The organism is Nocardia rosealba (assembly GCF_020216065.1).
In the GTDB taxonomy this organism is placed as follows: Bacteria; Actinomycetota; Actinomycetes; order Mycobacteriales; family Mycobacteriaceae; genus Nocardia; species Nocardia rosealba.
The window spans coordinates 1-113891 of sequence record NZ_JAIWNA010000006.1 but is presented as its reverse complement, the minus strand read 5'-3'; the positions used below and the strand labels follow the sequence as shown (position 1 = coordinate 113891).

General features: G+C 67.7%; 102 protein-coding genes, 1 tRNA gene and 1 pseudogene (1 of these 104 running past the window's edge). 62 read left to right on the top strand and 42 right to left on the bottom strand.

Annotated features, from left to right (window positions below):
* Positions 1-73: the start of a YqgE/AlgH family protein gene (locus LDL21_RS21750; RefSeq protein ID WP_225281557.1), read on the bottom strand. The gene continues 566 nt to the left of window position 1, outside the view; only the first 73 of its 639 coding nucleotides appear in the window; its start codon is at positions 71-73; its stop codon lies off the left edge, out of view.
* A 105-nt stretch (positions 74-178) separates the two neighbouring features.
* On the opposite strand from LDL21_RS21750, the gene LDL21_RS21745 reads away from it, so the two are divergent.
* Positions 179-940 carry a lysophospholipid acyltransferase family protein gene (locus LDL21_RS21745; protein WP_067643509.1) on the top strand — a complete coding sequence of 254 codons (762 nt, stop codon included), beginning with the start codon at positions 179-181 and terminating at the stop codon, positions 938-940.
* Here LDL21_RS21745 and LDL21_RS21740 read toward each other — a convergent pair.
* Positions 934-1245 (bottom strand): GNAT family N-acetyltransferase, encoded by a 312-nt coding sequence (locus tag LDL21_RS21740; RefSeq protein WP_225281556.1) that lies wholly within the window; start codon positions 1243-1245, stop codon positions 934-936. The genes LDL21_RS21745 and LDL21_RS21740 overlap by 7 nt on opposite strands.
* Before the next feature lie 202 nt (positions 1246-1447).
* Between LDL21_RS21740 and LDL21_RS21735 the strand changes: the two genes are divergently transcribed.
* Positions 1448-2572 carry a glycerate kinase gene (locus tag LDL21_RS21735; protein WP_181699835.1) on the top strand — a complete coding sequence of 375 codons (1125 nt, stop codon included), beginning with the start codon at positions 1448-1450 and terminating at the stop codon, positions 2570-2572.
* Between the two features lie 7 nt (positions 2573-2579).
* On the opposite strand, the gene LDL21_RS21730 is transcribed toward LDL21_RS21735, so the two are convergent.
* Entirely contained in the window at positions 2580-2906 is a 327-nt protein-coding gene (locus LDL21_RS21730; protein WP_067497730.1) for a winged helix-turn-helix transcriptional regulator, read from the bottom strand.
* Between the two features lie 144 nt (positions 2907-3050).
* Here LDL21_RS21730 and LDL21_RS21725 point away from each other — a divergent pair, with 144 nt between their 5' ends.
* Positions 3051-3920: an NAD(P)-dependent oxidoreductase gene (locus LDL21_RS21725; RefSeq protein ID WP_181699837.1), complete on the top strand. Its 870-nt coding sequence runs from the start codon at positions 3051-3053 to the stop codon at positions 3918-3920.
* A 46-nt stretch (positions 3921-3966) separates the two neighbouring features.
* On the opposite strand, the gene LDL21_RS21720 is transcribed toward LDL21_RS21725, so the two are convergent.
* From LDL21_RS21720 to LDL21_RS21710, 3 genes are read right to left on the bottom strand one after another with little or no spacing between them, the layout of a single operon-like run.
* Positions 3967-4203, bottom strand: a complete 237-nt coding sequence (locus LDL21_RS21720) for a helix-turn-helix transcriptional regulator (protein ID WP_067643518.1) — start codon at positions 4201-4203, stop codon at positions 3967-3969.
* Positions 4193-5032 (bottom strand): ABC transporter permease, encoded by an 840-nt coding sequence (locus LDL21_RS21715; protein ID WP_225281555.1) that lies wholly within the window; start codon positions 5030-5032, stop codon positions 4193-4195. Before LDL21_RS21715 ends, LDL21_RS21720 begins: the two co-directional genes overlap by 11 nt.
* Positions 5029-5949, bottom strand: coding sequence for an ABC transporter ATP-binding protein (locus LDL21_RS21710; RefSeq protein ID WP_225281554.1), 921 nt, complete (start codon positions 5947-5949; stop codon positions 5029-5031). Before LDL21_RS21710 ends, LDL21_RS21715 begins: the two co-directional genes overlap by 4 nt.
* A 132-nt stretch (positions 5950-6081) precedes the next feature.
* On the opposite strand from LDL21_RS21710, the gene LDL21_RS21705 reads away from it, so the two are divergent.
* Positions 6082-6528, top strand: coding sequence for a nitroreductase/quinone reductase family protein (locus tag LDL21_RS21705; protein ID WP_225281553.1), 447 nt, complete (start codon positions 6082-6084; stop codon positions 6526-6528).
* On the opposite strand, the gene aroQ is transcribed toward LDL21_RS21705, so the two are convergent.
* Together aroQ and abmR are read right to left on the bottom strand one after the other, a co-directional pair.
* Positions 6525-6977 (bottom strand): type II 3-dehydroquinate dehydratase, encoded by a 453-nt coding sequence (gene aroQ / locus LDL21_RS21700; protein ID WP_225281552.1) that lies wholly within the window; start codon positions 6975-6977, stop codon positions 6525-6527. The genes LDL21_RS21705 and aroQ overlap by 4 nt on opposite strands.
* A gap of 82 nt (positions 6978-7059) precedes the next feature.
* Positions 7060-7626: an ATP-binding transcription factor AbmR gene (abmR, locus tag LDL21_RS21695; RefSeq protein WP_225281551.1), complete on the bottom strand. Its 567-nt coding sequence runs from the start codon at positions 7624-7626 to the stop codon at positions 7060-7062.
* Between the two features lie 479 nt (positions 7627-8105).
* Between abmR and LDL21_RS21690 the strand changes: the two genes are divergently transcribed.
* The gene (locus LDL21_RS21690; RefSeq protein WP_225281550.1) at positions 8106-9692 is read left to right on the top strand and encodes an NTF2-like N-terminal transpeptidase domain-containing protein; all 1587 of its coding nucleotides are present in this window, start codon (positions 8106-8108) and stop codon (positions 9690-9692) included.
* Positions 9693-9717: 25 nt separating this feature from the next.
* A complete protein-coding gene (locus LDL21_RS21685) occupies positions 9718-10074 on the top strand; it encodes a DUF3054 domain-containing protein (RefSeq protein WP_181699852.1) in 357 nt (118 codons plus the stop codon).
* On the opposite strand, the gene LDL21_RS21680 is transcribed toward LDL21_RS21685, so the two are convergent.
* Positions 10071-11153 carry a lysylphosphatidylglycerol synthase transmembrane domain-containing protein gene (locus LDL21_RS21680; RefSeq protein WP_225281549.1) on the bottom strand — a complete coding sequence of 361 codons (1083 nt, stop codon included), beginning with the start codon at positions 11151-11153 and terminating at the stop codon, positions 10071-10073. The two genes, LDL21_RS21685 and LDL21_RS21680, sit on opposite strands and share 4 nt — an antisense overlap.
* Before the next feature lie 4 nt (positions 11154-11157).
* The gene (locus LDL21_RS21675) at positions 11158-12678 is read right to left on the bottom strand and encodes an adenylate/guanylate cyclase domain-containing protein (RefSeq protein ID WP_181699867.1); all 1521 of its coding nucleotides are present in this window, start codon (positions 12676-12678) and stop codon (positions 11158-11160) included.
* 72 nt (positions 12679-12750) lie between these two features.
* On the opposite strand from LDL21_RS21675, the gene LDL21_RS21670 reads away from it, so the two are divergent.
* From LDL21_RS21670 to LDL21_RS21650, 5 genes are all read left to right on the top strand, one after another.
* On the top strand, positions 12751-13989 hold the full coding sequence (locus LDL21_RS21670; protein ID WP_181699855.1) for an AI-2E family transporter: 1239 nt from the start codon (positions 12751-12753) through the stop codon (positions 13987-13989).
* Positions 13970-15151 carry a MacS family sensor histidine kinase gene (macS, locus tag LDL21_RS21665; RefSeq protein ID WP_225281548.1) on the top strand — a complete coding sequence of 394 codons (1182 nt, stop codon included), beginning with the start codon at positions 13970-13972 and terminating at the stop codon, positions 15149-15151. The genes LDL21_RS21670 and macS overlap by 20 nt, the downstream gene beginning before the upstream one ends.
* An 8-nt stretch (positions 15152-15159) precedes the next feature.
* Entirely contained in the window at positions 15160-15810 is a 651-nt protein-coding gene (locus tag LDL21_RS21660; RefSeq protein WP_067643539.1) for a response regulator, read from the top strand.
* 60 nt (positions 15811-15870) lie between these two features.
* Entirely contained in the window at positions 15871-16554 is a 684-nt protein-coding gene (locus LDL21_RS21655) for a DUF1707 SHOCT-like domain-containing protein (protein WP_181699860.1), read from the top strand.
* A gap of 708 nt (positions 16555-17262) precedes the next feature.
* On the top strand, positions 17263-18996 hold the full coding sequence (locus LDL21_RS21650) for a DUF2339 domain-containing protein (RefSeq protein WP_372462216.1): 1734 nt from the start codon (positions 17263-17265) through the stop codon (positions 18994-18996).
* A gap of 1965 nt (positions 18997-20961) precedes the next feature.
* Here the strand turns inward: LDL21_RS21650 and LDL21_RS30255 are convergent.
* From LDL21_RS30255 to trmB, 3 genes and pseudogenes are all read right to left on the bottom strand, one after another.
* Positions 20962-23595, bottom strand: a pseudogene (locus LDL21_RS30255) (MMPL family transporter); the annotation flags it as partial.
* Complete coding sequence (locus LDL21_RS21640; protein WP_225281546.1) at positions 23596-24318, bottom strand: NYN domain-containing protein; 723 nt, start codon at positions 24316-24318, stop codon at positions 23596-23598.
* The gene (trmB, locus tag LDL21_RS21635) at positions 24315-25058 is read right to left on the bottom strand and encodes a tRNA (guanosine(46)-N7)-methyltransferase TrmB (protein WP_225281545.1); all 744 of its coding nucleotides are present in this window, start codon (positions 25056-25058) and stop codon (positions 24315-24317) included. The genes LDL21_RS21640 and trmB overlap by 4 nt, the downstream gene beginning before the upstream one ends.
* A gap of 186 nt (positions 25059-25244) precedes the next feature.
* Between trmB and LDL21_RS21630 the strand changes: the two genes are divergently transcribed.
* The 3 genes from LDL21_RS21630 to LDL21_RS21620 all read left to right on the top strand — a co-directional run bounded on the left by LDL21_RS21630 (position 25245) and on the right by LDL21_RS21620 (position 29841).
* The gene (locus LDL21_RS21630; RefSeq protein WP_225281544.1) at positions 25245-26339 is read left to right on the top strand and encodes a hypothetical protein; all 1095 of its coding nucleotides are present in this window, start codon (positions 25245-25247) and stop codon (positions 26337-26339) included.
* The gene (locus LDL21_RS21625) at positions 26326-27771 is read left to right on the top strand and encodes a hypothetical protein (RefSeq protein WP_225281543.1); all 1446 of its coding nucleotides are present in this window, start codon (positions 26326-26328) and stop codon (positions 27769-27771) included. Before LDL21_RS21630 ends, LDL21_RS21625 begins: the two co-directional genes overlap by 14 nt.
* 240 nt (positions 27772-28011) lie before the next feature.
* Positions 28012-29841: a phosphoenolpyruvate carboxykinase (GTP) gene (locus tag LDL21_RS21620; protein ID WP_225281542.1), complete on the top strand. Its 1830-nt coding sequence runs from the start codon at positions 28012-28014 to the stop codon at positions 29839-29841.
* 52 nt (positions 29842-29893) lie between these two features.
* Here LDL21_RS21620 and LDL21_RS21615 read toward each other — a convergent pair whose 3' ends face one another.
* Entirely contained in the window at positions 29894-30640 is a 747-nt protein-coding gene (locus LDL21_RS21615; RefSeq protein WP_225281541.1) for an HD domain-containing protein, read from the bottom strand.
* A gap of 100 nt (positions 30641-30740) precedes the next feature.
* On the opposite strand from LDL21_RS21615, the gene LDL21_RS21610 reads away from it, so the two are divergent.
* A complete protein-coding gene (locus tag LDL21_RS21610) occupies positions 30741-31691 on the top strand; it encodes a GlxA family transcriptional regulator (protein WP_225281540.1) in 951 nt (316 codons plus the stop codon).
* A 202-nt stretch (positions 31692-31893) separates the two neighbouring features.
* Positions 31894-32073, top strand: a complete 180-nt coding sequence (locus tag LDL21_RS21605) for a hypothetical protein (RefSeq protein ID WP_225281539.1) — start codon at positions 31894-31896, stop codon at positions 32071-32073.
* Here the strand turns inward: LDL21_RS21605 and LDL21_RS21600 are convergent.
* Positions 32070-33515: an aldehyde dehydrogenase gene (locus LDL21_RS21600; protein WP_225281538.1), complete on the bottom strand. Its 1446-nt coding sequence runs from the start codon at positions 33513-33515 to the stop codon at positions 32070-32072. The genes LDL21_RS21605 and LDL21_RS21600 overlap by 4 nt on opposite strands.
* A gap of 211 nt (positions 33516-33726) precedes the next feature.
* Between LDL21_RS21600 and LDL21_RS21595 the strand changes: the two genes are divergently transcribed.
* Positions 33727-34023, top strand: a complete 297-nt coding sequence (locus LDL21_RS21595) for a hypothetical protein (RefSeq protein ID WP_067497182.1) — start codon at positions 33727-33729, stop codon at positions 34021-34023.
* Position 34024: 1 nt separating this feature from the next.
* Here the strand turns inward: LDL21_RS21595 and LDL21_RS21590 are convergent, their stop codons facing one another.
* On the bottom strand, positions 34025-34816 hold the full coding sequence (locus LDL21_RS21590) for a class I SAM-dependent methyltransferase (protein WP_225281537.1): 792 nt from the start codon (positions 34814-34816) through the stop codon (positions 34025-34027).
* 139 nt (positions 34817-34955) lie between these two features.
* Here LDL21_RS21590 and LDL21_RS21585 point away from each other — a divergent pair, with 139 nt between their 5' ends.
* Positions 34956-36128: a glycosyltransferase family 4 protein gene (locus tag LDL21_RS21585; RefSeq protein WP_225281536.1), complete on the top strand. Its 1173-nt coding sequence runs from the start codon at positions 34956-34958 to the stop codon at positions 36126-36128.
* Here the strand turns inward: LDL21_RS21585 and LDL21_RS21580 are convergent.
* Both LDL21_RS21580 and LDL21_RS21575 read right to left on the bottom strand, forming a co-directional pair.
* Positions 36118-36348 (bottom strand): hypothetical protein, encoded by a 231-nt coding sequence (locus tag LDL21_RS21580; protein WP_225281535.1) that lies wholly within the window; start codon positions 36346-36348, stop codon positions 36118-36120. The two genes, LDL21_RS21585 and LDL21_RS21580, sit on opposite strands and share 11 nt — an antisense overlap.
* Before the next feature lie 224 nt (positions 36349-36572).
* Positions 36573-38483 carry an MmpA family trehalose lipid delivery protein gene (locus LDL21_RS21575; protein ID WP_225281534.1) on the bottom strand — a complete coding sequence of 637 codons (1911 nt, stop codon included), beginning with the start codon at positions 38481-38483 and terminating at the stop codon, positions 36573-36575.
* Positions 38484-38737: 254 nt separating this feature from the next.
* Between LDL21_RS21575 and LDL21_RS21570 the strand changes: the two genes are divergently transcribed.
* The gene (locus LDL21_RS21570) at positions 38738-39919 is read left to right on the top strand and encodes a polysaccharide biosynthesis protein (RefSeq protein ID WP_225281717.1); all 1182 of its coding nucleotides are present in this window, start codon (positions 38738-38740) and stop codon (positions 39917-39919) included.
* Positions 39920-39944: 25 nt separating this feature from the next.
* Here LDL21_RS21570 and pgfA read toward each other — a convergent pair whose 3' ends face one another.
* Entirely contained in the window at positions 39945-41135 is a 1191-nt protein-coding gene (gene pgfA / locus LDL21_RS21565; RefSeq protein WP_181698849.1) for a cell envelope lipid trafficking protein PgfA, read from the bottom strand.
* A 109-nt stretch (positions 41136-41244) separates the two neighbouring features.
* On the opposite strand from pgfA, the gene LDL21_RS21560 reads away from it, so the two are divergent.
* Positions 41245-42411 (top strand): acyltransferase family protein, encoded by a 1167-nt coding sequence (locus LDL21_RS21560; protein WP_225281533.1) that lies wholly within the window; start codon positions 41245-41247, stop codon positions 42409-42411.
* A 22-nt stretch (positions 42412-42433) separates the two neighbouring features.
* Here LDL21_RS21560 and LDL21_RS21555 read toward each other — a convergent pair whose 3' ends face one another.
* From LDL21_RS21555 to LDL21_RS21540, 4 genes are all read right to left on the bottom strand, one after another.
* Entirely contained in the window at positions 42434-47047 is a 4614-nt protein-coding gene (locus tag LDL21_RS21555) for an alpha-(1->3)-arabinofuranosyltransferase (RefSeq protein ID WP_225281716.1), read from the bottom strand.
* A 34-nt stretch (positions 47048-47081) separates the two neighbouring features.
* Positions 47082-47252 (bottom strand): DUF2613 domain-containing protein, encoded by a 171-nt coding sequence (locus LDL21_RS21550; RefSeq protein ID WP_181698846.1) that lies wholly within the window; start codon positions 47250-47252, stop codon positions 47082-47084.
* A 67-nt stretch (positions 47253-47319) separates the two neighbouring features.
* On the bottom strand, positions 47320-48438 hold the full coding sequence (locus LDL21_RS21545) for an isochorismate synthase (protein WP_225281532.1): 1119 nt from the start codon (positions 48436-48438) through the stop codon (positions 47320-47322).
* Positions 48439-48495: 57 nt separating this feature from the next.
* Positions 48496-48963 (bottom strand): universal stress protein, encoded by a 468-nt coding sequence (locus tag LDL21_RS21540; RefSeq protein WP_225281531.1) that lies wholly within the window; start codon positions 48961-48963, stop codon positions 48496-48498.
* A gap of 105 nt (positions 48964-49068) precedes the next feature.
* Between LDL21_RS21540 and LDL21_RS21535 the strand changes: the two genes are divergently transcribed.
* From LDL21_RS21535 to LDL21_RS21525, 3 genes are all read left to right on the top strand, one after another.
* Positions 49069-50238, top strand: coding sequence for a glycoside hydrolase family 3 N-terminal domain-containing protein (locus LDL21_RS21535; protein ID WP_181698843.1), 1170 nt, complete (start codon positions 49069-49071; stop codon positions 50236-50238).
* Positions 50239-50323: 85 nt separating this feature from the next.
* The gene (locus LDL21_RS21530; protein ID WP_067497168.1) at positions 50324-50920 is read left to right on the top strand and encodes a TetR/AcrR family transcriptional regulator; all 597 of its coding nucleotides are present in this window, start codon (positions 50324-50326) and stop codon (positions 50918-50920) included.
* Positions 50921-50980: 60 nt separating this feature from the next.
* Positions 50981-52135 carry a DUF5685 family protein gene (locus LDL21_RS21525; RefSeq protein ID WP_225281530.1) on the top strand — a complete coding sequence of 385 codons (1155 nt, stop codon included), beginning with the start codon at positions 50981-50983 and terminating at the stop codon, positions 52133-52135.
* Positions 52136-52142: 7 nt separating this feature from the next.
* Here the strand turns inward: LDL21_RS21525 and LDL21_RS21520 are convergent, their stop codons facing one another.
* Entirely contained in the window at positions 52143-53990 is a 1848-nt protein-coding gene (locus LDL21_RS21520) for a VanW family protein (RefSeq protein ID WP_225281529.1), read from the bottom strand.
* Between the two features lie 306 nt (positions 53991-54296).
* Between LDL21_RS21520 and gnd the strand changes: the two genes are divergently transcribed.
* From gnd to LDL21_RS21500, 4 genes are all read left to right on the top strand, one after another.
* Entirely contained in the window at positions 54297-55322 is a 1026-nt protein-coding gene (gnd, locus tag LDL21_RS21515) for a phosphogluconate dehydrogenase (NAD(+)-dependent, decarboxylating) (RefSeq protein ID WP_181698840.1), read from the top strand.
* A 234-nt stretch (positions 55323-55556) separates the two neighbouring features.
* Positions 55557-56258 (top strand): hypothetical protein, encoded by a 702-nt coding sequence (locus LDL21_RS21510; RefSeq protein ID WP_225281528.1) that lies wholly within the window; start codon positions 55557-55559, stop codon positions 56256-56258.
* A complete protein-coding gene (locus tag LDL21_RS21505; protein WP_372462214.1) occupies positions 56258-57241 on the top strand; it encodes an alpha/beta hydrolase in 984 nt (327 codons plus the stop codon). The genes LDL21_RS21510 and LDL21_RS21505 overlap by 1 nt, the downstream gene beginning before the upstream one ends.
* Positions 57242-57353: 112 nt before the next feature.
* Entirely contained in the window at positions 57354-57584 is a 231-nt protein-coding gene (locus LDL21_RS21500) for a hypothetical protein (RefSeq protein ID WP_225281526.1), read from the top strand.
* A gap of 67 nt (positions 57585-57651) precedes the next feature.
* Here LDL21_RS21500 and LDL21_RS21495 read toward each other — a convergent pair whose 3' ends face one another.
* Positions 57652-58983 carry an acetyl-CoA C-acetyltransferase gene (locus LDL21_RS21495; protein ID WP_181698835.1) on the bottom strand — a complete coding sequence of 444 codons (1332 nt, stop codon included), beginning with the start codon at positions 58981-58983 and terminating at the stop codon, positions 57652-57654.
* Positions 58984-59084: 101 nt separating this feature from the next.
* Between LDL21_RS21495 and LDL21_RS21490 the strand changes: the two genes are divergently transcribed.
* The 6 genes from LDL21_RS21490 to LDL21_RS21465 all read left to right on the top strand — a co-directional run bounded on the left by LDL21_RS21490 (position 59085) and on the right by LDL21_RS21465 (position 64143).
* Complete coding sequence (locus LDL21_RS21490) at positions 59085-60440, top strand: 3-oxoacyl-ACP reductase (RefSeq protein ID WP_181698833.1); 1356 nt, start codon at positions 59085-59087, stop codon at positions 60438-60440.
* Positions 60440-61309, top strand: coding sequence for a MaoC family dehydratase (locus LDL21_RS21485; RefSeq protein WP_225281525.1), 870 nt, complete (start codon positions 60440-60442; stop codon positions 61307-61309). Before LDL21_RS21490 ends, LDL21_RS21485 begins: the two co-directional genes overlap by 1 nt.
* Before the next feature lie 489 nt (positions 61310-61798).
* Entirely contained in the window at positions 61799-62254 is a 456-nt protein-coding gene (locus LDL21_RS21480) for a prolipoprotein diacylglyceryl transferase (protein ID WP_225281524.1), read from the top strand.
* A 111-nt stretch (positions 62255-62365) separates the two neighbouring features.
* A complete protein-coding gene (locus LDL21_RS21475) occupies positions 62366-62782 on the top strand; it encodes a hypothetical protein (RefSeq protein WP_225281523.1) in 417 nt (138 codons plus the stop codon).
* A gap of 140 nt (positions 62783-62922) precedes the next feature.
* Positions 62923-63450 (top strand): hypothetical protein, encoded by a 528-nt coding sequence (locus LDL21_RS21470; RefSeq protein ID WP_225281522.1) that lies wholly within the window; start codon positions 62923-62925, stop codon positions 63448-63450.
* 108 nt (positions 63451-63558) lie between these two features.
* A complete protein-coding gene (locus LDL21_RS21465; protein ID WP_255675295.1) occupies positions 63559-64143 on the top strand; it encodes an HD domain-containing protein in 585 nt (194 codons plus the stop codon).
* A gap of 24 nt (positions 64144-64167) precedes the next feature.
* Here LDL21_RS21465 and LDL21_RS21460 read toward each other — a convergent pair whose 3' ends face one another.
* The gene (locus LDL21_RS21460; protein ID WP_225281520.1) at positions 64168-64752 is read right to left on the bottom strand and encodes a cysteine hydrolase family protein; all 585 of its coding nucleotides are present in this window, start codon (positions 64750-64752) and stop codon (positions 64168-64170) included.
* A 79-nt stretch (positions 64753-64831) separates the two neighbouring features.
* On the opposite strand from LDL21_RS21460, the gene LDL21_RS21455 reads away from it, so the two are divergent.
* The 3 genes from LDL21_RS21455 (at position 64832) to LDL21_RS21450 (ending at position 66418) form a co-directional block, all read left to right on the top strand.
* Positions 64832-65809, top strand: a complete 978-nt coding sequence (locus LDL21_RS21455) for a GlxA family transcriptional regulator (RefSeq protein WP_225281519.1) — start codon at positions 64832-64834, stop codon at positions 65807-65809.
* 30 nt (positions 65810-65839) lie between these two features.
* Positions 65840-65962, top strand: coding sequence for a hypothetical protein (locus tag LDL21_RS29865; protein WP_255495422.1), 123 nt, complete (start codon positions 65840-65842; stop codon positions 65960-65962).
* A 117-nt stretch (positions 65963-66079) separates the two neighbouring features.
* Complete coding sequence (locus tag LDL21_RS21450; protein ID WP_181698815.1) at positions 66080-66418, top strand: hypothetical protein; 339 nt, start codon at positions 66080-66082, stop codon at positions 66416-66418.
* A 258-nt stretch (positions 66419-66676) separates the two neighbouring features.
* On the opposite strand, the gene LDL21_RS21445 is transcribed toward LDL21_RS21450, so the two are convergent.
* The 3 genes from LDL21_RS21445 to LDL21_RS21435 form a co-directional block, all read right to left on the bottom strand.
* Positions 66677-67390, bottom strand: coding sequence for an MmyB family transcriptional regulator (locus tag LDL21_RS21445; protein ID WP_067643721.1), 714 nt, complete (start codon positions 67388-67390; stop codon positions 66677-66679).
* A gap of 118 nt (positions 67391-67508) precedes the next feature.
* Positions 67509-68750, bottom strand: coding sequence for an SGNH/GDSL hydrolase family protein (locus LDL21_RS21440; RefSeq protein WP_225281518.1), 1242 nt, complete (start codon positions 68748-68750; stop codon positions 67509-67511).
* Positions 68751-68776: 26 nt separating this feature from the next.
* Positions 68777-69967, bottom strand: a complete 1191-nt coding sequence (locus LDL21_RS21435) for an MFS transporter (protein WP_225281517.1) — start codon at positions 69965-69967, stop codon at positions 68777-68779.
* Positions 69968-70120: 153 nt separating this feature from the next.
* Between LDL21_RS21435 and LDL21_RS21430 the strand changes: the two genes are divergently transcribed.
* Positions 70121-71035: a LysR family transcriptional regulator gene (locus tag LDL21_RS21430; protein WP_225281516.1), complete on the top strand. Its 915-nt coding sequence runs from the start codon at positions 70121-70123 to the stop codon at positions 71033-71035.
* A 50-nt stretch (positions 71036-71085) separates the two neighbouring features.
* Here the strand turns inward: LDL21_RS21430 and LDL21_RS21425 are convergent, their stop codons facing one another.
* Positions 71086-72921, bottom strand: coding sequence for an acyl-CoA dehydrogenase (locus LDL21_RS21425; RefSeq protein ID WP_225281715.1), 1836 nt, complete (start codon positions 72919-72921; stop codon positions 71086-71088).
* A 233-nt stretch (positions 72922-73154) separates the two neighbouring features.
* On the opposite strand from LDL21_RS21425, the gene LDL21_RS21420 reads away from it, so the two are divergent.
* Positions 73155-73748, top strand: a complete 594-nt coding sequence (locus tag LDL21_RS21420) for an alpha/beta hydrolase family protein (protein ID WP_225281515.1) — start codon at positions 73155-73157, stop codon at positions 73746-73748.
* Positions 73749-73781: 33 nt separating this feature from the next.
* Entirely contained in the window at positions 73782-74246 is a 465-nt protein-coding gene (locus LDL21_RS21415) for a flavodoxin family protein (RefSeq protein WP_225281514.1), read from the top strand.
* Here the strand turns inward: LDL21_RS21415 and LDL21_RS21410 are convergent.
* The 3 genes from LDL21_RS21410 to LDL21_RS21400 form a co-directional block, all read right to left on the bottom strand.
* Positions 74226-74882, bottom strand: a complete 657-nt coding sequence (locus LDL21_RS21410) for a class I SAM-dependent methyltransferase (protein WP_225281513.1) — start codon at positions 74880-74882, stop codon at positions 74226-74228. The two genes, LDL21_RS21415 and LDL21_RS21410, sit on opposite strands and share 21 nt — an antisense overlap.
* Before the next feature lie 134 nt (positions 74883-75016).
* The gene (locus LDL21_RS21405) at positions 75017-76096 is read right to left on the bottom strand and encodes a glycoside hydrolase family 183 protein (protein ID WP_225281714.1); all 1080 of its coding nucleotides are present in this window, start codon (positions 76094-76096) and stop codon (positions 75017-75019) included.
* Between the two features lie 162 nt (positions 76097-76258).
* Positions 76259-77002, bottom strand: coding sequence for a crotonase/enoyl-CoA hydratase family protein (locus LDL21_RS21400; protein ID WP_181698800.1), 744 nt, complete (start codon positions 77000-77002; stop codon positions 76259-76261).
* Between the two features lie 114 nt (positions 77003-77116).
* Between LDL21_RS21400 and LDL21_RS21395 the strand changes: the two genes are divergently transcribed.
* The 4 genes from LDL21_RS21395 (at position 77117) to LDL21_RS21380 (ending at position 80138) form a co-directional block, all read left to right on the top strand.
* Complete coding sequence (locus LDL21_RS21395; RefSeq protein ID WP_067497116.1) at positions 77117-77428, top strand: hypothetical protein; 312 nt, start codon at positions 77117-77119, stop codon at positions 77426-77428.
* 123 nt (positions 77429-77551) lie between these two features.
* Positions 77552-78166 (top strand): NADPH-dependent FMN reductase, encoded by a 615-nt coding sequence (locus LDL21_RS21390; RefSeq protein ID WP_225281512.1) that lies wholly within the window; start codon positions 77552-77554, stop codon positions 78164-78166.
* A gap of 5 nt (positions 78167-78171) precedes the next feature.
* A complete protein-coding gene (locus LDL21_RS21385; protein ID WP_225281511.1) occupies positions 78172-79635 on the top strand; it encodes a DHA2 family efflux MFS transporter permease subunit in 1464 nt (487 codons plus the stop codon).
* Positions 79636-79688: 53 nt separating this feature from the next.
* Complete coding sequence (locus LDL21_RS21380) at positions 79689-80138, top strand: hypothetical protein (protein WP_225281510.1); 450 nt, start codon at positions 79689-79691, stop codon at positions 80136-80138.
* A 20-nt stretch (positions 80139-80158) separates the two neighbouring features.
* Here LDL21_RS21380 and LDL21_RS21375 read toward each other — a convergent pair.
* Positions 80159-80229 (bottom strand) — tRNA-Gly (locus tag LDL21_RS21375).
* Positions 80230-80328: 99 nt separating this feature from the next.
* On the opposite strand from LDL21_RS21375, the gene dcd reads away from it, so the two are divergent.
* Positions 80329-80928 carry a dCTP deaminase gene (gene dcd, locus LDL21_RS21370; RefSeq protein ID WP_067497111.1) on the top strand — a complete coding sequence of 200 codons (600 nt, stop codon included), beginning with the start codon at positions 80329-80331 and terminating at the stop codon, positions 80926-80928.
* Here dcd and LDL21_RS21365 read toward each other — a convergent pair.
* Entirely contained in the window at positions 80847-81353 is a 507-nt protein-coding gene (locus LDL21_RS21365; RefSeq protein ID WP_225281509.1) for a hypothetical protein, read from the bottom strand. The genes dcd and LDL21_RS21365 overlap by 82 nt on opposite strands.
* A 203-nt stretch (positions 81354-81556) precedes the next feature.
* On the opposite strand from LDL21_RS21365, the gene LDL21_RS21360 reads away from it, so the two are divergent.
* From LDL21_RS21360 to LDL21_RS21350, 3 genes are all read left to right on the top strand, one after another.
* The gene (locus tag LDL21_RS21360; RefSeq protein ID WP_225281508.1) at positions 81557-82816 is read left to right on the top strand and encodes an NsdA family TPR-like regulatory protein; all 1260 of its coding nucleotides are present in this window, start codon (positions 81557-81559) and stop codon (positions 82814-82816) included.
* A gap of 24 nt (positions 82817-82840) precedes the next feature.
* Positions 82841-84094, top strand: a complete 1254-nt coding sequence (locus LDL21_RS21355) for a pyridoxal phosphate-dependent aminotransferase (protein WP_067643759.1) — start codon at positions 82841-82843, stop codon at positions 84092-84094.
* Between the two features lie 452 nt (positions 84095-84546).
* The gene (locus tag LDL21_RS21350; protein ID WP_225281507.1) at positions 84547-85821 is read left to right on the top strand and encodes a YibE/F family protein; all 1275 of its coding nucleotides are present in this window, start codon (positions 84547-84549) and stop codon (positions 85819-85821) included.
* 1 nt (position 85822) lies between these two features.
* Here the strand turns inward: LDL21_RS21350 and LDL21_RS21345 are convergent, their stop codons facing one another.
* From LDL21_RS21345 to LDL21_RS21320, 6 genes are all read right to left on the bottom strand, one after another.
* Entirely contained in the window at positions 85823-87160 is a 1338-nt protein-coding gene (locus LDL21_RS21345) for a DUF7159 family protein (protein ID WP_225281506.1), read from the bottom strand.
* A 67-nt stretch (positions 87161-87227) separates the two neighbouring features.
* Positions 87228-88550 carry a UDP-glucose dehydrogenase family protein gene (locus tag LDL21_RS21340; RefSeq protein WP_225281505.1) on the bottom strand — a complete coding sequence of 441 codons (1323 nt, stop codon included), beginning with the start codon at positions 88548-88550 and terminating at the stop codon, positions 87228-87230.
* A 178-nt stretch (positions 88551-88728) separates the two neighbouring features.
* Complete coding sequence (locus LDL21_RS21335) at positions 88729-89427, bottom strand: hypothetical protein (protein WP_225281504.1); 699 nt, start codon at positions 89425-89427, stop codon at positions 88729-88731.
* 700 nt (positions 89428-90127) lie between these two features.
* Positions 90128-90526, bottom strand: a complete 399-nt coding sequence (locus tag LDL21_RS21330; RefSeq protein WP_225281503.1) for a PIN domain nuclease — start codon at positions 90524-90526, stop codon at positions 90128-90130.
* An 11-nt stretch (positions 90527-90537) separates the two neighbouring features.
* Complete coding sequence (locus LDL21_RS21325; protein ID WP_225281502.1) at positions 90538-90738, bottom strand: type II toxin-antitoxin system VapB family antitoxin; 201 nt, start codon at positions 90736-90738, stop codon at positions 90538-90540.
* A 117-nt stretch (positions 90739-90855) separates the two neighbouring features.
* Complete coding sequence (locus tag LDL21_RS21320) at positions 90856-94116, bottom strand: (Fe-S)-binding protein (RefSeq protein WP_225281501.1); 3261 nt, start codon at positions 94114-94116, stop codon at positions 90856-90858.
* 675 nt (positions 94117-94791) lie between these two features.
* On the opposite strand from LDL21_RS21320, the gene LDL21_RS21315 reads away from it, so the two are divergent.
* Genes LDL21_RS21315 through LDL21_RS21295 form a run of 5 tightly spaced genes read left to right on the top strand, consistent with a single transcriptional unit; the run spans position 94792 to position 100625 of the window.
* Entirely contained in the window at positions 94792-95781 is a 990-nt protein-coding gene (locus LDL21_RS21315) for a ParB N-terminal domain-containing protein (protein WP_225281500.1), read from the top strand.
* A 42-nt stretch (positions 95782-95823) separates the two neighbouring features.
* A complete protein-coding gene (locus LDL21_RS21310) occupies positions 95824-96408 on the top strand; it encodes a cysteine hydrolase family protein (protein ID WP_181698778.1) in 585 nt (194 codons plus the stop codon).
* The gene (gene hypE, locus LDL21_RS21305) at positions 96405-97421 is read left to right on the top strand and encodes a hydrogenase expression/formation protein HypE (RefSeq protein ID WP_225281499.1); all 1017 of its coding nucleotides are present in this window, start codon (positions 96405-96407) and stop codon (positions 97419-97421) included. The genes LDL21_RS21310 and hypE overlap by 4 nt, the downstream gene beginning before the upstream one ends.
* A 10-nt stretch (positions 97422-97431) precedes the next feature.
* Positions 97432-99723: a carbamoyltransferase HypF gene (hypF, locus tag LDL21_RS21300; RefSeq protein WP_225281498.1), complete on the top strand. Its 2292-nt coding sequence runs from the start codon at positions 97432-97434 to the stop codon at positions 99721-99723.
* 2 nt (positions 99724-99725) lie between these two features.
* A complete protein-coding gene (locus LDL21_RS21295; protein ID WP_225281497.1) occupies positions 99726-100625 on the top strand; it encodes a bile acid:sodium symporter family protein in 900 nt (299 codons plus the stop codon).
* Here the strand turns inward: LDL21_RS21295 and LDL21_RS21290 are convergent.
* On the bottom strand, positions 100622-101482 hold the full coding sequence (locus LDL21_RS21290; protein ID WP_225281496.1) for a haloalkane dehalogenase: 861 nt from the start codon (positions 101480-101482) through the stop codon (positions 100622-100624). The genes LDL21_RS21295 and LDL21_RS21290 overlap by 4 nt on opposite strands.
* 93 nt (positions 101483-101575) lie before the next feature.
* Between LDL21_RS21290 and LDL21_RS21285 the strand changes: the two genes are divergently transcribed.
* The 10 genes from LDL21_RS21285 (at position 101576) to LDL21_RS21240 (ending at position 113558) form a co-directional block, all read left to right on the top strand.
* Positions 101576-102700 carry a UbiA family prenyltransferase gene (locus LDL21_RS21285; protein WP_225281495.1) on the top strand — a complete coding sequence of 375 codons (1125 nt, stop codon included), beginning with the start codon at positions 101576-101578 and terminating at the stop codon, positions 102698-102700.
* Positions 102697-103788: an aminotransferase class I/II-fold pyridoxal phosphate-dependent enzyme gene (locus LDL21_RS21280; RefSeq protein WP_225281494.1), complete on the top strand. Its 1092-nt coding sequence runs from the start codon at positions 102697-102699 to the stop codon at positions 103786-103788. The genes LDL21_RS21285 and LDL21_RS21280 overlap by 4 nt, the downstream gene beginning before the upstream one ends.
* Positions 103785-106976 (top strand): thiamine pyrophosphate-dependent enzyme, encoded by a 3192-nt coding sequence (locus LDL21_RS21275; RefSeq protein WP_225281493.1) that lies wholly within the window; start codon positions 103785-103787, stop codon positions 106974-106976. Before LDL21_RS21280 ends, LDL21_RS21275 begins: the two co-directional genes overlap by 4 nt.
* A 17-nt stretch (positions 106977-106993) precedes the next feature.
* The gene (locus LDL21_RS21270; RefSeq protein ID WP_225281492.1) at positions 106994-107710 is read left to right on the top strand and encodes a class I SAM-dependent methyltransferase; all 717 of its coding nucleotides are present in this window, start codon (positions 106994-106996) and stop codon (positions 107708-107710) included.
* A complete protein-coding gene (locus LDL21_RS21265) occupies positions 107710-109134 on the top strand; it encodes a cytochrome P450 (RefSeq protein WP_181698769.1) in 1425 nt (474 codons plus the stop codon). The genes LDL21_RS21270 and LDL21_RS21265 overlap by 1 nt, the downstream gene beginning before the upstream one ends.
* Positions 109135-109163: 29 nt before the next feature.
* Positions 109164-109793 carry a class I SAM-dependent methyltransferase gene (locus LDL21_RS21260; RefSeq protein ID WP_181698768.1) on the top strand — a complete coding sequence of 210 codons (630 nt, stop codon included), beginning with the start codon at positions 109164-109166 and terminating at the stop codon, positions 109791-109793.
* 73 nt (positions 109794-109866) lie between these two features.
* On the top strand, positions 109867-110583 hold the full coding sequence (locus LDL21_RS21255) for an ABC transporter ATP-binding protein (protein WP_181698767.1): 717 nt from the start codon (positions 109867-109869) through the stop codon (positions 110581-110583).
* Positions 110580-111743: an ABC transporter substrate-binding protein gene (locus tag LDL21_RS21250; protein WP_225281491.1), complete on the top strand. Its 1164-nt coding sequence runs from the start codon at positions 110580-110582 to the stop codon at positions 111741-111743. The genes LDL21_RS21255 and LDL21_RS21250 overlap by 4 nt, the downstream gene beginning before the upstream one ends.
* Positions 111740-112552, top strand: coding sequence for an ABC transporter permease (locus LDL21_RS21245; RefSeq protein WP_308017156.1), 813 nt, complete (start codon positions 111740-111742; stop codon positions 112550-112552). The genes LDL21_RS21250 and LDL21_RS21245 overlap by 4 nt, the downstream gene beginning before the upstream one ends.
* A 292-nt stretch (positions 112553-112844) precedes the next feature.
* A complete protein-coding gene (locus LDL21_RS21240) occupies positions 112845-113558 on the top strand; it encodes a DUF8020 domain-containing protein (protein WP_225281490.1) in 714 nt (237 codons plus the stop codon).
* The last annotated feature ends 333 nt before the right edge of the window (positions 113559-113891 follow it).

Genomic DNA, 113891 nt, shown 5'->3' with positions numbered 1-113891 from the left:
GCTGTCCGCGCCGTCGGTCGTCGCCGTGCCCGTCGCGAGTCCGGCGTTCGTCCGGGTCGTCTCCGCGTGCCACCGGCCCATCATCGCATTGGATGGGTGTCCCGCGCTTCCCTCGACCCGGGGAGAACCGGAAATATCTCATCCCGACCGGCCCGGCGATGCCCGGTAGGGTCGCGGCATGCACACGCCCGAAGTCCTGCTCGACGACAGCGACGCCGTGTACGACTACTACCTGCGACATCGGCAGAACCGGTGGAAGGCGCTGGCTTCCTACGCGGTGCTCGCCCGGCGATTCCGGCCGAGGATCAGCTACGCCGAGGGCGCCAAGGCGCAGGTCGCCGCGCTGGTGCGCGGCAAGCGGCCGATCATCTACGCCATCAATCACCTGTCCACGAGCGACCCGTACACCGTCGCCGCCGCGGCCTGGCGGTCACCGCTGCGCGCCAAGATCGGCCGGGTACGTGTGCTGGCCAAGGACGAACTGTTCGCCGATCCGGAACAGCGCCGCAAGGTCGACATGATGGGTGGGATCCCGGTGTTCCGGGGCAAGGACCACGGCATTCGCGCGGTGAACGCGGCAGGTCAGCGCATGATGGACGTGTGCGCCCAGCGCCTCGCCGACGGCGATCACCTCGCGGTCTTCCCCGAGGGCACCTGCAACCTCGTCGACCACAAGACGGTGCAGCCGGTCGGCAGCGGTATCGGGCACATCGCCTTCCGCGCCGCCAAACTCGGCGCCCCGCCCGCCCTCGTCGCCATCGGCTTGAGTTACGGGCCGCGCCCCGCCGACGCGATCGAACCCGGCGCCGACGAGGTGGTGTCGTCGAGCTTCTACTTCCGAACGCCCGTGCTCGAGCTACCCGCGCGACCGGGCGATATCGCCCGCCTTGTCAAGGACGAACTGCAAGCCGCCGTCGACGGGGCCGTCGCCAACTACTGAGGCAGCCCGAACATCTCCCTGGCTCCCTGTGGGACCAGGGAGATGTAGCGGGGGTTTTCGGTGATGAAGTGCAGCACCATCGAACACATCGGCAGCACCTCGAACCCTTCCTTGCGACTGGCCGTGAGCGCCGACTCGACCAGCGTGTTCCCCAACCCGCGGCCCTGGAACTCCGGGTAGATCTCGGTGTGGACGAGGGCACGTTCGGCACCGGTGTCCTGGTATTCGATATAGCCGGCGGGGGTACCGTCGGAGATGAGTTCGAACCGCTCCAGCGCGGTATTTTCGCGGACCTCGGTCGCCATGTGTAGAAGCTACAGTGTTTGTTGGAGCGCTGGCGCGCTCGAGTTCGCGGCCCCGCCGGTCCCGCCGCGAACCGCCGCTTCGCGACGTCCCCTCCTCGAGGTCGGGGAGTGCGGGGCCGGGAAGGCGGGGGTGGTGCGTACTCGCGCAGTGGGGTTGTCGAAGACGGTGGCGGGTTCGGAGGTTTGCCCGGAGAATGTCGGGATGAGTGGTCCTCGAGTGGTGCTTGCCCCTGACAAGTTCAAGGGTTCGCTGACCGCGCCCGAGGTGGCGGCCGCGTTGGGGGTGGGAATCAGGCGCCGGGCGCCCGGGGCCGATGTGCGGGCGGTGCCGGTGGCCGACGGTGGGGACGGAATGGTCGAGGCCTTCGCCGCAGCCGGTTGGCAGCGGGTGGAGATCGACGCGCCGGGGCCGACGGGCGAGCCTTCGCGGGCGGTGTACGCGATACGCGACGAGACCGCGGTGGTGGAGCTGGCCGCGGCGGTCGGGTTGGTGAAACTTCCCGGTGGCAGGCTCGCGCCGTTGCGCGCCGACACCTTCGGTCTCGGCGTCGTGGTGGCGCACGCGCTGGACGCGGGGGCGAGCGAGATCGTGCTCGGGCTCGGTGGGAGTGCGTCGACGGATGGCGGGTCTGGGCTGTTGCGCGCGCTCGGCCTGCGCCTGCTCGACGAGAACAACGACGAACTGGACGGCACCGCGATGGATGTCGTCACCCTGCTGAGCCGGGTGGCGGCCGTCGACCGGGCCGGCCTGCATCCCGCTGTCGCGCGAGCGCGGTTCACCCTTGCCTGCGATGTCGACAACCCGCTGCTCGGCCCGGCCGGTGCGGTGGCGGTGTACTCGCCGCAGAAGGGCGCCGACCGGCACATGATGGTGAAACTCGAAGCCGCACTCACCAATTGGGCTGCCATCCTCGGCACCGGCTATGCCGAGATCGGGGGTGCTGGCGCGGCGGGCGGCACCGGTTTCGGTGCGCTTGCCGTCCTCGGCGCCGAGGTGCGCAGCGGCATCGACGTGCTGCTCGAGCTGCTCGAATTCACCGCGCTGGTCAAGGGGGCGGCGCTGGTGGTGACGGGTGAAGGGTCGCTCGATCACCAGAGCATGCACGGCAAGGCGCCCGTGGGGGTCGCGGCAGCGGCCAACGCGGCGCGGGTACCGGTAGTGGCGGCGGTTGGCCGAACGATGCTGTCGCCGGGCGAGATTCGCGCCGCCGGGTTCGCCGCCTGTTATCCGCTCAGCGAACTGGAACCCGACGCGGCGCGGTCGATGCTGACCGCCGGGAAACTACTCGAACGCATCGGCGAGCGCATCGCCCGCGAATACCTGTAGCCGCCGGTCACACCAGCACGGCACGATGCCGGTCGCCCCACGCCTCGAGCGGGGCGAGCGCGTCGCGCAGCGTTTCGCCGAGCGGGGTCAGCGAGTATTCGACGCGCGGCGGGATCTCCGGGAAGATCTCGCGACGCACCACCCCGGCCGCCTCGAGATGGCGCAAGTTCTCGGTGAGCACCTTCTCGCTCACACCGTCGAGCAGCCGCCGGATGTTCCCGAATCGCTGCGGCCCTTCGCCGAGCACCCACATCAGGTGCAGTTTCCATTTGCCACCGACCACGTCGATGGCCAGGCTCATGCCACACACCTGGTGATCTGCGTCACTGCTCATCGTCTGCGCACCCTTCTGACCGTATTTCGAACCTATAGGTAAGCAACCGCACTGCGACGTGCGGTCTTCCCGCGCGCTGCCGCCGCCGACACCATGGAAACCGGCGCCGAACCAATCCGTATCGAAAAAGCGAAGGGCTACACCATGAGTACCCGATCAGTTTCCGTTCTCGGCCTGGGCCCGATGGGTCAGTCCATGGTCAAGGCCTTCCTCGAGGCGGGCGTCGAGGTGACCGTGTGGAACCGCAGCACCGCCAAGGTCGACGCCATGGTCGCCCTCGGCGCCAAGCGGGCCGAGACCGTCGCCGAGGCGCTCGACGCCAACGAGGTGTCGGTGCTCAGCCTCACCCACTACGACGCCATGTACGACGTGCTCGGCCAGGCGGTCGACCACCTGCCCGGCAAGGTGATCGCCAACCTGTCCTCCGATTCGCCGGAAAAGGCGCGGGCGGGTGCGAAGTGGGTGCGTGAGCGCGGCGCCGAGTTCTTCTCGGGTGGCGTGATGTCGGCGGGCGACAATATCGCCCATCCCGCGTCCTACATCTTCTACAGCGGTCCCAAAGCGGTGTTCGACGCGCACGCCGACCTGCTTCGCCCGCTGAGCCCGCAGGAGTACCTCGGCGCCGACGACGGTCTCGCACAGGTCTTCTACCAGGCGCTGCTGGTGATCTTCCACCCCTGGCTGCTCGCCTTCGACCAGGCCACCGCCGTGATCGCGAAGTCCGGTCACGACATCGCCCAGTTCGTTCCGTTCGCGGTCCGCGCCAGCGAGGCCTTCCCGTACTTCATGGAGCAGTTCTCGGTGGCGAACCAGAACGGCGGCTGGGCCGACCTGGCCAGCCTGAAGATGATGGACGCGGGCGCGCAGCACATCATCGACGCCAGCGAGGAAGTCGGTGTCGACGCGGCGTTCTCGCACCTGGCGCAGTCGTTCTGGCGCAAGGCCATCGCGGCCACCGAGGCCGCGGGCAAGCCCGTGTCGACCTATGAGCTGATGCGCGGCGAGAACTCCTGAGGCAGCAGCGAAACCGTCCGACGTGGGGTCGGACGGTTCGCTCGTTCTAGGCCGTTCCGGTGCCGAGCCGGGGGAACGGCTCGGTGGAGAACACCACCTCCACGGCTACCTCGAAATAGGCCGCGATGCGCAGCGCCAGGTGCAGGCTCGGGCTGTATTCGCCGCGTTCGAGGTAGCCGATGGTCTGGTAGTGCACGCCGAGTGCTTCGGCGAGGTCCCGCCGGGAGATGCCACGCTCGGCGCGCAACATCGCGATGCGGTTGTAGATGACCTCAGAAGGCACGCTGCATCGCCTTGTCCCGTCGCGTCGCCATGGTCGCGCCCGACTCGTGCTCGGCCATCCGCCGCAGCACCACCGGGGCGAGAGCCAAGCCGACGACGGCCCAGATGCCGAGTACGCCAACAGTTTCCAGATGACGCCAGGACTGGTCGAGTTCGATGCCGACGGCCTCACCCGGCAGCAGCGCCGAGCGCATGCCGAGGCCGAGCCAGTACATCGGGAACAGCTGGCCGAGCACCTGCAACCAGCCGGGCAGGGCGGTGATCGGGTAGAAGACGCCGGAGATCGCGATCAGGCCCATCAGTGGGATGGTGAGCAGGAAGGCCGTCCTGGTGTCGAGCACGCTGCCGAGTATCGCGCCGATCGGCAGCACGGCCAGCAGGCCGAGCGCGAGCACCCACACGAAGGTCGCCACCGCGCCGGGTCCGCTCAGCGACGAGCCGCCGATGATCGCCATTCCCACACCGAGCACGATAACCACCTGCGCCACCACCGCCCCCGTGGTGCTCACGATTTTGCCGACGAAGTAGCCGACCATGCCCTTGGGCACCGCCTTGGCCCGCAGCAGCGTGCCGTCCTCGCGGTCGAGCACCAACACATTGAGGATGGCGTACATCCCGTTGAACGCGATGATGCTGCCGAGCAGGCCGGGTACCGCCAGCTCGGCGATACCGAGCCCGCTGTCGCCGTAGTCGCGGTCGCGCAGCAGGAACAGCACGCCGAGAGTGATTGCCGGGGTGAGGAATTGACCGATCAGATCGGGTGCGTTGGTGTAGACCTGCCGCAGTTCGATCAGGCCGCGGGCGAAACCGGCGCGCAGAGCGGTGTTCATCGGGTCACCTCCGTGAGTGCGTGGACGGTCTCGCCGGACTCGGCGCGCCGGACCAGGGTCATATAGGTGTCTTCCAGCGAGGCGCGGCGCACCTCGAGGTCGGCGATGTCGGCACCGTGCTGGGTGAACAGCTCGTGCACGAACTTGGTGGACTCGGTGGTGGTGTGCACGAACCGTTGATCGTCGACGGTCCAGCTCACCTGTGCTTCCCCCGCGATCGAGCGGGCGAGCGCGTCGGGTGACCCGTCGGCGATCACCCGCCCACCGGCCAGGATCAGGATGCGGTCGGCCAGCTTCTCCGCCTCGTCGAGATCGTGGGTGGTGAGCAGGACGGTGGTGTTCTCCAGATCGGCCAGCCGGTGCACCAGATCGTGGAAATCGCGACGCGCGGCCGGGTCGAAACCGGCGGTCGGCTCGTCCATGAACAGCAGTTCGGGCCTGCCGACGATGCCGATGGCCACATCGAGCCTGCGCCGCTGCCCACCCGAGAGTGTGGCGATCTTCGCACCCGCCTGCTCGGTGAGTCCGACGAGTTCGATGAGCTCGTCTGTTTCCCAAGGCCGTTGGATATTCGCCGTGGCATAGGGGCGGTAGTAGGTGCCGAGGTGCTGAAGTAGTTCGCGCACACGCCATTTCGCGTGATCGCGCCAGGACTGCAGAACCACCCCCACCCTGGCGCGCCAGTGTTCGTCACCGTGTTCGGGATCGGCCCCCAGCACATCGACCCGACCGGCCGACCTCCTGCGGAACCCCTCGAGGATCTCGATCGTGGTGGTTTTGCCCGCGCCGTTCGGCCCGAGCATGACGAGCACCTCCCCGCGCGCGGCCTGAAATGTCACATCGTGCAGCACGTCCGCCTCGTCGTAGCGCATCCGCAACCGCTGGACGTCGAGAACGACGCCGTTACTCGAAGCCATGATTCCTCCCAGTCATCGACCTTCGATGATATGTAGCATATGTACTACAACTCATCGCGGCAATGCTTTCGTGAAAACGGGCAAATCGGATCTCGATGCTCGCTTCCGGTCGATGGCTGACATGCTTGGCGCATGGAGAACGCGAGTCGCTATCTGGCTCCCTCGGGTATCGAGGCGACCCTGCTCAGGGTCGTCAATCAGCTGCCGCGACTTGGCATCAGCATCATGGGTTCGCGGCTGCTCGCCGTGCGCGGCCGCACCAGCGGCGAATGGCGCACCACCATGGTGAACGTGCTCGCCGACGCCGACGGCACTCGCTATCTGGTCGCGCCGCGCGGCCACACCCAGTGGGTGCGCAATCTGCGCGTCGCGGGCGGGGGCGAATTGCGCCTCGGGCGCAAGACCGAAACCTTCTCGGCCACCGAGGTTCCCGATGCGGAGAAGGTGCCGGTACTGCGCCTCTACCTGAAGAAATTCGGCTGGGAGGTCGGCGCCTTCTTCGAGGGTGTCGGTAAGGACTCGACCGAGGAGGAACTCGCCGCGATCGCGCCCGGATTCCCCGTCTTCCGCCTGGCCTAGACCCGCGTACTCAGGAACTCGATCGCCGCCGCGTAACCCTGGATGCCGAGTCCGGCGATGACGGCGGTGGCGATGGGGGAGACGAAGGAGTGGTGCCGGAATTCCTCGCGGGCGTGCACATTGCTGATGTGCACCTCGACGATCGGGACCTCCGGAATCACCAGGGCATCGCGCAGGGCGACCGAAGTATGGGTGAGGCCACCGGGATTCACGACGATGGCCGACGCGACACCGCGCGCCTGATGGATCCGATCGATCAGGGCGCCTTCGTGATTGGACTGGAACGCCACCACCTCGCGCCCGAACCGGGCCGCCGTGCGCTCGCAGAGGGCGACCACGTCGTCGAGGGTGTCGGAACCGTAGATCTGTGGTTGACGGGTGCCGAGCATGTTCAGGTTCGGCCCGTTCAGCACGAGAATCGGACCGGTGGCCTGCACGGACGTCTCCATGGGTCGAGCCTAACCCGCGGCCCCGGCCTCGGGTCGTCGCACCGTCATCGGGTCGAGTGCTCCCGCAGCCGGGGCCGGGAACTCAGAGGCCGGTAGGACCTTCCGCGCGTAGGTCGTCCACTTTGCGCATGGCTTCGCGCAATTCGGCCAACCAGCTCTCGGCGTGCTTGCCCGCCAGCTTCACCGTCCAGGCCAGCGCGTCGGCGCGGGAACGGGCCACGCCCGCATCGATCAGGGTGTCGAGCACCTGGCGTTCGGGCTGACGCAGGCGCGTCATCACGGGAACGGCCAAGTGGGTGAACAGGATTCGTTCACCGTTCACCCGAACGCCCCAAGCGACGCTTCGCCCGTACCGGCGCTGAGCCTCGTCGGCGATGCGCATGCGCGCCGGGCGGGTCGACTCGCGGAAGCGGGCGAGCGCGCCCTCGCGGGTCGCCGGCGAGGCGGGTGCGTCCGCGTCGCCGGGATCGGGGAGTTCGCCGACGACGACGATCTCGTCGCGGTCGATCTCGAGTTCGGGCGGGCCGGTGAACCAGTCGGCGGGCAATCGTCCGGCGAACCAGTCGGCGGCATCGGCCGCGTCGGGTAGATCGGCCTGTTGCCAGCCGCCGGGACGGCCGAATCCGCGTTCGCGATGGGCGTTGCGCATGATGATCACCTGCTGTCGGAGAGTGCATGTGTTGCAGTGATTACAAGATTACGCCGGAATTCGGGTGCGCGATTGTGCCGTGGGTGAACGCGAATTCGGATGATCGGTGGCGGGCGATTGGTTGTCGGTGGCGATGGGTACCCTCGCTGTGAATCGCCAGACGATGCGAGATACTCACAAGTGTGCGGGCCTGCCGGTACGGTAAGCGCGCCAGTTGTTGCCACTGGCAGGGCGAGGTTCGAAATCATCCCCTCACGGGGTCGGAGTTCGGGCACAATCGAGGTGCTGAGGTCGGATAGCGTCCCGTTTACCGGGGCATCGGAGACGGGTCAACTTCCGGTACGGTTGTTTTGTTACCGGAGTGGCAAGAGTGAAGAGTGGGCGATATGGATGTGTGGGGATCCCGCCGCTTTCGCGTCCGGGGCGCAATGGCGATCGCGGGGGTTGCGACCCTCGCGATGGCGCTGTGCTCGTGTGGCGTGGGTGGGAAGACGAGTGAGTCCGAGACCGTCGTCCAGCGGTTCACCGACCTGCTCGACAAGCAGGACTACACCAAAGCCGCCGATCTGACCTCCTACCCCGCCGCCGCTTCGGCAACCATCAAGCAAATGTTCGAGGGGCTGCAGTCGGGCACTGTCGACTACGAGAAGACCCAGGTCATCGATCTCGACGCCCAGTCGGCCATTTTCAGCATGGACGTGGCCTGGAACTTCGGCGAGAACAAGGACTGGAGCTACACGCTGCAGGGCACCGTCCGCAAGCTCGCCATCGGCTGGCGGATCAGCTGGGACCCTGCCGTGGTGATGCCGCAGTTGACGAACAACCGCACCGTGAAGCTCGTGCGAACCACGGCCAAGCCGCCGCCGCGCGTGGTCGACCTGGCGGGCGAGCCGCTGATGACCGAACAGGTCATCAATGTCATCAAGATCGACCCCGCCCGCACCGGCGACCTCGTCGCCTCCACCAACGCATTGGCCGATGCCATCGAACCCGTCGCCCCGCTCATCACCGGGCCCTACCTGATGGAGCAGCTCGCTGCCTCGCAGGGCAAGCCGGTGGTCGCGGTGAATCTGCGCGAGGGCGATTTCGCCATTCTCGAGCCGAGGATGGCCAAGGTGCCCGGCGTGGTGATGGAGAAGCAGCCCAAGCTGATCTCCGCCGATCGCCGCACCTGGTCGCCGATGCTGGACTCGCTGCGCGAGGTGTGGAAGGCCAGTCTGGAGGCCACGGCCGGCTGGGGCGTGCAGATCTTCGAGGCCGACGGACGGTTCGTCAACCAGGTGGCCGGATACCAGGGCCCCGCCGGTCCCGATATCGCCGCGACCATGGATCAGCGCCTGCAGCGGGCCGCCGAGGACGCGGTGGTCAGCGTCGGCACGCCCGCCTCGGTGGTGGCGATCCAGCCGTCGACCGGTGCCGTCGTCGCGGTGGCGCAGAACAGTTACGCCACCGAGAAGGGGCCCATCGCGTTCACCGGGCTGTTCCCGGCGGGCGGCACCATGGACCTGTTCCGTGCAGTGGCCGCCGCGACCAAGAACAAAGCGCCGCAGGATGTTTCGGTGCAGGAAGCTTCGGAGGCCGCCGCCGCGCTCGGCGTGGGTGTCGACTTCAAGGTGGCCGGGCTCGACGAGGTCACGGGACGGATCGCCGCACCCGGGCGCAGCACCGAACAGGTGCGTCAGGGCGCCGGTTCCGATGCGGTGCTCGCCAGCCCGTTCGGTATGGCGCTCGCCGCCGCCGCTATCGCGCGTGGCGAGGTGGCCGCGCCGATGATCGAGGCAGGCAAGCCGGGCAAGGTCGACAACCCGATCCCCGCCCTGCCCCCGCCCGCCGTCGACCGATTGCGCGCGATGATGCACGAGGGCATCAACAAGCCGGAAACCGCCGCGCTGCGTGGCTTCCGCGACGTCACCGCGTTCGCCGCGACCGGCGGATCCGACGGCTGGCTGCTCGCCACGATGGGGGATCTGGCCTTCGCGGTACACATCGCCGATGTCGACAGCGGAGACGCCACCTCCCGCCTGGCCTCCGTCCTCCTGAAGTCCCTGGCCACCCCCGAAGCTTGAGAAGCGCACAACTAGGCTGCACGGTGTGAAGAGATTCGCGCCCCTCGCTGTCGATGTGCTGCTCGTGATCGTCTTTTGTGCGATCGGGCGGCGTAGTCATGACGAGGATGTGCTTGCCGGGCTGGTGAAGACGGTGTGGCCGTTCGCGGTCGGGCTTCTCATCGGGTGGGGGATCGCCTGGGTCATCGCACGGGGGAGGCGGTTTGATCCGGCGGCGCTGTGGCCGAGTGGGGTGGTGATCTGGGGATCGACGTTCGTCGGTGGGATGGTGTTGCGGGCGGTGAGTGGGCAGGGGACCGCGGTGAGCTTCATGATCGTGGCGGCCTCGGTGCTCGCGCTGTTCCTGCTCGGGTGGCGCGCGGCTGTGCGTGCGCTGCGCTAGATCCGGCGCTGTTTGAACTCGGCCTCGTATTCCTCGTCGTCGGCCTGCTTGGTGCGGAACAGGAACGCGAAAACGATCCAGCCGACGATCGCGACCAGGATGAAACTCACGAACCGGTACACGAACGCGGCGGCGACCGCCTGCGCGGCGGGCAGGCCCGCACCGGCGGTGAGACCGTAGATCAGGGTGGCGTCCACATAGACGATGCCGCCGGGCGCGAACGGAATCGAACCCACCGCCTTGCCCGCGGCGAACGCGATGAGCAGACCGGACAGCTTGGGATCGGCGCCCACCGCGTAACACGCCGCACCGAGACAGGCCACGTCGGCGAACCGGTGCACCAGCGCCCACACCCCGACCAGCGCGCCGTCGCGTTTACCCAGGTCGACCGATTCCAACTGCGCCCGGATCTCGGCCAGCTTGGCGATGCCGTGGCCGGCGGGCTTCTTCCGTAATCGGTTCACCAGCGCGAGCACCTTGCGCAGTATCGCCTCGAGCGTGCCCGGATGCCGGGCCAGATAATTGCCCGCCACCAGCACCACACCGAGCAGAACAAGGGTGGCGATGAGTTTCACGCCGATGCCCTGACCGACCAGGGCAGCGCCTGCGATACCGAGCAGCGCGAGCCCGGCCGCGGCGACCACCCCGGAGAACACCAGCTGCCACGACGCCACGATCGGGCTGGCGCCCCAGCGCCGGGTCTGGCGATAGGTGAAGGCGGTGGAGAACACCTGGCCCGCGGGCAGCGTCAGCGACATGGCGGTGGCGCCGTACACCACCGACACCGACTTGCCCTGGCTCACGTCGACCCCGCCCGCGTGCAGCAGCTGCTTCTGCACCCGCCCGAACCCGCTCATCGACACGGCCTGGGTGAACACGCACAGCAGCACCCAGCCCCAGTGGATCTCGGTGAGCGTGCGCCACGATTCGTGCAGCCGGGGCCACAGGTACACGCCCTCGCCGACCAGCAGCGCGAGCAGGATCGCGCCGAGCACCCATTTCACCCAGCGAAAACGGTTGGGCCGGCGCACGACGGGATGCGCGGCGGGATCGCCTGCTAGGTCGCCGTCGGCCGTCACCATGTCAGCCTAGCGAACGCGACTGTTCTCCCTGGTCCACGCCGGACCTGGCCGCGACCGGCTTCGGCCAGGCCAGGCGGGTTTTTCTGCGTCTGCCACGCAGCTGGACCTCGTCGCCGGTCTCCCAATGGTCTTGCTCGCTTTCCGAGGCGAAGTACAGCGCGCTACCCGAAGCGAGAACGCGGCCGGGGTGCTCTTTGGCCAGTTCGGTGAGTCGCGACGCCTCGTTGACGGGGTCGCCGATCACGGTGTATTCGAAACGATTCGCCGCGCCGATATTGCCCGCGACCGCCAGCCCCGCCGACACGCCGATGCCGACATCGAGGGTGGTCACTTCACGCAGCGCCTCGCGCAGCTCGCGGGCGGCGGCCAGGGCGGCGGTCGGTGCGTCGGGGCGGTCGAGCGGTGCGCCGAAGATGGCGAGGGCGGCGTCGCCGACGAACTTGTTGACGAAGCCGTGGTGGCGATCGATCACGTCGACGACCACCCGGAAGAACTCGTTGAGCAGGCTCACCACCTCGGTGGGCGGACGTTCGGCCGCGGCGGCGGTCGACCCGACCATGTCGACGAAAAGCACCGCGACGAAGCGAGTCTCACCGCCGAGTTCGGTCCCGTAGTCCAGCGCGCGCTGCGCGACTTCCTCACCGACGTGCTGACCGAACAGCTCCTGCAGCTTGCGGCGTTTGGCGGCCTCTTCCATCATCCGGTTGAAACCGACCTGCAGCAGGCCGATCTCGCTGCCGTCGTACACCTCCACCTGCACGTCACGCGCGCCCGCCTGCACCCTGTTGATGGCTTGGGACAGCTGACGAACAGGGTCGGAGATGGACGATCCGGTGAGCATCGACAGCGCGAGCGCCTGCAGGATCACCACGCCGCACAGCAGCAGGATGGAGATGGCCAGCGACTTCGCCGAGAACTTCACGTCCGAGGAGATCTGGGTGACGCACAGCAGCACGATCGCGATGGTCGGGGCGAACGTGCCCATTCCCCAGGTCATCGCCATACGCGTACCGACACCGGGGGTGAGGGTGTGGTCGAAGGTGCCCTCGGTGAGCGCCTCGGCCGCGACCGGCCGCAGAATGCGTTCGCCGAGCATGTAGGTGAAGCCGAACACGATGGTGGCGGCCATACATTCGGTGACGATCACCGCGCCCGCCAGCTCCGGCGATTCGGCGATGATGAGGGCGGCGAGGATGGCGCCGCCGATGATCCACAGGATCAGGTGCACGATCGACTGCCGCAACGGCACGTGCAGCGCCGCCATCTGTTCGCGTCTGCTCGGCGGGCCACCGCGCATCTGCCAGCGCATCACCGGGCGCAACATGATGGCAGCGGCGATGATGCTGAGCACCGCGGCGGCACCGAACACCACGAGCGGGGCAAGCAGACCCGCTTCGCGCACACCACCCTGATGACCCTCGGGGACCGGCAGACCGTACTGGATGAACGCCCAGACCAGCACGGCGCCGAAGGCATTGGCCAGCAGTACTGAGGTCAGATACAGCGGCCAGCGCGTTCGCATGGTCTGTTTGACCGCTTCCAGAGGCGCCGACACGACAACCAATCTAGCGTTGCGACCGATAGGCTCTCTCGGGTGACCGTCCAGAAGCCGGATTCCGGGCCCGCGTCCACGCCGTGGCGTTCCGACGCCGAGGCAGTACATCCGCTGGTCCGTAAAACGGCCGCGTGGTGCTGGCGGCTGCTGATCATCTTCGCGGCGCTGATCGCGCTGGGGATGATCGTGCAGAAGTTCGCGACGGTCGTCATCCCGCTGGCCATCGCGCTGCTGGCGGCCGCGCTGCTCGCGCCACTGGTCGACTGGATGCAGCGGGTGGGGATTCCGCGCGCGATCGGCGTGTCGGTGGCGCTGATCGGGTCGATCGGGTTGCTCGCCGGGATCATGACCTTCGTCGTCGAACAGTTCGTCGACGGTGTGCCCGCGTTGTCCAACGAGGTCACCAACAGCGTGCACAAGGTGCAGGACTGGCTCATCAACGGGCCCGCGCACCTGAGCGACCAGCAGATCCGCAGTGCGGGCGACACCATCGTGCGCACCATCCAGGACAACCGCGAAAGCCTCACCAGCGGTGCGCTCACCACCGCGACGACCATCGGTCACATCCTCACCGGCGCTTTCCTGATCCTGTTCATCCTGATCTTCTTCCTCTACGGCGGCGATCAGATCTGGAACTTCATCACCCGGGTGGTGCCCACACCGCATCGCGAAAAGGTGCGCACCGCAGGCGAACTGGGCTTCGGCACACTCGTCGGTTTCGTGCGGGCCACCGTGGTCGTGGCTGGTGTCGACGCGATCGGCATCGGTGCGGGGCTGGCGATTCTGCACGTTCCGCTGGCGCTGCCGTTGGCGTCGCTGGTGTTCATCAGCGCGTTCATCCCGATCATCGGCGCGGTCGTGGCCGGGTTCGTCGCCGTGTTCATCGCGCTGGTCACCAAGGGTTTCGTCACCGCGCTGATCGTGCTCGGCATCATCATCGCGGTGATGCAGCTGGAAGGGCATGTGCTGCAGCCGTTGCTGCTCGGGCGTGCCGTGAGCATCCACCCGCTGGCGGTGGTGCTGGCGATCACCGCGGGCCTCGTGGTCGGCGGGATCGCGGGCGCGCTGCTGGCCGTGCCGCTGATCGCGGTGGGCAACACCGCGATTCGCTATCTGCTGGCCGACACCCCCGACGAGGCGTACGGCGAGCTCGCCGGTGCCAGGGACGGCGGCCTGTTCGATGCCGAACCCGACAAACCCGAGCCGGGCCGGTTCGACGTGACCGCGCGGTTGCGCAAGGCGACAGACGAGTCCGGCGATGCGGACCCACACAGCTGAGCTGAGCTCGGCCGACGCGGCGACCGCGCCCCTGTGGCGGGCCGCCCAGGCATTCCGGCTGGTCACGTTGCTGTACGCGATCGGTCAGCAGATCGCGTCGGTGCCCTACTACCAGCACCCACGGCTGAGCTGGGTGCTGATCGCGCTGATGGCGATCTGGTCGGGTACCTCGGCATTGATGTTGTCGCAGTGGTACTTCCCCGAGGCGACCAGCCGGATTCGCGGATGGGTCGTCGTCGGCGACCAGGTGGTGACGGTGCTGCTGATCGCCTCCACCCGGCTCGTCGCCGACTACGACTGGTATCACGGGCATCAGACCCTGCCGACCACGCTGTGGATCGCCAACTCGGTGATCTCGATGGCGATTCTGCGTGGACCCGTCGCGGGAGTTGTCGCGGGGCTGGTGATGTCGGCCGTCGTGGTGACCGTGCGTGATCAGTGGGGTCAGGACGTGTGGGGTGATGCGACCGCGCCTGTGCTGGTGTCGGTGGGGTTGGCGCTCGGATTGGCGGCAAATACGGCGCGGCGTGCGCAGGGGCAGCTCGAACGGGCGCTGCGGATCACCGCCGCCGCGCAGGAACGCGAGCGCTTGGCGCGTGAAGTGCACGACGGGGTGCTGCAGGTGCTCGCCTACATCAAGCGGCGCGGCGGCGAGATAGGCGGGGCGGCAAGCGAACTCGCGCAGCGGGCGGGTGAGCAGGAGGTGGCGCTTCGGGTGCTGCTCTCCGAACAGGGTGACCGGGCCGATTCCGGCGCGGCCGAGGTCGACCTGCGGCCGTTGCTCACCGCACGCGCCACACCGAAGGTCTCGGTGGCCACACCCGGCGACCCGGTGCTCGTCGGAAGGCTTGTCGCCCAGGAGATTTCGGCCGCGGTGGCGACGGCTCTGTCGAATGTCGAATTGCATGCCGGTGCGGCGGCGAAAGCCTACGTGCTGTTGGAGGACACCGGTGACATGCTGGTGGTGAGTGTGCGCGACGACGGTGTCGGCATCGCGCCGGGCAGACTGGCCGAAGCCGCTGCCGAAGGGCGGATGGGTGTTTCGCGCTCGATCGTCGGGCGCATCTCGGCGCTCGGTGGCACGGCCGAACTGCTGAGTGAGGACTTCGGCACCGAATGGGAATTCCGGATCCCGCGCCACGCGGCGCACCGAGCGAGCTAGGAGCAGCGATGGGCGACATCAGTGTGATGGTGGTCGACGACCATCCGATGTGGCGCGAGGGCGTGTCGCGCGACCTCACCGAGGCCGGGTTCACCGTGGCCGCCACCGCCGACGGGGTCGGCACCGCCACCCGCCGCGCCGCCGCCGTGCAACCCGACGTGGTGCTGATGGACATGCAGCTCACCGACGGCAACGGGGCGACCGCCACCGCCGAAGTGCTGCGCGTATCACCGCACAGCCGGGTGCTCGTGCTCTCGGCATCGGACGAACGCGACGACGTGCTCGAGGCGATCAAAGCCGGGGCCAGCGGGTATCTGGTGAAAAGCGCGTCGGCCGCCGAACTCATCGACGCGGTGCGCGCCACCGCCGCCGGTCAGCCGGTGTTCACGCCCGGCCTGGCCGGGGTGGTGCTCGGCGAATACCGGCGCATGGCCACCGCACCCGCCGAACCCGACCAACCCCACCGGCCGTCGCTGACCGAACGCGAGACCGAGGTGCTGCGGATGGTCGCCAAGGGGTTGTCCGCCAAGCAGATCGCCGCGCGGCTCAACCTTTCGCACCGCACCGTCGAGAACCATGTGCAGGCCACGCTGCGCAAACTTCAGCTCGCCAACCGGGTGGAACTCACCCGGTACGCCATCGAACAGGGCCTCGAGTAGGACACGGAATTGGGGGTTTGCCCTGATGCGCGGGTCGGTGTTCCTGGCTAGCCTCGAAACATGGGTGGTCCCGATTCCCTCTTCGCTCCCAGCGCCTTCGTCCCCGGCACGCCGACGGCGGGCCCGGTCGGCGATCGTGACCTGCGCGTATCCGATTCCGAACGCGAACACGTCGGCCAGCTGCTACAGCGCGCCGTCGGCCTCGGCATGCTGTCGCTCGGCGAGTTCACCGAGCGGATGGACACCGCGCTCGCGGCCAAGACGCGCGGCGAACTGAACGCCGTCCTCGTCGACCTGCCCGGCATGCGGATCGCGGGCGCACCCCAACCGGCCGCCATGCCGAAACCCCGGCACACCCCCGTACCGGGCGGCACCAACCCGGCCGTCATCCGCAGCAGGCTGTCCAGCGTGCAGCGGCGTGGGCCGTGGCAGGTGCCGCCGAGACTGCACCTCAACGGCCTGATGTCCGGGGTCACCCTCGACTTCACCTCGGCCGTGATGCAGACCCAGGTCGTCGAAATCCAGGTCGACGACTACTGCACGAGCCTCACCCTGCTCGTCCCCGCCGCCGCGACCGTCGACCTCAACGGCCTCACCCTCATCGGCTCCAGCGCCAACAACCGCGTCCGCACCGGCCCACCCATCGGCCCACTGCACCTGGTGGTCCACGGTCGCGTCCGCTTCGGCTCGGTCACCGCCAAGTACCCCCTCATGGTGCAGTGGCGGCGCTTCCTCGGGCAATGATCAGGTAGGAACCACCCCCATCCGGGTGGTTCTACTCATGCCCGGCGACCGTGGTGAGCGGACCATGGGGCTATGAACGCCATCGATCCTGCGCTGGTCGCACGCCTGTCTGACGAACTGACGACCCTCGGGGTGCGGTTGGGCCGTGTCGGGGCGGATCTGGGTGTTCTGCGTGAACAGTTGACCCTGCCTGGGCAGTCGCCGACTTGTGCCGGGCGATCGACTGGTACGCAGGCCGGCGTGGCGTCGGGTGGACGGGAATCCGCCGGGTGGTTGCTCGCGCAGGCTCGTTTGACGGCGGCTCGTGGTGGGCCGTCGAGGGAGAGCGAGGTTCGGCCGGGTTCTGGTACCGGCGATGGTGCCGATCGGGCTGGGCGGGGCGCGGTAGGCCATCCGGCCGGGCAAGGGCACGGAGGGTGGGAGAACGCCGCCGGAGGTCTGCCGGCGCAAGATCCGTCGAGCCCCGGTGGGTTCGCCGTCGGATCCAGCCCGCCTGAATCGGGGGCCGGTGCGATCGTGTCTGCGTCGGCTGGTTCGGCGTCATCCGTATCTGCAGGACAGGGCGCGGGCATACCCGGGTTTGCCTTGCAAGGCAATGTGGCGTCCGGGTCTGCGGTGCCGGGGCATGGGGTGGCTGGTTCCCCGTCGCCCTGGGATTCGGTGGCGCGCGGGGCCGAGGCGGCCGGATTTCCAGCGCCAGGGCTTGCTGTGCGAGGGTCGGCGACGGGTTATGTACCTGGGACGGGGACGCACATCCAGTCGCCGCACGGTGCTTGGACCGGTTGGGGGCCGGGCTTCGGGCAGCGTGGGCCGGTGGGGGCAGGGCGGGCGCCGGCAGAGCCTCAGGTTGCGTGGTGGCAGCGGGAAGGGGTGATTGCTCGGGTGTTGGCGGTGGCTGGGGCCGGGGTCACCTTGATCGGGGTGTTGATGTTGTTGGTGCTGGCCGCTCAGGCAGGGTTCTTCGGGCCGGTGGCGAGAGTTGTTGCGGGTGGGGTGTTTTCGGTGGCGCTGGTCGGTGTGGGCTGCCGGGTGATGGGCCGAGCCGGTGGGCGGGTCGGCGGTTTGGCATTGATTTCCACCGGCATCGCGGGCTTGTACCTGGATGTTGTTGCGGTGACCGGCTTTTATCGTTGGGTGCCGGGTGGGGTCGGGCTCGCGGTGGCGTTGGTTGTGGCACTGGCCGGGCTCGGGTTGGCGATGCGGTGGCAGTCGCAGCCGTTGGCGGTGGGGGTCGTGGTCGGGGCGGCGGTGTTGTCGCCCGCGGTGGCGAGCGAGTTGATGCTGCTCGCGTTTCTCGTGGTGTTGCAGGCGGCCGGGGTGCCGGTGCAGCTGCGGCGGGACTGGCCGGTGCTGCATGTGGCGCGCACCCTGCCGGTGGTGCTGGCCGCGCTCGGGTTGATCGCTGTCAGCAGCTTCGAGGCGGGGATTGCCGGGGAGGAGGCAGCGCAGCGGCAAGGGCTGCTGATGGCGGCGATCGCGTGTGCGGTGGTCGGGATCAGCGGTGCTCTGCTGACGGTGCGGCGTCGCGCCGGGGACATCACCGCCAGTGTGACCATCGCCCTCACCGCACTGCCGGTACTCGCCGCGGCGCCGCTGTTCGACCGAGCGGTTTCCGCATCCATCACCGGTGTCCTGGCCTGCATGCTGCTCGCAGTGGCCGCGACCGCGCTGCGACCGGAAATGGCCGGGCGGCTGAACATCCCACGTCATACGGCGCTGGTCTCGGCGCTCACCGGTGCGGTTGCGCTGCTGCAGACCTGCACCACGGCGACCGGCGACAATCCGCATTTCCTGCCGACCGCGCTGTTCACGGCCGCGCTCGCGTTCCTCGGTGTCGCCGCAGCCGGCCGAAACCGGGTCTGCGCGGGACTCGGTGTTGCCTTCGCCCTGCTCGGCGGACTGGTGCTCTTCGCGATCGCCGACCCGGAAACCCTTGCGGCGCAAAGCCTCGCGATCCGCCATCTCGACGGCGCCACGGTGCTCGCCGCACTACTCGGCCTCGGCACCGCCGCGATGGTCGCCTGGACCGTGCGGCGACTGCCCGGCGGGAACGACGCGCTCATCACCGGAACATGGGTCGCCGTCAGCCTCGCCAGCCTGTACTTCGTCCTGGTCGCGACGGTGTCGACGGGTGTATCCCTCAGCGGCACACAGGGTTTCCTCATCGGCCACAGCATCGCGACCATCATCTGGATGGCAGCTGCGACGACCGCACTCTTCGTCGGCCTACGCAACCTCCGCACCGCCCCTGCCGTCGCCAAAGTGTGCCTGGCCTCCGGCCTCCTTGTGGTCGCGGCGGCCCTCGCCAAACTCTTCCTCTTCGACCTGGCCACCCTCTCCGGCCTCATCCGCGTCGCGGCCTTCCTCGCAGTCGGCACCCTCCTGCTCCTCACCGGCACCCGCTACGCCCAAGCCTTCGCCACCCCCGACCACAAGCCCTGACCCCGTCGAACCCACACCTACCGTGCTCCCAACCACGCGAGATAACCCCGCGCCCTCCTGGTCAGGCGATCACCACGTTCTGGTGGCGGGAGCCACTCGGCCGATGCCGCCACCAGAGCGTGGTGATCAGTCGTCCGGATCTCGCGGAGCTATCGGGCCACTCGGCCCCGGCGGATACTCGCTGGTTCGTCGTCGATCACCACGCTCATGGGCCGAGCGTGGTTCTCACGAACCAGTCGGCGTCGGACCATGAGGATGTGCCGAGGAGACGACTCCGGCCACGGTGATCCCGGAGGGGCCGTGGCCGGAGTTCTTGTCGGAGGGGGCTTACGGAGTCTCGTCGTTGCGGCGGCGGAGGAGTTCGTTGACGCTCACCGTGCGGCCGTCGTCGCCGTGGTGGCGGCCTTCGTCGACCGGAGTGCTGCCGCGGCGGGAGGAACGAAGTTGCGCCATCCAGTTCTCGATCTCCGTGCGGGTGTCCGCCTGGGGGTCGTCCTCGGGAGTTGCCGCCGAGCCGTTTTCCGAGGAGGCGGCACCGTTCGCGTCCGGGGCGGGCGGTGACGACGGTTCTGCCGCATCGGAATTCGGGATCGGAGTGAATCCGGGCGGCGCGACCTGAGGATGCAGAACGTTCGGCGAGCGGCTCGTATCAGATTGTGCCGCAGACTGTTCCCGCGCGGCCGGGTCCTGCGGCGTGCGGCTCTCGGTCGATTGCGCGTTGTCCGGGGAACCTATTTGCGCGGACCGCCGCGCATTGTCGATCGACGCCCACATCGACGACGCACCGGCCGACATCGGCGGCTCCGCTGCCTCGGCGGTCGGCGCATCACCCGGGACACCGTCGGTCCACGGGAGTTGCTGTGGGTCGACGGGAACCGGAGTACCGAAAACGTTCTGGGCAGCCGGGGTCTGCGGTTGCGCGTCGCGTTCGTCGGGCGCGGGGCGGCGCATCGGGAGGTCCGGGAATTCCGGGAGATCGGACGCCGGCTCGGCGGCCTGCTGCGCATCCGCGCGGTGGGCACCGGGAGTCGCGGTCAGGTCGGGTTGGGGCGGAACGAAACCCTGCGGACGTGAGTCCGGTTGGCGTGCAGCATCTTCCGTAGCGGGTCGGCTGATCCGGTCGGCGACGGGTGCCTGCGGTTCCGGTGCATCCTGCGATGCGCGACCCGCGTCCTCGCCGGTTCGCGGGAGCGGAGTGAACCCGTTGAAGGTTCCGCCCGCCGGGAAATCGGAAGGACGCGACACCGGATGCGGTGTCGGCGGGTGCGTGATGCTGGGCGGTGGCGTCACCGGAGGCGGCGTGTTCACGATGCCCGATGGCGGTGTCACGGGAGGCGGCGTGTTCATGATGCCCGATGGCGGTGTCACGGGAGGCGGCGTGTTCACGATGCTCGGCGACGGCGTCACCGGGCGCGGCGTGTCGGTGCTCGGCCGAGCGGGCGTGACGATGCTCGGTCGGGATTCCGGTGTGTCCCCGGGGAATTCACCACCGACAGGCATGCCGGGCGTCGAGATGCGAGGCGTCGTCGGGCTGTATCCCGCAGGTGGCTTGACCCGCTCCGAACCGCGCGGCGTGGGCGCGTTGCCCCGGGAATCGGGCAGGTCGAGACCGCCGATCACACCATCGACGGGGGCTGCCACATCGGCCGGTCCGGAACCGCCGATCACGCCGTCGGCACCGAATTCCGCACGGCCCGAATGGTTCTCCGCAGCTGAATCGACGGGTGTCGAGCTCGGGTAGCTCTGATCGTCTCCGGCAGCCGAGTCGTGGGCGGGCGTGCCGGGACCTGTGCCGAAAGCCTGGTGGTGGGAACGGTTTCCAGCTGCCGGATCCACAGGCGCGACCGCACCATGGTCCGGCCGGATCGCAGTCGACTCCCCGGAAGCGCCTGTATCCCCACGTCCCGATCGGAACGCGGTCGGTTCCCCAGGGGCGCCTGTTTCCCCATGTTCCGATCGGATCGCGGTCGGCTCCCCAGGTGCGGCCGTACCCCCACGGTTCGACCCGTCTTCGGACGATCCGGTAGGCATGCCCGAATCCCCACGGCCAGGGCGATTTTCGCTGCCCGGCTCAGGGGCGGGGGAATCCGGCTTCACCGCAGGCAGCATCTGCGTCGGCTCGTCATCGGCGCCGACAGGCTTCGCCGAACCGGGCTGCACAACCGGCAGCACCCGCGTCGGCTCACCCGAAAGCATCGACGCCCGCGGCCGCGTGGGATCTGGCGACATCGGCTTGCGCGGCCGGGCCGGTTCGGCGGACTCGGTGATCTTGTCGATGCGCTGAGTCGGCGCCTCGGCCTCGATCTCGGCCACCGTGCGCGGACGGCGCGGTGTCTTGGCCAGTTTGGCGTCGGGGACGGAGACCATCTGCATGGTCGGGGGGTCGGTGATCGGGGTGGTTTTCACGAGGTCGACGACCGCGCCCTTGTCCGGGCGCTCGTCGTCGAGAATGGGCTCGCCCAGGCCGACCTTCTCCTGGATCCGCTTCATCCACTTGGGCGCCCACCAGCAGTCGTCGCCCAGCAGCTTCATGATCGCGGGCACGAGCAGCATGCGCAGGATGGTCGCGTCGATGAACAGCGCCGCGATCATGCCGTAGGCGATGTACTGCATCATCACCAGATCGGAGAACGCGAACGCACCGGTGACGACCAGCAGGATGAGCGCGGCGGCGGTGATGATGCGCCCCGTCTGGGCGGTACCGATGCGCACTGCTTCGGTGGTCGACGCACCTTGCGCGCGGGCCTCGACCATGCGCGAGAGCAGGAAGACCTCGTAGTCGGTCGACAAGCCGTAGATGATCGCGATGATCAACACCAGCACCGGCGCACTGATCGGTTGCGGAGTGAAGTTCAGGATGCCGGACCCGTGACCGTCGATGAAGATCCAGGTCAGGATGCCGAGCGTGGACCCGAGACCGAGTGCGCTCATCACGGCGGCCTTGATCGGCAGCACGAGTGAGCCGAAGGTCAGGAACATCAGAATCGTGGTGACAAGCAGCACCAACGCGATCATCAACGGCATGCGATCGAGCAGCGCGTCGATGCTGTCCTTCATGATCGCAGGCTGGCCGCCCACGTACATCTGCACGTTGTCGGGGGTTTCGATCGCCCGCAGGTAGTCGATGGTCTGATTGGCTTCGTCGGAGTCGACGAGCGTCGCCGAAGTCCGGTAGATCGTTTTGTCGGTGGGGGCCGTGGACGGCACCCCGAATGGACCGACCAGCCCGGGAGCCTTGTTCGCGGCCTTCCAGGCGGCGCCGATCGCGTTGGTGTCTTCGCCGACGAACACGATCTCGATCGGATCGGTCTTCTTCATCGGGAACACCTCGTAGAAGTGTTCGAGCGCCAGGCGAGTCTCGTTGTCGGGCGGCAAGTACTTCTCGTTGATGCCGCCGAAGGCCAAGTCCTTCACCGGGATGATGAGCAGCAGCAGACCGATGGTGATCGGGATGGCGATCTTGAGCGGATGCTTCATCACCCACCGGGTGAGGTTGCCCCAGAAGCCGTTCTCGATCTCCTCCGCGGTTTTGTCCTTGCGGAAACGCTTGAGACCGAGCATGTCCACGCGCGGACCGAGAATGGCCAGCATCGCGGGCAGGATGGTGATGGCGGTGAGCGCGGCCAAGGTGACGGTCGCGATGGTGCCATAGGCGATGGACCGCAGAAAGCCCTGCGGGAACAGCAGAATGCCGCCGAGGCTGGCCACGATCATCGTCGCCGAGAACACGACGGTCCGACCGGCCGTCATCACCGAACGCCGTACGGCGGCACGCGTGTCGTAACCCTCGGCCAATTCCTCCCGGAACCGGCTGACTATGAAAAGCCCGTAGTCGATCGCCAGACCGAGACCGATCATCGAGACGACGCCGGTGACGAATGAATTCACCTCGGTGACATGAGTCAACGCCATGATGATGCCGTTGGCGCCGAGGATGGTGAGCCCGCCGATGATCAGCGGAAGCGCGGCCGCGACGATGCCGCCGAAGATAAAGAACAACAGCACGCCGACGGCGGGAATCGCCAGCAATTCCATGCGTTTGGTGTCGTGCGCGATCGTGTCGTTGAGCGTGCCCGCCATGCCCTGCAGACCGGAGACCTCGGTGTCGACGCCAGGAACGTCGAAGGCGTCCTTGGTCGCGCGGTAGCTGCGCAGAGTCTCGGTGTCGTTGTTGCCCTTGAGCCGGATGGCGGTGAAGGCGTGCTTCTTGTCCTTGGACCCGAAGGTCGACGGCACGGTCGGCACCTTGCCGTCGATACGCCAGTACGCACCGACGATACTGTCGATCGAATCCGGGTATTTCGCCGTCAGACCAGCCAGATTTTCGACAATCTTCTGGCTGAATTCCGGGTCGTCGATCGTTTTGCCCTCGGGGGCGTTGTACATGACGACGATGTCGGAATCGTGGTTACGGCCCCACGCGCCATCGGAAATCCGCGCTGCCTGCGAGGATTCCGAGTTCGGATCGTCCAACCCGCTGGAACTGAGGTGGTCTTCCAGCCCGAAGCCGAAACCACCGAGCGCCAACAAGGCGGCCCCGACCACACCGATGACGGCGAATCGGAACCGATAGACCAGATCGCCCCAGCGGGTGAACACTTAAGCGACTCCTTGACCAGGGCGAGATGTGAGTAGCGCAGAAAGCGGCCGGAAGGGCTGCAACCATGCGCCCTCGTCGGGCAGCGAATCGAGGCTCACCCGCGGTAGCGGTTCCCGGAAAACTCCCGGGATGTCCTCGAGGTCGACGAACTCGAGAGTATCGGAAGTGACAGCCCAACTCGCGTGCTCACGGAATCCGAGCACGTGAGCTGGGGTTCCCTTGGCGGCGATGGCTTCCAGTGGTTCGCGGAATGCTTGGCCGTCGGCGGAGGCGACCATGATGCCTGCTAGTCCGCCGTGCCGTGCCCGCATGGCGATGTGGGCGAGCATGTCGGCGTCGACGTCGGAGTCCTCGTCGATCTTCGGCTTGGCGAAGACCGCGAAACCCACGTTGCGCAATGCCTCGACCCAGGGTCGGACCACGTCGGCGGTGCCGGGGGCGATATTGGTGAAGACGGTTGCTTCGGCTTCGATGCGGGTTTTGGAACCCACCGACAGCTCGGCGGTCTTGGCGAGCAGCCAGCGGCCGAGCGCGTCGAAGCGGGGACGATAAGCGGCCGTGGGACGTCCACCGAGGATGGCGCCGAGTCCCATGTCGAGGTTCGGCGCGTCCCAGACGAGCAGGACGCGCCGGACATCGGGCCCGGAACCGCTCAACGCCTCGGCGCCGGCACCTGACTGATCGAGTTCCGGCATCTCGGGGGCGATCTCACTCACGCTCATCTCTCGATCTTCCCCCATATGAACTCGTTGATGACGCTTCCGGCACGCAGGCCTTTGCCCTCGAACTTGGTGACCGGCCGGTCGAAACCGATCGGCGCGGTGTCGCGGTTGGCCGCGCTGTCGCCACCTGTGGTGTCGTTCAGGCCGGTGAGCAGCGGTTCCTGTGAGCCTACTTCGAGAATGTGTTCGGCGTAGTCGGCGTGGTCGGTCGCCACGTGCAGCACACCGCCCGGCTGCAGCCTGCTCGCGATCAGCGCGAAGGTCGGCGCCTGCAGCAGCCGGCGCTTGTGGTGGCGGGCCTTGGGCCACGGGTCGGGGAAGAACACCCGCACACCGGTCAGCGATTCCGGGGCAACCATGTTCTCCAGCACGTCGACGGCGTCACCGCGCAGCAACCGGATATTGCCGATCTCCTCGCGTTCCACCTGCTGCACCAGCTGGGCCAGACCCGGTTTGTACACCTCGATGCCGATGAGGTTGAGGTGCGGCTCGGCCTTGGCCATGGCGGCCGTGGCGGTGCCGGTTCCGCAACCGATCTCGATGACCAGCGGGGCGCTTCGTCCGAACCAGGCGTCGGCGTCGATGGGCTCGTTGGACACGTCCCGGCCGATCACCGGCCACGTACGTTCCCAGGAGGCCTGCTGGTTGGGCGTCAATGCCCCTCGGCGCGAGCGGAAGCTCGTCACGCGGGGGTAGAGCCGGGATCCGGTGGTCGAGCGGCGGCCCGCTTCGTTCGGCATCTCCGAGAGCTTCAAGTGCTCCGGGGCAGTGGACGGCGGCCCGGGAACCGACTCGACAGGGTGGTTGGCGGCGTCGTTCACGTCGTCCATTGTCCAGCATGCGCCGAGTTACGTCGCAGCCGCCTCACGCCGGATCTGACAGAATGCCCTCCGAAAAGGGGGTGCGCGCAAATGCCGACAGGGACCATGACCGCACAGACACGGCCGTCCGACCAGCTCGATCAGCTGATCTCGGACCTCGGCGCAGGTGGGGGAACCGACCCGGTGATCGCCGAGCGGCTCGTCGAGGCAGTACACCGCAGACGCAGGCCGCTGCGGATCCAGGTGGCGGGGCGTGCGCTCAGCGGCCGGACCACCGTCCTCGCGGCGCTGGCACTGCTGTCCGCGCAGGAGACCGACCCGGTCGACCAGCCCGAGCTGCCCGATCCGGTGCTCGACGGTGATCTGGTGGTGTATGTGCTGGCAGGCGCGCCACAGGCGGCCGATCTGCGGGTACTGGAAACGCTGCCGAGGGACCGCAGCATCGTGGTGTTGAACAAGGCCGACGCGATGGGTTCGCGCTGGGGCGACGCCGTGGCCGCCGCCGACCGGTTCGCCCGTGAGCTGCGCTTGCCGGTGGTTCCGGTGGTCGCCTCGCTGGCGGCGCGCACCCGCGCGGGCAGTGTCGACGCGGCTGATCTCAGCGATCTGCGCAGGCTCGCCGTCGGCCCGGATGTGCCGTCGGTGCTGGCCGCCGACCTGTTCATCGGTGCCGGTTCCGATCAGGACGCCCGCAGGCGCCTCATCGAGAACTGGGACCTCTACGGCGTGGACTGCGCGCTCACCGCGCTGCGCGCCGACCCGGATCTCACCTCCGCCGCGCTGATCCAGATCCTGCACTCCGCAGGCGGCATCGACCCGTTGCACCGGCTGGTCCACCGCCGCTACGAGCAGGTCGAAGCCGTGCGCGGGGGCGAACTGCTCGACGAGCTGGTCCGGCTGGCCGCGCGCGCCGTCCCCGGCGACGGCGGGCGCGCCCGCGCGCTGATCGAGCAGTACCTGGCCGGTGACGAGGCCTTGTGGATCGGTCTGTGCGCCGGTCTGGCCTGCCCGCAGGTCGCCCACCTGGCCGCCGGATATCCCTCGCCCGCGCCCGGCGACGCCGACGAGGCGCTCTCGCGCGCCACCCGCTGGCGGGCTGTGGTGTCGAGCGATATGCCGCCCGCCGCCCGCCGCGCCGCGCTGCGCGTCCACAACGGGTACATCAGAGCCTGGGAGCGGATGAGCAGTGCCGGACTCTGACGAGGCCGCACTGCCCGCCGACGTCGACGCCGTCATCGAACGATGGAATCCGCAGGGTAAGGCGCTGCTGCGGGCGATGGCCGGTTCCGGCGCCGCCGCGAGCGTGCTGTTCTACGCCCCCGACGACGCCAACACCACCCTGCTGCGCACCGAACTGGCCCGCTTCGAACCGCGCATCGACCTGATCGACCCGGCCACCCCGACCACCGAACCCGCCCCGGCCCTGATCCTGTTCGACGCGGGCAGCGTGATCGGTGCCGACCTGCTCGCCCTCATCGACCGCCTGCGCGGCGCGGGCGCCCCGATCCTGCTCGCCATGAACGGCTTCCACGCCTACCAGGACTGGCGTGCGATGCGCGAACGCAGCCTCGCCCTGCTCGCCGCCCGCGGCAGCGACGACCTCGACATTCTCGCCCTCTCGGCCCGGCTGGCCGCCGCCGCCCGCGCCGCCGACGACTCCGCCCTGCTCGACCGCTCCGGTCTCGGCGCCCTGCACGCCGCCCTCGCCGCGGCCACCGCGCAGACCCCGGTCGACGGCGCCCGACGCCGTGCCGCCGTGCTCGCCCGCGTGCTCGCCGACACCAGGGCGCGCATCGCCGAGCAGATCGCGGCACTGCGCGCGGGCACCGAGACCGCACGCATCAGGGAGGAGCGGGTCGCCCTGCTCGCCGAGCGCGACGGCGGCCGCCAGACCGGTCTGGCAGCGGTGCGCAGCCAGGTGCAGCTGGCCCGCGTCGACCTGTCGACCGAGGTCGGGGCCATGGTCCGGGCCCTGCACATGCGCTCACGCGCCGAACTCGACCGCTGCGACCGCACCGAACTGCGCGCCTACCCCGAGCGCTTGCAGCAGGCCGCCGGTGAACTGTCGGCCGCGGTCGACGCCGTCATCGACGAGCGCGTACTCGAGACCGCGCGGCGTGTCGGCACCGCCGCACCCGCCCAGCGCCGCTACGACGCGGCGCCCCGAGTGGGTCCGGAACCCACGCCGAGGCACCGTGGTGTCGAAGATCACCTGGTGATCGCGCTCGGCGCGTCGGCCGGTGTCGGTCTAGGCCGGTTGATCGTCGCGCCGCTGTCGCTGGTGCCGACGCTCGATGTGGCGAGCGTGCCGGTGGCGTTGCTGCTCGGTGCCGGTGCGGCGGCATGGGTGGTGCGTGCGCGCGGGCAACTGGCCGAACGCAGTCACATGTCGCAGTGGGTGTCGGAGGCGCTGGTTAATGTGAAAGCCCAGCTCGAGCAGCGTGTCGCGGCAGTCCTGGTGGACGTGGAGGCGGAGCTGGCCGAACATGTCGTCCGCGAATCCACAGCCCGCGCGGTGGCTGTGGACCGGCGTATCGCCGAGCTCGACACGCTCGTCCGGCGCCTCGCCGCCGAGCAGCCTGCACAACTTTCCGCCTGCGAACGCGATATCGAGACACTCGACAAGGTGTGACGAGAACGATTGGTCCACCCGCCGATGGGTACTAGGTTGGGCGAACCCGATTCCTTATCGATCGTCATATCGCGTTAACCTTTAAGCAGGAACCTGGGCGTCCTGCTCCGTGCCAGTCGATGCGCGGCCTCCGTCCGTGTACGGCCCTGTACGCCGTCCATTGGGGTTGTGCGGTGGCTGGTTCGCTGCCGGACGTCTTCCCGCCACGGTGGCGCCCCCGCCCATCTCAGGAGAGTTTTCATGACCTCAGCGACCATTCCTGGTCTTCGTGGATCCGACGGCACCGCGCCGACCGAGCACAGTGAACTGCTCGCCTGGGTACAGGAAGTCGCAGAGCTCACTCAGCCTGACCGCGTTGTCTGGGCCGACGGCTCCGACGCGGAATGGGATCGCCTGACCACGCAGCTGGTCGAAGCGGGCACCTTCAAGAAGCTCGACGAGAAGAAGAAACCGAACTCCTTCCTCGCCCTGTCCGACCCCTCCGATGTGGCCCGCGTGGAATCGCGCACCTACATCTGCTCCAAGACCGAGGCCGACGCGGGCCCGACCAACAACTGGGTCGACCCCGCCGAGATGCGCGCCACCATGACCGAGCTGTACCGCGGCTCGATGAAGGGCCGCACCATGTACGTGGTGCCGTTCTGCATGGGCCCGCTCGGCGCCGAGGACCCCAAGCTGGGCGTGGAGATCACCGACTCCGAGTACGTGGTGGTCTCGATGCGCGTGATGACCCGGATGGGCCAGGCGGCGCTGGACAAGCTCGGCACCGACCGTCCGTTCGTGAAGGCGCTGCATTCGGTCGGCGCTCCGCTGGCCGAGGGCCAGGCCGACGTGCCGTGGCCGTGCAGCGACACCAAGTACATCACCCACTTCCCCGAGGACCGCGAGATCTGGTCCTACGGCTCGGGCTACGGCGGCAACGCCCTGCTCGGCAAGAAGTGCTACTCGCTGCGCATCGCCTCGGCGATGGCCCACGACGAGGGCTGGCTGGCCGAGCACATGCTGATCCTCAAGCTGATCTCGCCCGAGAACAAGGCCTACTACATCGCCGCCGCGTTCCCCAGCGCCTGCGGTAAGACCAACCTGGCGATGATCCAGCCGACCATTCCCGGCTGGCGCGCGGAGACCCTCGGCGACGACATCGCCTGGATGCGTTTCGGCAAGGACGGCCGCCTCTACGCGGTGAACCCGGAGTTCGGTTTCTTCGGCGTGGCGCCGGGCACCAACCACAGCTCCAACCCCAACGCGATGGCAACCATCGACGCGGGCAACACCGTCTACACCAACGTCGCCCAGACCGACGACAACGATGTGTGGTGGGAGGGCCTGGAAGGCGACCCGCAGCACCTCATCGACTGGAAGGGCAACGACTGGACCCCCGAGTCCAGCACGCACGCCGCGCACCCGAACTCGCGCTACTGCACCCCGATGTCGCAGTGCCCGATCCTGGCCCCCGAGTGGGACGACCCGCAGGGCGTGCCGATCTCGGCCATCCTGTTCGGCGGTCGCCGCAAGACCACCGTCCCGCTGGTGACCGAGTCGTTCGGCTGGGAGCACGGCGTGTTCATGGGCGCGACCATGGGCTCGGAGCAGACCGCCGCCGCCGAGGGCCAGGTGGGCACCGTCCGCCGCGACCCGATGGCGATGCTGCCGTTCCTCGGCTACCACGTGGGCGACTACCTCGACCACTGGATCGAGCTGGGCAAGAACGCCGACTCGACCAAGCTGCCGAAGATCTTCTACGTCAACTGGTTCCGTCGTGGCGCCGACGGCCGCTTCCTGTGGCCCGGATTCGGTGAGAACTCCCGCGTGCTGGAGTGGATCGTCGGCCGCATCGAGGGTTCGACCGGTGCGTCGTCCACCCCCGTCGGCCACGTCCCCACGGCCGCCGACCTCGACCTGGACGGCCTCGATGTCGACCCGGCCGACGTCGACGAGGCCCTCGCGGTGAACACCGACGAGTGGCGCCAGGAGATCCCGTCGATCGAGGAATGGTTCGAGTTCATCGGCGACCGCCTCCCCTCGGGTGTCCGCGACGAGTTCGAGGCCCTCAAGCAGCGCCTCGGCTGATCCCCCGAACAACCAACCGCCCGCACCGATCTCCGGTGCGGGCGGTTTCGTTCTATTCGGGGAAAGGCGCGAACCTGACGAACTGGGTGAATCCGGTCGACGTCAGCCAGGCCACCCGCCCTTCGGGGACCGCGGCGGCCTCGGCGGCGAACACCGCGGCGAGGTGCTTCTTCAGCTGGTGACGCGGGTGCCGGGCGAGCAGTTCGCCGACCCATCGGGGATCGAGGTCGGCCAGCCGGTCGCCGAGCACGTCCACCGACGCGCCCGCGGAGACGAAACCACCCGGGTCGCCGAGATCCGCCGCGATGCCAGGGGTGAGATGCGCGGCGATGGCCGCACCGATGATCGCGGCCCGTTCGGCGGAGGCGCCGTGGCGCTGCGCGAGGCCGACCGCGCTCTCCCCGCCGACCACCGCGAAACACCGTCCAGGCGTCGGGGTTTCGAGGGCGATGTCGTGCAGCAGGCAGGAGACGTAGGCGATTTCCTCGTCGTACTCGGCGCCGTCGAGGTCGGCGAGGGCGCGACCGAAGAAGTAGGTGCGGAACGAATGCGCGAGCAATGCGTCCGAAAGCTGTTCGCGCGCAAGCAGTTCCGCCTCTCTGGCGAGCCGGGTGTCCGGGAGGCGCACGTCGTCGACGCGTCCGGTGCCGCGCAGGCCGAGTGCCAGGCGCAGCCGTCCCGGCACGAATTTCGGCACGGTGCGCGCGAGTACGGTCAACAGCCGCCGGCGCTGCGCCGCGGTGAGGTTTCCGCCGGTGCGCTGTGCCCAGGTCCAGTCGACGCCTGCCGGATTCGTCATCAGATCTCCCTTGTCGCTTACGTCAAGCAAAGCCGGACCGGACCGACGGAACGAGTGGCAGACATGCCAGCACTGCCCGGATTCGTGCCAAACTCGTGGAGTGATCTCGGTGGCCGCACTCGCCCTGGACGGCGTGATGACCTACGACCTCGCCTGCGTGGTCCAGATCTTCCGCCACGGACCTGGCCGAACCGGCGAGCCTGCCGGCTTCGACATGCGCACCTGCGGTGTGCGTCCCGGCCCGGTGTGGACGCCGAACGGCTTCGAGCTGCGGGTGGAGCACGGCCTCGAGCTGCTCGCCGACGCCGATCTGATCGTGGTCCCCGGTATCGGCCTGCCGACCATGCCGACCCCGCAACCGGTACTCGACGCCTTGCGCGCGGCCGCCGCCCGCGGCGCCACGATCGCCAGTATCTGTGTCGGCGCCTTCATCCTGGCCGAGGCCGGGCTGCTCGACCGCCGCCCGGCCACCACCCACTGGGGCTACTGCGACGAATTCGCCCAGCTGTACCCGGCCGTGAAACTCGATCCCACCGCCCTTTACGTCGACGACGGCGACATTCTGACCTCGGCGGGCCTGTCCGCCGGATTGGATCTGTGCCTGCACATCGTCCGCCGCGAACTCGGTGCCGCGGCCGCCGCCGACCTCGCCCGCTGGAATGTGGTGCCGCCGCACCGCGAAGGTGGTCAGGCGCAGTACATTCCGCGGCCGATGGCCCGCGTCGCAGCGCACGGTGGTCTGGCGGCCACGCTCGATTGGGCAGCGGCTGATCCCGAGAGCGCGGTGGATGTCTCCGCGCTGGCCGCGCACGCGCTGATGAGCGAACGGACTTTCATCCGCCGCTTCAAGGCCGAGGTCGGCACCACACCGCGTGCCTGGCTCGACGCGCAACGGCTCGGACGGGCCAGGGAACTGCTCGAGCGAACGACGTTCACCGTGGAGACGGTTGCCCAGCGATCGGGCTTCGGAAGTGTGACGGCCCTGCGCGAGCACTTACGGGCGGCCACCGGGCTTACCCCGTCCGCATATCGACGTTCATTGCGTCAGTGACCCACTTTCCCGACGCGGAGTTTCCTTTCGGGCACAAAATAAGACGATTCCCCCGTGTGAATTTCGGGTATCTATTTCGATGACAGAGAGTCGCTGGGGCAAGGGAATCGCCGTCACCTATATTCCCAGTCAGGTTTCTGTGAACGTCGCACCATCCCCCGAGCAAACTCCGTTGAGATCGACGCTGAGAGGTGGTTGACGCATGACCGATCTGGTGACCCGCCCGGAGGACGACACCTGCTCGAGCACGCCACTGCACCGGGTGGCAGGTCGCCTGCAGCGAGTCCTGCCACCCGGATGGCGCGTCGACGTGGTCGACCTGCCCGCCAACGGTGAGGTACGGGCCCAGCCGGTGCTGCGGGTAGCGATGCCGGAGGACTAACCGGTCCAGCCCATCGGCATCAGCACCGACTTCTGCTCGCAGAAGGCGTCCAGGCCCTCGGGCCCGTTCTCGCGGCCGATGCCGGAACTCTTGTACCCACCGAACGGTGCGGTGGGGTCGAAGGCGTACCAGTTGATCGCGTAGGTGCCCGTGCGTACCCGTGCGGCGATCTTCGCGCCGCGTTCGATGTCGGTGGTCCACACCGAGCCTGCCAGGCCGTACACGGAGTCGTTGGCGATGGCGACGGCCTCGTCCTCGGTGTCGTAGGGGATCACCGACAGCACCGGCCCGAAGATCTCCTCCTGGGCGATGGTGCTGGAGTTGTCCACGTCGGCGAAGATCGTCGGCTCGACGAACCAGCCGCGCTCCACCCCCTCGGGCCTGCCGCCGCCGAGGACCAGCCGTGCCCCCTCGGCCTTGCCCTTGGCGATGTAGCCCTCCACACGCTCGCGCTGCCGCTCGCTGATGAGCGGGCCGAACTGCACCGACGGGTCGGTCGGGTCACCGGTCTTCAGGGTGCTCACGTGGGCGACCAGCGCGTCGAGGATCTCTTCGTAGCGGCTGCGGGGTGCGAGGATGCGGGTCTGCGCGACGCAACCCTGGCCGCTGTTCATCAGCCCGGAGAAGGCGAGCACGGGAATGCTCGCGGCGAGGTCGACGTCGTCGAGGATGATGGCGGCCGACTTACCGCCCAATTCCAGCGAAACGGTTTTGAGTTGTTCGCCCGCGACGGCCGCGAGTTTCCGTCCGACGGCGGTACTTCCGGTGAAGGTCACCTTGTCGACGCCGGGATGACCCGCGAGGTATTCGCTCGCCTCGGCTTCGGCGGGCAGTACCGAGATCACGCCGTCCGGCACGCCTGCCTCGGTGAAGATATCGGCGAGGATATTCGCGCTGAGCGGGGTGAGTGGCGACGGTTTGAGCACAATGGTGCACCCGGCGAGCAATGCGGGCGCGAGTTTGTTCACCGCGAGGAACATCGGAACATTCCACGCGGTAATAGCGGCGACGACACCGCGCGGTTCCCTTGACACACGGGTAGTTCCGAACGGGCCGACCCGAGTCTCGTTCCAGGGGAAGGTCTCAGCGAGCGAGACTATCGCGTCGAGCGCCGCCACGGCGGGAATTTGGTTGAATGTCAAGGCGCCTACCGTAGTTGCGCCCATCTCGGCCGTGAGTGCGGCGAGCAATTCCGGGGAACGCTGCTCGATGAGCCGCGCGGCCTTGCCGAGCACCTCGGCTCGTTCCAGTGGATCCTTCTTCGGCCACGGTCCGCTGTCGAAGGCGTCGCGCGCCGCGGCGACCGCGGCGTCGACATCGTCCTTCGTTACCGCGGGCACGCTGCCCACGGTCTCCTCGGTGGCCGGTGAGACCACGGGAATGCGGTCACTACCGGCCGGGGTGGTCCACTTGCCGCCGATGAACAGACTGTCGTAGTGCATGAGAACACGTTACAGTTTCGCGGCCGGATTGTCTGCAACACGTTCTACTTTGCCTGGTCGCGGGCACTCTGAAGTGCACGAATTCCAACCCGTCGGTTCGCTTTTCGGGAAAACGCACTATTGCGTTCTCGTGGTGAAAAGGGGATGCTTTAGCTACTGATCAGCTCGCTCGATTCATCGGACCTTTACAGCGAATTGGGGAGACCGACTCATGGCTGTGCAAGTGATCGGCCGATCGTTGATGACCAGCGACCAGACCGACCATCAAGCGAAGAGTGTGGGCAGTGGAGGATGGGTTGTGTCATTCCTTCCGGGCCGCACACTGACGATCGAGCAGGCAACTGCCGCCATTCAGGCCGCTGAGGCGGTCGCGATGGTCGGAGCGCTCGCCGATCAGGTCGGCCTGACCACGTTGGAGACAGTCGGCCTCGCGATTCAGGAATCCCCCTGGGCCAGTGCGTTACCCGAGCCGGTGCGCCGGACGCGGCGACTGAGCTGGCTGGCCTGAATCACCGTTTCGTCGCCACCACAACGAGATTGCTCACGAGTAGCTCGCGAATCACCGGAATCCGAACCAACCACCACGCCCAGCGCGGGTGATAACGAGGGAAAACGGTTCGCACGTCCGCCGGTGTCGTTGCCGCCCAGCGCAAACCGTCGGCGGCGGTGACAGCGAACAGCGACCTGCCGAATCTGTTCTTGGGTTCACGACCGTGCTTACGGAAATACCTTCGGGCCGCGTACTCGCCGCCGAGGTAATGCCACAGTCCGGTCTCGTGCCCACCGAACGGCCCGTGCCACACCGTGTACGAGTAGACGATGAGCCCGCCGGGCTTGGTCACGCGGACCATCTCGTCGGCCATCGCCCACGGCTCGGGGACATGTTCGGCGACGTTGGAGGAGAAGCACACGTCGAAGGCGTTGTCGCGGAACGGGAGTGCCATGCCCGAGCCGCGCACCGAACCAGCCACCCGCAGGCCGGCGGCGTGCATCTCCGACGGGTCGGGTTCCACCGAGATATAGCGCGCACCGCGTGCGGTGAACTCGTCGGCGAAGTAGCCGGGTCCGCCACCCACGTCGAGCACCACGGTTCCGGTGAGATCGCGGCCGGTGATGTCGGCGTAGAAGTCGTCGATCAGCTCGGCGCTGTCGGTGGCGATGCCGCCGTAGAACCTGGCCGGGTCGGACTGCTCGAACCGGAAGCTCGTCAGCAGGCGCAGGGAGCGGCGCAGCGTGGCGCGACGGGCGAAGCGGGGGGCTCGGCCCGGCTGGTCGGTTCTCGGCAGGGATGCGGTCGGCACGGCAGGAGTTTAGGGGCTCGGCGGCGGCGCATCGCGGCCGTGTGCGGGTTCGGTGGTGATACTGCCGTGTCGCGTGGGCCACACCCGCTAGGGTGGTGGCCGACGTTTGTCCGAAGCCGATCCGATTGCGAGCCCGACCGTGCGTGAAGTCCTCCTGTTGTGCTGGCGTGACACGGGGCACCCACAGGGCGGCGGCAGTGAGCGGTACCTGGAGCAGGTGGGTGCGCAGCTGGCGGCCCGTGGGGTCAAGGTCACCCTGCGTACGGCCGGGTACCCCGGTGCGCCGCGCCGCGAGCGGATCGACGGTATCGACATCAGCCGCGCCGGTGGCCGCTTCACCGTGTACCCGCGCGCGCTGGCCGCCATCCTCGCCGGTCGGCTCGGTGTCGGCCCGCTGCGCGGTGTGCGGCCCGACGTGGTGATCGACACCCAGAACGGCATCCCGTTCTTCGCGGCGGTCACCGGTGTGCCGTCGGTGGTGCTCGTGCACCACGGGCATCGTGAGCAGTGGCCGGTCGCCGGGCGGCTGGTCGGGCGGATCGGCTGGTGGATCGAGTCCAAGCTGTCGCCGCGCGTGCATCGCGACAACCAGTACCTCACGGTGTCGCTGCCCTCGGCCGAGGAGCTGTCGGTGCTCGGGGTCGATCGCGAACGCATCGCCGTCGTCCGCAACGGTGCCGAGCCGGTGCCCGCCGAGGTCGTCCCCGGTGGCGCGAGCACCCGCGCCGCCCACCCACGCATCGCCGTGCTGTCTCGTCTCGTTCCGCACAAGCAGATCGAAGACGCCCTCACCGCCGTCGCCACGCTGCGCGAACGCTTCCCCGAGGTGCACCTGGACGTGATCGGCGACGGCTGGTGGGCGCCGAACCTGCGCGCATGCGCCGAGGAGCTCGGCATCACCGACGCCGTCACCTTCCACGGCCACGTCGACGAACGCCGCAAGCACGAGATCCTGTCCACCGCGTGGGTGCACGTGATGCCCTCCCGCAAAGAGGGCTGGGGCCTGGCCGTCATCGAAGCCGCCCAGCACGGCGTACCCACCATCGGCTACCGCAGCTCCCGGGGCCTCACCGACTCCATCGTCGACGGCGTCACCGGCCTGCTCGTAGACGACGCCCCCGCCCTGGCCCGAGCCGCCGCCGACCTCCTCGCCGACCCGGAAACCCGCGCGATGATGGGCGAAAAGGCCCGCGCCCGCGCCCACGAATTCTCCTGGGAACAAACAGGTTCCGGCGTCTACGAAGTCCTCGCCGCCGCAGCCCGAGGCACCTACACCACCGGCCTCGTAGCCCCGTCAGCTCTCAATCACTGAACAAATCGTCAACGGTCTGCGCCCCGATCGCCCGATCGAGCCATTCACCGAGCTGCGCGCGGTCGTGACACGACACGATCTTGCTTTCCGCCGCAGCTGAAACAGCGATTCCGCGCCGCCGCAGAATTCGAATGATGCTCTCTGAGACGCCCTCTTCGCGCCCCTCTTCGCGAATCCGCTGTGACGTCTCGGAGCGGAAGAACGACAGGTCTACCGACATCAACTTCCTCCAGATTCGGGCGCCTCGCGTACGGCCGAGGCCCAGTTCGACAAGTTCGGCATAGATCTGTGCATCGTCCCGGTCACCAGCGAGCCGCAGCGCAGCGGCCAGCGCTTCCAGTATCGCACCGATCTCAGGACTCGTGGCGTGGGTTATCGCTGACAGGGCCGCCAGAGGTAGGTCTTCGGCAGCCGCTTCGGCAGGGCTCGCCGGATGACGCTCCGTCAGTTGGGGTTTCGGCGGAGGGTGGCTGTGAGGAGCGCGCCGAGGAGGAGGGCGGCCCAGAGGAGGTGGGCGGTGGCGGAGATTCGGCGTTGGGTGGGGGTTGCGGTGTCGGTGGGGGTTGGGTTGGGGACTCGGTAGAGGGCCAGGTCGGGGTCTTCGTAGGTGAGTTGGGTTGTGGTCAGGGTGGATTGGGAGGCGCCGAGGGGGCCGGGGGTGGTGCGTTCTATGAGGATCCAGCCGACGCCGAGGGCCGCCAGGTCGGTGGCGGGGGCGCCTTCGAGTAGGGCGGTTTCGACTGTGCGGGCTCGGTTTCCTTCGCCTGCTACCGCGTAGCCTCGGACGCGGAGTTCGCCTGTTTGGAGGACGTCGTTGGGGAGGATTCGGGGGGCGGGGTCGAGGACGGGAGCTGTTCCGCTGTAAGGGAATCGGCGGAACATGCCTGCGGGGAGGACTGCTACATCGCCCGGCGCGTCGACGTGTTCGACGACCTTTTCCCAGCCTGCGGGGTAGTGGACGGGGCGCATCTCGCCGCCGACGCCCCAGGCCAGGTCGGGGAGAGGGAGAATCAGCAGTCCGATGAAAAGGGTTGCGACAGCGGCAGTTCCGGTTCGTACGCCGTCTTGGCTCGTCGGCGCGAACCTGCGGGCGAAGGTGAGCACGGTGGTGCAGGCTGCCGCCGCACACAACACATACGCCGGCATCGCGAGCGCCACGTATTTCTGGCTGTCGCGCAACAACCCCGCACCGGGCACGTGCACGACCAACCATTCGCCGACCGCGATCCCCCCGCTGGTCGCACCGAGCGCGGGCACGACCACGGCCACCACCGCGATGATCAACAGCGCCCGGTGCCCCCGCGCCCACACCGCCCGCACTCCGAGCGCGACTATCCCGAGCAACAACATCGTGGCGACGAACGCCACCGGCGTTGTCCGGCTGCCCGGAACCGCCTCCGCGTTCCAGATCCCACCGAGCCCGGCCAGGCTCCCCAACGTCCCCAACCACGGCTCCGCCCGCGCCGCGAACGCCGAAACACCCTCGGGATCCGACGGCTCGGCCCCGGCTCCCAATGCGGTCGCCGTCAACCACGGCGCACAGGTGAGCACCCACAGAACGCCCGCGGGCAGCATCTTCCGCCACCCGATCAGCGCCAGTCCGATGATGGCCGCCAGCAACGACCCGGTCGGCGTCAATCCGGCTGCCGCGAACGCCGCGACCAGCGCAGCCCACGCACCGACACGTGCTCCCGCCCGGGAACGGCGGGCCTGAACACCGCTCCGTGCGCGTCCGACAATCGACCCGGACGTACCACTCGCACGTGCCGAGTCGACCTCGCTGAAGCTGCCCGGTGATCCTCTGCCGGCGCCTGTCTCGGCGGTCGACTCTGTACCACGGGCGAGGCTCGCCTCTGTGTGGCCGCGCCCGTACGACCCGACGCCGACTGACGAATCGACGTCCGGCTCGCGCAGACGCGTTGCCGCCAACGCCACCCATGGCAATGCCGCATACCCCGCGAGCAGACTCCAATGCCCTTGGAGAAGGCGTTCGGCGACGAAGGGGTTCCAGAGGGCCAGGGTCGCGGCGACGAGTTGGGGGCCGGTGGTCGCGCCGACGAAGCGGCGGGCGAGGACGGCGGCGCCGTAGCCTGCCGACCACAGGGAAACGATCAGGATGGTTTTGACGAGGATGCCGCCGTCGACGGCAGGAGAGAGGAACGCGAGCAGGGCGTCTTGGGGCACCGCGCGGGGTGCGGCCGCGCCGAGTCCGAGTGCGGAGTCGGTCAGGTAGGAGCGCGGGGTACTCACCGCGTCGCGCAGCAGCAGGTACCCGGAGCCTGCCAGCGGGCCGACGATCACAGCCGTGAGGAGCGCGCAGTACGCGGCAACCCAGAGCCTCGCGCTACCTGTCACATCAGAGCACCCTAGATGCTTGCGGTGAGCGCAGCGGGGCCCGCCCTGATCTGGACCGACCAGGGAGTGCGACAACGCGAAGGGCCCGCCTCGAGCGCGCCGGCGCTCCAGAAGCGAAGCGCAGGGTGAGTCCGCTCGGACTCACATTTCGGGGTACCGCCCACCGCATGGGCGATGAGGTGCGACGATGGGGCGTGTCTTCGGTCCGCCGCCCCCCTGTTGTTGCCGATCTGACCTGGGTCACGGCCGGCGCGATGACCGCCAATGTCGCCGGTTACCTGCTGCAGATGTTGGCCGGTCGCTGGCTCGGTGTGGCCGGCTTCAGCGAGTTCGCGAGTCTGCTCGCGGTCCAGTTGTTGTGCGCGGTGCCCGCCTTGGCGATGCAGAACGTGGTGGCGCGCGAAGTGGTGCGCGGTGCCGGTCTGCGCGCGGTGCGGGCGATGCAGTGGCGGTGTGCGGCGCTGGTCGCGGCGGTCGCGGTGGTGCTGATCCCGGTCGTGGCGACGGTGCTGCACGTCAGTGTGCTGGCCTCGGCCGCTGCCCTCGGCGCCGCGCCCGCCTTGGTGATCCTGTCCGGTGAACAGGGAATCCTCCAGGGCGCCAACCAGTTCCGCGCCCTGGCGACGGTGCTCGCGCTGGCGGGAACCGCTCGCGTGGCACCCGCGCTGATCGCGCTCGCCCTCGGCGGCGGTTCGGCAGGCGCCCTGCTCGCCGCGGCGTGTGGACTCGTCGCCGCCGCGTTCGTCGCGGGCCGCATCGTTCGGTCGGCTACCGCGAGCGATTCAGCAGACCTGTCGATCGGTGGGCGAGCCGCTACCGTCGAACCACACGCGCAGGCGATCGGTGTCCTCCCGGTCCTGCGTGCCGTCCAAGTGCAGGCCGCGCTGATGGCCCTGTCCTCGGCCGACCTGATCGTCGTGCGCATCGTCCTCGACGACGCCGACGCCAGCCGCTACTCCCTCGGCACCATCGCCACCAAGATCGCCTTCTGGCTCCCGCAGGCGGTGGGCGTTGTGCTGTACCCACGCATGGCCCAGCCGACGCACTCGGCCCGCGCCATCCGCGACGCCCTGTCGGTGCTGTCGCTGATCGGCGTCGTCGCGGTTGTCGGCGCTGCCCTCGCCGCCCCGCTCGCGCCCTTGTTCGCGGGTCAGGACTACGCGCCCATCCAGGGCATGCTGTGGATTTTCGCGCTGCACGGCGCCATGCTCGCCGTCCTGCAGGGCGCGCTGCTGTCGGCGATCGCGGTGGAACGCACCGGCCTGGCGATGGTCACCTGGGTGGGTCTGGCCGTGGAGGTCGCCCTGATGCTCGCCTTTGCCGACAGCATCGGCTCGCTCATCGGCATCGCCGTCTGCGTCGCCGCCGTCACCACGACGATCGTCGCCTTGGTCGTGCTGCGCACCGCGCGAAACGACGACGGCCCCGGTCGGTGACCGGGGCCGTCGTGAACCGCTTGCCTCAGGGGCGTTTGTTCGTGTCGATCTGTTCGGTCGGCGAATCGTAGTCACCGCGCGGGAACTGAGTGGTCGGCGCTTCGTCGCCGTCCCAGCGGGTGGCACCGGTATCGGCGGCCGTGGGCGCAGGCGTCGGCCGGGTGCCACGCGGTGAGGCGTGGGCCGGGGCGCTACCACCACGCAGGCCGAGGAACAGCCCGGCCAGCAGCGCGATCACGCCGAGGATGCCGAGCACGATCGGCACGACGCGCCCGAACAGCGACAGCTTGTCGGTGTTCTCCTTGGCGATGGCCAGCTGCGACTCGACGGTCGACTCGTCGAACACGATGTGCGACTTGAGCGCGGTCACCTCGGGCTTGTCGGCCGTGCGCGCGTAGAACAGGTGGATCGATTCGCCACCCTTGACGACGGTGCCGGTCTCCGGCTCGACCCACAGGTCCCGCACGTTGGTGTAGTAGCGGGTCATGGTGACCGGCGCGTCGGCGGGCACGTCGGTGACGCCCCACTTGGCGGCGGGCAGGGTGAGCCGGTTGGTCGGTGACTGCACCACGTCCCAGGTGCTGGTGACCGGCGCGATCATCTGGAACCGGTACACCTTGGTGCTGTTGATCTCGGTCTCTTCGATGAAATTGGCGTCGAAGGACTTTCGCACGTTGATGTCGAAGTACGGGTACGTCTTCTTCTCGGTGCCGATCGGGAAGCGGTAGCCGATGCCGGTGTGCTGCACCGGTTCCATCACGCTGCCGTCCTTGTTGACGGTGACCGCGATGGAGCCGTTGGGCTCTTCGTCGACCGGCATGCCGGTGGTGCGCGAGATGGTGACGCGGTCGATGGCCGCGGTGAGCAGGCCCGTGTCACCCTGCACATCGGTGCGGCGCAGCGTCTGACCCGCCTGCAGCGTCATCTTGTCGGCGTCGGAGGGCTCCTCGACGGTGACGAAACGTTGCGAGATCAGCGGCACGTTCTTGTTGACAACGGCCGGACCGTCACCGGAGGTCAGCGACTTGGAGTCGAGGACGAGACTGTCCTCGCCCGGCTGGTTCTCCGCGATGGTGGTGATCTCGAGGTCGAGCGGAGTCTTGGCCACCTTGCTCACGGTGTAGGTGGGGATCATGAGCGCGGCAACGAGCAATGCCGCGCCCAGACCCACGAGCACGCAGGCGACCGTCCTTCTGGTACCGGCACTCAGTGCCATGCAAACTCTCCTCGTCGTTCGAACACGGATTGAGCCGACACTAACAGCCCATGACGACGGAAGGCGGCGCTGTGCCCGCTAAATCGCCGACACGGCAGACTGGACCCCGATGACGAGCCCGCACGCCCCCGTTCCGCCGCCGCGCACCTTCATCCCCGCCCTGGAAGGAATGCGTGGGATGGCGGCGCTCGGCGTGCTCGTCACCCATGTGGCTTTCCAGACCGCGGCATCCGGAACACCGGTGCTCGGGCCGATTCTGGAGCGCTTCGACATGGCGGTCGCGGTGTTCTTCGCGCTGTCGGGTTTCCTGCTGTGGCGGCCGCACGCGGCGGCCGCGCACGGGGTGGGTGCGGCGCCGTCGACGGGGCGGTACCTGCTGCATCGTTTCGCCAGGATCATGCCCGCGTACTGGGCCGTCGTGGTGTTCGTGCTCGTGCTGCTGCCCGGCGCCGCGCAGACGGCGAACCTGCGGGTATGGGTGTCGAATCTGTTCCTGCTGCAGGTGTTCGTCCCCTTGACACTCACCGACGGCCTCACCCAGATGTGGAGCCTGTCGGTGGAGGTGGCCTTCTACCTGGTGCTTCCGGTACTTGCGTTGGCGTTCGTCCGGCTGCGTGGTCCGTCGGCGCGGTGGCGTGTCCCCGTGCTGTGTGCGCTGGCCGCGGTGAGCCTGACGTGGAACCTGTGGCCGGTGCCGACACCCGACGCCATCCACGCCGACAACTGGCTGCCCGCCTACATCCCGTGGTTCGCGGCGGGCATGCTGCTCGCCGAACTGATCTACCGCTTGCGCACCGATGCCCGCTGGCCGAAGCTGCTGGCGAATCAGCCGCTGATGTGGGGCATCGCGCTGGTCGCGTTCCTGATCTCGGCGACGGAGTTCGGCGGACCGGCCGGTCTGGAACGTGCCGAGCCGTGGCAGTACGCGGTGAAAATGCTGCTCGGGGCGGTCATCGGGTTCGGTCTGCTGGCGCCGCTGGTGCTGCGCCCGGCCGACGCGCCACCGCATCGCTGGCTGGAATCGCGCACGGCGGCGGTGCTCGGCCGGTGGTCCTACGGTGTGTTCCTGTGGCACCTGGTCGTGCTCTCCATGGTGTTCCCGGTGTTCAGCCTGCTGCCGTTCAGCGGCAACTTCCTGTACGTCCTCGTGCTCACCACCGCGCTGACATTGCCGCTGGCGGCCGCCAGCTACGCGCTGATCGAGGAACCCGCGCGCCGACTGGTCCGGCGCTGGGACAAGCGCGCCGCTCGGGCGAAGGAAACCGCCCGCGCCTGAGAGTCCGCCCGGCTGCCTCGGATCAGCGACGGCGCGGAAGCGCGGCGACTCCCACCGCGACGACCGCGACAACCGCGGGTGCTTGCGCCCAGATCGAGCCACCCATGTAGGTAACCCCCGACCGCCACGTGCCGGTCGACAACGCCGCCACCGAGACCAACGTCCCGACACCGGCGACCCAGGGCAGCACCCGACTCGTCACCGCGGGCCGGAAGTGACTGCACGCCACCGCGATAACGGTGCACACCACCCCGAACGGGCCGGAAACCACCGCCACCGCACCGGTGAGCCCGAGTGCGGCCAGGGGGCGGGTACCCCATGTGGTCGGCGCCGGGCTGAGGTCGGGAACCGGTCGCCGACGTGGAATGGCAAGCAGCACAAGCGGAATCAGTAGCAGCAGACCACCGAAGATCGCCAGCCGGTACCACCGGTCGTCCGGGAACGACACGGTGATCTCCCCGCTCGTCCCCGCCGGAACAAGCCAAGCCTGCTGCCACCCGTCGACCACGACGGGCTTCAACAGCTGCCCGTCGGAGGTGTGTGCTTCCCAGCCGACATTGGTGCTCAACGGCAGTACCAGCAAGCCTGCCTTCGTCGGATCGGCTGTCGGCGAAGCGGGGCCTTCGTGGGTCGCATCGCGGGTGGGGGCTGAACCCCGAGCGCCTGATTCGCTGGTTGAGCTGTCGACGTCGGTCGGGCTCGCTGGCGCGTCAGCCGCACTGTTCTCGTCGATCGGCTCGCTGGGCAGGCCGGCAGTGCTGTTCTCTTCGGCCGGGCCGGCGGGATCGCCCCTACTGCTGTTCTCGCCGCCAGGGCTCGATTCGGAAGAATCGCTTGTCCCGCCGAGGACCGGGGCGGCCGCGAGATCGGTGCGCGGCAGCCGAATTCGGTCGACCGTGAACAGTTCCGTCGGCACGACGGTGAGGTCGGGCTTGCCGGGCAGCAATTCGATATCGGCCGCGTCCAATTCGCAGGGACGTGCGGAAACCGGTGCACCCGAACGGAGTTCGTCGGCGGTCGCGGTGACGGTCGTGTGCACTGCGCGCCCGCCGATGGCGATCACCGGCCCGGCCTCGCAGCCGATGGTCACGAGCCGGTCGCCGGGTGCGCGGGCCGGGTAGTCGGGGCCGAGTACTTCCACTTCGGCGAGACCGGCCGGTTGGGTGAGGACGAAGCCGAGCGCGGTGCGATCGAGCACCTCGTTCCACTGCTGAATGCTCACCTCGACCCGATCGGTGACGGTGGGGTGCAGCGAGATCCGTGCCGGTTCGCCGTGTTCGCGTTCGGGCAGTTCGCGCATCTGCGGACCGTTGCCGAGGTTCACCAGCACGGAGGTGGCGGTGGCGGGCAGGCCGCCGAGGGCCGTGGTGATGTCGAGCCCGGTCACCAGCGCGGGCTCCGGAAGTTCCAGCACCAGTGTGGGTTTGGCGCCTGCGAGTCCACGGACGGTGGCTTCCGGCGCGGTCCAGGTGGTTCGGGGGTCGCCGTCGGTGGCGGCGAAGGCGGCGCCGCGCAGGTCGGCCACATCGGCCTTACCGCGCGCGATCGGCCTGGTCGGGTCGGTGAGCAGCGCTTCCAGAGCCGGTCCGGGGCGGGTGCGCACGGTCAGGTCGGTGCTCACCCGCATCGGTTCGGGCACCGAAAGTGTCCGCCCGAAGACGCCGGGTTCCTCGGCGGGCAGGCCGAGTCCCTTGCTGCAGTGCACCCGCAGAGGTCCATCGAAACACGCTGTGCGACCGGGGAATTCCTGTCCGAGGTCCCAGCCGGTCACCGTGGTGCCCGCTGGAACATCGGGAAGCACGACTCGATGCCGGATATCGACGCGTACCGGCGACTCGCGTACCGAATAGTCGTCGAGGGTGAGCTCGCTGATCCCGAATTGCCCGCCGCGGGTGCCGGTTTCGGTGCGCGCGGCGGTGATCATCACCCACTCGGTGCGGCCCGCGGGCAGGGCGACGGTGACCGGCGCACCGGGCTCGGTGATTCGAGCCGACACCGTCCCACGCGATGTGCGCACCTCCACCCACTTCACCGGATCGCCGAGCGCGGCGGCGGTCGTGGTGAACTGCAGCGAACCGCTGGTGATCGGTTTGTCCAGATCCAGCCGGAGCCACTGTCCCAGTGCGGATTCCGCGCCGTTGCTGATCCATGCGGTGCTCGGATCGCCGTCCACGGCGGCGGCGGTGGAACTGCCGGGTGCCGCGCCGCCGATCTGGGTGGCGTCGGCCGCCGAACTCGAGGTGGTCACCTTCGCACCGGACCACTGGCCACGGACGAGTTCGGTGCCGTCGACGGGGTAGTCGGGGACGAGGTTGTGGGTTCGACGCGCGTCGTCCGGAGCGCGGACAGCGGAGTTGTGGTTGTCCACCCGCCCGAAATCCGATTCCCGGTCCATGGGTGTGTCGGTCAGCAGCACCGGTTCGGCCGGGAGTCCGGCGCGCGCGGCATCGGCTTCGAGAAGCACTGGGGCGCTTGCCCCGTCACGACGAACACGCTCGAGCACCTCGGGTCCGCCGCGCACGACGGGCACCGAGTCGAGTCCCACCGTGTAGGCGCCGGGGACAGAGTCGGGCGCGCCGGTGCCGCTGCGCACCTGCGTCGGCGTGCCCGGCGTCGCGGGGTCAACCCGGTAGATCTCGATGGCCGGGTACGACGGCAGCAGGTCGTTGTCGACGACCAGCCCGGCGTCGTCGGCGCGCGGTCCGATGGGCGAACCGAATTCGGCGACCTTGGTGAGCCCCGGCGAACCCTCGATGGCCTGGTGCGCCAACATCGGCCGGGTGGAGCGGGAGGTCTCCGGGTCGAGGTCGTTGCGCAGCACCACGATTCCGATGCCTTGGTTCGCCAAGGTGGTGGCCAGCCCGGTCGACGGTCGACCGTCGGCGATGAGCCGCTGCACCGAGTCCATGGCGCGGATGGTGCCCGGCGGATTCAGCGGCACCGAATCGCGCACGGCCCACGGGGTACTCGCCAGTGCCTGCAGTGGTTCGTCACGGGTCAATCCCCAGATCTGGCTGCCGAAGGGCGCCCCGGGGACGACGAGTGCACGGGTGTCGGCGGCATTGTCGGCCAGCCATCGCGCGGTGTCGGTCCAGTAGGCGGGTACCCGGTCGTAGGCGCCGCGCGGGGCGAGCCTGCCGGTCCACGCCAGCGAGGTCGCGAGGGTGAGCGCGGCCAGGACGAGCGCCGCCACGGCCACGACACGATCGCGCTCGGGATGGGCGAAAGCATTGCGCCACACCGGCATCGGCACCGACGCGGGCAGCGGCACCCGGCCGAGTAGGTGCGCGAGCCCGACCACCAGCGGCAACCGGATCAGCGGCTCGAGCTTGTGCACATTGCGCAGCGGCGCACCACCGGAGTCGAGGAAGATCCGCACCGATTCCGCGAACGGCCCGCCGAGCGTGCCGACATACCCGGCGCAGATCCCCGCCAATCCCACGCAAAGGATCAGCACGAACCGCCCGCGATACGGCATCGACGACCGCGCGAGCCCCGCCATTCCCGCCGCCGCGAGCAGCCCGGTGGCGAGCACCGCGGCGGGCTGGGTCACCAGCACGGCCCCCGCGATCCGCTCGGGCGACACGAACGGCGTCCAACTGTCGGTACCGCGCAGCACCTCGCTCAGCGCCGCCCACTGTGTGGTCACCCCCGACGACTCGATGTAGTCGAGGAACGGCGGACTCACCTTCCCGAGCAGCAGCAGCGGCACCACCCACCAGAACGTGGCGAGCACGAGCAACGGAATCCACGCCCGCGTGAACCGCCACCACCGCCGATTCGGCCGGTAGGAGGCCCACCACAGCGCGGCGGGCAGGAACGCCGCCACCGTCGCGACAGCATTCACCGACCCCATCAACGCGAGCGCGAGCGCACTACCGGCGGGCGAGAGCATTCCGCCGCGCGTGGGTCCAGACGCAACCGACTCGCCTGCGCTCGAGCCGCGACCGGCCCGCTCTCCTCGGCCACGCAGGCGACCGACTTCGCCGGACTCGGCATTCCCGGCCGTGCTCGCCGCGGTGCCGGTGGTGGCAGGCTTGGCCACGCTGTCGTCCGGCGCGTTGTCGCCTGGACTGTCGGACCGCTCGCTGTCGGGCCGCGGACTTTCCCGCGCCGTGTCGACCCTCGTGGACTTACCGCGCAGCGCCACCCCGAGCGCGGCGGGCGCGAGCAGCACCCACGGCGCCAGCATCATCGGCAGCGTTTCCGAGGAGATCGACCCGAGCGTGGTGAGCACCCGTGGCGACAACGCGAACGCGATACCCGCGATCACCCGCGACCCGCGCGCCCCGATACCGAGCGTCTCGCACAGCTTGACGATGCCCCAGAATCCGGCGAGCAGCAGCAGCGCCCACCAGACGCGCTGGGTCACCCACGCGGGCACATGCAGCAGGTGACCTGCGGAGAAGAACGCGCCGTGCGGGAAGAAGTAGCCGTAAGCCTGGTTCTGCACCTGACCCATGGGCGCCTGGCTGCTCCACAGGTGCGCGGCGCGCGCGAGGAAGCCGAGGGGGTTCTGGGCGAGGTCGTATTTGGTGTCGGCGACGGTGAGGCCGGGCGCTTGCGCGAAGGTCAGGACGAAGGCGGCTACGACCGAGCCGACGAACCAGCGCCAGCCCAGTGGCGCCTTGTTCAGGTGCCCCGAGGGGCGCGACGCACGGGCCTGCGCGTCAGCGGCTGCCGTATTCAGGAGCGTTGAGCAGCGAGGAGTCCTTGTCACCGCTGCGGTCGATCGAGGGAGCCGAGTTCTGCTGCACCGCTGCCGTGATGGCGAAGACGGCGATCGCGCTCAGCAGGGCGCCGCCGACCGCGCTGGCAACAGCCGGAACAGCAAACTTCATCGCGCACTCCAATACGTCGACGTCGGGGCCTGTCTGGTGGCCAACCTAGCAGGTGTGCGCCGGTAGGTCAGCGTTCGGGCAGTTCGCAACGCAGGGCGGCGAGCAGAGTGCGGAATTTGGCGGTGGTCTCGGCCAGTTCCTCGGCCGGATCGGAGTCGGCGACGATCCCGCCGCCCGCGCTCGCCCGCAGGACGCGCCGGTCGGCCGACAGTTCCCCGCCCCGGATGGCGACCACCCATTCACCGTCGCCGTTGCTGTCGCACCAACCCACGGCCCCGCCGTAGAAACCGCGCTGTTCGTCGGCGGTGACGGCGTCGAGCGCCGCGGCGAAGGGGGTGCCGTTCACGGCGGGCGTCGGATGCAGCAGCAGCGCCAGCTCGAGCGCGGTGGTCGACGGGTCACGCAACACCCCGCTGATGGGGGTGGCGAGGTGCCAGACCTGTTCGGTGCTCAGCAGTTCGGGCCCGTCAGGGATGTGCAGTTCAGCGCACACGGGCGCCAGCTGCTGCCGGATCCACTCGATGACGAATCCGTGCTCGTCGTTGTTCTTGCTGCTGGACAACAACTTACGGGCCTGCGCCGCGTCGGCTTCGGCATCGGGCAGGCGCGGCAACGTACCCGCGAGCGGATGCAGGCTCACGCGATCACCGTGGCGCGTGACCAGTACCTCGGGCGTGGCACCGAGCAGTGTCTCCGCCGCCCGGCCCGCCACCGACAGGTCGACCGCGTACACATTGGCCGTCGGATGCCTGGTCAGCAGATACCCCGCGAGCACTTCGGGATCGAGCGGCTCATCGGCTTCGACGACGACGCTGCGCGCGGCGACTACCTTGCGTAACTCGTCGGCCGGATCGGCCAGCCGTTCCACCAGCTTCCGAACACGCGCCACATGCTCTGCCGCACTGGGCGATCGGGCGACAACGCGCATCTGCGGCAACGGCGGCAGCGCGGCCGGACGCCATGGTCCGGTCGTGTGCAGGGCCGTCTCGGGCTGCCACAGCGCGGCGGGTTCACGGGGATCGAACGGCAACGCGCCGACGACCAACCCGGGCGACCCGTCGCGGGCCGATCCGCCGTCGCGCCACCCGCGCAGCGCCGCGACCGCCGCCGTGGGATCGGCGAAACTCGCGCGCACTCCCTCGGCGCGCAGCACCGCGTCCGGCCGGGCCAGCAGAAATCGGTTCATAGTGCTTCGACCATAACGCCGGGTACCCACCGCCGAACCGCGAGAGCGACGCAACTCTCAGTGCTCGGGCGGCACCAGGAACACCGGCCGGTGCCCGTGCTTGAGCACCGCCTCGGCCACACTGCTGTGCAGCAGTGCACGTAAGCCGGTGCTACCGCGTGTACCTGCGACGATGATGTCCACATCGAGCTCGTCGGCACAGTCGACGATGGCGTTCCAGATGGTTGTCGTGCACTCCACGGTTCGCGCCTCGGCATCGATACCCGCCTGCTTGGCCAGCCGCACGCCCTCGGCATTGATCTTGCGGGCATCGGTGTAGGCGATGTCCTCGATCTCCTCGTCGGGCACCCATTCCGGTTGCATCACCCCGGCGAGCCCGGAGATGCGGGCGGCCTGGCGGACCATCGGTTCCCAGGCGGTGAGCAGAATGGCGCGTTCGGCGGAGAGGAACCGGCCCGCGTACTGCACGGCGCGCTTGGCATGTTCGGAACCGTCGTAGGCGATGAGCATCCGATCGCACGGCATGACGACCTCCTGCGCAGGGTCTTTCCCCCAGGTTACCCGGCCATTTGCCGCTTGAACCGAACCTGACGGCGCCACCGGTTCCGGTCCGGGTCTACCGTGGAGTGCATGCGGAAATCGCCTGTGGTCGTGTTCGCAGTTGTCGCCGCCGTCGCCACCGCGTGTTCGGGAGGGTCGTCGACCGAGACGACCACCGCCGCGAGCAGCAGCGGCACGGCGCCGTCGTCGGAGGCCGGCGCCCCGGTCGCCACCACCGGAGCCCAAAAACCTTGCGGGGCCGACTATCTCGGTACCTTCTCGCAACGCGAGAAGCTCGCCCAGCTGCTCACCGTCGGCATCACCGGCGCCGACGACGCCACGAATGTGGTGACCACCGAGCAGGTCGGCGGCATCTTCGTCGGTAGCTGGACCGATCCGGGCCTACTCGATCGCGCCCAGCTCGACGCGGTGAAAGCTCTCGCCAAGGCGCCCCTGATGGTGACGATCGACGAGGAGGGCGGGCGTGTCTCGCGCGCGTCGGCCGTGATCGGTGAGGCGCCCTCGGCCCGGGTGGTCGCCCAGACCCAGACACCCGAACAGCACTACCAGAACACGCTCACCCGCTCGAAGGCGTTGAAGGACCTCGGCATCACGGTCGATTTCGCGCCCGACACCGATGTGAGCGCCCAGCCCGACAACAGCGTCATCGGCGACCGCTCCTACAGCGACGACCCGCAGGTGGTCACCGAGTACGCCGACGCCTACATCCGTGCCTCCAACGAGGTGGGCCTCGGTTCGGTCATCAAGCATTTCCCCGGTCACGGCTCCGGTTCCGGCGATTCGCACACGGGCGCGGTGCGCACGCCGCCGTTCGACGAGCTGAAGACCAAGGACCTGGTGCCGTTCCGCAATCTGGTGAACTCCGGCGCCGCCGTGATGGTCGGCCACCTCGACGTGCCGGGCCTCACCGAACCCGACACCCCGGCCAGCATCAGCCCGGCCGTGATGTCGCTGCTGCGCCAGGGCACCGGCTATGGCGCCGCACCGTTCAACGGCCCGATCTTCACGGACGATCTGGGCGGCATGGCCGCCATCACCGACCGCATGACGATCGCCGAAGCCGTCGAGGCCGCGCTCGTCGCCGGGGCCGACAATGCGCTCTGGATCACCACCGATGCGGTGCCGCAGGTACTCGACCGCTTGGAGCTGTCGGTGTCGAGTGGCAAACTGCCCGCTGATCGAGTCGATGCGTCGGTGCTGCGGATGGCCCGCTACAAGGGTGTCGCACTGGGCTGCTGAGCGGCGTGGCGACTGTGCGGCAAATGGGCACGGGTGGAACTTACCTTGCAGTAAGATGGAGTCTCACCCTGCGGTAGGAGAGTGGATGGCAGGCGGGACGAAGCGGCTTCCCCGGGCGGTTCGCGAGCAGCAGATGCTCGATGCCGCCGTCGAGGTATTCGCGCGCAAAGGCTTCCACGACACATCGATGGACGCGATCGCCGCCGAGGCGAAGATCTCCAAACCCATGCTCTACCTGTATTACGGCTCCAAGGACGAGCTTTTCCGCGCGTGCATCCAGCGCGAGGGACTTCGCCTGATCGAGGCCGTCGCGCCCGCGGGCAACCCCAAACTCAAGCCGCACGAGCAGGTGCGAACGGCGCTCGAGGGCTTCCTCGATTTCGTCGACCGCAACCGGCAATCCTGGCAGGTTCTCTACCGGCAGGCAATCGGTCAGCAAGCATTCGCCGCCGAGATCGAGAACGCCCGCGAGCGCGTCATCGAACTCACCGCGAAGCTGCTGGAATCCAGCGCCAGGCACGCCGAGCCCGGCACCAATTTCGAGGTCGTCGCCGCCGCCGTGATCGGTGCGGGGGAGGCCATCGCCGACCGGGTCGCCGGCGGCCGGATCGAGGTGGCCGAGGCGGTCGACCTGCTCGACGATCTGGCCTGGCGCGGCCTCGCGGGTCGCAAACCCGAGTAGCGGTTGCCCCGGCCGTCGCGACCTGCGATCGTGCTTGTCTGGTAGTTCACGAACGACGGGGTGGCAGTGTTCGGAGTGTTGAAGCCGTGTGCGCACGGTGCGGCGAAGTACGGCATCGATCCGGACCAATGGCAGGCGCACATGTGCGGGCTGTGTCTCGGCCTGCGCGACGGTCACGGCCAGCTGGCCCGAGCGGCGACCAATACCGATGCGATCGTGCTCAGCGTGCTCACCGAGGCGCAGGCAGGCACGGGTTCTCGGACGAACGCCGCCCCCTGTCCGTTGCGCGGCATGCGCCGGGCCTCGGTGGTCGCGGCCGACGCACCGGGTGTGCAGCTGGCGGCCACGGCGTCACTCCTGTTGGGCGCGGCCAAGATTCGCGATCACGTCGACGACGGTGACGCGGGAGCGTTCGCGCGCCGCCCGATGCGCAAGATCTCCGATTCGTGGGCGACCCGTGCACAACGCCAGGCCGACGCCATCGGCCTGGATGTGGCCCCGCTGCTGACCGCGATCGCCGCACAGCCTGGACTCGAAGCGCGTGCGGCGGAAGGGTGCCTCGAAGACCTCACCGGTCCCACCCAGCTGTGCGCGGCCACCCTGTTCGGCCACACCGCCACCCTGGCAGGCCGCCCGGAAAACGTTGCGGCCCTGCAGGAAATCGGCCGCCACGTCGGCCGCATCGCTCACCTGGCGGACGCGATCGAAGACCTCGAACGCGACCGCGCGCGTGGCCGCTTCAACCCGCTCGACGCGACCGGCACCGACATGCCGCGCGCCTACGAACTGGTCCGCGAGAGCGAGGCGAGCATCCGCCGGGCGGCGGTCGAGGCCGAACTCGACCAGGTACCGACGGTGCGTTGGGCGCTGCTCGATCCGCTCGCGGCGCTCCTGCGCAACCTGGGCCGCGGGCTCGGGCTCATCACCGGGCACACCTGTCGCGCCTCGGCGAATCACGAGCCCTACCGATTCCCTTCCGCGCCGGAGCAGAAGTCGTCCGGACCCGGCCCGCTGAAGGCGATCGGCCAGGTCTGCGGCGTCTACTGCACCGGTGCGGCGTGCTGCGTCGACCACAACAGTCCTTGCGACGGCAGGCGGAAGAAAGCCTGGCGCAAGAAATGCAAGGACTGTTGCGACGCGTGCGAGTGCTGCGGCAACTGCGGCGAGTGCGGCAAATGCTGCGGCGACGGTTGCTGCTGCGACTGCAACTGCTAGGAAAACCTCACTCGCACTTCACGATCGGGATGGGGTCGTACTTCACGGTCCGCGTGTGCCGCGAGATCTGTTGCCCCGTCTTGCGATCGGTGATCACCCGGGTGTCGGAGATGGTGAATCCGGGCGCGCCTTCGGAGGCGATGCAGTCCTTGCCCTTGGGCAGGGTGATCTCGGTCGGCTCCGTCGGCTTGGACTTCTCGCCGGTGATCGACTCCACATCAACGGTTTTCGTTCCCCACAGCCGCACCGTGATGTCGGACCCGGTGGCGACGGCCTGGATGAACACACCGTGTTCGGAGTTGTTGCGGAAGGCCAGGTCGATCGCGCCGTCGAACACCGTCGCCTCGCGCGCGGCAGGGTAGCGCGAGATGTAGTAGCTGTGCTCGGTGTGCCCGGCGTCTTCCATGCCGGCGAAGTAGGCGGCGTTGTACAGCGTGGTGGCGAACTGGCTGATGCCACCGCCGACCGCCGTGCTCGGCCTGCCCTTGTCGATGATGCCGGACTCGACATACCCTTCCGCGGCGGTGCGCGGACCGGTGAAACCGTTGAGCGAGAACGTATCTCCGGGTTTCACGACGGCACCGTTCACCTTGGCGGCCACGGTACGGATATTCACCCCGGAGGGTCCGCTGAACCCGCCGGTGGTGAATTCGCCGATGGTTTCGTTGATGCCGAGCTTCTCGGCGGCCTCGGTGGTGAGCTTCGGTTCGATGCGCTGATAAACCGCCTCGAACGACCGCTCACCCGGCTGAGTGAGCAGCGCGGGCAGCTTCTCCAGCGTCTTCGCCCAGTCGATCTTTTCGCCGACCACGGCAGGTACGACCGTCGGCTTCCCGGCGCCGACGGTGAACGTGGCGTCCTTGGGTTCGATCTCGGTGGTCACCACCTGCGGGCCGAGCAGCCCGATCACGGCGTCGCTGTCGATCTGCGGGGCGAGCCCGCCCTTGCCGTCGGGTACGAAACTCAGCACGCTCGCGATCTGCTCGGGCGTGAGGGCCACCCGGGTGTCCTTGGCCGCCAACGTGATCGGCGAGGCGACAGCGGGTGTGGCGATATCGCGCAACGCCGCCTGCACCGCTTCGGTTCGCACCTCCACCGGTGCCGCGACGACGGGTAGGTCGAGCAGGCTCACCTCGGCCCAGCGCTCGGTGATGGTGCTGCGCGCGCCGTCGATGTCGAGCACCCGGCCCGGGACCGGCGGCACCGCGACAGGCGCACCGTTCTCGAAGCGAACGGTGCCTTCCACGGTGGGGTTGTCGTGGGTGCGGAACGTGCTCAGCTGCTGATCGAGCGCCGCGTTGTCAACGGTGCTGGACACGGAGACCTCGCGCGTCCCGAACAGTGAGACCAATCGGCCGACCGGGTTCAGCGGCTGACCGCCGACGGCGTCCCAGGTGGCGTCCCAGTCGATGCCGAGACCGGCCGCCGAGGGCACCATGCTGGCCTGCACATCGCCGATGCGCACGGGCAGCGGTTGGTCGGCGCGCGGTCCGAGGACGCTGCGCAGCTTGGCGTCGGCCTCGCCCTGCTCCATCCCGCCGACCTCGACGCCGGCGATGACGACGCCGCGCGGCACCTCGCCCACGTTCAGCGCTAAGTCGGCCAGGTAGGCGGCGGTGCCGACCGCGAACACGGCACCGACGGCGATCCCGATCCGCTTGACCAGCTGCTGGTCGCCCGGCGGGGTCGGCTGGGGCGCCTGTGGGCGGTGGTCACGGGCGATGGTGCTGATGGGCTGGGTGGGCAGGGCGGTGGTGTCGGCATCGAAAGTGCGATTTGCTTCGAGCAGCTTGCGTAGTCCGACCTCGCCCCGCCCTCGGTCCGCCGGTCGTCCGGCGGTCGACTCGCTGGGCACGGAGGTCCTTCCGTTTCATGGGCCCCGTTGGGTTTACCGGGTGCTCGCCAAGGGTAACGGCCCGGCGCGCACTCGGCAGCCCGGCGAAGTGGGGCAGACAACAGGAAGGCCCCGTGTAGTTGCCGGGTCGGGGGTCTGGCAACTACACGGAGCCGATCTGTTTATCGCGGCCCTCACCGGGGCGTTACAGCCCATTTTCGATCGATTTCGACCGGGCGCGCGATGCCGCCGGGCAGCTGGGCTCGGTCGCGCGCGACAATCAGGGGTGAGACTCGCCACCAGGGACCGGACAACGAGGGAGAACTGATGCAGTTGGGAATGATCGGCCTCGGCCGGATGGGCGCCAATATCGTGCGCCGCATCGTGCGTGACGGGCACAGCGCCGTCGGGCACGAGCGCCACCAGGGCCACATCGACGAGCTGGCCGCCGAGCTCGGCGACAGCTTCCGGGGCAGCACCGACCTGAAGGAATTCGTCGGGATGCTCGACGCGCCACGGGTGGTGTGGGTGATGATTCCCGCCGGTGCCACCGGCGCCGCGATCGACGAGCTCGCCGACCTGCTCGAGCCGGGCGACACCATCATCGACGGCGGCAACAGCCGCTACCACGAGGACATCAAGCGATCGAAGGCGCTGGCACCCAAGGGGATCCACTACCTCGATGTCGGTACCTCGGGCGGCGTCTTCGGTCTGGAGCGTGGCTTCTGCCTGATGATCGGCGGCGAGGACGAACAGGTGCGCGCGCTCGAGCCGCTGTTCAAGTCGATCGCGCCCGGCGTCGATGCCGCACCGCGCACCCCCGGCCGCACCGGTGAGCCGACCCCGTCCGAGCAGGGCTGGCTGCACTGCGGCCCGGCGGGCGCGGGTCATTTCGTGAAGATGGTGCACAACGGCATCGAGTACGGCGCGATGAGCGCCTACGCCGAGGGCCTCAACATCCTCAAGCACGCCGACATGGGCGCCGATCACGGCGGCGAGCACTCGGCCGAGGAGACCCCGCTCGAGCACCCGGAGTACTACCAGTACAAGCTCGACATCCCGGAGATCACCGAGGTGTGGCGGCGTGGCTCGGTGGTGGCGTCCTGGCTGCTCGACCTCACCGCGGGCGCGCTGTTCGCCGACCCCAACCTCGATTCCTTCAGCGGCCGGGTGTCCGATTCCGGCGAGGGTCGCTGGACCATCGACGCGGCCATCGACACCGCCGTCCCGGTCCCGGTGTTGTCGGCCGCGCTGTTCCAGCGCTTCTCCTCGCGCGGAGAGGCCGAATACGCCGACAAGATGCTCTCGGCCATGCGCAAGGCGTTCGGCGGCCACATCGAGCTGCCGAAGTAGTCCTCCGCACCCGGCCTCCCGTCACCACGGGAGGCCGGAGCGGGGCACAAACTTCCGGAGATTACCTGGTCAAACCGGCCTTCAAGAGTAAAACAAGGATGTTCCACAAATATTGGAACGTGTTCTTGTTTTCCAGGACAACTGTCCAATTCCACCGTTACCTTGTCGCCAGAGGGGGAGCACCACTCGATGAGGATTCGCCCCACCCGTCCAGGTGGGGCTTTGGAGGAAATCATGTTCCGGACTTCGCGCACCGCCGCGGGAATCGCCACGACCGCGCTGGTCGTCGCCTGCGCGGGCGTAGCCCTCGGCTCCGGCGTCGCCGCCGCCGACACCACCTGCTCGGTGCGTAGCCACGCCGAGAAGCGTGACGCGAGCACCGTCGGCGTCACCCACGTCTACGACAAGATCGCGAGCGCCGAGGAGATCGGCGTGGGCACCACGGTCACCTACAAGGTGGTCGTCGGGACCACCGGTATCGGCAATCCCTACGTCAACACCATCACCGACTTCCCGCCGAGCGGCTTCGGTGCCCCCGTCAAGACCACTGTCACCGCCTATCACGCCATCGGCGGCCAGGTCACCGAGGATGTGACACCCGAACCGAACGCGGGCGGCTGGAAGGTCACCAGCACCGGCTGGTTCGTGAACTCGGGCAACCCCGTGACCCTCACCATCACCTACCCGGTCCCGTCCTCGTTGCAGCCCGGTCAGCAGGTGACCAGCGGTGGTGTCGGAGTCGCGGGCACGGTGGGCGTGAGCAACGAAATGCCCAACCTCACCGCGTGTTTCACCGCACGTGGCGCCAATGCGGGCGAGACGGTGATCGGCAGTCTCGGCGAGAACGGCCTCGGGTCCTCCGAGGGTCAGCTGAGTTCTACCGGTTCGGCGACCGACATCCTTTCCGACGTGCTGCGCAACCTGATCGGCAGCTGATGTTCGCCCGGCTGTGTTCGATCGTGGCAGCGATCTCGGCGTCGATCGTGCTCACGGTCGGCACCGCCGGGGCCGACGTCTCCCGCCTCGACAGCGTCGAGCGGCCCGGCCAGCGGCAGCAGACGCTGCACGTGTACTCCGCGTCGATGGACCAGGTGATCCCGCTGCGGGTCATCACGCCCTTCGACACCAGCGAACCCCGCCCGACCCTGTATCTGCTGAACGGGGCGGGCGGGGGCGAGGACCTGGCGAACTGGTACGACCAGACCGACATCGTCGAGTTCTTCGCCGACAAGAACGTCAACGTCGTCACCCCCGCCGAGGGCGCGTTCTCCTACTACACCGACTGGCAGCGCGACGATCCCAAGCTCGGCCGCAACAAATGGCAGACCTTCCTCACCGAGGAACTACCGCCGATCATCGACACCACCCTCGGCACCACCGGGGTGAATGCCGTTGCGGGCCTGTCCATGTCGGCCACAGCTGCCCTGAACCTGGCCATCGCCGCACCTGATCGCTACCGTGCCGTCGGTGCTTTCAGCGGCTGCGCCACGGTCGAAGATCCGATGAGTCGCGCGTTCATCGATCTGGTGCTGGCCCGAGCGGGTGCCGATCCGGTGAACATGTGGGGCCCGCCGCACGATCCCGCCTGGCGCGCCAACGACGCCTACCTCAACGCGGATCGACTGCGCGGCAAGGCGATCTACTTGTCCAGTGCCTCCGGGCTCCCCGGGCCGGCCGAAACCCTTCCGCCCGGCGCGACTCCCGGCAAAGCTCTCGGCCTGGCCAACCAGATCATGCTCGGCGGCGCCATCGAAGCGGCGGCCAACTTCTGTACTCAGCGGCTGGCCGCTCGCCTCACCGAGTTGAACATCCCCGCGCACACCGTCTTCCGGCCTGCGGGCGCGCACACCTGGCACTACTGGGAACAGGATCTGCACGCTTCCTGGCCGTTGCTCGCCGCCGCCATCGGCGCGGAATAGTCCGTTACACAATAAGTTTCGGCGAGTCAAGCCCCCACAAGTTTCGGAAACGCTCTCGCTGAAACCCCCGATGTGACAGTTAGCTCTGCTCAGTTACCCGAGAGGTTCCCCCATGCACCGTCGAATGATCCGAGTCCTCGTCACCACCGCTGCCGTCGCGGGCATCGCCGCGGGCGCCACCTCCCCGGCCCTCGCCGCCCCCGCGCAGCCTGCGGTCATCGCCGAGTCCGGCTCCGCGGGCACCGGTTCCGCCCTCATCGACTTCCCCCTCGGCATCATGAAGCTCATCATCTGCGGTCCCTGGGGCGCTGCCGAGCCGCACCCGAACCCGATGTGCCGCTGACAAAGGCCCGAAAACAACTGCGGCGGCCCCGGATTCCGGGTGCCGCCGCAGCTGTTTCAGCGTATGACTACCGCTCGATGATCGCGACGACGCCCTGGCCGCCCGCAGCGCAGATGGAGACCAGCGCGCGACCGGAACCCTTCTCCGCCAGCATCTTCGCCGTCGAGGCGACGATGCGGCCGCCGGTCGCGGCGAACGGGTGGCCCGCGGCGAGCGAGGAACCGTTCACGTTGAGCTTGCTGCGGTCGATCGAGCCGAGCGCGCCGTCGAGACCCAGGCGCTCCTTGCAGTAGGCGTCGGACTCCCACGCGGCGAGCGTGCACAGCACCACCGAGGCGAAGGCCTCGTGGATCTCGTAGTAGTCGAAGTCCTGCAGGGTAAGGCCGTTGCGGGCCAGCAGACGCGGCACCGCGTAGGTGGGCGCCATCAGCAGGCCGTCGGGGCCGTGGATGTAGTCCACCGAGGCCACCTCGGAGTCCACCAGGTGCGCGAGCACCGGCAGCTTGCGCTCGGCGGCCCACTCGTCACTGGACAGCAGCACCGCCGACGCGCCGTCGGTGAGCGGCGTGGAGTTGCCCGCGGTCATGGTGGCGTCGCCCAGCTTGGTGCCGAACACCGGCTTCAGCGTGGCCAGCTTCTCGACGGTCGAACCGGGACGCAGGTTGTCGTCGCGGGTCAGGCCGAGGAACGGCGTGATGAGGTCGTCGAAGAAGCCACGGTCGTAGGCGGCGGCCATGTTCTTGTGCGAGAGGTAGGCCAGCTCGTCCTGCGCCTCGCGGGAGACACCGAATTCCTTGGCGGTGATGGCGGCGTGCTCACCCATCGACAGCCCGGTGCGTGGCTCGGCGTTGCGCGGGATCTCGATGCCCAGCATCGAGGGGCGCAGCTGCCCGACCAGCTTGAGCCGGTCCTTGTTGGTCTTGGCGCGGTTGGCATCGAGCATCCACTCGCGCATGTCCTCGCTCACGCCGATCGGCGCGTCGGAGGTGGTGTCGGTACCGCCGCCGATGCCCGCTTCGATGCGGCCCATCGCGATCGCGTCGCCGACGGTCGCCACGGCCTGTAGGCCGGTGCCACAGGCGAGCTGCAGGTCGTGTGCGGGGGTGTAGGGCGAGAGCTTGGAGCCGAGCACGCTCTCACGGATCAGGCTGTGCTCGCCCACGCGCTTGAGCACGGCACCGCCGACGACCATGCCGAGGCGTTCGCCCTGCAGGCCGAAGCGGCTGACCAGCCCGTCGAGGGTGGCGGTGAACATGTCCTGGTTGGACGCGTGCGCGTAGGCCTTGTCGGAGCGCGCGAACGGAATTCGGTTACCGCCAACGATCGCGACCGGGCGCTGCGTCTTCGCGGTTTTGGCGGTACTTGCCTTGGCCGCCGTCGAGCGGGCTTTGCTTGTCACTCGAGTTCTCCATGGTCTCGTCGGGTGATCGGTTGTCATCCAACTTACTCTGGAGTAAGTTCGTTGTCGACACCGTACCCGCGAATGTGAAGGTAGGAACAGTGGCAGCCAAGAGCAAGGGCGCACCCAACCTCTACGGATCCTTCATCCACTCCGCCCCCGGCGCGTTCCTCGCGAGCAAGCTGGGCCTGCCCCAGCCCGCGGAGCTGCGCCGCTACAAGGCAGGCGAGCCCGCGCTTCCGGGCCCGGTGCTGCTCGGCGGCAAGGGTCGCCTCGCCGAGCCGATCCGTGCCCTGCTCACCGATTACACCATCGCCGACTCGCTCGAGTCCGGAACCAAGTACGGCGCGCTGGTCTTCGATGCCACCGGCATCGACTCCATCGAGAAGCTGTCGCAGCTGTTCGAGTTCTTCCAGCCCGCCATGCGCAGCCTCGCCCCGTCGGGCCGCGTCGTGGTGCTCGGCAGCACGCCGGAGCTGGTCGGCTCGGTCGACGAGCAGATCGCCCAGCGCGCGCTCGAGGGCTTCACCCGGTCCGTGGCCAAGGAACTGCTGCGCGGCGCCACCGCCCAGCTCGTCTACGTGCACCCCGAAGCCGGCTCCTCGGCCACGGGTGTCGAGTCGACCCTGCGCTTCCTGCTCTCGGCCAAGTCGGCGTTCGTCGACGGTCAGGTCATCCGCGTCGGCAAGGCCGATTCCGTGGCCCCCGCCAGCTGGGACAAGCCCCTCGCGGGCAAGGTCGCCGTGGTCACCGGTGCCGCGCGCGGTATCGGCGCAACCATCGCCGAGGTGTTCGCCCGTGACGGTGCCACCGTGATCGTCGCCGACATCCCCGCCGCCGGTGAGGCGCTGTCGGAGACCGCCAACAAGGTGGGTGCCACCGCCCTGGCGCTCGACGTCACCGCGCCCGACGCCGCCGAGCGCCTCGCCGAGTTCGCCACCGAGCGTTTCGGCGGCATCGACATCGTCGTCCACAACGCCGGCATCACCCGCGACAAGCTGCTCGCCAATATGGACGAGGGTCGCTGGAGCTCGGTCATCAACGTCAATCTCGCCGCCCCGCACCGCATCACCTCCGGCCTCGTCGCCAAGGGTGTGCTCAAGGAGGGTGGCCGCGTGATCGACGTGTCCTCCATCGCGGGCATCGCGGGCAACCGCGGCCAGACCAACTACGGTGCGTCCAAGGCGGGCGTCATCGGCATGGTCGACGCCGAGGCGCCGCTGCTGTCGGAGAAGGGCATCACCATCAACGCGGTGGCCCCCGGCTTCATCGAAACCGCCATGACCGCCGCCATCCCCGTCGGCACCCGCGAGGCGGGCCGCCTGATGAGCTCGCTGCTGCAGGGCGGCCAGACCGTCGACGTCGCCGAGACCATCGCCTTCTTCGCCAGCCCGGCGTCGAACGCGGTGAGCGGCAACGTGGTTCGCGTCTGCGGGCAGAGCCTGATCGGCGCCTGATGACCCAGACCATCACGCTCACCGAGATCCCGAGCAACGGCGCGCTGTACGCGAAGGCGGCCCTCGGCGCCGTCCCGCTGCCCGCGCCGCTCTCGGGCCGCAAGCCCACACTGCCCGACCGCCGGGTCACCATCGAGGGTGTGCGGGTGGACCCCGACCACCTCGCCGCCTACTGCCACGCCACCGGCCTGCGCTTCGGCGACACCCTGCCGCTCACCTACCCGTTCGTCCTGGCGTTTCCGCTGATGATGGAACTGCTCGTGGCACGGGACTTCCCGTTCACCGCAGTGGGTTCTGTGCACTTCTCGAACGTCATCGAACGCACCCGGGAGATCTCGGCGGCCGAGCCGTTGGACTTCACCGTGCACACCGAGAACCTGCGCGAGCACCCGAAAGGCCTGCTGGTAGACGCGGTTACGGAGATCCGCGTCGGCCGGGAACTGGTGTGGCGTCAGGTGGCGACCATGCTGCACCAGCAGCGCACCTCGCTGTCCGGCGGTCCGAAGTCCGCACCCCCGCCGGAGGAGGTACCCCCGCCGCCGCTGCGCGTGCAGCGTGTCGATCAGAAGATCATCAACCGCTACGCCGCCGCTTCGGGCGACCGCAACCCGATCCACGTCTCCGGAATCGGCGCCAAGGCAATGGGTTTCCCCACCACCATCGCCCACGGCATGTGGTCGGCGGCCACCATCCTCGGCACCATCGAGGGCCGGGTCCCCGAAAAGGCCACGTACACGGTCAAATTCGGTAAGCCGATTCTCCTGCCCTCCTCGGTGAACATCTACGCCGAGAAGGCCGGAACCGGCTGGGACTTGTCGATGCTGCACCCCAAGAAGGGTTTCCCCCACCTCACCGCCACCGTGCGCTGAGTTCTTCATTGCCGGAAGGCCGCGTATCCCATTCGGGATATGCGGCCTTTTCCGTTGCGCACGTGGTTATATGACGGGCAACCAGTAGCTATACAGTGTCAATCAAACCGGTTGCGCGACAATCGTTCTGGCTGATCGTTCTGTTACCGGTCCTGCGTGTGACATCAATCATGGTGTACGCCAGGTATTAGCTGGGTAACAAGATGAGTTCGGCGCCGTGACGAAAGATCGCGAGCGCGTGGTGCTTCGGGCCGAATCCGCCTCGGAGCCGCAACCGACCGCTTGTACTGCAGTGTTCAACTTTTCCAGCTGGCATCGAGTTCTGGATTCCGAACGATCGTTCTGAAACCCTCGCACCGCTCTCCGGTCACCTCTTCCTTGACGGCAAATGTTCAGCATTGCCCTGGCAAGTGCCCCGAAAACAAGTGTCTGCGGAACTGTCCGCCCCCCGTGTTAGAAACTTTCCAGTCGGCAACGCAGTCGGCAATCATGCTTAATACCAAGGGGTTCCACTTCATGAAGAAGATCCGCACGCTCGGTTTCGGCATCGCCCTCGCGGCCGGTATCGCCATGTTCGGCACCGGCGTGGCCTCCGCCGCCGAAGAGCCCGCAACCGGCTCCTCCGAAAGCCTGGCCGCCATCGTCGAGGCCCTGTCGAGCGGTTCGGCTGCTGCGGAGGACCCGACCGATCCGGCCGACATCGCCGAGGAGCCGGCGGAGACTCCGGACACCGGTTCGGCTGACAGCCTGGCCACCATCCTCGAGGCCCTGTCCTCGGGTTCGGCCGGCGCGGAAGAGCCGACCGATCCGGCCGACATCGCCGAGGAGCCGGCGGAGACTCCGGACACCGGTTCTGCTGACAGCCTGGCCACCATCCTCGAGGCCCTGTCCTCGGGCTCGGCCGGTGCCGAAGAGCCGACCGACCCGGACACCACCACCCCCTGATTCATCAGCACGTAGAAAACAAATGCCCCGTCCCCGACGGGGCATTTGCCATACCGGCACAGCATCGGCCGCTGCGTCAGCCGAACCACTCGATCCCGCAGGAGATGCTCGATGCCAGGAATGCCACTCGACCGCCACGGGACGCTCGACACAGAACTCGGCGGCTCGGTCCTGGCCGAGATGACGGAAGAGGACCTTGTCGCCGAACTACACATCAGCACATCAGGGCGAGGCGAATTCCGCGTCTCCCTGCAGTCGACCTGTCAACCATTCATCGTCCCCTCCGACGACACCCTGACACTCGCGGGCCGAATAGTAGACCTGCACGCTGAGCACCAGACCAACCTCGAAGATCTCTGGTACCGCTACTCGAAGTTGCCGAACGGCCAGTGGAACATGGAGTCCCGCTTCGCATACGGCGCCTCCGAATCCAGGAATTCAACGGCCGCCGTCGACAACCCTCACCGAGCACGGTCTTCGTCGGCAGTGCGTTTCCGGCGCTTCTTCGGTCAGTCCGGCAGCTCGTAGGGAAACTCTGGTGTCCGCACCGTGTTTGCCGCGCGCGTTCAGACCACCTCTCGTCGGATATTGCGGGGGCGTGCTCGGATCATTAATCATTCGGAGGATCAGCTGTGTACAAGATGAGGGCATTTGGGTCTGCTGTCGCGGTGGGGCTCGCGTTGACGTTGTTGGGTGCTCAGGCTTCGGCGGTTCCCGGCCTGCCCAGCGGTTCGTCGGAGGCCGTCACACCGACCGCCGAATCGATCAGCGCTGCGTTTCCGCGGTTGGTTCCGCGGAGTGCGGAAAGTGAAATCGGGTACCGGGGTGCGACTTGCTGGCAGACCGATCGCGGATACGTTCCCAGCGCCAATGCGGGTGACCCGGAATTCGGGAACTGGGCGTGGCAGTGGCGGTGTTATGACGGAGGGGATGGCAACGACCCCTTCTATCGGATCTACGCCTACCACTCCTCCGTCGACGTTCAGTCGGTGGTCGCCGGCCTACCGCCGTCATCGATGACAACAGACGTCAATCACGGCCGCGAGTACACGAACCATCAGTACACCGATAACGGAAACAAGATCATCACCACCTTCTCGGGCGACGCCCAACGCGCAACCTTCCTCATGTTCACCGACGGATACGGCACACCGGGCGAGGTCATGAACTGGTGGCGCGATGCCCCGCTGAACTAGAACCCGCTCACCCGGCGGACGCCCGCCGCACAGACGAATTCACCCTTTGCCTGGTTACGCGCTGATCGATATCGGTCAACCTCGGCATCACGCTCGAAAAGGTCGCCGTTGAGCCGCATTCTTCTGCAACATGCTCTGACTGACCCAGGGCTCAGGACGCTGCCCACGCGAGTAGAGGATCTCCTTCGAAACCTCGCGGCTCCACCTCGTCTGGCCGCTCACCTCCGCGCAGTGCACGAGGTGGCGTGTGAGCTGGTCGACTGGGTCGACAGCCACTACCGAGGCTTGTTGTTCGACCGCGATGCTGTGTTGTTCGGCGCGGCAACACATGACATCGGCAAGATTCTTCATCCGGACGAATTATCCGGGCCGGGCTCGGCCCACGAGCAGGCGGGGTATGAACTGCTTGTGGCGCAAGGCTTTGCCGAGGAATCGGCGCGCTTCGCGTGGACCCACGGCTCGTGGACCGCGCCCGAGGTGCGGATGGAGGACCTGCTCGTCAGCCTGGCGGACAAGGTGTGGAAGGCGAAACGCGTTCCTGAACTCGAGGAGTTGGTGGTGCGGCACCTGGCCGTCGCTGAGGGCCAGGAATCTTGGCAGGTATTCATGGCACTCGATGACGAACTCGACCGGATCGCCGCCGGCGCCGACCGGAGACTCGCATTCCAGGCACGCTATCCGGTCAGTGCATGACCTCGCTTCGTGCGATCTGGCGGGTTATGCGGTGGTGAGGTCGGACGGGGTGGGGACTACCACTCCGTAGATATCACCGATGGTGGCGAGGGCGGCGGCGTGGAGTTGGGGGGCGGTGACTTCGGCGAGGGGGCGGGTGGCGCAGGCGTTGGCTACGACGGTGGGTTTGTTGCCGCGGAGGAAGGCGCCTTCGGCGGTGAAGGTGACGCACATGTGGGTCATGAAGCCGGCGATGACGACGGATTCGTTGCCCGCGGCGTCGACCAGGTCGCCGAGTTCGGTGTCGACGAAGGAGTTGGGGAAGGACTTCACCACGACGGCTTCGTCGGCGGTGGGGGCGAGCTTGGGGTGGATCTGACCGATATCTGTGGTGATGTCGTAGGGGCTGCCCTCGCCACTGTTGTGCATCACGTGGATGACGGTGGCGCCTGCTTGCCGGGCCTGGTCGAGCAGGTCGGCGGCAGCGTCGATCGCCTGCTCCCAGCCGGTCAGTTCCATGACACCGCGGGTGTAGGTGTTCTGGTAGTCGACCAGGATCAGGGTCGAGGTGGCGAGGGCGGCGGGGGTTTCGTCGAGGCCGCTGAGCTGGCGCAGGGTTGTGGAGGTCATGGGTTCCACGCTATGGCCGCGCGGAGATGTCTGCAATGTCATGTAACCTGCAGATTCGGACATCGGCAGGAGGTGGATGGTGGGACGACTCATTGTGGTGGTGCTGTTCGAGGGGGTCGACCTGCTGGACGTGACGGGGCCGCCCGAGGTGTTCTCGCTGTTGCAGCGGGAGATGGACGAGCCGACCGGCTACGAAGTGGTGCTGGCCGCCGAGACGCTGGATCCCGTCACGACCTCGGCGGGTGTCCGGGTGCTGCCCGACGTGACGTTCGACGGGTTGACCGGGCGGCGGATCGACACGATCGTCGTGCCGGGCGCGGTCGAGACCGATGAGCGGCGACAAGTCCGCGCAGTGGTGGAACCCGTTGTGGTCGAGGCGGTTTCGATGATGGCAGCCGGTGCCCGCCGGGTGGCTTCGGTGTGTGTGGGGGCGCATGTGCTCGCGGCGGCGGGGTTGCTCGACGGTAAGCGTGCCACCACGCACTGGTCGACCGCGCACCAACTCGCCGCCGAGCATCCGGCGGTACGGGTAGACGCAGATCCGATCTATATCCGCGACGACAATGTGTGGACCGGTGCGGGGCTCACCGCCTGTCTTGACCTCACGCTGGCCCTGGTCGCCGACGATTTCGGTGAGGAACTCGCGCTGCGCGTCGCCCGCCAGCTGGTGATGTTCCTGAAGCGGCCGAGCGGGCAGAGTCAGTTCAGTGTTTCGCTCGAGCCGGTCTCCACCACCCGCCGCATCGACGAGCTGCGGCACTACATCGCGGGCAATATCGCGCGACCACTCACGGTGACCGAGCTGGCCGAACAAGCGCATGTGAGTGAACGCCAGCTCACGCGGATTTTCCGGACCGAGCTCGGGATGACGCCTGCCGCCTATATCGAGGCGGCGCGAGTGGAGGTCGCGCGGCAACGGCTCGAGACGAGCGACGAAACGCTGCAGCGCATCGCGGCCACCTGTGGATTCAATACCGTCGATACGTTGGCGCGCGCTTTCCGTCGAAGGCTCGACACCACCCCTGCGGAGTACCGGAATCGGTTCCGCATCGGGTGATCACTAAGCTGTCGACTTTACGGTGAATTGATGAGTAACAAGGGGTTTCGGGTGTTCGGTATCGCGGAAGAATGGCCGACGTGGCCGGTTACGACAATGCTGTGGGCGATGACGGGTCTGATACGCCTGCTGACCAGCGGTTCGGGCGCCTGAGCAAACCCTCGGCTGCTGTCTTGCCCCCTTTCAGACGTCTGCCGAGCGGTCTGCCGTGGTGTTAGACATCTTGTGCGGCGGAAATTCGCCGCAAATCTGAAAGATGAGGGGTTCACAATGGCAAAGATTCGTGCATTCGGTGTGGCGATGGTCGCGGCGGCGAGCATGTCGATGATGGGCATGGGGGTCGCGGCGGCCGAGGAACCGGCCACCGGATCGTCTGAACTGCTGAGCGGGCTCACCTCGGGCACCGCGGAGACCGAGCCGGTCGCGGAGGAGCCCACCGGCTCGCTCGAGGGCCTGGACCTGGCGGCTCTGCTCGCGCTGCTGAGCAGTGGTTCGGGCGAGGCCGAGACCGTGGCGGAGGAGCCCGCCACCGGTTCTGCCGAAGGGCTGGATCTGGCCGCGCTGCTCGCGCTGCTGAGCAGTGGCACCGCCGAGACGCCTGCCGAGTAACAACCCCGGGCCGGGTGCGAACGCACCGACGGGACCGGCCGTCGGTGACGATGAGTTCTTCTCACGTTCATCCGAATTATGTGCTGCGTAATTCGGCACTGATAAGAAGTGACTATTCGTCTAGAAGGAGAAGCATGTTCGACACCCTGGTCCAGATTCTGCCCCTGCTCGCCGCCTTCGCCTCCGGGTCGGCCGGCTGAGCATCGAGGTAGTTCAACGCGGCGCCCGTCGGATTTCGACGGGCGCCGTTTTGTGTGTTTACCGCGACGGGATCATCCGGTACAGCCACCACGGACGGGTGGGGAAGGCCGGGTCGTAGATGCGAAGCAGGTAGCGCCGTTCGACGCCGGTGGTTCGGTCGCGTACGCGTACGTGTCGGCGGGCGACGTCCTGCGGCCGGATCTCGCTGGCCCACACCGCATCCCAATCGGGTGAGACCGCACAGGCGGTGGTGATCGCGGTGACGCGCTGAGTGGGAGCGAGCGGCGACAGCATGCGGAAGGCATGCACCAGCACCTGGGCTTCGGTGGTCCAGTCGAGCAGCGCCTTCTTGGCGGCCGGATTCAGGAACATCCATTCGAGCAGGTTCACCCCGGCGCCGGTGCCGGGGAAGATGCGCTGGTACTCGGCATTCGCGGCGAGCAGGTCCATGGTGGGGAAGCGCTGGTAGCAGGCCGGGTGAGTGAGACTGCCGAGGTCGGCGAGGTCCTCGGTCGACGGTGCCGTCGGCGCGGCGCCGGTATCGACCGACGGCAGACCGAGCACGAGAATGTGCTTCCGATACCACGGCGGCACATCGAGACTGTCGAAAAGCCGTTGCAGCATCGCGGTATTGGGCACCAGGGCCCCGGTCTCGATCTGCGTCACCAGCAGCGGCGCCATCTGCGCCCGAGCCGCCAGCTCCGCCCGCGCCAACCCCGCCGCCAACCGCCGCTCGCGCAAATACACACTGAGCGCAGAACTTTCAGCCATCCCAACCCCCGAGCCTCACCCCGACGACGGTAAAACCAAGAGTACGCCGCAAAGATCACCCGGAAACAACGAAACGGCCCGGAGCTCGAAAGCTCCGGGCCGTTCGGGAGAGATGAACCTAGAGGGTGTTCAGGTCGATTGCGGCGGCCATTGCTCGGTAACCTGCGGCGTTCGGGTGCTTGTGGTCGCCGGAGTCGAAGGCGGGGTTGAGGCGTTCCGGGTCGGCGGGGTCGGCGACAGCGGTGTTGAAGTCGGCGACGGCGTCGAATTCGCCGCTGGTGCGGATCCATTCGTTCAGTGCGCGCAGCTTCGCGGCGGAGGTGGGGGTGTAGTACTCGGCGCCCTTCATCGGCAGGAGGGTTCCGCCGATGACGCGCAGTCCGGCTCGGTGGGCGCGGGCGATCATGTCGCGGTAGCCCGCGATCAGCTGGTCCACGGTGACGACCGGGTTGGGCTTGTAGGTCGGCAGGTCCACCTCCGAGAAGCCGATATCGTTCAGTCCGCCGAGCATGACGACCGTGCGGGCACCCTCCTGGGCGAGGACGTCACGATCGAAGCGGCGCAATGCACTCTCGCCGTACCAGGGGGAATCGCTGATGATGGTGTTGCCGCCGATGCCCGCGTTGAGGACGGGGCGGGGGGTGCCGGCGGCGGCGAGGCGGTCGGCCAGGGCGTCGGGGTAGCGGTTGTTGCCGTCGTTGTCGGAGCCGAAACCGTCGGTGATCGAGTCACCGAACGCGACGATCGCATCCGCGGAGGCGGCGCCGCTCATCTGCACGTTCGACAGGTAGTACCAGGAGTGCGTTGTCTCGGTGAAGGCGGTGGCGTCGGCGTCGGTGGCGTGGTTGCCTGGCGCGCGGTAGGACGTCGCATAGCCCTGGGCGTGGAAGGTGGCGGGCCCGGTGGGTTCGTCCAGATACAAAGTGACCGTAGCGAATTCGAGGGGCGCCAAATGCAGCTGGGCGGGGTCGCTGGTCAGGTCGGTGCCAGGAGCGATGGTGGCGGTTTCGCTGCCGTGGAAGCGGAGGGGGCGCAGTGTGTCCTGATGTACGCGCGCCCCGGAATCGGTGCGGGCGATCGTGGCCGAGGCGATGCGGAGATCGGTGCGGCCGAAGCGGTTGGAGAGGGTGATCCGGGCGGAATCACCACCGCTGGTGACCCGGACGACCTGCCGGAGTGTGTGCTGGGCGAAACCGTCGAGCGACCAGTTCGGCTCGAAACCGGTGCTCGGCTGCTGCATCGGCACCGACCATGCGGTGTTCGCGGTGTCGGCGGGAGCGGCCTCGGTGCTGGTGCAGGCCGCGGTGAGGGTGGCGGTGATCGCGATGGCGGCGGTCATCATCTTCTTCCAGACGTGCATGGGTTCGTCGATTCTCGGTAGTCGGTCTAGCCGCGGCGCTCGAGCGCACGGGCGAACAGGGTGGTGAGCAGGGCGGCGGCGGCCAGAGCCGCGCCGATCCAGGCGGGCGCGGTCAGGCCGAACCCGGAGTCGATGGCGGCGGCGCCGAGCCAGGAAGCCACCGCGATGCCGATATTGAAGGCGGAGATATTGGCGGCCGAGCCGAGCGCCGATTCGCCGCCCGCCGTGTCCAGTACGCGCATCTGGACGGCGGGGACGATGGCGAACCCGGTCGCTCCGAGCGCGAGAATGCTGACGACCGCGCCGACCGGATGCCCGGCGACTACCGCGAAGATCATCAGCACCACGGTCAGCGCGGCAAGCGCGCCGATCAGCGTAGGCAGCAGGGCGCGATCGGCCAGCCGGCCGCCGACGATATTGCCCGCGAACAGGCCGATGCCGAAAACGACGAGTAGCCATGGGACGGCCCCGTCGGGCAGGCCGGTCACCTCGGTCAGGATCGGTTCGAAGAAGGTGAACGCGGCGAAGACGGCACCGAATCCGAGCGCGGTGATCGACAGCGCCAGCCACACCTGCGGGCGAGCGAAGACAGCCAATTGCTCTGTCAGAGAGATGGATTCGCCGCGTGGCTGGTTCGGGACCAGCATGAGGACGGCGAGCAGCGCGGCCACACCGACGGCGGTCACCGCCCAGAACGTCGACCGCCAGCCGAATGCCTGGCCGAGCGCCGTGCCCAGCGGCACACCGGCGACATTGGCGAGGGTGAGCCCGGTGAACATCGTGGCGATGGCCGCGGCCCGGCGGTCGGGTGCCACCAGACCTGCTGCCACCACGGAGCCGATGCCGAAGAACGCGCCGTGGGTGAGCGCGGCGACGATCCGGCCGGTGAGCAGCAGTTCATAGGTGGGCGCCAGAGCCGAGAGGAGATTGCCCGCGATGAACAGGCCCATGAGTGTCGCGAGCATGGTCTTGCGTGGGACGCGCGAGCCAAGCGCGGTCATCAGCGGCGCGCCCACGGCGACGCCCGCGGCATAGCCGGAGACCAGCAGGCCTGCGGTCGGGACCGAGATGGACAGGTCGTCACCGATCACGCCGAGCAGTCCGACGATGACGAATTCGGTGAGGCCGATTCCGAAGGCGCCCAGCGCAAGCGCGCCGAGGGCGAGGGTGGGCCGGTCGGTCCCCGCCCGGGGCGGGGCGGTCAGTGTGGTGGTCATGTGAGTGTGCAACTCCCTTAGTGGGAAAATTGTTCCGTTAACGCCATTCGTGTCGGTACCCGGACGTACGGTCTCGAATGGAGTGATTTCAGACTGCCGGTCGCGTTCACGTGCATCAACGGCCGTCGCCGACATGGTCGATTAGCGGGAGTTATGGAACGGCAGGAGATCGAGATCTTCCTGGCCCTGTGCGAGGAACTGCACTTCGGGCGGGCCGCCGAACGTCTGTATCTGACGCAGGCACGGGTCAGCCAGACGATCAAGAAGCTCGAAAGGCAGTTCGGCGCGCTACTTTTCGAACGAACCAGCAGGCAGGTGCGGCTCACGCCGGTCGGCCGGATGCTGCGCGACGATCTGATCCCGATCCGGACGCAACTCGACCGCGCCATCGAACGCGCGCAGGCGGCGGCGCGCAGCGTGAAAGGAACACTGCGCGTGGGTTACCTGGGTGGGTTGGCGGCGAGTCTGTTGGTCGACGCCGTCGCGGCCTTTCGCGGGCGCCATCCCGAATGCGAGATCAATGCTCGCGAAGTCCATCTCGGTGACGTGTTCGGCCCGCTGCGCCGCGACGAACTCGACCTGGTCATCAGCCACTCCCCGGTCGGCGAACATGACCTGGTCGCCGGACCGGAGCTGCTCACCGAACCCACCGGCCTGGTGGTTCCGCGCGATCACGCCCTCGCCCGCAGCAGCTCGATCGACAGCACCACCACGGGCACCGAGGTGATCGCCATCGGCGGCCCCGCCGGCGCGTACTGGCACCGCTACCTCGACGAAACCTGGCACATCAGTCCGGCAGGCCCGAACGGCGCCCAAACCTTCGAAGACGTACTGACCGCCGTCGCTTTCGGAGCCGGGGTCCACCCGGCCGGCGCCCACGCCGAGCGGCACTACCCCCGCCGCGGAACGGTATACGTCCCGTTCAGCGACGGACAGGGCCACGTGTGGCGCCCGGTATGGATGCCCGGCGCGGAAACGGCGCGCTTACGAGCCTTCGTGCAGATGCTCCTCGAGACGGTCGAGCAGCGCGGCGCCGAACACTACTTCGCACCGGACCGCACCGAATAGAAAAACGGCCCGGAGCAAAAGCTCCGGGCCGTTCGGTCGAGCTGTCAACCTCAGAAGGCGGCTTCGTCCAGCTCCATGATGTCGTTGTCCAGCGTGGTGAGGATCTGGCGGGTGGCGGTCAGCTCCGGCAGGACGTTGCGGGCGAAGAACTGCGCCGAGGCGACCTTGCCGGTGTAGAACGGCACGTCGGAGCCGGTGGCGCCGCTGTCGAGGGCGGCCAGGGCGATCTCGGCCTGGTTCAGCAGCATCCAGCCGATGAACAGGTCGCCGACGGCCATCAGGAAGCGGACCGAACCCAGGCCGACCTTGTACAGCTCGGACGGCTGCTCCTGGGCACCCATCAGGTGGCCGGTCAGGGTGGCGGCCATGGCCTGCACGTCCTCGAGCGCGGTGGCGAGCAGCTTGCGCTCACCCTTGAGGCGCTCGTTGGCGTTGTCGGCGTCCAGGAACTTCTGGATCTGGCCGGCCACGTGGGCCAGGGCCACACCGCGGTCGCGGGCGATCTTGCGGAAGAAGAAGTCCTGCGCCTGGATGGCGGTGGTGCCCTCGTACAGCGAGTCGATCTTCGCGTCGCGGATGTACTGCTCGATCGGGTAGTCCTGCAGGAAGCCCGAGCCACCGAAGGTCTGCAGCGAATCGGTCAGGTACTGGTAGGCGCGCTCGGAACCGACACCCTTGACGATCGGGAGCAGCAGGTCGTTCACGCGGAACGCGACGTCCTTGTCGGCACCCGAGACGGCCTCGGCGATCTCCGGGTTCTGGTGCGCGGCGGTGTAGAGGTAGATGGCACGCAGGCCCTCGGCGTAGGCCTTCTGCATGGCCAGCGCGCGACGCACGTCCGGGTGGTGGGTGATGGTCACACGCGGCGCGGTCTTGTCGGTCATCTGGGTGAGGTCGGCACCCTGCACGCGGGTCTTGGCGTACTCGAGCGCGTTCAGGTAACCGGTCGACAGGGTCGCGATGGCCTTGGTGCCCACCATCATTCGCGCGTTCTCGATGACGTCGAACATCTGGGCGATGCCGTTGTGCACCTCGCCGACCAGCCAGCCCTTGGCGGGGACGCCGTGGCCACCGAAGGTGAGCTCACAGGTGGCCGAGGCCTTGATGCCCATCTTGTGCTCGACGTTGGTGACGAACACACCGTTGCGGTCGCCGAAGGTCTCGGTCTCGAAGTCGAAGTGGGTCTTCGGGACGTAGAACAGCGACAGGCCCTTGGTGCCCGGACCGGCGCCCTCGGGGCGGGCCAGCACCAGGTGCATGATGTTCTCGAACATGTCGTCGGAGTCGGCCGAGGTGATGAAGCGCTTCACGCCCTCGATGTGCCAGGAGCCGTCCTCCTGCTTGATCGCCTTGGTGCGGCCGGCGCCGACGTCGGAGCCCGCGTCGGGCTCGGTCAGCACCATGGTGGCGCCCCAGTTGCGGTCGGCGATCTTCTTCGCCCATTCCTTCTGCTCATCGGTGCCGTTGTTGTAGAACACCTGAGCGAAGCCCGCGCCTGCGGCGTACATCTGGATCGGCGGGTTGGCGCCGAGCACCATCTCGGCAAGGGCCCAGCCGATGACGGACGGGGCACCGAGGCCACCGAGCTCCTCGCGCAGCGGAACCTTGACCCACTCGCCGTCCTCGAGCGCCTTGTAGGACTTCTTGAAGGACTCGGGGATGGTGACGGTGTGGGTGTTCGGGTCGAAGACCGGCGGGTTGCGGTCCGCGTCGGCGAACGAGTCGGCCAGCGGGCCCTCGGCCAGGCGGCGGACCTCGGAGAGCATTTCCTTGACAGTGTCGGTGTCGAGGTCGCCGAAGGCGCCCGCGTCCAGCACCTTGCCGACGCCGAGAACCTCGAAGAGGTTGAACTCGAGGTCGCGAACGTTTGCCTTGTAGTGGCCCATGTGAGTACTCACTCTCCGTTGAGTTCTGGTGCGGTCGGTTGTGTGCCGTTCCCGCCCGTCAGGTCGTCCACCGGGTAGCTGTCCGGTTTTCCGCATGCTACTCGCGGGTAACTTATCGACCATATTACCGATGGGTAAGGCTCTCGGCAAAGGGGTTCGCCAGCAATGTGACGTGAAAAACATGCGCGCGTGCCGAGACGTTGCTCGCGGCGACCACGGGGCTACCGTGAGGTGTGCGCATCGAGACGTCAGCCGGACCGGCCGAGATCGAGCTGGACGAGGTGGCCGACCCGGCATTTCTGCTGGTGATGACCCATGGATCGGGCGGCGGCGTCGATGCGAAAGACATTCTCACCGTGCGCGATTCGGCCCTCGCCGCCGGTGCCGCGGTAGCCCGTGTGGTGCAGCCGTACCGGGTTGCCGGTCGGCGAGCGCCGGGCAATGCGGTGACCCAGGACCAGGCCTGGGTCGAGATCGTCACGGCGTTGCGCGATCGATTCCCCGGTGTGTCGCTCGTGCAGGGTGGCCGGAGCAACGGTGCGCGGGTGGCGTGCCGCACTGCCGTCGAACTGGGTGCGCGCGGGGTGATCGCCCTGTCTTTCCCGTTGCATCCGCCCGGAAAGCCCGAGAAGTCCCGGCGCGACGAGCTGGTGTCGGTGGGCGACGCGCAGGTGGTCGTCATCAATGGTGGCAGCGACCCGTTCGGGATCCCCGATCCCGCCGATGCCGCCGAGGTGCGCGTCATTCCGAAGCAACCTCACTCGTTCCGCACGGGATTCGACGTGATCGCGGCGACAGTGCAACCGTGGTTCGGCCGGTGGAGTTAGGCTTTCGGCACATCGGACCAGGTAGGGGGAGTAATGAAAGCGCTCATCGTGTGCACGTCCAAGGCGCTCGGCAATACCAGGAAGGTCGCCGACGCCATCGGCTCGGTGCTCGACGCTCGAGTGGTTGATCCGGCCGAGATCACCGCCGACGAGCTGGGTGACTACGACCTGATCGGGTTCGGGTCGGGGGTGTATTGGATGTCGCTCGACGCCCGGCTGCGCACCTTCGTCGACGCGCTGCCCGCCGGACAGAACCGCGACGCCTTCATCTTCGCGACCAGCGGTCTGCCCGAGCTGCGTGTACGTCCGTACCTGCGCAACCTCGGCGATCAGCTCGAAGACAAAGGTTTCGAGCTGGTCGGTGGGTTCTCCTGCCGTGGGCTCGACACGATGGGACCGCTCGCGCTGGTCGGTGGGCTCAACAAGGGGCGGCCGAGCGCGGACGATCTGGCCTCGGCCAGGGCTTTCGCCGAGCAGCTACGCGGTCGGTTCGACTGACTCGGCAACGACAAGGGCGTCGATGGCATCGGCACCCTCGGTGGGGCGGAACACCTCGCGGGCGGTGGTGATGGTGACGCCGGTGCCGTCGAGGTCGGCGCGGATGTCGTCGGGAGCGAACAGGATCGTCGGATCCTGGGGGCCGCCGTAACCGTCGGTGATATTGCGAGTGGCGTGGCCCAGGACCAGCAGCATGCCGCCGGGGGCGAGCATCGACGCGAGTTGGTGGAGGAGCGGGCGGCGCTCCTGCGGTGGCAGGTGGACGAAGACCACCAGGATCAGTTCGAACGGACCGCTGACGCCCGCCGAGTCGAGGTCGGTGATATCGGCGCAGGTCCACTCGACGCGCGAACGAACCGAACGCGACAGGCGCGCGGCGACCGTTCGCCCCTTGTCGATACCCACCTGGGCGAAGTCGACGGCCTGCACCTGCCAGCCGTGAGTGGCCAGCCACAGCGCGTGGCGGCCTTCACCGCAGGCCAGATCGAGGGCGCGCATCGGGGCGGCGGTGCCGTCGGCTTGCAGCGGCAGCCTTCGGTCGAGGCCGTGGACGTATTCGACGACCGTGCTGTTGGGTGGTGCGCCCCAGACCAATTCGCTGCGGGCATAGCGTGCGTCCCACTCCGCCGCGTCCATGCTGTTCCGCCTCCCCGCGAATTCTGGCCAGGCTCAGGTGCGTTCTCGGTTGCGACGCGGCTGGCGGTGTGTCGCTGTCATGTTAGCCCGTGCCCGGTGAGTTACCCATGTGCTTGCTTGTGGTGGTCGAACTGTCAGAGGGGTGTGCGCATCAGGATGACGTTGTACTGGGTGTGGACGGTTGTGAGGAAATAGAGGTCGCGGCCGGTCTGGTACGGGAAGATCTGCGGGGCGTAGGCGGTGGGGAGTTCGCGGGCATCGATGAGGATCTCGGGCGGGCTCCACGGGCCTTCCGGTGACGGTGCGCGGCGCAGCACCACCGAGTTGCCGGGGTCGGTGGTGAGGGAGACGAACTGGCCGAGGTGCTCGTTGTACATCACCGACAGTTCGGCTGCCCCGGCCATGACGGGGGCCGCGGCGTTCGCGTCGCCGCGCTTCCAGCCGCCGCCGTCCCAGTACTCGTAGGCGTCGAGATTCTCGATCTCGCCCTCGGGCACGCGGGCGAGGAAGGCTTCGTTGTCGCGGCCCGGCGGGGTGCCGAATTCGTAGACGTAGCCGCCGTCTTTCAGGAAGGCGTTCATCTGGAACTTGTTGTGGCCGTGGTCGTTCGGCCTGCGCGTATGGGCAAGGTCTGCCCATGTCTCGCCGTTGTCCGACGACGCGGCCAACCCCGAATAGTTCGTGGTCCACTCGCCGGGCGCGTCCCAGCTGCGCACCGACATCAACGACATGTATTGCACGCCGCCGACCGACACGCCCGCCGTGGGGATCCGGCTGATCTCCTCGCCGTCCTTCGGGCTGAAGACGAGTTCGCGGGCCTGGCCGACACCGTCGCGCACCACGCTGTGGAAATGGATGCCCTCGGCCGGGTTGCGGCTGAAACTGCGGGCCAGGAAGTTCGAGCGCCACGCCCACTTGCTGTCGCGCAGCAGGTTCGGCAGGCCGACGCCCGCGGTGTCGCCGAACGCGGTGAGCATCTCGCCGTGCCCGTTGTCCCACATGATGCCCAGGTCGGTGCCGAGGACGTTGTAGGTGTGCGTGGCGTTCGGGCTCGCCATGCCGGTCACCTGGAACACGGCCTGCGCCCGGCCGTGCAGGATCGGCAGGCCGTAGGTGCCGTTGAGGACCGGGATCGGGTTGATCGCGTTCGGGTCGGCCGCGGCGGGCGCCGTCCCGACGAGCAGCAATGCGGTGGCCCCCGCCAATACGGTCATCGCGAGCGAGTTCACGTCAGCCTCCGGGCACACGGGAATAAGCACACCCAGTTGAATCGGGTGTACTTTTTCCGTCGGATTAGTGAACTGAAACTAACAGCCGGAAGCGCGAGAAAGTACTGTGACGCGGCCTAGAGTTGAGGTTGCGTTTATTTGTCCGCGTCAGCGAAAAATCGCCTTACGCAGCAGCAGAGGGATTTGTGCAGCCCGTTCCGCGGCGAAACTGCCGCGTGCGGGCCGGTGCCAGGAGCGGTCGAACAGGCGCTTGGCGGCGGCGACCGCGCGTGGATCGCGGGCCGCGATCCGGTCGGCGAGAGACTCCGCCGCAGCCACCGGATCGTCGGCGATATCGGTGACCAGACCGATCCTTCTGGCGTGATCGGCGTCGACGCGCTCCGCGGTCATGGTGAGCAGCAGAGCCTGATCGATGCCGATGAGCTGCGACAACGACGCGGTGCCCGACATGTCGGGAATGAGGCCGTGCGCGGCTTCCATCACCGAGAACTCGGCAGCCGGGGCGGCGATGCGGAAGTCGGCGGCGAGGGCGAGTTGCAGTCCGCCGCCGAAGCAGCGGCCGTGCACCGCGGCGATCACCGGGACGTCCAGGCGACGCCATGCCCAGCAGGCTTCCTGAAAAGTGTTGGTGCCCCGCCACGGTCGCGGCAGGAATTCGCGCACAATGGCGATCGGGTCGCGGGTCGCGGCGGCGATATCCAGACCGCTACTGAAACTCGGGCCGTTACCTGTCACGATGACCGCGCGAATTTCCTTGTGCCCGGACACCGCATCTGCCGCTGCGACTAGGTCACGCAACATTTCCAGAGTCAGTCCATTGTGTTTCGCCGGACGATTCAGCGTGACATAAGCGCGTGCGTTCTCGAACCGCAGATCGATGTGCTCTCCCATGACCCGATCTTACTCGTGAGTCAGTTCGGGGGTGTGGCCCATCCGCCGCCGTTCGGGCATGATCCAACTCGGCCACGCATCGGCCGATGCGTGTCGACCGGGAGGACACACAGAGTGCGGATCTGTCTGATCGCCGCAGCGCTCATCGCGCTGCCGGCACTGTCGGCCTGCGGCAGCGAAGAGCCTGCGGTAACCCAGGCGGAACTGTCGAAATCCCTGCAGGACAAGGGCCTCAAGGACGTATCGCTCGCCGACTGCGCCGCCCAGGTCTTCCTCGACTCGGGCATGTCCCAAGACGGCCTGCGCGTGATGGTCGCCAACGGCCAGGCCGGCGACCAGGCCAAGGAGCTCAACGAGGAAGACGCGGCCAAAGTGGGTGCGGCCCAAGCGAAGATCGCCGCCGAGTGCGTGAAGCTGGGCGGCTGACAACCCGAGCAAGGCGGGGTGGTTGGTATGGCCCCGATCACACGGGGTTGACCTGAATTTTGGTTGAGGTTGGAGGCTGTGGGCAGCGCCAAGGCTGGTGCGATAGTCCAGAGGAGGGGCCTCATGAGCAACCACGTCGATATCGAAGGGTCGCAGGACGGGGCGGTCCCGGCTCCGTTGCGGGTTGCGGTAGTCATCGGCAGTACACGGGAGGGTCGGTTCGGCACGACCATTGCGGACTGGTTTGTCGGTCGGCTGCGGCGCCACGACACTCTCGAGGTCGAGATCGTCGATACCCGGGAGGTCGCACTGTCGCACTCGTTCGGTGCGGTCACCGATCACCCGTCACGGGCCGAGGCCACCGAAACGCTCACCCGTGCTGACGCTTTCGTGGTGGTGACGCCGGAGTACAACCACAGCTACCCGGGTGCGCTGAAGAATCTGATCGACGAACATCATGTCGAATGGCAGGCCAAGCCGGTGGGATTCGTTTCCTACGGTGGGATCTCCGGTGGGCTGCGGGCGGTGGAACATCTGCGGCCGGTCTTCGCCGAACTGCACGCGGTCACCATTCGCGACACTGTCAGCTTCGCGAATCCGTGGCGTCGATTCGATGACGCGGGTGAGCTGGCCGATTCGTCCGACGCGGTTACCGCCACCAAGGCGATGCTGAAGCAATTGACCTGGTGGGGTGAGGCACTGCGTGCCGCCCGTGCCGCCAACCCGTACGGGGCGTGAGGGCCGTGACCACTACCGCGAAGGCTGCCGCGTCGTCCGTCGTCGCTCGCAACCCGATGACGATCGCCCTGGTGCTGGTGCTCGGCACCATCATGGCCACGCTGGACCAGACCATCGTCAATGTCTCGATCAACACGTTGTCCGCGGAATTCGACGCGGGCCTGAACACCATCCAGTGGGTGGCGACCGGCTATTCGCTCGCGCTCGGTGCCGTGGTGCCCGCCTCGGCGTGGCTGGTCGGCCGGTTCGGCGCCAAACGGCTGTACCTGACCGCGGTCGCCGCGTTCGCGATCGGTTCGGTGCTGGCGGGTCTGGCCTGGAACATGGAGTCGCTCATCGCTTTCCGGGTCGTGCAGGGCGCCAGTGGCGGGCTGCTCATGCCGGTCGCGATGACGATCCTGCTGCGCGCGGCCGGGCCGGATGGGCTCGGCCGGTTGATGAGCACCCTTGGTCTGGCCATTCTGGTCGGTCCGCTGCTCGGTCCCGTGATCGGCGGCTACCTGATCGATGAGGTGTCGTGGCGGTGGATGTTCTTCATCAACCTGCCGATGGGTGTGCTGGTGCTGGTCCTGGCAGCCCGGATCGTGCCCGACGATGTGCCGGAACCGCGGCACGCACTCGACCTACCCGGACTCCTGTTGATGTCGCCCGGCCTGGCCCTGCTGATCTACGGGGTGACCGCGGCCGGTGAGCAGGCCGGATTCGCCACGCCCGCGGTGCTCGTCCCGCTGCTGGCTGGGGCCGTGCTCATCGCCGCCTTCGTCCGCCGGTCCCTGACCATCGAGGATCCGCTGCTGAACCTGCGGGTCCTCGGCAACCGGATCAGCGGCCCTGCTGCGCTGCTGCTCGCGCTGTTCGCAGCCGGCTACTTCGGTTCGATGCTGTTGCTGCCCTTGTATTTCCAAGTGGTCCGTGGCGAATCGGCACTGATGGCAGGCGCCCTGGGTATCCCGTTCGCGCTGGCCTCCGGTCTCACCATGCAGGTGGCGGGCCGATTGATCGATCGGATTCCGCCCGGCCGCTACCTACCGCTGTCGATCACGGTGGCGCTCATCGGTTTCGTGTCGTTCATCGTCCAACTGGACGCGGACGCGCCGTACTGGGCACTCGGCGCGAGCATGCTGCTGATGGGCGCCGGTGGCGGCGGCACCATGATGCCGGTCATGACCACCGCGACCCGGTCGCTGAGCCGCGCCGACCAGCCTGCGGGATCGACGGTGCTGAACATGATCAGCACCACCGCCCTTGCGGTCGGCACCGCGGTCTCCTCGGTGACCCTCGGCGCACTCCTCCCGGTGACCGGCGGCTTGCAAGCCCTGCACGACATGGCTCCGGTCCAGCGCGCCGAGCTCGCTCCCGCCCTGGCCGAAGCGTTCCAGCACACCTACCTGATCGCTCCGGTCATGATCGCGCTCGCATTGATTCCGGCCTTGCTGCTACCGCGCCGATCGGATGGTAGGGGTCGCTGATTTTGCTGGATCAGGGTGTGCAGTAGGCAGATCCGTACGATTACCATGCCGTCATGTCGTCATCGAGCGTCTGGGCGCGCGTCTTCTCCGGGCTCGGGGCCTGTGTCGCTGCTGTTCTGGTGTTGGTCTACTCGTTCCTGCTGATGGTCGAAGGTATGCCCGACGAGGAGGTTTCGGCGGGTAGTCATGCCCTGCTCGTCACCAAGGTGGTCGTCGCGGTTTTCGCGGGTGTGGCGTTGGTCGTCGGTGCCGCGAGTGGGTGGAGGTGGGCGATCTTCGGCGGTTGTTTGTTGTTCGCCGCCGATTTCGCACTCTGGCTCGTTTGGTACTCGGGAGTTTTCAGGCTGCCGAGCTACGAGCACCCCGAGCCCGGCCCGGTCGCGCAGCCACCGGTGTTCTGGCTCGTGCTGATCACCGTCTGGGGCGTGTTCCCTGGCTTGCTCGCGGCGCTCGCGTGGCGAGGGCGGCACAAAAAAGCCTCCCCGCGTCCAGGGCTGGCCTGAGTTCGCGGGGAGGCGGGGAGAGCCGATGACGGGAATCGAACCCGCGCTACCTGCTTGGGAAGCAGGAGTTCTACCATTGAACTACATCGGCAGTTGTGCGATCGCGACTCTATCAGAACTGGCGTGCGGGGATGCAAGTCTTCGGGGGCTCGGTCGGGTGGTGGGGGCGTCACCTGCTTAAACTGGGCCGGTGCTGCTCTCCGATCGTGACATTCGCGCCGAGATCGCCGCTGGGCGGCTCGGGGTCGAGCCGATGCTCGAGTCGATGGTCCAGCCGTCGAGTATCGATGTTCGGCTCGACGGCCTGTTCCGGGTGTTCGACAACAGCCGGTACACCCATATCGATCCGGCCCAGCAGCAGGACGAGCTGACCAGTCTGGTCGAGCCGAAGCCGGGGGAGCCGTTCGTGCTGCATCCGGGGGAGTTCGTGCTCGGGTCGACACTGGAGATGTGCACTTTGCCCGACGACCTGGCCGGGCGGTTGGAGGGCAAGTCGAGTCTGGGCAGGCTCGGGTTGCTCACGCATTCGACGGCGGGGTTCATCGACCCGGGGTTCAGCGGGCACATCACGCTCGAGCTGTCGAATGTGGCGAACCTGCCGATCACCCTGTGGCCGGGGATGAAGATCGGGCAGTTGTGCCTGATCCGGTTGACGAGCCCGGCCGAGCATCCGTACGGGAGTGCGGCGGCCGGGTCGAAGTATCAGGGTCAGCGGGGGCCGACGCCGTCGCGGTCGTACCTGAATTTTCCCCTGTCGCCCGATTCGCTCAACGCGGTCGAGACGCGCTGAGGACCGACTTCCAGAGCGATCCGCAGCACCTTCGTGAGCGGCGGGAACACGTCGCCGGGGCACGGCGGGCGCACCCAGTGACAGCCCTCGCGGCTCCAGCGGCCGAGGCTGGTCGGCAGCATCACGGCGCTGCCGATGCCCGGTACGTCGATATCGAGGCCCGACAGTTCGGCGGCGAGATCGTCGGTGGGTCTGGCATCGGGTGTGGCGAGCACGCTCCAGCGGATCTGACGGGCGAGCACCGGGCCCTCCGTTCGTTGCTCGTGTAGCACCGCGAACACCTTCTCGGCACGCGCGGTCGGCAGATGGACCACACACAGCCGATCGGTGATCGGCAACATCACGAAGCCACCACGCTCGCGCACGGGCAGCCCGAATTCGCGCTGGTAGCAACGCACCCAGTCATCGACAGTCCTGGCTTCCACCCCTCCAGGATCGCCCCTCACGGCGGTCGGTGACCACTGCCCCGCACCGCCCTTTCGCTGCCTCAGGCAACCGATTCGGCGAACATGTGGTGTGTCTCACTGTCGCGCTCGTACTCTGGAAGGTGTTGTCCATCGGATGAGGTGACGTCGTGGTCGGGGAGTGGACGGGTAGAGAGGCCAGAGCTCTTCGCGATGCCAAACGAATGAGCATCCGGGAGTTCGCGGCTCATCTGGGCGTGCACGAACGGCTGGTGTCGAAATGGGAAGCCGGTGGGGCGCGGGTGAAGCCGCGACCGGTGAACCAGGCGGCACTCGATACGTCGCTGGCCCGCTCCGACGAGGTGGTCCGCGCCAGATTCACGGCGCTGCTCGCCCCGGCGGGCGAGACCGACCTGCTCGCCTTCGTCGACGCGGGGGTAAGCAAAAGCGCTGTGCCCGAGTTGATGTCGGAGAGGGAGTTGATCATGGCGGCTGCGCACGAGGCCAGCGAACACGCGGCCGCCGCGGAGAGCACCAATGTCGGACCGACCACGTTGGCCCAGCTCGATGCCGACGTGCGACGGATCGCCACCGAATACGTCTATGCCGCACCGGCTCCCATGATGGTGGAGATGTTGCGGGTGCGGCGGCGGGTGTACCGACTGCTCGACGGACAGCAGAAGCCGGTGGACACCTCGCACCTGTATTTACTGGCGGGCACGCTGTCCGGCTTGCTCGCCAACGCGAGCACCGACCTCGGCTATCTCGATGCCGCGGGCGAACAGATCAGGGCCGCTTGGGCTTACGCCGAACTCAGCGGGCACAACGGGTTACGGGCCTGGACGCGCGGCATGCACGCGCTGATCGAGAACTGGTCGGACCGTCCATGCAACGCCGTCCAATTAGCCCGTGGTGGACAGGAATTCGCACCGGGTGGGCTGGCGCGTGTGCGATTGCTCAATATCGAGGCACGGGTGTGGGCGCGGCTGGGCAACGACTCCGAGACCGACCGATGCCTGCGCGCGGCCGAGTCGGTCGATCCGGACCGGCGCGAGGAGCTGCACGACGAGATCGGCGGGGTGTTCGGCTTCCCGACGGCCAAGGCCGCCTATTACGCGGGCGCCACCTGCATCCAGCTCGGCCGCGCCGAGCAGGCGCTCGCGGCCACCGAACGCGCGATCGCGCTGTACTCGAGCGGGCCGCCGCTGCAGCGCTCCTACGGTGCCGAGTCGCTGGCGCGCGTCGACAATGCGGCCGCGCACCTCATCAACGGGAGTATCGACGGCGCGGCCGACGCCCTGCGTCCGGTGCTCGGCCTCCCGGAGGACCGGCGCATCGCTCAGCTGGGCGAACGGCTGGTCGGTCTGCGCCGCCGAATCGCCGCCCCTAACTACCGCAATGCGGTCGAAGCGCGCGGGCTCGACGAGCGCATCGAGGAGTTCTGCCTGGAAACGGCGGCTCAGGCGGGCAAACCCCGGCTGTGAATGTTGTCGGCAACCATCCCTAACATGGGGTGGGTGAGTCCACAGCATCCGCATGTCGCCCCGCGCGTCCTCGAGCAGTCGAAGAAACTGCAGGACGTGGTCTACGAGATCCGTGGGCCGGTACACGCGCAGGCAGCACGCCTGGAGGCCGAGGGCCATCGCATCCTCAAGCTCAACATCGGCAACCCGGCCCCGTTCGGGTTCGAGGCGCCCGATGTGATCATGCGCGACATGATCGCGGCGCTGCCGTACGCGCAGGGGTACTCCGAGTCCAAGGGGATTCTGTCGGCGCGACGCGCGATCGTCACCCGCTACGAGCTGGTGCCGGGCTTCCCTGAGCTCGACGTGGACGACGTCTACCTGGGCAACGGCGTGTCGGAGCTGATCACCGTCACCATGCAGGCGCTGCTCGACAACGGCGACGAGGTGCTGATCCCGGCGCCGGACTACCCGCTGTGGACCGCCATGACCAGCCTCGCCGGCGGCACCCCGGTGCACTACCTGTGCGACGAGGAGAACGGCTGGCAGCCCGATATCGCCGATATCGAATCGAAGATCACCGACCGCACCAAGGCGCTGCTGGTGATCAACCCGAACAACCCGACGGGCGCGGTGTACTCGGCGGAGGTGCTGCAGCAGATCGTCGACCTGGCGCGCAAGCATCGGTTGCTGCTGCTCGCCGACGAGATCTACGACAAGATCCTCTACGACGACGCCAAGCACATCTCGCTGGCCTCGCTGGCTCCGGACCTGCTGTGCCTGACGTTCAACGGCCTGTCCAAGGCTTATCGGGTGGCCGGGTACCGCTCGGGCTGGCTGGCGATCACCGGGCCCAAGGACCACGCGGCCGGGTTCCTCGAGGGGATCGATCTGCTCGCCTCGTCCCGGCTGTGCCCGAATGTGCCCGCTCAGCACGCTATTCAGGTAGCGCTGGGCGGCCATCAGAGCATCGAGGACCTGATCCTGCCTGGCGGGCGGTTGCTCGAGCAGCGCGATGTGGCGTGGGAGCGGCTGAACATGATCCCCGGCGTGTCGTGTGTGAAGCCGCGTGGCGCGCTGTACGCCTTCCCCCGTCTGGATCCGAATGTGCACGAGATCCACGACGACGGGAAGCTTGTGCTCGATCTGTTGTTACAAGAGAAGATCCTCATGGTGCAGGGCACGGGCTTCAACTGGCCCGCCACCGATCACCTGCGGATCGTGACATTGCCGTGGGCACGGGACTTGGCCGTGGCGATCGAAAGGTTCGGTAACTTCTTGTCCAGTTACCGACAGTGAGTGTCACAGTGTCAGGGGCCTTGACGGGGACGGCATAGGGTTAGACCGGCTGAAACCAACTCGGGGTTGGGAAATCTCGGGATTTTGAAGATGCACTAGCGCAAAAGTCCAAGTTTTGTGTACAGTGGGCATCGGCGCTTCGGCGCCCCGGCCCGGTCGTCTACCCCCCCTGGACGACCGAGAGCCCTAGGTACGAGCGCCTACCCCCCTGGGCGCCTGCCTGACGGGCGGCGGAGACAACCCCCTGCTCTCCGCCGCCCTGTACCTTTCCGCCTCCCCGCGAATTTGGGCCGGATTCACGCGCGGGGTTTCTTTGCGTTGGCGGCCAGACTTGCGTTGTTGGTGCTGGTAGCCCGTGCCCGGTGAGTTACCCATGTTCTTGCGAGATCTGGGGTTGCGTTCTACGGCTGCGTGAGTCGTTCTTGAAAACGGATTCCCTTAAGCTCTCTCGGGTGAGCGATCATCATCACCATCATCACCACGATCATTCGGGGCCCATCGCTATCGGGGCTACCGCGGCCAAGGTTGTTGTCGGGCTGTTGGCGGTTATCGGGGTGGCGGTGTTGATTGCTACCGCGCTGTTGTGGCCGAGTAAGCCCGAGATCGATATTCCCGCGCCGATGGGGACCGTCAGCGGTGGGGCGGTGCAGACCGAGGCGGGGACTGTCGTCATGCAGGAGGTGGGGCTGTGTGGGAGTCCCTCGCACGGGAAGGCGTTTCCCGACAAGCCGGTGCAGCCGCAGGTGGGGTACTCGTGTCAGCGCAGCATCATCGACATCCGGTCGGGGCCCGACAAAGGTAAGAAGACGCTGTTCGAAATCGCGCCGGGGCCGGGGCAGCCCGATCTGCGGGTGGGCGACGAGATCCGGATCGTGCGGGCCGCCGACCCGAGCGGCGGGACCATCTACGGGTTCGAGGACTACTCGCGCGGGTTGCCGCTGACATTGATCGTGATCGCGTTCGTCGCGGTGATCTGCATCGTCGCGCGGTGGCGTGGCTTCCGGGCGCTCGTCGGGTTGTGTTTCGCCTTCGGCGTCGTGGTGATCTTCCTGCTGCCCGCGCTGCTCGACGGAAAACCGGCGATCCCGGTCGCGCTCGTGTCGGGAGCGCTCATCCTCTACGTGGTGCTCTACCTCGCGCACGGACTGAATCTGCGGACCAGTTCGGCCTTGCTCGGCACGCTGGCATCGATGCTCGTGGCGGCGGGGTTGTCGTGGCTGACGTTGAAGGTCACCCACCTCACCGGGCTGTCCGAAGAACAGAACACCAATGTGGCCACCTACATCCAGCACGTCAGCATCACCGGGCTGCTGCTCGCGGGATTCATCATCGGCTCGCTCGGCGTGCTCAACGACGTCACCATCACCCAGGCCTCGGCCGCGTTCGAACTCGCCGCCCTCGACGAAGGGGCCTCGCGGCGCGAGATCTTCACCGCCGCCATGCGCGTGGGACGCGACCACATCGCCAGCACCGTCTACACCCTCGTGCTCGCCTACGCCGGTGGCGCGCTACCGCTGCTGCTGTTGTTCAGCGTGGCAGGGCGATCCATCACCGACGTGCTCACCGGTGACGCCGTCGCCATCGAGATCACCCGATCCGCGGTCGGCGGTATCGCCCTCGCCCTGTCGGTCCCGTTGACCACCGGCATCGCGGTGCTGCTCGCCCGGCCCTTCGGGGCGCAGAAGGCGACCGTCGCGCCGCCACGCGCCCGGCACGCCAGGAACTGAACTACCGCCCGGGCGGCGGCATACCGGGCAGCACCACCGGCGGCAACGTCGGCACGATGATCGGCGGCAGGCCCGGCATCACGGTGAAGGTGTTGGGGCCCTGCGTCGGTGCCGGTTCCTCCGTCGGGGTATTCGGCGGCAGCTGGACGGGCGGAGCCGCCACTGTGCCGTGCACCGCTTCGGTGGTAGACGGCGGCGCCGTGGTCGGTACGGTCGGGCGCGGCGTCGAACTGGCCGGTACTGCCTGCGAACCGTCGCTGGAATTACCGCTCTCGAGCACTTCGGGGCCGTAGCCGAGGCCGATACCGATCGCCGCGACCACCGCCAGCGAACTGACCGTGAGCACCGCGCCGTTCAACTCCCGGCGATTGTGCCCGCGACCGGTCAGGGCGGCGAGCGGGCGCCTGCCACGGGTCGGGGCGGTGAGCCAGGCGGGCGTCACCTCGTCGAGCTGCTCGATGGGTGCGATCGGCGCCGCGACCGGCGCCTGTGCGACCTGCGCGGGCCTGGCCAGCAGCGCGGCACCGCGCGCCAACGCGGTCTCCGGCTCGAGCGGGACCATCACCGGCACCCCGATCGTGCGCTCGAGCACCCGCGCGATCAGCGGAATCCGGGCCCCGCCACCGATCACCAGCACCGCCTGCACCGGGTGCTGGGCCCGGATGATGACATCGCGGGTCATCCGCGCCGACGACTCGATCGCCAGCATCATCAGCGCTTCGAAGTTCTCCTGGGTGAGCAGCACCAGCCCCTGCTCGCTCGGCAACGCCACCGCATTGCTGCTCGACAGCTGCTCCTTGGCCGCCCGGCACAACGCGTCGAGCGCGGCCAGGCCGGCCGGATCGGCGGGGTGGGCGATGCGGCCCGACGCGATCTGCTGCTCGCGGATCAGCGAATCGAGGTAGTCACCGCTGATGTCGCTGATGCGTTCACACTGGCGCACATCACTGGTTCGCGCGTCGACCACGCTCACCGTGAGACCGGAACTGCCCAGGTCGTAGACGGCCAGCGTGGAAACTTCACGCAGGTCGGCGGTGGCGTGCGCGAAATGCACGGCGGCAACGGCTTCGGGAATCAGCTGGTAGTTGGTGAGCTGCCTGCGGGCCATGGCGGCGCGGATGGCACGAGCCTGCGGTTCGCTGCGGAAGGTGACGGTGGTCGCCGCGACCTCGGGGCCCGCGGCGAGGGTGGCGGCGATCGCGTCGGCCGCCGATTCTTCCGCGTGTTGTTCGGGGACCGGAAGGGTATGCACCTGAAAGGAATTCGGTGCGCCACCGGGCTGCGGGCGCGCCAGGCGCACCGTCGCCGCTCCGACGGAAACTCCCAAAACCGCACTCATCAGCTGCCCATCTCGTTGCACGACATGCGGAGCCTGCACAACCTGCCAGCCCCCGCCCGCCGTAACTCTACGGGGTGCCGAGTCCGGCGTACACCCACCCGGCATCACGCCAGGCGTGACGATCCAGACAATTGCGACCATCGATGATCGAGCGGGAACGTACCACCGGTTCCAGATCGGCGGGCGTCAAATCCGTGAATTCATTCCATTCGGTAAGGACCAGAACTACATCGGCGCGATCACACGCCTCGGCGACGGATGTCGCGTAGTTCAGAGTGGGGAAGACGCGACGCGAATTCTCCACCGCTTTCGGGTCGTACACGGTGACCACGGCGCCGTGCAGCTGGATCATCCCGGCCACGTTGAGCGCGGGCGAATCGCGCACGTCATCGGACTCCGGCTTGAACGCCGCGCCGAGGACGGCGACGTTCGCGCCGAGCAGGGAGCCGCCGCAGGCGCGGGCGGCCATGTCGACCACTTTGGTGCGGCGGCGCATATTGATGTTGTCGACCTCGCGCAAGAATGCGACCGCATGATCGGCGCCGAGTTCGCCCGAGCGGGCCATGAAAGCGCGAATGTCCTTCGGTAAGCAGCCGCCGCCGAAACCCAGCCCGGCATTGAGGAATCGACGGCCGATGCGTGCGTCGTAACCGAGCGCATCGGCGAGCATCGTGACATCGGCGCCCGTTGCCTCACAGACTTCGGAAACAGCGTTGATGAACGAAATCTTTGTGGCCAGAAAGGCATTCGCCGAAACTTTCACCAATTCCGCGGTGGCCAAATCGGTGAGCAGGAAAGGGATTTCGGCATCGATGAGATCGGCGTAGATGTCGCGAATGTGTTGTTCGACCCAATCGGCGCGCTCGCGGGTGCGGTCGAGGCCGAGGACGAGGCGGTCGGGACGCAAGGTGTCCTGCACTGCGAAGCCCTCACGCAGGAACTCGGGGTTCCAGGCCACCTCCACGTCGATGTCGGTGAGTGCGCGAGCCCGGATGCCGAGGGCGGCAGCGGTTCCCACCGGGACGGTCGACTTGCCGACGATCATCGCCGGACGTTCCAGCATCGGGACGAGGGTGTCGACCACGGCGTGCACGTACTTCAGGTCGGCGCCGTACTCGCCCTTCTTCTGCGGTGTGCCGACACCGAGGAAGTGGACATCGGCGTGCGCGGCCGCGTCCTCGTAGTCGGTGGTGAACCGCAGCCTGCCCGCCGCGAGGTTGCGTTGCAGCACCTCGTCGAGCCCCGGTTCGTAGAACGGCACCACCCCGTCGGCCAGTTTGGCCACCTTGCCGGGGTCGACATCGACCCCGACCACATCGTGCCCCAGCTCGGCCATACACGCTGCGTGCGTGGCCCCCAGGTACCCCGTTCCGAAGACTGTGCATCGCATACTCTCGTTGGTAAGCGGCGCGCGTGGCTACGCCGCGTCAGCGAGGCAAGGGCGGGCGCAACATCTGGTGTACAGGGGGGAACGTGAGTTCGTCCCGCCGTTGTATGGGGCTTCTACCTGCGGTGATATGTCGCTGCTGTGTGCATGGTTCGGTTCGTGGGCGTGCATCGAGCAGTGGCTAGCTCGGTTTGTGGTGCTCGGCCAGGAGCTTGATGAGGGTCATGACCAAGCCGAGGTTGCGGATCTCGTCCAGTCCGATCAGGGGGATGGACTTTCGAGAGCGGGTGTAGCACCAGAGCATGCCGTCGGCCGCGGTCGCTTTCACAAGGTCGGACCAGGCCCGTGACTTCGAGCCCACCTGCAGCTCGGTGGCGCTGATCGCGATCTTGTGGAAGTCCAGCGTCTTGCCGCGCTGTAGGTCGGCCCAGGCATCGGGGAGCTGGGTGCGGGCGATGCCTGCCTGCACCTCGGGTCCCCACACGCCTTCGAAGACGAACGGGGCGCCGCGCTGGATATCGGTGACGCGTCGACCCTCGAGGCGCGGGGTGGTGACGTGGGCGCCGCGACCGATCGCGAACGCGCGGCGGTCGTCTCCGACGAGCACCCATCTGCTGTCGGTGAGACCGCCGTTGATGGAGCGGTTGTAGTTCCAGACCGAGGTCGAGCGCCAGGCGAAGGCGGTGGGTGGGTGGTCGCCGGTGAAGGCCAGACCGTCCTCGTAGACGTAGAGGCGGGCGTTGTTCAGGCGGGTGAATACCCAGCGTTGATACGGGCCGAAGACCTCACGCAGCGCACCCAGGTTGTGTTGTGCCGCAAGCTCTTCGATCGCGGCTGGTGTTGCTTCGCGGTTTTGTATGCCGCGCAGCTCTGTTCCCACGGATTCCCCCCGGTGTCACCAATGCTGTTGTTCAGCACGATGTTTGATCCTGTGGCACAACCTATCCGGGATCCGGCCGCTCGGCCAGTGGTGTTGCCTCGGTCGGGTGGGTGCTCGGTCGATGTTGCTCGAGGCGGGGTCAGCCGGGCTCGGTGACCGGATGGGGGCCTACCATCGGCGGATGCGCCGCAAAGTGGTGGTGGGTTGTGTGGTCGCCGTGGTGTTGTTCGGGGTGGTGCTGTGGCCGGTGTACGGGCGGCCGCAGACGGATGAGCCGCGGCGTGCGGATGCGATTCTGGTGCTCGGTGGGGCGCATGACGGGCGTGAAGAGGTCGGGTTGCGGTTGGCCGCAGAGGGATTCGCGCCGCGGGTGTTGATATCGGATCCGTATGAGCGCAGTGCGATGGTGAATCGGATCTGCCACGGGGGTTACTCGTTCGAGGTGATCTGTTTCGATCCGAGTCCGCGGACCACACTCGCGAAGGCCGCGCCCTCGCCCGTCTCGGTGCCGACTGGGATCGCGTCATCGTCATCACCTTCACACCCCACGTCTCCCGCGCCCGCTACATCCTCGGCGAATGCTGGCCCGGCGAACTCCTCTTCGTCGACCCACAACCCCACCTATCGCCCGCCCGCTGGGCCTGGGACTATGTCTACCAATCCGCGGGCTACGTCAAGGCCTGGTTCGCCGACTGCTGACTCAACTGGTCGACAGCCGGTGATGCGGCTGACCTGTTACCTCGGCGATCGTCTGATAGTCGTTGTCCACATGCATCACGATCGCTCCGTGGACCTCCGCTGTCGCTGCGATGATCAAGTCGGGGATAGGAATTCGATGTGCACCACGTTCGGCCAGCAGACCTTGCACGGCAAGTGCGCGATCCATTACTTCCTCGGTGACCGGCAGCCATACCAGCGACTTCTGCAGGCCGATCCGTTCGTTGTAATCGGACAACGTTCGCGCCGAATACCCGATCTCGAGGGCGGTGAGATGGCATGCCGCGACAAGTGCTCCCGGCGTGCTTGTGGCAGCGTGGAAATCCGCTGCCGCTGCGGGGTCCCGGAGGACCCACTCGAAGGCGGACTTGTCCGCCAGCATGAACATCGTCCTCAGCGCCAGGCCCCCTGCATTCCCTCCGGTGACAAGTCGGTGCCGGTATCACGCAGATGCTGGAGCATCTTCGCCACGGCACGTCGGTTCGCGACCTCGCGTAGTGCGGCGTTGACCGTCGCCACCTTGGTCTTCGTCCCCAACTCTTCTGCGGCCAGGCTCAAGGCATGGTCGTCGATGTCGATCAAGGTTCGGGACATACAGCAACCTCCAGATATCAAAACTCTCACTTCGATGATATCAGGGCCTGGCAGTGCCCCGTAAACAGCAGTGAGGCGCGGATTCTTGGAATCCGCGCCTCACTGGGTGTTCAGTTGTCAGTTCTTGCGGCCGGGAGCCTTTGCTCCGGACTTGAAGCCGAGGCCGCCGGGCTTGGCGGTCGGCGGGGCCACCGGTGGGGTGCCGTTGCCGTTGGAAGGTGTGGGCTCGGAGGCCGTGTCTTCCTGGGCGGTGGGCTCAGCCGGGGCTTCCGGTTCGGCGGGGGCCGCTGCCGGTTCCGCGGGCTTCGGGGCGCCGGGGGCCTTGGGGCCGGGGCGCTTGAAGCCGGACTTCATGGCGAGGCCCTTGGCGGCGACGGTCGGCTTGGTTTCAGTGGGGGCCGAAACCGATTCGGCAGCAGGGGCTTCGGGAGTCGCTGCGGACTCGGTCGAGGGGTCCGCGGCCGGCTCGGCGGGGGCCGCTGCCGATTCCGCGGGCTTCGGGGCGCCCGGAGCCTTGGGGCCGGGGCGCTTGAAGCCGGACTTCATCGCGAGGCCCTTGGCGGCGACCGTGGGCTTGGTCTCCGTGGCAGCAGCTTCGGCGGGAGCTTCCGCGGCCGGAGCCGCATCAGCAGCCGCATCGGCGGCCGGGGCGGCAGGAGCCTTGGCGCCGGGCGCCTTCGCACCGCCCTTCATGCCGAGTCCGCCACCGGGTGCCTTGGCGCCACCCTTCATACCGAGACCCTTGACCGGGGGAGCGGTGGTCTCGGGGGCCGATTCGGCGGCCGGAGCTTCGGCAGCGGGCGCCTTCGCACCCGGAGCCTTCGCGCCGCCCTTCATACCGAGTCCGCCACCGGGCGCCTTCGCCCCGCCCTTCATACCGAGACCCTTGGCGGGCGCGGCCGGGGCCGACTCCGCTTCGGCGGCAGGGGCCTTCGCGCCGGGCGCCTTGGCGGCACCCTTCATGCCGAGACCGCCACCGGGAGCCTTCGCGGCACCCTTCATACCCAGGCCACCACCGGGGGCCTTGGCAGCGCCCTTCATGCCGAGTCCGCCACCAGCCGGTGCGGCCTTGGGGGCTGCTTCGGCGGGAGCCTCGGCGACCGGCTCGGGCTCGGCTTCGGGCTCCGGCTCGGGTTCGGCCTTCGGCTCCTGGACGACGAGCAGGTTGGCCGACAGCTCGGCGGCATCGATGCGGGTGATCGAGTCGAGCATCAGCTGCGACACGTCGACCACCTCGACGCCCTCACCCTGGCCCTGCTCCTGACGCGCGGTGACGCCGTCGTTGAGCATGACGCGGCAGAACGGGCAACCCGTGGCGATCTTGGTCGGGTTGGTGGACAGCGCCTCGTCGACACGGTCGACGTTGATGCGCTTACCGAGCTGCTCCTCCATCCACATGCGGGCGCCACCGGCACCACAGCACATGGAACGTTCGCCGTGGCGCGGCATCTCGACCAGGGTCGAACCGGAGGCTTCCATCAGCTCACGCGGCGCGTTGTAGATCTTGTTGTGGCGACCCAGGTAGCAGGGGTCGTGGTAGGTGATGTTCTGCGACACCGTGGCCACCGGAACCAGCTTCTTCTGCCGCACCAGGCGGTTCAGCAGCTGGGTGTGGTGCACGACCTCGTAGGTGCCACCGACCTGCGGGTACTCGTTGTTGAGCGCGTTGAAGCAGTGCGCACAGGTGACGACGATCTTCTTCTTGGACTGCTCGACACCCTCGAACACCGAGTTGATGACCTCGATGTTCTGCATCGCGAGCTGCTGGAACAGGAACTCGTTGCCCGCGCGGCGAGCCGAGTCACCGGTGCAGGTCTCCTCGGCGCCGAGCACCATGAACTTGGTGCCCGCGGTGGCGAGGAGCTCGGCGACGGCCTTGGTGGTCTTCTTGGCGCGGTCCTCGTAGGCGCCGGCGCAACCGACCCAGAACAGGTACTCGTAGCCGTCGAAGCTGTCGGCGTCCTTACCGAAGACCGGGATGTCGAAGTCGACTTCCTTGATCCAGTTCAGGCGGTCCTTGGAGTTCTGGCCCCACGGGTTGCCCTTGTTCTCGAGGTTCTTGAACAGACCGGCCAGCTCGGAGGGGAACTCCGACTCGATCAGCACCTGGTAGCGGCGCATGTCGATGATGTGGTCGACGTGCTCGATGTCGACGGGGCACTGCTCCACGCAGGCACCACAGGTGGTGCAGCTCCACAGCACCTCGGGGTCGATCACACCGTGCACGTCCTCGCCGCCGACGAGCGGGCGCTCTGCCTCGGTGCGGGCTTCCTCGGCGATCGCGGCGAGCTTGGCCTCGTCGGGCTTGCCTTCGGCGTCGACCAGACCGATCTCGTCGCCGCCCATGTCCTTGCGGCCGCCGGCCAGCAGGTAGGGCGCCTTGGCGTAACCGTGGTCGCGCAGCGACATGATGAGCAGCTTGGGCGAGAGCGGCTTACCGGTGTTCCAGGCGGGGCACTGCGACTGGCAGCGGCCACACTCGGTGCAGGTGGTGAAGTCCAGCCAGCCCTTCCAGGAGAAGTCCTCCATCTTGCCCGCGCCGAGGATGTCGGTGTCGGGGTCGACGTTCTCGATGGTCAGGACCTTGCCGTCCGACATCATCGGCTTGGCTGCGCCGAGGGCGACGCCGCCGTCGGCCTCACGCTTGAAGTAGATGTTGGGGAACGCGGCGAAACGGTGCCAGGCGACGCCCCAGTTGACGTTGCGGCTCACGACGACGACCCAGACCAGCGCGGCCATCAGCTTGAAGAAGGCGAAAACCGACACCGCTTCCGCGCTGGCGGGCAGCACCGAGGCGATGTGCATGCTGACGAAGTCGCTGCTGGCGTGGGATTCGCCGGTGTAGGCCAGGACGAGGGACTTCGCGCCGAGCATGCTGATGCCCTCGACGAGCACGATGAGCTCGACGAAGTAGGCGGCGAAGAAGTTGGAGCCGGAGAAGCGCGACTGCCGTGCGGGCACGCGGGGGTGGTTCAGCTGACGGATGACGATCAGCACGATCGCACCGATGATGGTGCCGAGGGCGAGCAGTTCGTCGAGCAGGTGGTAGACGAAGGTGTTACCGACCAGCGGCCAGGTGAACGTGGGGCTGAAGATCTGCCCCTGCGCCTGGAAGACCGTGACGAAGCCGAGCATGAAGCCGACCATGACGAGCCAGTGCGCCCAGCCTACGGTCCGGAACTTCACCATGCGCGTGTGCGCGGCGAACTCTTTGATCATGGTGGCGAACCGCGGCACGAACGGAGTGAACCGGTCGGGGGCGGGCTGCCCGAGCATGATCGTCCGAGCCATCTTCCGGATGGCGAGGCCGAACCCGATCCACGCGGGGACACCGACCAGAATGGAGATGATGCCCAACGTCAAAGATATGGGGCTCATGCTGTGGCCTTTCGTTCACGAAGCGACGCGGTGCCGCTCGTCCCAGGTCGCATCATAGTACGGTCCAAGTTACCCGCCAGTAGGGGTAGGGATTCTATGTTACCGGTGGGTAGCTTCGATGTCTTCCCGGAGCTGGGAATCATCCTAACGTTGCAGTTCAGGGGTTGATTTGGCGCCTGGCCGTTGCGGCCTGTTCCGGGATCGCCGCGGGCGGGCCCGCGTGTCGATGGGGCTTGCGCGGCGGCGGGTGCGACAGCCGGGGCCTCGTGCGCCGGGGCCCGATGCTGGGCGGCGATGTGAAACAAGATGGAATTAATCTATCGTCCAGTTTGTTCGGTCCGTGGAAATAATTCCCAGCGAATTCACATTCTCACCTGAGCGGGCTCACGGCTGTGAGTTGCATAGACCATTCTATTCTCGGCGCGCCGGCTGGGCGGATCGTGACTTCGGGGCATGAACATGCTTGTCCAACTGTGGGTTTCACCAGTTGGACACCGTCAGGTCGGTTCGTTACCGGCCGGTCGGGCAGGGCGCCGCACGCCCCTGACCGGCGCGGCGACCCGGGCGAGGGTCTCGGATCGAACACTTGCCCGAATTGGCTCACTGCGATATTTTTTTACGCGGCTCTTGATCTTGATATCGATGCACAGCTTGAAAGACTGGGGGGCTTGATAGGTGAATCGCCCGCTGAAATCCAACCGGGTAAAACAGTCTGTGGAAATCGCCTCGCTCGTCATGGCGGGCTCCCCCAGATTCGAGGGGGAGGACCCCGCTCATATCGAGCGGCTGGTCGAGGCGGAATGGCCTTTGCCGCCCATTCTCGTCCATCGTCCGACGAATAGGATCATCGACGGATTTCACCGGACGAGCGCGGCGCTACGCAAAGGCCTTACGCACATCGACGCGTATATGGTCGAAGGTTCCGAAGAATTGGCGTTCATTCTCGGGGTACAAGAGAATGTGCGGCACGGCCTGCCGTTGTCGCTGGCCGATCGCCGAGCTGCGGCGGAACGCATCATCCTTTCCCATCCGCACTGGTCGAATCGGTCGATCGCCACCGCTGCGGGGCTCTCCGCGAAAACCGTGGCCTCGATCAGAAGCGGTACCGGCGATACGTCGCAAGCGAGTCATCGGCTCGGCAGTGACGGCAGGCTCCGGCCGGTCGACACGAATTCGGCGCGCAAAACGGCCGCCGAACTCCTGCTGGCCCGCCCCGATGCCTCGCTGCGTTCCATCGCACGTGAAGTCGGCCTCTCGCCGTCGACCGTCCGCGACGTCCGTGCCCGGCTGGAAAGCGGCATGGGCCCGCTCGTCCAGCCCGACGACGCCAGGACCCCGGCGCCCGGCGGACCGGCGGAGAACGACCGCCTGGCGCCGACACCGCACAAGAAGCAGGTGGACCTCGACGCCCTGCTCGCCGTGCTCTCCCGCGACCCGGCGCTACGGATGAGCGTCGGCGGGCGCGAATTGCTGCGGTGGCTGCATCAGCACGCGGTGAACGCGGGTGACGCCGAGAAGATCGTCGAATTCGTGCGACCCCATTCCTCCTACCATGTGATCGAACTCGCCAATCAATGCGCGGCCAATTGGGCGAATATTGCCCAGGCCCTGCAAGCCGCTTCCGATAATGCGTACGGTAATTCGCCGGACGCCCGTTCGGCCTGAATTTCCGACCTGTTTCCCATTCTTACGGACCTAAGGATCGGCATGTCCAAAATCGCCGTTGTCACCAGTGGATTGCAATACGACATCGTCGGGAAGAATCCCGATCGGGAAGCCGCTATCGCGGCCGCGACACCCCGCGTGAACGAATTCCTGACCGAAATGCGCAAACGAGGTTGCACGGTGTATCACCTGCAACTCCTCAATCAGCCCGACGACCCGCTGGCCGAGCGTTACGACGGTCGTGTACCTGCTCTGCGCGGAACCCCCGGCGCCGAGGTGATCCGGGAATTCGTCGACCCCGACGATGTGATCCAGGAACGCAGCAAGGACAGCGGCTTCTACGAAACCGACCTGCACGACCGGCTCCAGGCCGCCGGTGTGGAAGCGCTGGTGCTGATCGGTCTGCAGACCCAGATCTGTATCCAGACCACCGCCGCCGACGCCTTCTTCCGCGGCTACATCGTCGCGGTGCCCGGTGACTGCGTGTTCTCGGCGCAGGAGGCCGACCGGGTGCGCGCGCTGGACTGGCTGGAGAGCTACTGCGCCACCGTCGCCGACTCCGCCGAGATCCTGCGGCTCATCGACACCACCGGCGGCATCCCGCGCAAGGAGACCAAGACACCATGACCGTGGCCACGCAGCACATCCAGCTCGACCACGGCACCGGCGCGGTGCTCTCGGGCGAGCTGGTCGACTTCATCGCGCGCACCCTCGGCGATGTGTACGTGGGGGAGATGGAGGACAGTGCGGTCCTGCCCGTGGAGGGTGACCGGATCGCGATGACCACCGACAGTTTCGTGGTGGACCCCCCGTTCTTCGGCAACGGCGACATCGGCAAGATCGCGGTCTGCGGCACCGTCAACGACCTGGCCGTCTCGGGTGCGGTGCCGCGCTATCTCACCCTCGGGCTCATCCTCGAGGCCGGATTGTCCTTCGACCAGCTCGAGCGCGTGCTCACGTCGGTGCGCGAGACCGCCCGCGAGGCGAAGGTGCAGATCGTGTGCGGTGACACGAAGGTGGTGCGGGCGGGCGAGGCCGACCAGCTGTACCTCAACACCAGCGGCGTCGGGTTCTTCCTGCGCGAACCGCTGCGGATGGACGCGGTCCGCCCCGGCGACGCGGTGATCCTGTCGGGTCCGATCGGCAATCACACGGTGCACCTGCTCTCCATCCGGGAGGGTCTCGGCTTCGAGAGCCGGGTGCTCAGCGACTGCGCGCCGCTCAACCTGATGATCGACAGCATGTTCGCGGCGGTGCCGCGCGAGGCGGTGCGGTCGATGCGGGACGTGACGCGAGGTGGGCTCTCGGCGGTGCTGCACGAGTACGCGGGCCGCATGGGCAAGGCCATCACCATCGATGAGCAGTCGCTGCCCATCCAGCACGAGACCGCGATGGCGGCGGACATGCTCGGCATCAATCCGCTCAACTGCGCCAACGAGGGCTGCCTGGCGATATTCGCCGACCCGGCCGCCGCCGCCGACATCGTGGCCGCGCTGCGCGGGCACGAGTACGGCAGGCATGCCACGGTGATCGGCGAGGTGACCGGTCGGGACGGCGCGACCGTCGTGCTGCGCGACACCGCCGGACGCGAATCGACACTGCAACCACTGCGGGGCGCCGAGCTGCCCCGCCTGTGCTGACCGGGCCGCCATGACCGCCACCTGGCAGATCAGGGTCACCGGGGTCGTGCAGGGCGTGGGATACCGCCCGTTCGTCTACAAACTCGCCCGCGAACGGCAGCTCACAGGCTGGGTGCGCAACGACCCCGAGGGCGTGCTCGTCGAGGCGAGCGGCGCCGAGGCCGCGCTGGAATCGTTCTGCGCGGAGCTGGCCGACCGGGCGCCCGAGCTGGCGCGGGTGGACCGGGTGGTGGCGTTGAGCCGGGTGGCGGACGGTCCGGTCGCGTCGAGTTTCGAGATCGTGCACAGCGAGCACACGGGGGAGAAGGTGGCGCTCGTCCCCGCCGACACCCATGTGTGCGCGGACTGTCTTGCCGAGCTGCGCGACCCGGCCGACCGGCGCTATCGCTACCCGTTCATCAACTGCACCAACTGCGGGCCACGGTATTCGATCATCCGCGCGTTGCCCTACGACCGATCGCAGACCACCATGCGCGCGTTCACGATGTGCGCGAATTGTGATGCGGAATACCGGAATCCGATGAGCAGGCGCTTCCACGCGCAACCGAACGCGTGTGCGGACTGCGGGCCGCGGCTGTTCCTCGCCTACCCCGACGGGACGGTGCACGAGGACGCGCTGCGCCGCAGTGTGCGTGAGCTGTCGGACGGTCGGATCGTCGCGGTGAAGAGTGTGGGCGGTTTCCATCTGGCCGTCGATGCGATGAATGCCGCGTCGGTGGCGTTGCTGCGGAAACGCAAGCGGCGCGATTCGAAACCGTTCGCGGTGATGGTGCGGGATCTGGATACCGCGCATCGGATCGTCGAACTGTCGCCTGCCGAGGAGCAGGTGCTGCGTTCGCCTGCTCGGCCGATTCTGTTGGCACGCAAGCGAACCGGCGCGGTACCGGAAAGTGTCGCGCCACGGAACCCGAACCTGGGGGTGATGTTGCCCTCCGCGCCGCATCACCACCTGCTGCTCGACGAGGCCGACACCGATGTGCTCGTGATGACCAGCGGCAATGTGTCGGGATACCCCATCGTGCACCGCAATGCCGATGCGCTGGCGCACCTGTTCGAGATCGCGGACGCGATTCTGTACCACGACCGCGAAATCGAGTCCAGGGTGGACGATTCCGTGGTCCGGGTGTCGATCCATCCGGATCTGGACGGGCCACTGCTGACCTTCCTGCGCCGTGCGCGCGGGTACGCGCCGTACCCGGTGGAGGTGGGTCGTCCGTTGCGACCGCTGGTCGCCTACGGTGCCGAACTCAAGACGACGGTCGCGTTGTCGGCGGGCACGCGGGTGTATCTGAGCCAGCACATCGGTGATCTGAAGAACGACGAGACGTTCGAATCGCACCGCCGAACCGCTGCCCACCTGGCCTCGCTGTACGACCTGCGGCCCGAGGCCGGGGTTTACGACATGCATCCGGACTTCCGGATCAATTTGGGCCACAGCGGTATCGGTGAGACAGGTGAGCCGATCGCGGTGCAGCACCATCACGCGCACATGGCGGCCTGCATGGCGGAGAACAAGCTCGACGGGCCCGCGATCGGCGTGGTGTTCGACGGTGCCGGGTACGGCACGGACGGCACCATCTGGGGCGGTGAGTTCCTGGTCGGTGACTACGGCAAGGTCGAACGGGCAGCGCACCTGCGGCGTGTGGCCCTGATCGGTGGCGATCAGGCTGTGCGCGAACCGATCCGGACGGGTGTCGCTGTCGCTGTCGACGCGTTCGGAGCCATCGATGCTGCGGTGCAAGCCTTTCCGGTGCTCGAGACGCTCGATGACGACCGCAGGCACGTCTACGCGACCATGTGCGCCCGTGGCATCAACTCGCCCGAGGTGACGAGTATGGGCCGGTTGTTCGACGCGGTGGCGGCTCTGCTCGGCGTGTGTTCGCGGGCCGAATACGAGGCGCAGGGCCCGATCGAACTCGAGGGCCTGCTCGATCGCGACCTCACGCTCGTCGACGGGTACGAGTTCGGTTACACCGCTACAGAAGTCGACCACCGGTCGGTGGTCCACGCGATCGCGGCCGACCTGGCCGCCGGGACCGCGCTCGACCAGATCAGCAGGCGGTTCCACAGCGGGGTCGTCGCCATGGTCGTCCGGCAGTGCCTGAACCTGGCCGACACCACCGGCATCCGGCAGGTGGTGCTCTCCGGCGGCGTGTTCCTCAACGAATTCCTGCTGGTCAACTGCATGGTGATGCTCGAACGCGCCGGGCTGGCGGTGTACAGCCACCGGCAGGTTCCACCGAACGACGGTGGGATCGCCCTCGGGCAGTTGCTGGTGGCCGACCGGGCGAAACAGGAGTGATGATGGGTTCTTCGCAATTCGCGGTGGTGCTGCCGATCGCGCTCGTGGTGGTGATGCTCGGCCTCGGACTCACCCTGACACCGGACGACTTCCGGCGGGTGGTCCGCCATCCCAAGGCGGCGGCCGTCGCCCTCGTCTGCCAGCTCGTGGTGCTGCCGCTGATCTGTGTGCTGCTCGTGCTCGGCTTCGGCCTGACTGGAGTGCTCGCGGTCGGCATGATGCTGCTCGTCGCCTCGCCGGGCGGCACCTCGGCCAACCTGTTCAGCCATCTCGCCGGTGGCGACGTGGCGCTCAACATCATGCTCACGGCGATCAATTCGGTGATCGCGGCGTTCACCATGCCGATCGTGATCACCTTGTCGGTGGCGGCGTTCATGGACGGTGACGCCTCGGTCGGATTGCAACCGGCCAAGCTGGTGCAGGTGATCGTCATCGTGCTGGTGCCGGTGGCCCTCGGGATGTGGATCAGGCACGCGAGGCCCGCGTTCGCCGACCGAATGGGTAAACCGGTGAAGCTCGGTTCCATGGCGGTGTTGGTGCTGGCGGTGAGTGTGGCAGTCGGCTCCGAATTCGACACGCTGCGTGCGAATTTCGGCAAGCTCGGCGCGATCACGCTGCTGCTGTCGGTGCTGAGCCTGGCTGTCGGCTACTACGTGCCCCGCTGGTTCGGAGTCGATATCCGGCAGGCCATCGCCTCGTCCATGGAGATCGGGATCCACAACGCGACGCTGGCCATCGCGGTCGCGGTGTCGGCGCTCGGCAGCGAGGCGATGGCGGTGCCCGCCGCCACCTACGGGATCGTGATGGGTGGGCCGGCGGCGGTCGCGGCGTTCCTGCTGGCGCGGCGATCCCGCGCGGAATCGGATGCGCCCGCGCCGGTCGCCGCGACCGCACTGCCCTAGGGGAACCGTTTGGCGATGGCCTCGGCGATCTCGACGGGGGCGTGCTCCTGGATGAACTGACGGGCCTGCGGCAGCTCGACGACCTCCACGTCGGTGAAGGTCGACACCATGCGGGGGATGTGGGCCTTGGGTCGGTACACCATGTCGCGCATGCCCCAGACCAGCAGCGTCGGCTTGTCGGCGAGGACCGCGGGCACGTCGCGGGCGAGCTGAGCCATCAGCGGGCGGGCGTCGACGATCTGCTTGGCGATCACCGCGAGTCCCTTGCGTGCCTGCGGCGACGGCTGCACCAACCGGTAGTGGTCGATCTCGGCCGGGCTCAACGTCTTACCGAGTTCCGACAGCAACACGCGCTCGACGAGGAAGTTCTGCTCGAGAACGCGCCGCTGCATCGGTCCGGTGCGGATGGCCTGGGCGAAGACGCGATTCGCCATCGCCTCGATGGGCCAGAAGATGGTGTTGCCCAGCACGATTCCGCGCAGGCGTTCGGCTCTGGGGATGCTGGCACCCAGGCCGATCGGGCCACCCCAGTCGTGCCCCATCAGCACGTAGTCGTCGAGGCCGAGGTGGTCGATGAGCTCGCCGAGGATGCCGGTGTGCTCGGCGACGGTGTAGCCGAAACCCTCGGGCCGCTCGGACAAGCCGAAGCCGAGATAGTCGACGGCGACGCACCGGTACCTGGTACGCAGCTCGGCGATGACGTGGCGGTAGAGGAAGCTCCAGGCGGGGACGCCGTGGCAGAACAGAATCGTCGGCCCCGATCCCTCATCGATGTAGTGGACACGGCCTGCGGACGAGTCGAACCAGCGTGACTCGAAGGGGTAGAGGTTCTTGTCGGGCACGAAGTCGATCAGCATAGGGAAACCTATACCCCATTTGTGAAACGGCCGGAGTGTGCAACCGGAGAAAGCGTCGGTTGCACACACTGCCGCTCTTTTCGAAACTCGGGTATGGTCGCCCCAGCCGCCTCTTCCGCGGCCGGGCCGCAAACGGGTGACGAGTGGGCTTTGATTGTGACTGGAACAATTCCTGAACCGACGCTTGACGAATTCCTACATAAATCGGCGGAGAAAAGAATCGACTGGGTGAACTCGTCCGACGGGTTCACCACGGGCACGGTGGAACGGGTCGGCCTGTTTCTCTCGTTCGCGCGGCCGCGCACCTGCCTGCCCGGCATGCTCGCGTTTTACCTGGGTTGTGTACTGCTGGACGTGCCGATGGGTATCGACGTTCTGCTCGGCTTCTTCGTCACGTTCCTCTACAGCGCCGTGGCCAACCTGTTCAATGCCTATTCCGATATCGCGGAAGACAATCAGAACATCCCGGCACGGCTGTACCTGCTCGGCCTGTACGGGCGCCGGCGACTGCTGCGGAGCAGCTACGCCGCCGGTGCGGTGATGCTCGTGGCCGCAGCCGTGGTGAGCCCGGCATTCCTGCTGCTCACGGCCCTGTGCCTGCTCATCGCTCATCAGTACTCGTTGGCGCCGCTGCGGATGAAGGCGCGGCCGATGGGTTCGCTCGTGTTCTTCGCGCTCGATGTGGCATTGCCGTTTTTGATGGCGCCCGCCGTCGCGGAGAACGGTCCGGCGATTGCGGGAAATTGGTCCTTCCTCAGCATGGCCGCGTATTTGTTACTCTGGTTCGTTGCCAAGGGATTCGTGAAAAACCTGCCGGATTTCCAGGGTGACCGGGAAGCTGGGTTGTCGACCTCGGCGACCATTTTCGCGACACGGCAGCAGGCGGCTGTCGCTGCTGCCGCCGCCACTGTTCTCGTTTATCTCGGGCCGCTTTTCCTGGTGGTCGCCGGGCAATTCGAAGCGAGGTATTTGTTCGCGTTGGCCTGGTTCCCGGTGGCATGTTTGCAGGGCGCGCGAATGATCCTGCGCGAAGACAATCAATCGGCGAACAATATGCTGCGGTTCGACATGATCGTATCGACCGGATATCTGTCGACCTGGGTATTGCTGGCCGATCCCTCGATTTCCTCGCTGCTGGTCGTCGCCGGATCTCTGGTGGTCATTTTCGCTATGGACGCGCTGAAACTCGATACCCGGAAAAAGGAAGACATCGGGTGACGGCGGAAAGGATGACGGTGGTGCGCGACACGGTATTACTCGACGAATATCGATCCGGTGAGGAGGCCGATACCTCGGCGGCCGCGCTCGACCTGTCCAACAACGCGCTGCCCTTCGCACCCCTGCCGAGCGTGCGCACCGCGATCGCCGACGAGGTGGAACACGCGGCCGCCTACCCTGCCGCCGCGTACGGCGATTTGCGCAGCGCCATCGCCGAATTCGCCGACTGCACACCGGACCAGGTCGTCGTCGGGCCGGGTAGTGTCGGCGTGCTCGCCTATCTGCTGCGCTGGGTCGCCGGCCACGGTGGCCGGGTCGTGTACGCGGTGCCCGCCTTCGACGCCTACGAACGGGTGGTCCTCGGCGCGGGCGGTATCGCGGTGCCGGTGATCGGGACACCGAATCGATGGCAACCCTTGACGGAGATGGTCGACGCGGCGGGCGACGACGCGGCCGCGATCCTGATCTGCTCACCACACAACCCGACCGGTGAACAGGTGACGCCCGAGGAGATCGAGCAGGTACTGGCGCGGGTGCCGGAGCACACGGTCGTCGTGGTGGACGAGGCGTATATCGAATTCGACCGGGACAACGACCGGTCGGCGGCCCTGCGAATGGCCAGGGAACATCCCAATCTGGTTGTGCTTCGCACCTTTTCGAAGGCGTATGGGCTGGCGGGCCTGCGCGTGGGTTACGCCGTCGGACACGGTGACCTGATCGGCGCCTGCCGCTCGATGGCGATGCCGTTCGGGGTGAACCGGCTCGCGGTGGCCGCGGCCGTCGCCTCGCTCGGCGTGGTGAACGAGCTAGAGGCCCAGGTCGATTCGGTGATCGCGGTGCGAACGGAATTCGTCGCGGCCATTCGCGGACACGGCATCGACGTGCCCGATTCGTCCGGCAACTTCGTCTGGGTGCCGACGCCGAATCCGGCAGCACTCGTGGCGCACCTCGCCGAGTCGGGCATCGCGGTGCGCTGCTACCCGGACGCGGGCGTCCGGATCACGGTTCCTGCCAGGGGGCACCTCGCCGACGTCGTCGACGTACTCGCGCGGGGATACAGACGAGTGGAGGCACTGACATGCAGATGAACACCAACCTGGGCGCCGACGTGCTCGGGCGGCCACGATTCGCCGACGCCCTCGTCGACCGGCTGATCGGCCACGACGTGCGCTACCTGTTCGGCATGCCCGCCGAATCGGTGAACTGCCTGGTCGACGCGGTAGGACGGCGGCCGGAAATCGAGCTCATCGCGGTGCGTCACGAGAGTGCCGCCGCCTGGATGGCGGTCGGTTACGCGCAGGGGTCGGGCACCGTCGGAGTGTGCTTCGGCACGGCCGGTCCAGGCGCCACCCACCTGTTGCCCGGCGTGTACGGCGGGCTCTACGACCGGCTGCCGGTGCTGGCCATCTCCGGCCAGGTGGCGCGTGCCGAGATCGGCACGAAATCGTTCCAGGAGATCGACTCGGCGCGACTGTTCCGTGACGGAACGTGGCGGTCCACCGACATCGTCTCGCCCGATCAGCTCGCCGTCTTCGATCAGACAGTGCTGTCGGTGCGGCTCGAACAGACCTCCGCGCACCTGGCCGTGCCGTCCGATGTGCTCAACTCCCCCATCGAGGGGCTCGAGCAACAGAGCCCGTACCGGTTCGGCGCACGGACAGCGCCCGACGTGGACAAGAAGCGCGTCGAAGATCTGGCCGAATACCTTTGCTCCGCACCGGGTGTCATCGTGCTCGGTGCGGGCGGCACGGCGGTCGCGGACTGTGCGCTGCTGCTCGCGGACGCGCTGGGTGTGCCGATCGCAGCCCTGCCCGAAGCGGGGATTCCGGACTGGTCGGTGCCGCCGGTCGAGGAGTCCGACGCCCGGCAGGTGCTGTTGATCGGCAGGCCGACCGCCGGTGTGGCACGGCACTTTCCGTCGCTCGAGCTGCTGCTCGAGATCACCGATGTGGCCACGTCGGGGTTCGACGAGGAAAGCAGGCGGATCGGGATCGCGGGGGAGGTCCCGCAGATCCTGCACGCGCTCGTGTCGGCCGTGTGGAGCAGGCGCGGTACCCCACCCGCGGCGAGTGCCCCTGTCGCACCGGCAGATCCGAACGCACCCGAGGGCTGGGGTGTGCTCGCCGATGCCCTCGCCGGTGCCTCGGTGGCCGTCGATCCCGGGGCGACGAGGGAACTCGCCCGCCGCTACCTCGGTGAGCGCGCGCAGCTGCACAGTTCCTGGAATTTCGAGGCGGAGGGTTCCGCGCTGCCGCTGGCCATCGGCCTGGCCCTCGCGAACGGTGCTCGCTCCTACGCGCTCACCGACCTGGACTCGCTCGACCAGTACATCTCCGAATTCTCTACTGCCGCACGGTATGACGTGCCCGTCACCGTGGTATGCCGGGCAGCACCCGGTGTGCCGGTGAGCGACCTGGCCAAGGCATTCGGCATCGGGGTGTTCTGGGCCGGTGACGCCACCGAACTGCGGTCCCGCCTGAGCGAGGACCGGCACGGTCCGGCGCTCGTCCTCACCTCGGCGCTCGAGGACGATCAACCCACTCCGGCTCCGGATGTCGATGTCGTCGACTACGTCACCGACCTGTTCGCGGCACTCGCGCACCGGGGTATCGGCTCCGCGTATCTGTCGAAGAACAGCCGCGCGCGGCTCGGTGCCACGGCTGAGCTGGACCTGCACGTCGTCGCCGATGTGCAGGCCGCGGCCATGCGAGCGACCGCGGCGTACAAGGCCGACGGAACCACCTCCTGCGCGGTGGTGACCTCGCCCGCCGAACTCCTCGGCCAGCTCAACGGGCTCTACGACGCCGCCTTCGACGACGCGTCCGTGGTGCTGGTCTCCGTCGAGACCACACCCTGGCTGCTCGATCCCGTCGACGTGCTCGCCGATATCGCCGCCGTCTCGGTGGTTCTCGACGGTGGTGCCAAGGACGCGGTCCGGCTGCGCGACGCGTTCGCGACCATCGCCGGTGGTGGCCGCGGCGTCACCCACATCCACGTGACACGCACGGCCATCGCCGCCCGCGACAGCGGCGCCCTCGTGGACAGCGCTCGGTCGTTCGCGATCCCACCGTCGTTGATCGGGCTGCCCGGCCGCGCCACCGCCGCACCCGAGGACATCGTGCGGGCCGCCGAACTCATCGGCGCCGCCGAGGACATCTCCATCATCGTGGGGCGCGGGGCGGCGGGTGCGCGACGTGAACTCGTCGAATTGGCCGCCCGCACAGGCAGTCCGCTCTACTGCACGATGGGCGCGCTGGCGGCCGACGTGGTCGGCGAACACTGCGCGGGACTGGTCGGCACCTCCGGGACCGACGACGCCATGCAGCGGGTCCGGCGCAGCGGGCTCGTCATCGTGGTCGGAGTGTCCTGGCGCGGTTCGGCTTTCGAGATGGTCGGCCACAACCCGGTGATCTCGGTGAACACCGATCCGCTCACCTTCCTTCGCTTGCCGTCGGATTCGGTCGGGCTGCTCGGTGACGCACGCGAAACTCTCGAAGCACTTGTCGGTCTGCTCGGCGAGAAACGCGGCGCACCCGAAGCCACCGAACGGCCGCGCCGCAAGCCGAGGGAGAGCGCACGCAAGCTGCGCGCAGCCACGGTTGCCCAGATCATCGACAACGAACTGGCCCACCTGGACAAGCCGTCCACCCTGAGCGTCGACGTCGGCATCAACACGCTCTGGGCCTACCGCTACGTGCGCTCGGCCCACCGCTACCTGTGGACCGCCTCGTTCGCGACCATGGGATTCGCGGTGCCCGCCGCCGTCGACGTGGCCGTGCGCCACCCCGACGAGGTGTCCGTGGCGATCGTCGGCGACGGTGGTATCGGCATCACCCTGGCCGAACTGCGCAACGCCGCCGACGTACGTTCGCCGCTGGTGATCGTGGTGTTCAACAACAACGCCCTGGCCGCGATCAAATTCGAGAGCTGGATCATGGGCTGGCCCGACCGTGCGTCGGGCTTCCACGAAATCGACTTCGCCGGGTTCGCCAGGCACTGCGGCGTGCGCGCGACAACGGTGCGCTCCGCCAAGGAGTTCGGCAACGCCTTCCGCACCGCACTCGCCGGGGACGGACCGACGCTGATCGACGCCAGAATCCCCGCCGCCGAAGCACCCGTGCTCGCCGGCCGCGCGCACATCCGCCAATTCGCCGGCCTGCTCACCGGGTGGGCCCGCGACGGCAAGAACGCCCGCACCGGCGCCCTGTCCACCCTGCTGGCCTTCGGCGCGGAGAAGGCGGTGCGCGTCGCGCGCCGCGCCGACCCGCGCCGGTGAAACCCGAGGAGATCGCGATGGCCGGAACACGCCCCGCCACCCCGCAGGCCATGTTCACCCGAATCGCACCGCGCTACGACGCGGTGAACTCGCTGCTCACCCTCGGCGGCGACAAACGGTTGCGCCGCCGCGCCGTCCGCGCGCTCGACCTGCCGCCGGGCGCGGAAGTGCTCGATATCGCCGCCGGAACGGCCGAGATCGGGGCCGCACTGGCGGCCGTGTACCCGCTGCGCCTGTCGTATGTCGCCGTCGACCTCAACGAGCAGATGCTCGCCGTCGCCGCACAGAAGTTCGCCCGGCTGCGGCGCAAGCGGCCGAGCAACGACTGGCAGCTCGCCCTCGGCAGCGCGGAATCGCTCGACTTCCCGTCGTCGAGTTTCGACGCCGCCGTGATGTGTTTCGCCCTCGACGACATGGACGACCCCGCCGCCGCCCTCGCCGAAACGGTGCGGGTGCTACGCGCCGACGGGCGGTTCCTGCTGATCGAACTCGCCATGCCCGACAGTCCGCTGCTGCGCAACCTGCTGAAGCTGCGGCTGCGACTCATCCGCGGTGCCGCCGCCATCGCGGGCATGGATTCCGTCGCCCACATGACCAGGGAAGTCGAACTCGATCGCGGCGTCGAACACACCCTCGCGCGCTGCGAGAACGCCGGCCTGGAACTGGAATCCACGGCCCGGCACCTCGGCGGGCTGGTCCGTGCCCACGTCTTCCGTAAGAGGAAAGGTTTGTGATGACCGAGAAATGTCCCCACGCCACGGCGGAGAAGGTGCCATCCGTCACCGGAATCACCAGTCGCAGGCTCTCCAACCGGCACCTGCCCGGTCCGCCCGGCCACCGGATCATGGGCTCCTATCCGGAATACGCCAAGGACCGCAACAAGTTCCTGCGTGACGCGGTGCGCCAGTACGGCGATGTGGTGCGGATCAAACTGCCGCTGCGCGACCTGGTGGTGATCGCCAATCCCGAAGACGCGCACGCGGCGATGGGCGACACCTCCGGCGACTACAGCAAATTCGGCAACTACCACCCGGCAATTGCCAAGCGGCAGAACGGATTGTCCTTCATCGAGGGCGAATTGTTCCGCGAGCGGCGACGCATCGTCAGCCCGCTGGTGACCCGCGACGGCCTCAAGAGCACCTTCCACGCCAATGCCGATGCCTACCTGACCAGCCTCGAGTCGAATATCGCCGCCGCGACCGATGCCGACGGTGTGACCGACCTGCAAGAGGCGATCTTCCAGACACTGCTGCGCGGCGTGCTGGCCCAGACCTTCACAGAACCGTTCACGCCCAAGGAAATTCACGATCTGCACGACGGTCTGTCGACGTTCACGAAATTCCTCGGCTCCACGCTGAAGATCGCGGATCCGCCGAATCTGGTTCGCCCCTGGGGCCGGTACAAGATCCGGCCGTGGGCGGTGTACTCAGCCGGCAAGATCGTGCGCGACCGGGTGGTCGAACGGCAGAACTCGCCGTCGCTCGGCACCTACAACGACGTGCTCGACGGCATGCTCGCCGGTTACAAGAAGCTCAAGACCCCGATGACGTTCTGGGACCTGTGCTTCGACGTGGCGACCATGACCAGTGCCTCCTACGGCACGACGGCGGGCGCCATCACCCAGACCGTCGTGCGCACCTGCCTGGCCGAGGAAGCCAAGAACCGGCTGGTCGAAGAGGCGAGCTCGGTCGACCTGTCCAAGCCGACCATCGAATCGGTGCGCAGCATGCACTGGGTGAAGGCGTGCTTCGAGGAAGGCATGCGCATGCAGGGCCTTCCGCTGCTGCTGCGATTCACCGCGCGGGGCGCGAACTACCAGGGCTACGACATCGCGCCCAACACCATGCTGGGCGTGCCGATCTCGACGATCCACCGCGACCCGCGCTGGTGGACCGACCCCGATGTGTTCGACCCCGAACGCTTCTACGACCAGAGCAAGCGGGTCGACCAGCCGCGCGTGCTGCACTACCTGGCCTGGGGCGCGGGCCCGCACCGCTGCACCGGCGCACAGCTCGGCTACCTCATCGCGCCGTACCTGGTCGCGCTCATCTTCAGCCGCTACAAGATCGAGCTCCCGCCGAACTGGCAGCTCGTGGAAGACCCCGGCCTCGCGCCGATGATCAAGGGCGGCTTCAACGTCCGGCTCACCCCCCGATAACCCACCGACGAGAGATCTGAGAGATTCGCATGAAATTCGCAGAGCGGTACGACATCGCGGCCCCCATCTACGACCGGACGGCGTGGTTCCTGTCCCTCGGTGGCATCGACAAACTGCATCCGGGCCTGGTCGAAGGCCTGGACCTCACCGGAAAGAAGGTGGCCGACCTCGGGTGCGGCACCGGCCTCGCCTTCCCGGCGCTGCTCTCCGCCGTCGGACCGACCGGGCACGTGATCGGGGTGGACAACAACGCCGCCATCCTCGCCAAGGCGCAGAAGCGGGTCGACGAGAACCATTGGCCCAACGTCACTCTGCTCACCGAGGACATCGCCGAGCTGCCCGTGAACCAGGACGTGGACGTCCTGTTCAGCTGCATCGCGTTCAGCTGTGTGCCGCACCCGTCGGACAAGCTGGCCGAACTGCTCGGCAACCTCACGCCGGGCACCCAGGTGCGCATCATCGACGCGCTGCCGCGCACGTCGGGGCTGAGCCGGTACCCGATCAACGGCTACAACTTCGTGAAGTCGGGCATCGTCGGATCGCATTTCCGGGAGCTGCACCCGTTCGAGCAGGTCTTCCGTGACCGGCTGACCGATGTGGTCGTCGACTACCTGCACGGCGGCATGTACACCCGCCTGACCGGCGTCAAAGGCGCGTAGGCACTCCGCGCGCACCGGCGCCGACGTCGGTGCGCGCGGCCCTTGGTGACACTTTTCTCGAGAGACGGCCGAATTGAGTATCTGGGAACTGAAAGTCGACGGCGGTGGCAAGACATTCGGCGAAAGCACCGTGCTCGACGACGTGGACTTCCACGTAGACCGCGGTGAATTCCTCGCCGTGCTCGGTCCGAGCGGCAGCGGCAAATCGACGCTGCTGCGCGTGCTGGCCGGACTCGAACAGCTGACCACCGGAACCATCAGCTGGAGCACCGACGGCGCCCGCCCGCGTACCGGGGTGGTCTTCCAGCAGGCGCTGCTGCTGCCCTGGCTCACCGTCATCGACAACATCTCGCTCGCCGGCCGGTTCGCCGCGCACCGGCGCGAGTTCGACAAGGACTACCCCGAAATCCTGCTTGCCCGTTTCGGATTGGGGGCGCTGGCGCAGCGGTACCCCGGCGAGCTGTCGGGCGGGCAGGCGCAGCGCGTCGCAGTGCTGCGCGCCGCCGCCACCCGGCCCCGGCTGCTGCTGCTCGACGAACCGTTCAGCGCGCTCGACCCGGCCACCCGCCTGGACCTGCGGAAGTGGCTGGCCGAACTCGTCTCCGAGATCGAGGCGACGGTCGTGCTCATCACCCACGACGTCGACGAGGCGATGGATCTGGCCGACCGCATCGTGCTGCTCGACAAGGGCCGCATCCGGCGCGAATGGACCGAGGTGCGCGACGGCGGCGACGCGTTGCGCGCCGATATTCTCGGGCAGTACCACCCGGACGAAGTAGTGGTGTCGTGAGCGGGCTTTCACGACGTCACCTGCTCGCCGGAGCGGCCGGACTCACCGCGGCCGCCGGGCTCTACGGGTCGGCCGACCTGGTCCGCAGCGCGGCAGGCGCCGGGCAACGGCGCGAACAGGCACTGCGGATCGGGTACCTGCCGATCACCGACGCGGCACCGCTGCTGATCGCGCACTCGGCACACCTCTACCCCGCAGGGTCGGTGAGCAGCGCCAAACCGGTGATGTTCCGCAGCTGGTCGGGGCTGGCGGAAGCGTTCGTCTCACGACAGGTGGATGTGGCGCACCTGTTGATGCCCATGGCGATTCAGCTGCGGCAGGTGCTCGGGGCGAATGTGCGGGTGCTCGGGTGGAACCACACCAACGGGTCGGCGCTCACCGTCGCACCCGACATCACCGAGCTGGAACAGCTGATCGGAACCCAGGTGGCCATTCCGTTCTGGTGGTCGATCCACAACATCGTGCTGCAGAAACTCCTGCGCGCCCACGACATCACACCCGTGGTTCGCCGGACTGCCTCGCGCGCCAAACGGACCGTCGAGCTCATCGTGATGAGTCCGTCGGACATGGTTCCCGCCCTGGCCAACAGGTCCATCTCCGGCTATGTGGTCGCCGACCCGTTCAACGCCATCGCCCAGATCAAGAAGATCGGGCGCATCCACGTGTTCCTCGGTGACGTGTGGCGTGAACACGCCTGCTGCGTGCTGGTGACCCGCGACGACGTGATCGCCGAACGACCGCACGCCGTCCAGGCCGTCACCGACGCGGTGGTCGCGGCGCAGCTACGCATCGGCACCGACCGGCCGCGCGCCGCGGAAGCGCTCACCGCCGGCAGCTACCTGCCGCAACCCTTGCCCGCCGTACGGACCGCGCTCGCCTACCCCAACCCGCCCTATCAGTTCCAGCGGCCCGACTGGTCGCCGCAGCTGGTGGGGTTCCAGCCCTACCCGTACCCGAGCTTCACCCGGCGGCTGGTCGAGGAGATGCACGAGACCGTCGTCGACGGCGACCGGGGTTTCCTCGACACCCTCGACCCGGCCCGCGCGCACAGCGAGCTCGTCGACGACACCTTCGTGCTGAATTCCCTTGCCGCACAGGGTGGGGGGCAAGCATTCGGGCTCACCGGCCTCGACCGAACTGAACAGGTGCACCTGCTGTGACTACAACGACCCAAGCCCCACCGAAAACCGGCTCGACCGTCTCGCGCTCGGTCCTGGCCAGGGTGTGGCCGCCGGTGCTCGCCGTGCTCGTCACCGTCGGGTTGTGGTGGACGGCGACAACGGTGTTCTCCCCGGAACACTCGCTGCTGCGCCGCACCGCGCCCCAGCACGTGCTGCCCGCCATCGCCGATCTGCACGAACGCGGTGTGCTCATCGCCGACGCGGGAATCAGCCTGTGGCGGTTGTTGATCGGGCTCGCGATCGCCACCGTGCTCGGCGTGCCGATCGGGTTGCTGATCGGGCTCAGCACCCGGATCGAACAGGCCGCCTCGCCCGTGGTGCAGTTCCTGCGGATGATCTCGCCGCTGTCGTGGACCCCGATCGCCATCGCCGTGTTCGGCATCGGCAACCAACCGGTGTACTTCCTCGTCGCCGCGGCGGCGGTGTGGCCGATCATGCTGAACACGGTGGCGGGGGTGCACGCCATCGATCGGGGCTTCCTCGACGTGGCGCGCTCGTTCCACGCGACCCGGGCGGAGCAGCTGCGCGTTGTCATCATTCCGGCCGTGCGCGACCACGTCCGTACCGGGCTGCGGCTCGGGCTCGGCACGGCCTGGATCGTGCTCGTGCCCGCCGAGATGCTCGGTGTGCGATCGGGACTCGGGTACCAGATCCTCAACGCCCGTGACCAGCTCGCCTACGATCAGGTGGTCGCCATCATCCTGGTGATCGGTGTCCTCGGATTCGCCGTCGATTTTCTTGCGGGCAGGTTGCCGGGGCGGTCCCTGAAGAGCCGTTCGTACCGCTGATTATGTGACGTATGTCACTAGCATGTTTGACCCGGTCGGGTCATGTTTGTGATTGAGCATGGGAAACCTCGTCTGCCGACGCGATGGGTTAGGGCAGCCTCACCCATGCCCCTGGAAACTGTGCTGGCATCAGGGGTTTCGGTCTACTAGGCTCCAGACGTTCTGTCTGCTGTGCCGGTCTTCACACTGCTCGGGGAGAAGTTGGGAGCATCTCACAAGGGTGCGTCCGCTTGACGAGTCTCGCGTGTCGCTTGATCGCACGCCGCAACAAACCTGATGGATAGGAACCTCAATGAACTTCCGTAAAACCGCTGCGGGTGCCGCACTGGTTATCGGGGCGATGACTGTGTCGCTGGGGACCGCGCACGCCGAGCCTGTCCCCGCTCCGGCACAGGACATCAAGTACTCGGTCAAGATGGTCGACAAGACCATCGTCGCGACCCTGCAGAACGGCACCTTCGCCATCGTCGAGCAAGAAGGCGAAACCCCCGAAGCGCCCAAGACCAAGGTCGCCGAGATCAAGGACACCACCGGCGCCACCGTCGTCTCGCTGCCGATCGACTTCACGATCAACGGCACTGACATCCCGGCCAAGGCCGAGGTCGTCAAGGACAACACCGTCCTCGAGCTGACCCCCGAGCGCCCCGCGGGTGTCGAGCTCGGCACCGAGCCGGTCGGCGTCAAGCCGGTCCTCAAGGCCGACCCCATCGCCTCGGCTCAAGAAAACCAGAAGGCCATCAACGACTTCTCCTCGAAGTTCAGCATCGGCACCGCCATCGGCACCTTCGTCGGTACCGCCATCGGCGCCGTTGTCGGCTGTGTCTTCGGTCTGCCGCTGTTCGGTGTGGGCTGCCTCGCGGGTCTGCCGCTCGGTGCGGCCGTCGGCGGCATCATCGGCATGATCGCGATCGGTGGGCCGACGATGCTGGCCGCCGGTATCGAGCTGCTCAATGTGATGCAGGCGCCGGATGGCACCACGGTTTGGGCTGAGAAGCCTAAGAACTAAGGTTTTTCGTTCGAAGCCCCGCTCCGTGTGGAGCGGGGCTTTTGGCGTGTTTGGGGCGGAGTTGGATAGGTGCTGGGCTCCCAGTGGTAAGGAACCACCTCGGTGTTTTGTGCACCAGGGAGGTATGGAACCACCTTGGTGTTTTGTGCACCACAAAGGTATTGGGCTGTGTTTGTTGGAGCGCTGGCGCGCTCGAGCGCGGCCCCTGGGGGGCCGCGCGAACAGCGCTCTAGACTCGCGCTTCGCGCATGCGCTTCGAGCGCTGTTCGCGCGGCCGGGCCGCTGCGCCGCTTCGCGGCGTTCCCTCCTCGAGGTCGGGAAGGGTGCGTGGTT

What these genes read in the sequence shown, in the direction of transcription:
- LDL21_RS21560 (WP_225281533.1), top strand. Translation starts at nt 41,245, where the DNA reads ATGACGAGCCCGCACGCCCCCGTTCCGCCGCCGCGCACCTTCATCCCC.
- LDL21_RS21265 (WP_181698769.1), top strand. Translation starts at nt 107,710, where the DNA reads ATGACCGAGAAATGTCCCCACGCCACGGCGGAGAAGGTGCCATCCGTC.
- LDL21_RS21510 (WP_225281528.1), top strand. Translation starts at nt 55,557, where the DNA reads ATGTTCCGGACTTCGCGCACCGCCGCGGGAATCGCCACGACCGCGCTG.
- LDL21_RS21450 (WP_181698815.1), top strand. Translation starts at nt 66,080, where the DNA reads ATGGCAAAGATTCGTGCATTCGGTGTGGCGATGGTCGCGGCGGCGAGC.
- LDL21_RS21500 (WP_225281526.1), top strand. Translation starts at nt 57,354, where the DNA reads ATGCACCGTCGAATGATCCGAGTCCTCGTCACCACCGCTGCCGTCGCG.
- LDL21_RS21570 (WP_225281717.1), top strand. Translation starts at nt 38,738, where the DNA reads ATGACCGCCAATGTCGCCGGTTACCTGCTGCAGATGTTGGCCGGTCGC.
- LDL21_RS21345 (WP_225281506.1), bottom strand. Translation starts at nt 87,160, where the DNA reads ATGAGTGCGGTTTTGGGAGTTTCCGTCGGAGCGGCGACGGTGCGCCTG.
- LDL21_RS21380 (WP_225281510.1), top strand. Translation starts at nt 79,689, where the DNA reads ATGTCGTCATCGAGCGTCTGGGCGCGCGTCTTCTCCGGGCTCGGGGCC.
- LDL21_RS21460 (WP_225281520.1), bottom strand. Translation starts at nt 64,752, where the DNA reads ATGACCTCCACAACCCTGCGCCAGCTCAGCGGCCTCGACGAAACCCCC.
- LDL21_RS21655 (WP_181699860.1), top strand. Translation starts at nt 15,871, where the DNA reads ATGGGTGGTCCCGATTCCCTCTTCGCTCCCAGCGCCTTCGTCCCCGGC.
- LDL21_RS21400 (WP_181698800.1), bottom strand. Translation starts at nt 77,002, where the DNA reads ATGGGAGAGCACATCGATCTGCGGTTCGAGAACGCACGCGCTTATGTC.
- LDL21_RS21390 (WP_225281512.1), top strand. Translation starts at nt 77,552, where the DNA reads ATGAGCAACCACGTCGATATCGAAGGGTCGCAGGACGGGGCGGTCCCG.
- LDL21_RS21630 (WP_225281544.1), top strand. Translation starts at nt 25,245, where the DNA reads ATGACCGCACAGACACGGCCGTCCGACCAGCTCGATCAGCTGATCTCG.
- LDL21_RS21360 (WP_225281508.1), top strand. Translation starts at nt 81,557, where the DNA reads ATGAGCATCCGGGAGTTCGCGGCTCATCTGGGCGTGCACGAACGGCTG.
- LDL21_RS21725 (WP_181699837.1), top strand. Translation starts at nt 3,051, where the DNA reads ATGAGTACCCGATCAGTTTCCGTTCTCGGCCTGGGCCCGATGGGTCAG.
- LDL21_RS21595 (WP_067497182.1), top strand. Translation starts at nt 33,727, where the DNA reads ATGGCTGTGCAAGTGATCGGCCGATCGTTGATGACCAGCGACCAGACC.
- LDL21_RS21435 (WP_225281517.1), bottom strand. Translation starts at nt 69,967, where the DNA reads ATGACCACCACACTGACCGCCCCGCCCCGGGCGGGGACCGACCGGCCC.
- LDL21_RS21415 (WP_225281514.1), top strand. Translation starts at nt 73,782, where the DNA reads ATGAAAGCGCTCATCGTGTGCACGTCCAAGGCGCTCGGCAATACCAGG.
- LDL21_RS21425 (WP_225281715.1), bottom strand. Translation starts at nt 72,921, where the DNA reads ATGGGCCACTACAAGGCAAACGTTCGCGACCTCGAGTTCAACCTCTTC.
- LDL21_RS21295 (WP_225281497.1), top strand. Translation starts at nt 99,726, where the DNA reads ATGGGTTCTTCGCAATTCGCGGTGGTGCTGCCGATCGCGCTCGTGGTG.
- LDL21_RS21240 (WP_225281490.1), top strand. Translation starts at nt 112,845, where the DNA reads ATGAACTTCCGTAAAACCGCTGCGGGTGCCGCACTGGTTATCGGGGCG.
- LDL21_RS21715 (WP_225281555.1), bottom strand. Translation starts at nt 5,032, where the DNA reads ATGAACACCGCTCTGCGCGCCGGTTTCGCCCGCGGCCTGATCGAACTG.
- LDL21_RS21290 (WP_225281496.1), bottom strand. Translation starts at nt 101,482, where the DNA reads ATGCTGATCGACTTCGTGCCCGACAAGAACCTCTACCCCTTCGAGTCA.
- macS (WP_225281548.1), top strand. Translation starts at nt 13,970, where the DNA reads ATGCGGACCCACACAGCTGAGCTGAGCTCGGCCGACGCGGCGACCGCG.
- LDL21_RS21540 (WP_225281531.1), bottom strand. Translation starts at nt 48,963, where the DNA reads ATGCCGTGCGATCGGATGCTCATCGCCTACGACGGTTCCGAACATGCC.
- aroQ (WP_225281552.1), bottom strand. Translation starts at nt 6,977, where the DNA reads ATGGAGACGTCCGTGCAGGCCACCGGTCCGATTCTCGTGCTGAACGGG.
- LDL21_RS21705 (WP_225281553.1), top strand. Translation starts at nt 6,082, where the DNA reads ATGGAGAACGCGAGTCGCTATCTGGCTCCCTCGGGTATCGAGGCGACC.
- LDL21_RS21260 (WP_181698768.1), top strand. Translation starts at nt 109,164, where the DNA reads ATGAAATTCGCAGAGCGGTACGACATCGCGGCCCCCATCTACGACCGG.
- LDL21_RS21330 (WP_225281503.1), bottom strand. Translation starts at nt 90,526, where the DNA reads ATGCTGGCGGACAAGTCCGCCTTCGAGTGGGTCCTCCGGGACCCCGCA.
- LDL21_RS21320 (WP_225281501.1), bottom strand. Translation starts at nt 94,116, where the DNA reads ATGAGCCCCATATCTTTGACGTTGGGCATCATCTCCATTCTGGTCGGT.
- LDL21_RS21275 (WP_225281493.1), top strand. Translation starts at nt 103,785, where the DNA reads ATGAACACCAACCTGGGCGCCGACGTGCTCGGGCGGCCACGATTCGCC.
- LDL21_RS21535 (WP_181698843.1), top strand. Translation starts at nt 49,069, where the DNA reads ATGCGGAAATCGCCTGTGGTCGTGTTCGCAGTTGTCGCCGCCGTCGCC.
- LDL21_RS21600 (WP_225281538.1), bottom strand. Translation starts at nt 33,515, where the DNA reads ATGCACTACGACAGTCTGTTCATCGGCGGCAAGTGGACCACCCCGGCC.
- LDL21_RS21430 (WP_225281516.1), top strand. Translation starts at nt 70,121, where the DNA reads ATGGAACGGCAGGAGATCGAGATCTTCCTGGCCCTGTGCGAGGAACTG.
- LDL21_RS21550 (WP_181698846.1), bottom strand. Translation starts at nt 47,252, where the DNA reads ATGAAGTTTGCTGTTCCGGCTGTTGCCAGCGCGGTCGGCGGCGCCCTG.
- LDL21_RS21405 (WP_225281714.1), bottom strand. Translation starts at nt 76,096, where the DNA reads ATGACCGTATTGGCGGGGGCCACCGCATTGCTGCTCGTCGGGACGGCG.
- LDL21_RS21505 (WP_372462214.1), top strand. Translation starts at nt 56,258, where the DNA reads ATGTTCGCCCGGCTGTGTTCGATCGTGGCAGCGATCTCGGCGTCGATC.
- LDL21_RS21710 (WP_225281554.1), bottom strand. Translation starts at nt 5,949, where the DNA reads ATGGCTTCGAGTAACGGCGTCGTTCTCGACGTCCAGCGGTTGCGGATG.
- LDL21_RS21640 (WP_225281546.1), bottom strand. Translation starts at nt 24,318, where the DNA reads ATGAGCGTGAGTGAGATCGCCCCCGAGATGCCGGAACTCGATCAGTCA.
- LDL21_RS21310 (WP_181698778.1), top strand. Translation starts at nt 95,824, where the DNA reads ATGTCCAAAATCGCCGTTGTCACCAGTGGATTGCAATACGACATCGTC.
- LDL21_RS21615 (WP_225281541.1), bottom strand. Translation starts at nt 30,640, where the DNA reads ATGACGAATCCGGCAGGCGTCGACTGGACCTGGGCACAGCGCACCGGC.
- LDL21_RS21355 (WP_067643759.1), top strand. Translation starts at nt 82,841, where the DNA reads ATGGGGTGGGTGAGTCCACAGCATCCGCATGTCGCCCCGCGCGTCCTC.
- LDL21_RS21475 (WP_225281523.1), top strand. Translation starts at nt 62,366, where the DNA reads ATGCCAGGAATGCCACTCGACCGCCACGGGACGCTCGACACAGAACTC.
- LDL21_RS21675 (WP_181699867.1), bottom strand. Translation starts at nt 12,678, where the DNA reads ATGCGAACGCGCTGGCCGCTGTATCTGACCTCAGTACTGCTGGCCAAT.
- hypF (WP_225281498.1), top strand. Translation starts at nt 97,432, where the DNA reads ATGACCGCCACCTGGCAGATCAGGGTCACCGGGGTCGTGCAGGGCGTG.
- LDL21_RS21485 (WP_225281525.1), top strand. Translation starts at nt 60,440, where the DNA reads ATGACCCAGACCATCACGCTCACCGAGATCCCGAGCAACGGCGCGCTG.
- LDL21_RS21730 (WP_067497730.1), bottom strand. Translation starts at nt 2,906, where the DNA reads ATGAGCAGTGACGCAGATCACCAGGTGTGTGGCATGAGCCTGGCCATC.
- LDL21_RS21285 (WP_225281495.1), top strand. Translation starts at nt 101,576, where the DNA reads ATGGTCGCCCCAGCCGCCTCTTCCGCGGCCGGGCCGCAAACGGGTGAC.
- LDL21_RS21445 (WP_067643721.1), bottom strand. Translation starts at nt 67,390, where the DNA reads ATGGCTGAAAGTTCTGCGCTCAGTGTGTATTTGCGCGAGCGGCGGTTG.
- LDL21_RS21735 (WP_181699835.1), top strand. Translation starts at nt 1,448, where the DNA reads ATGAGTGGTCCTCGAGTGGTGCTTGCCCCTGACAAGTTCAAGGGTTCG.
- LDL21_RS21340 (WP_225281505.1), bottom strand. Translation starts at nt 88,550, where the DNA reads ATGCGATGCACAGTCTTCGGAACGGGGTACCTGGGGGCCACGCACGCA.
- LDL21_RS21660 (WP_067643539.1), top strand. Translation starts at nt 15,160, where the DNA reads ATGGGCGACATCAGTGTGATGGTGGTCGACGACCATCCGATGTGGCGC.
- gnd (WP_181698840.1), top strand. Translation starts at nt 54,297, where the DNA reads ATGCAGTTGGGAATGATCGGCCTCGGCCGGATGGGCGCCAATATCGTG.
- LDL21_RS21545 (WP_225281532.1), bottom strand. Translation starts at nt 48,438, where the DNA reads ATGAACCGATTTCTGCTGGCCCGGCCGGACGCGGTGCTGCGCGCCGAG.
- LDL21_RS21745 (WP_067643509.1), top strand. Translation starts at nt 179, where the DNA reads ATGCACACGCCCGAAGTCCTGCTCGACGACAGCGACGCCGTGTACGAC.
- pgfA (WP_181698849.1), bottom strand. Translation starts at nt 41,135, where the DNA reads ATGGCACTGAGTGCCGGTACCAGAAGGACGGTCGCCTGCGTGCTCGTG.
- LDL21_RS21605 (WP_225281539.1), top strand. Translation starts at nt 31,894, where the DNA reads ATGACCGATCTGGTGACCCGCCCGGAGGACGACACCTGCTCGAGCACG.
- LDL21_RS21740 (WP_225281556.1), bottom strand. Translation starts at nt 1,245, where the DNA reads ATGGCGACCGAGGTCCGCGAAAATACCGCGCTGGAGCGGTTCGAACTC.
- hypE (WP_225281499.1), top strand. Translation starts at nt 96,405, where the DNA reads ATGACCGTGGCCACGCAGCACATCCAGCTCGACCACGGCACCGGCGCG.
- LDL21_RS21580 (WP_225281535.1), bottom strand. Translation starts at nt 36,348, where the DNA reads ATGTCGGTAGACCTGTCGTTCTTCCGCTCCGAGACGTCACAGCGGATT.
- LDL21_RS21440 (WP_225281518.1), bottom strand. Translation starts at nt 68,750, where the DNA reads ATGCACGTCTGGAAGAAGATGATGACCGCCGCCATCGCGATCACCGCC.
- LDL21_RS21270 (WP_225281492.1), top strand. Translation starts at nt 106,994, where the DNA reads ATGGCCGGAACACGCCCCGCCACCCCGCAGGCCATGTTCACCCGAATC.
- LDL21_RS21480 (WP_225281524.1), top strand. Translation starts at nt 61,799, where the DNA reads ATGCTTAATACCAAGGGGTTCCACTTCATGAAGAAGATCCGCACGCTC.
- LDL21_RS21410 (WP_225281513.1), bottom strand. Translation starts at nt 74,882, where the DNA reads ATGGACGCGGCGGAGTGGGACGCACGCTATGCCCGCAGCGAATTGGTC.
- LDL21_RS21620 (WP_225281542.1), top strand. Translation starts at nt 28,012, where the DNA reads ATGACCTCAGCGACCATTCCTGGTCTTCGTGGATCCGACGGCACCGCG.
- abmR (WP_225281551.1), bottom strand. Translation starts at nt 7,626, where the DNA reads ATGCGCAACGCCCATCGCGAACGCGGATTCGGCCGTCCCGGCGGCTGG.
- LDL21_RS29865 (WP_255495422.1), top strand. Translation starts at nt 65,840, where the DNA reads ATGAGTAACAAGGGGTTTCGGGTGTTCGGTATCGCGGAAGAATGGCCG.
- LDL21_RS21325 (WP_225281502.1), bottom strand. Translation starts at nt 90,738, where the DNA reads ATGTCCCGAACCTTGATCGACATCGACGACCATGCCTTGAGCCTGGCC.
- trmB (WP_225281545.1), bottom strand. Translation starts at nt 25,058, where the DNA reads ATGCCGAACGAAGCGGGCCGCCGCTCGACCACCGGATCCCGGCTCTAC.
- LDL21_RS21530 (WP_067497168.1), top strand. Translation starts at nt 50,324, where the DNA reads ATGGCAGGCGGGACGAAGCGGCTTCCCCGGGCGGTTCGCGAGCAGCAG.